A 115,343-nucleotide genomic window follows, 5' to 3' on the forward strand; every position below is an offset into this window, starting at 1 on the left:
CCGATGCTCAGGTGTGTCATGCCCCCAGGCTAGCTATCTCGCCACGGGGCGGGCGGGATCCGTGATCCAGTCGCTCCAGCTGCCGGCGTAGACCGCGAGGTCCTCGTCGACGCCGGCGACGCTGGCCGCCAGCGCCACCAGCGAGGCCTGCAGGCCGGATCCGCAGTAGGCGCCCGCCTGGCCGGGGGCGGTAACGCCGTGGTCGACGAAGACCGCGGCCAGCTCGTCGGCGGGCCGCAGCCGGCCCCCGGAGACCAGGTCCAGGGCGGGCAGACTCACCGCCCCCGGGATGTGGCCGGCGACGGGGTCGATGGTCTCGTCCTCGCCGCGGTAGCGGTTGGCGGGGCGGGCGTCGAGAAGCAGGCCGTCGAAGGCGGCGGCGGAGGTGGCGTCGAGAAGCGAGCGGGAGCCGTAGGCGACGGTGACGGTGCCCGGTTCCGGGGTGACCTCGCCGGACTCGGTCGGGCCGGTCCAGGCCCGCCAGCCGCCGTCGAGGACGCGGACGTCGCGCAGGCCGGCGTGGCGCAGCAGCCACCAGGCGCGGGCGGCGGCAATGGAGTTCCAGTCGTCGTAGACCACGATCGCGGAATCTTCGTCGACACCCGCGGCCCGCAGCCCCGCCTGCAGCGTCTCCGGCGAGGGCAGCGGATGGCGGCCGGTCTCACCGGGCAGGTGCGGGGCGGCGAGGACGGTGTCCATGTCCAGGTAGACCGCGCCGGGGATATGGGCCGCGCGGTAGGCGGCCCGCCCGTCGACCGGGGAGCCGGGGCCGGGGTAGCGCACGTCGAGGAGCAGCTGGTCGCCGAGCTCGTCGACGGTGATCAGTGGGTTCATGGGGACCAGGATAGTGGGGGTCGTGCGCCGGCCCGGGCCGCCGCCGCGCCTAGAGCCAGCCCAGCGCCCCGACCACGCCGATCCAGGCCGCCAGCGTGGCGAAGGAGACCAGCGTCTGCGCCATCACCGCACCCGCGCAGAACTCCTCCTCGCCGTAGTCCAGCGCCAGCGAGGGAAGAATCGAGAACGCCGGCAATGCGCAGAGAATGACCACGGCCGCCATCGACGTCGCGTCCATCCCCGGCATCAGCAGGGCCAGCCCCAGCGCGAGCGCCGGCGCCACCACCAGCTTGCCGACCACCGCGACCGCGGTGTCGCGCCCCGTCGAGCGCCAGTCCAGCCCCAGCAGCATCCCGCCGATGGTGAACAGCGCCACGCCCGAGGCGGTCTCACCCAGCATCCGCGTCACCGAGGCCAGCACCCCCGGCAGCTCCCACCCGGAGACCGACACGAGAATCGCCCCCAGGACCGCGATGACCAGCGGGTGGGTGATGAGGTTGCGCAGGGCCCGGCGGATCTGCTCCCCAGCGCTCGTGCCGCCGCCGGCGGCCCGCTCGGCCAGGAAGAGCGAAACCGGGATGATGATGACGTTGTCGATGATCATCGCCATCCCGATGGCCACCCCCGCCCAGTCCGGCAGGAGAATCAGAAAAATCGGGTAGCCCATGAACCCGTTGTTCGTCGCCGACATCCCCAGGCCGAGGAAGATGCCCCGGTGCCGGCTCCGGGACGCCAGCCGGGAGTAGCCGACGCCCAGCAGCATCATCAGGGCGTAGACGATCGCGTAGACCGCCAGGTAACCCGGGTTGACGACCTCCGTGACGTCCACCGCCGCGATATTGGCGAAGATGAGGAAGGGCAACGCCACCTTGACCACGAAGCGCGCCAGCGCCGGGATTCCCTCCCGGGGGAAGATGCCGGTGCGGGTGAGCACGTAGCCCAGCGCGACGACGAGCGCGACCGGGACAATCGCGTCAGCGATCAGCATGGACCCCCGGGCCTAGCTGCACCGCACGATCGGCTGCGGGTCGTAGACCGTGGTCTGGGTCTCGCGGAAGACCTCGTTGCCGGCCAGATCGCGGACGATGCGGGTGTCGGAGGTGGTGAAGCCGTCGATGCCGCCGGAGGGGATGCAGTCCTCGCCGCTGAGCTCCAGCTCCTTGGGCTTGGTCGGCGCCCAGCGCCCGCCGGAGACGGACTCGACGTTGTAGAGCTTGGTGCCCATGATGCGCACGGTGACGTTGCCGCCGCCGACGGAGGCCTCGATGCGGATCGGGACGTTGGTCTGGTTGCGGAACGCCAGGTCGATGGCGCCGTCGTAGATCGTCGCCTCGCGGCCCGCCGGGTAGCGGGAGATGTAGTAGGAGTGCGGCGTGTGCGTGACGTCCTCGAGACCGGCGAAGTAGGTCGCGTTGTAGAGGGTGGTCGCGAACTGGCTGATGCCGCCGCCGACGGCGCGGCCCGCGCGGCCGTTCTCGATGGTGCCGCCCTCGACGTAGCCCTGCGCCGTGCCGCGGGGGCCGGTGAACGCGTTGACGGAGAAGGTGGCGCCCGGGGAGACGATGACGCCGTTGAGGTCGGCCGCGATGACGGCGATGTTCTCGCCGGAGGTCGGCGAGTAACCGGAGGTGGTGAACTCGCCCATGACCTCGTTGAAGGTGGCGTTCTCGGCGTCGGTGGTGGTGAAGGTCGCCGGTTCCTCGGTGTAGGTGGCGTCCCACTCGCGGGGCTGCTCGCCGAGGACGCGGGCCGGGAAGTCGGCCATGGTGGCCTCCCAGTCGACGACGTGGCCGTCGACGTGGGGGGTGATCGCGCCGCTGGTCGAGATCTGCGCGTTCTCCGCCTCGGTCTCGGTGCCGGCCAGCTGCTCCTCGAGCAGCGCCTGGGCGGGCTCCGGGCGGACCTCGACGTGGATGGTGGGGACGGCCGGGTCGTTGCGGAAGGCGAGGACCTCACCGAGCTGAGCCGGCTCGATGGTGGCGTCGGCGCCGTCGCCGTGGACGGTCAACGGGCCGGAGATCGCCTGCTTGGCCGGGCCGTCGGCGATGGACTCGGCGATCTCCTGGGTGATGGCCGGCTCGACCGGCTGCGGCTCCACCGCCACCCCCTCGGGGTTGAGCCAGCCCTCGCGTACGGCGGCGGACAGGGCCCCGCGCTCCACCGTCTGGCCGAGCACGGCGTCGGTGACCTCGACCTCGCCCTCGACCAGCGTCAGTGACGCGTCCGTCGGGGCGGTGCTGAGCTCGCCGGTGACGCGGTCGAGCTGCGGAGCCAGGGCAGCCTCGTCGACCGCGGAGACGACCGGGACCTCGTTGTCGCTGAGCAGGCCGCGCAGGCGGGTCACCGGGTTCGCCGACTCCTCCCCGACCTGGGCGACGGTGGCCTCCCAGTCGATGCCGAGGCCGGAGTCCGCCGGGATGAGGACGGCGTCCTGCTCGCCGGCGGTGACGGTGACCGGGCGGGTCCCGACGTCGCCGAGCTCGGCGCGCAGCTTCGCCTCGGCCTCCGCCGGGGTCAGCCCGCCGATCTCGACGCCACCGACCGAGGTTCCCCGGGCGACCTTGTCCCTGTTGCCGAAGTAGTCGATTCCGTAACCGACGACCGCGATCAGGATCAGTCCGATGATCACGCCCAGGAGGATCTTCCACCCCCGGCCCGACTTGCGTTGTTGCGTTGGCTCACTCACGCCTAACAGGTTATCCCTCACGTGCGCAAGTTCCTAGTTCTAGAGCCCCGAATGGACCAGCTGAAGCTGCACGCGAAACGCGGCGTCGTCGAGCGCGGCGCGGTCGATGGCCCCGGAGGCGAGGGCGTGCTGGACGGCGTCGATGGCCGGGATGATGTCGGTGCCCGAGGACCACAGGGCCTGGTCCGCGCCGGCGCCGATCGCCGCGGTCACCGCCTGCGGCACGCTCATCGTGTCGGTGATGGCCTTCATTCCGGAGAGGTCGTCGGTGTAGGTGAGGCCCCCGAAGGGGTGCCCGTCCGGATAGTCGCCGCTGCGCAGGAGCCGGTAGGCGGCGGGGTTGAGTGAGGAGGGGGTCAGGCCGTCGCCGAGGCCGGGGACGACCATGTGCCCCACCATGACAGGGGCTTGGTGACGCTCGAGCGCCCCGGCGAAGGCGGCCAGGTCGTGACCGGCCAGCGCCTGCAGCGGCGGGGTGACGACCTCGCCGAGGTGGCTGTCTCCGCTGGCCTGGCCGTGGCCGGGGAAGTGCTTGTACACCGGCCGCACCCCGGCGCGCTCCAGGCCGCGGGCGAAGGCGGCGCCGTACTCGGCGACGACGACGGGGTCGGCGCTGAAGGCGCGGTCGCCGACCACGTCGAGCCCGGCGCCGCCGACGTCGAGCACCGGGGCGAAGTCGACGGTGACGCCGTGATGACGCAGGCTCTGCCCGATCGTGTGGGCGAGTTCCTCGACCTGGGCGGGGTCCATCGTCGCGGCCATCTCCCCGGCCGAGGGGTAGGACCCCAGCACCTGGGAGTGGCGCTGGACGCGGCCGCCCTCGAAGTCGATGGCGACGGCGAAGGGCCGGCCGACGGCGGCGCGCAGGGCGGCGACGTCGCGGCCCGGCTCGGTGAGCAGCCCGGGGTCGGCCCAGCTCGGGATGAAGATCCCGCCGACACCCTGGTGCAGCTTCCACAGCGCGTCGTCATAGTCGGTGACCCCGACCATCATCAGCGAGGCGACCCGGGCTCGCTCGTCGGCGGGCACTCGCGAGGCGGCCACCTGCTCCGGGGAGGGGGCCGGCGGCGGCGTCGGCCGGGGCTCGTGCGTCACGGTCTGCGTCGTGGTTGTCGTGGTGGTCGTGGTTGTCACGGGGGCTGCGGAGGTCGCCGGCGGCGCGTCGGCAGGCCCCGCCGGCGCGCACGCGGACAGCGCCCCGCCTAGGGCGAGGACGCTGAAGAGACGACGAAGATGCATGTGGTTCCTGAGGACGGGTAGGGGCCGGTCCGCACTAGGGTAATGGAGGAACCGTCCCGTGGAAGGAGCACACCGCGCCGTGACCCGAATGCTGATCGCCTACGACGGCAGCCCCGAAGCCCGCCATGCGCTGACGGAAGCAGCCCGTCTGCTGCGCCCCGTCGACATCGAGATCCTCACCGCCTGGGAGCCGGTGACCTCCCAGGCCACCCGGGCGCTCGGGCGCACCGGGCTGCCGCAGACCACCATCGGCGCCGAAAACGTCGGCGCCGATCCCGCCTACGAGGACGCGCTGGCGTTGTCCGAGGAGGGCATCGCGCTGGCCCGTTCCCTCGGCCTGACCGCCCGTGCCCATCTGGTGGAGTCGACCGGTCACACCGCCACCGCGATCAGCGAGGCGGCGGTCCAGCTCGGGGCGGACGTCATCGTCGCCGGCACCCGCGCCCGCTCAGGCCCGCATACGTGGTTCACGACCTCGACGTCCGAGGGGATTCTCCGGAAGGCGGGGATCCCCGTTTTCATCGTCCCGCCACGCGCTTCCGGGGGTGACGGGGAGGACTAGGCGCCTGGTAGGTTACTGGTCATGGCCTTCGAATCGGATTCCCTCAACCGCCGCACGCTCGGTCCCGTTGTCGCGAGCTCCGTCGTCGGCGTCGCTCTCGGAGTCGTCGCCGTCGTCGGCGTCGCCGGTTTCTCCGGGCAGAACAGCGTCCCGACCTCCAACGCCGTCCCCGCCGACCAGGCGCTGCTGGGCGACCCGGAGTACGGCACCCGTCAGTAACCCCGCGTGCGCGCCCGACTGACACATACGGCGGCGTGGCTGCTCATCGCCCTGCTCATGGTTGCGCAGGAGCCCGGCCGCACCGCCGCCGACACCAAGCTCGACCTGCTCGTCGACCCGGCGGGGTTCCTGGCCGGCGCGACGCACGCGTGGACGGACACTTTCACCCTCGGCCAGCTGCAGAACCAGGCCTACGGCTACCTCTTCCCGCAGGGGCCGTTCTTCCTGGCGACGGACTTCCTGCCGGACTGGGTGGCGCAGCGGGCGTGGTGGACGGTCGTCGTCGGCGTCGGTTTCTCGGGGATGCTGGTGCTGCTGGAACGCCTGCGGGTGGGCACGCCCGCGTTCCGGATCCTGGCCGCGGGCCTCTTCGCCTTCTCCCCGCGCAGCCTGACGACGCTGACCGCCATCTCCTCGGAGACCTGGCCGGTCATGCTCGCCCCCTGGGTGCTGGCGGCGCTGCTGGATGAACGCCTGACCTGGCGATCCGCCGCCCGCGCGGTCGTCCCGGTGGCGCTGATGGGGGCGGTCAACGCCACCGCCACGCTGGCGGCCTGCCTGCCTGCGGGCGTGCTGCTGCTGTGGCGCGTCAGCCACGACCGCCGGGCGCTCGGCCCGGCGCTGGCTTGGCTGGCCGGGTGCGCGCTGGTCAGCGCCTGGTGGATCGGTCCGCTGCTGGTGCTGGGCGCCTACGCCCCGCCGTTCACGGACTTCATCGAGTCCGCCTACGTGACCACCCGCTGGCTCAATCTCGCCGAGATCCTGCGCGGCACCACCTCCTGGGCGCCTTTCGTCGACGCGGAACGCCGGGCCGGCTGGTTGCTGGTGGCCGAGCCCGCGCTGGTGCTGGCCACGATGGCGGTCGCCGCCCTGGGCCTGGCGGGGCTGGCGCGCCGGGAGCGGGTGGCGCTGCACGGGCTGTGGGTGAGCATGCTCTTTCTCGGCGTCGCGATCCTCGGCGCCGCCCACGGGCCGCTGGGCGAGCAGTGGCTGGCGTTTCTGGACGGGCCCGGCGCGGCCTTCCGCAACCTCCACAAGTTCGACCCGCTGGTGCGCATCCCGCTGTTGGTCGGGTTCGCTCACCTGGGCGGTATCGCCGCGCGCCGCTTCTGGGGCGCCGCGCTGGTCGCGTTGGTGGCGCTCGCGGCCGTCTCCCCCGCCTGGTCCGGGCGGCTCACCCCGCGTGGCACGTGGGAGGAGATCCCGGACTACTGGGTCGCCGCCACCGACTACCTCAACGAGCACGCCGCCGGCACCCGCACGCTCATCGTCCCCGAGGCCTCCTTTGCCCGGCAGGACTGGGGCTGGACCCGCGACGAGCCGGCGCAGCCGCTGCTGGACGTGCCCTGGGCGGTGCGCGACGCCATCCCGCTGGTCCCGCCGGAGGCCATCCGCGGCCTCGACGGGGTGATGACGATGCTCGACCACGATCCGGAGAACGCGACGCAGGCGCTGCGCCGCCTGGGCATCGGGGCGCTGCTGGTGCGCGGCGACCTCGACGAGGACGCCGGGGTGACCAGCGGGCGCGACGTCCGGGGGCTGGAGGGAGAGAGCTTCGGCCCGCTCGAGGTCGTTCTCCTCGACCCGGGCGCCGACATGATGATCACCGACCAGGCGCCGGTCACCGTCGCCGGCGGCGGCGAGGTCCTGGCGCTGCTCGACACACTCCACGGACCGGGCCCGCGCGAGCTCGTCGACGCCGGCGGCCAGATCGTCACCGACACCCCCATGGCCGTCGCCCGCAACTACGGCACCCTGCGCGGTCCGGTCTCGGGCCCGCTTCTCGACGCCGCCGACGCCCCCGACGTCCGCAACCGGGAGATCGACTACCCCTCGGTGGGCGAGCGCACCCGCGTCGTGGAACGCGGGGGGCGGGTGCGGGCGTCGACGAGCGCCGCCGATGCCACCTCCTTCGGCGGCGCGGACCCCGCCAAGTCGGTGACCGCCGCCGTCGACGGGCGCGGCGACACCGCCTGGTGGCCCACGCCGGGCCCCGCCGAGGGCCAGTGGCTGGAGCTGGCCGGCGAGATCGCCGCCCAGGCGCGCCTGTCGATCACCCCGACGCGCGACACGACGGTGCTGGTCAGCAACGGCCAGGCGCACACCGAGGTCGAGCTGCGTCGTGGCCGCGCCACCGAGGTCGTCGTCCCCGGCCCGGCCACCGGTGCCGTGCGCATCACCCTGCTCGATCCCCTACCGGTCGGGCTGGCGGAGGTCTCGCTCAGCTCCACCCCGATCGAGCGCGTCGTGACCGTGCCGCCCGCCTCCGCCGAGACCCGGATGATCGTGCTCCAGCGCCTCATGGTCGACACCGGGGTCCTGCTGCGCGAGTTCACCACCGCCCGCGACATGCGCCTGGAGGTCGCCGCCGACGCCGGGGTGCGCATCGACGGCGAACCCGCCGCCGGGATCATCGACCTTCCCGCGGGCGTTCACCGTCTGGAATCCGACGCGCACTGGGTGACCCTCACCGAGCCCGGTTTCGACCCCTCCCCCGTCGTCGAGCCCACGGGGCGGGTGATTGAGGCGTCCGACGGCGAGCGGCTGCTGATGACCGGGCGCGCGGCCAACGCCGGACTGCGCGCGCAGGTGGCCGGGGTCGGGCTCACCCCCCGCGTCGTCGACGCCGCGACGCAGGCTTTCGTCGTGCCGGCCGGCCTCGCCGGCGAGGTGGAGTTCTCCTTCGCCGCCGAGCGCGCCTACCGCGCGTTCCTCCTGGTAGGCGGGGCCGTGGGGCTGCTCGCCCTGCTCGCCGCGGTCGTCGTGGGACGCGGCGGTCGCCCGCTCCGCGACACCGACACCGACCCCGGGTCCGGGTCCGACCCCGGGTCCGGGGTGATCCTGCCCGCGCTGGCCCTCACCCTCGCCGCCGGCTGGGTCGGCCTCGCCGCCCTGGGGGCGGTCTGGGCGGCGCGCCGGGTGACCGTTTTCCCGCCCGCGCTGCTGGCGGGGACGCTCACCGGAATCGCCGGCGCGTGGCTGGCCCGGGCACCGTGGACGGCGGCGGGCTACGCGGGCGACGAGATCGCGCTGACCGCGGTCTGCGCCGGCGCGCTGGCCTGTCTGATGCCGCGGATCAGGCGCCGCGCGGGCTCCTCGACGAACTCATAGGAGCAGGCCGCGACGACCGTCGTGGCCACCGCCGTGAGCACGTAGACGGGCAGGAAACCGCCCTGAAAATAGCCGATGCCCGCCAGCGGGAACACCAGCGCCATGATCGGCAGATGCCAGAGAAACACCGAGTAGGAGATCCGGCCGAGGAACTGCGCCGGTCGGCCGGTCATGAGCCGGTCCCCCGGCGCGAGCGCGTAGGGCACGACCACCACGGCCGCGAAAACGGTGCCCGCCAGGACCCGGCGGGTGAACTCGGCCGGGTCCGGGTGCGTCAGGCCGAGCGGGCCGAACCACTCCTGGCCCGCGACCCAGGCGATGAGCAGAGCGGCCAGCCACCACGCCCAGCGCACCTCGAAGGCCCGGCGCAGTCGAGGACCGACCCGGTCCTCGAGCTCCGCCGCGATCAGCCCGACCGCGAACCAGCACGCGTACGCCGGCGGCCAGATCTGGCGGTTGGCCACGCCCTCGGCCGGCGTCGACTCGACGACAGGCAGCCAGGCCCAACCCAGGCTGAGCCCCGCCAGGCCGAGGATGGCCGCCACCCGCCAGCGCCGGGGCAGGGGCAGCAGCACGGCCGCGAACAGCGGCATCACCAGGTAGAAAGCCACCTCCACCGACAGCGACCACAGGTGCGTCAACCCCGGCGCCAGCCCGTCGGGGACGTAGATCTGGGTCAGGGTGAGGTTGACCAGGATCTGGGTGGCGTCCATGCCGGAGGCGTCGGGAAGCAGCAGGATGACCGCGGCGACGCAGACCAGATACGCAGGCAGGATGCGCGCCGCCCGGTTGCGGTAGTAGACGCCCCAGCGGCCCACGTAACGCTCCGCGCCGCGCCACAGCAGGAACGCGGAGAGCGCGAAGAAGACCGGGACGAAGAAGTCGAAGCGCGCCAGCACCGAGCCGACCGGGCCCGCCGGATCCACCCCCGTCTGGAACGCCACATGGGTGGCCATGATCCCAAAGGAGGCGACGGCGCGAACACCGTCGAGCGACGGGTTATACTCTCGGGTTGGCATAAGGATTGTTCTATCTACGTCCGCGGGGCAGGGTCCACCCACGATACCCCGCGCAGGTCACGCCGAAGGAGGCCCGCGAGTGTCCGTCCCCTCCTTGTCCCGGCCCGCCCCGCGACGATCCACCGCCGTCCGGCTCCTCGTCGCGGCGGCCCTGGCCATGATTCTGGGCACGGTCGTGCCCCCGCTGATCGCCGACGTCCGCACCATGGTCCCCACCGGCCAGCTCGGCACTTTCCGCACCGAACCCGCCGAGGCGACGGCCCTGCACCTGTCGGGGCTGGCCAACCAGGAAGTGCCCCCGCAGAACGCGGCCGAACCGGCGTGCGCCGACCCGGCGCAGGCGCGCCTCGGCTGCTACCGGGTCAGCGGCCAGATGGTCTTCGACCGGGCAACGACCACCGCCACGGCGGACGCCTTCTCCGAGGTCAAGGTCGACAGCCACCTGACGGTGCGTCTCGAGGGCCTCCGGGTCGCCGAGGTCACCGACCACAGCATCCTCGCCCGGGCCAGCGCCCTGCCGGTGACCGAACCCGTCTCCAGCACGTCCGTGACCGTCCCCGCGCTGGCCACGGACATCACCTCGGTCCCCAGCTACCGCACGGGCCTGACACACTTCTTCCCCCCGACCTCCGAGCGCCGCTCGTACCCCTACTTCGATCTGGTGGCCAACGACTCCACGCCGATCGACTTCATCGACGAGGCGAAGGTCGGCGACGTCGACGTGTTCACCTACTCCCAGAGCCTGGGCGCGGTCGACCTCCTGCGCGCGGCGGCGGGGTCCCAGAACGCCGAGGGCGAGGCCCCGACGGACTCCGGGGACCTGCAGTCCGCGCTGGAGCAGGCCGTCACCGACTACAGCTCCGGCATGACCTCCCTCCAGCGCGTCTTCACCGGCCCCGCGGAACGCTTCTACTCGGCGGAGGAGCGGGCGGCCCTGGGGTTGGCGGCAGAGGAGGTCGTGCAGCCCTCCCCGTACTACACGGTCGACCGTGTGCTGACCGTGGAGCCGGACACCGGCGTCATCCTCGACGCCGAGGAGACCTACTACATCTTCCTCGCCGGTTCCCCGGAGGAGGCCGAGGCGATGGCGCAGCGCCCGCCGCACCCGGAGCGCACGGTCTTCCACGCCGAGACCCGCTGGGACGAGGAGACCCGTCAGGCCCAGCTCGACCTGGTCACCCCGACGCTGCGGCTGTTCCGCGCCCTGCAGATCATCGCGTGGATCTTCACCACCGCCGCGTTCCTGCTGCTGGTGGCCGGGGTGGTGACCGTCGCCCGGATCCGCGCCGCCCGCCGTGAGCGGCTGCTGGCGGTCGCCCCCTGAAAGCGGGATTCGCCCTGACCGCCCTGGTGGCCTGGGCGGTCCTGCTGGTGGGGGCGCTGACCTGGCCGCTGCTGGCGCCGGGCGAGCTCGCGGCCCGCGACATGCTCGTGCTCGATCAACCGGCGTTGAGTGCGGCGGCGCTGGGCTTCGGCGACACCGCCGCCCGCAACGTCCCGCAGGACGGGGTGCTCGCGCTGGCGGGGCAGGTGGTGCCGGCGTCGTGGCTGGTCCGGGTGCTCATCATCGGTGCGGCGGGGCTGGCGGCCGGGGCCGCGGCGTGGCTGACGCGGTTGCTGAGGGCGCGGGCGGGGCTGGCGCCCTCCGCGCCGGCCGCCGCGGCGGCGATGACGGTCGCGGTGCTCAACCCCTTCATCGTGGAGCGGCTGCTCCAGGGCCACTGGTCGTTGGTGATCGCGGCCTGGCTACTGCCGGGTGTCGCGGCGGCGTCGCTGGCCGGCCGGCCGCTGCTCGCCGGGCTGGGAGTGATCGGCGCCTCGCTGACGCCGAGCGGCGCGCTCCTGGCGACGCTCACCGCCGTCGCCGCGGCCCGGGGACGTCGACACCGCGTGGGCGCGCTGCTCGTGGGCCTGGCGGCGTCCCTGCCGTGGCTGGTCCCGGGGGTGCTGGCCGCCTCGACGGCGCCTTCGGCGTCGGCGGCGGCCTTCGCCCCCCGCGCCGAGGCCTGGGTCGGCACCGCCGGCGCGCTGCTGGGCCTGGGCGGGATCTGGAACGCCGAGGCCGTGCCCGCCTCCCGCGCCGCCGGTTTCGCGGTGTTCGGCGTCCTGCTCTTCCTGGTGCTGGCCACCGCGTGGCGACGCTGCCCGCGCCCCCTGCTCCTCCTCGCCGTCCTGGGCCTGGGCGGTGCGACGCTGACGTGGCTGGCGCCCGGGCTGACCGGGTGGGCGGTGGAGCACGTTCCCGGGGCGGGGCTGGTCCGCGACGGGCAGAAACTGGTGATGCTGGCCATCCCCGCCTACGTCGCCCTCGCCGGGCTGATGCGGCGGGAGTGGCTGGCGGCCACGGTGCTGGCGCTGGCGGTGCTCCAGGTGCCCGACGCGCCCCGGGAGCTGACCGTGCTGCGGCCGGCGACGGTGGCCGTCGACGAGGAGCTGGTGGCCTTCGCCGGGGGCCGGGACGTGTTTTTCCCCGGCCGATCCGGGTTGGCCACCCGCGCCGACGGCCTCGTCATCGTCGATCCCGCCACCAAGGCGATGTCGGTGGTGGAGTCGGGGGCGCTGGTCGTCGACGGGCGCGTGGTGGACCCGCCCTCGCCCCGCTGGGTGGCGGCCGGTGAGGCGTGGGCGCGGCGCGACCTGGCCAGGCTGGCCGAGCTGGGCGTCGGGGTCGTCGTCGACGGGGGGACGGTCGTGGAGACGGGCGCTGCGGCCCGGCCGCTGCCGGTGCCGGGCCTGCTCCTGCTGGCCTGGTGGCTGGCGTTGCCGTGGGGCCTGCTGGCTATCGCCGCCGCGCGACGACGCGACTGAGCACCTGCTCGAAACGGGCGCCGGTGTCCGCCCAGGAGAAGCCGGCCGCGTGGACGCGGGCGGCCGCGCCGAGGCGACGGCGGGTGGGGGCGTCGGCGAGCAGGCGGCGGGTGGCGTCGACAAGCTCACTCTCGTCGTCGACGAGCAGCCCGGTCTCCCCGTCCACGATGGAGTCGCGCAGGCCGCCGGCGCCGCGGTAGCCGACGGTGGGCACGCCGTGCTGCGCGGCCTCGGTGACCGCCAGGCCCCAGCCCTCCTTGCGGCTGGGCATGAGGTGGAGGGCGGCGCGGGCGAGCAGCGCATGCTTGTAGTCCTCGGTGACCTGGCCGTAGAAGACGACCCGATCCTCGATGCCGCGGCGGCGCGCATAATCACGCAGCCTGTCCTCCCACCAGCCGGAACCGACGACGTCGAGGACCAGATCCCGGTCCCGGAGCGCGGCGATCACGTCCATGGCGTGCTCGATCCGCTTGTTCGGCACCAGCCGCGAGAGGGTGAGCAGGTGGGTGCGGTGGTCCGCGGGCAGCACCGGCAGGGTCGCCGGGACGGGGTCGACGCCGTTGGCGACGATCTCGATGTCCGCCGGGTCGACGCCGAGGGCGATGAGGTCCTCGCGCGAGGACTCCGAGACCGTCACGTACTGCGCGCCGCGGTACACGCGCGGGGCGAGGCGGGACTCGAGGAACCAGCCGACGCGGCCGATCAGCGGGCCCGCGACCGGCCACTGCTCCTGGTGGCAGTGATGGGTGAGCAGCACCGTCGGGGCGCCGGCGACGAGCCGGGCGAAGAAGGGGATGCCGTTCTGGGTGTCGACGACGACGTCGACGCCCCGGGCCGGGCCGATTCCGAGGCGGCCGAGCAGCAGGAGGCGCCAGGCGGCCGGGTAGACGGAGTACTTGCCGCCGGCGCGGGTGTAGCGAACGCCGTTGCGGGTCGAACGGCGCGGGGACTCGGTGTGCGCGGCGGAGCGGTAGATCACCTCGTGCCCGGCGGTAGCGAGGTGCTCGCCGACGTGCTCCAGATAGCGCTCGGACCCCCCACCGAGGGGGTGGGTGCTGTCACGCCAGCAGAGCAGGAGGATTTTCATCGTGCCCAGCCTATTACACTGACCGCGTGCGCTTCCCTCAGACCCGTGACCTGGCAACACTGCGCCGATCCTGGCGCCTGCTGCGTTCCTTCCGCTTCGAGCAGAGCCAGCCGGGCGTCTTCTACGGCGGCCTCGCCGAGGACACCGCCCGGTTGGTGGAGGCGCTGCTTGTCGACGCCACCGGGGCCGGCCTCGCCGGCCGCGAGGTGCTTGACGTCGGCGGCGGGCCGGGGTACTTCGCGGAGGCTTTCGCGCGTCGGCGGGCGGGCTACGTCGGCCTGGAACCGGACGTGGGCGAGATGTCGGCGGCCGGCATCGAGGTCGCGGCCGCCGTGCGCGGCGACGGGGCGGCGCTGCCCTTCCGCGGCGGCGCCTTCGACGTGGTGTACTCCTCCAACGTCGCCGAGCACGTTCCGGATTTCCCGGCCATGGGCGACGAGATGCTGCGGGTGGCCCGGCCGGGCGGCCTGGTCGTGCTGTCCTACACGGTCTGGCTCGGGCCCTTCGGCGGGCATGAGACCGGCCTGTGGCAGCACTATCTCGGTGGGGACTTCGCCCGCGATCGCTACACCCGGAAAAAGGGGCACGCCCCGAAGAACGTCTTCGGGACGAGCCTCTTCGACGTCTCCTGCGCCGACGGCCTGCGCTGGGCCCGTTCCGTGGAGGAGCGCGACCTGGGCACCGTCGAGCTGGCCTTTCCCCGCTACCACCCGGCGTGGGCCTGGTGGCTGGTCCACGTGCCGGTGGTCCGGGAGTTCCTCGTCTCCAACCTGGTGCTCGTCGTGCGGGCCGGTTAGCCCTCGATGGCCTCGGACTCCGGGGCCTCGGAATCCTCGGACTCCACCGCCCTGGTCTCATCTTTCTCGGTCTCGCCGGCGGTGACCTCGATAGTGCGCTTCTTCTCCACGGCCTGGGGAACCGGGACGGTGACCGTCAGGACGCCCTCGTCGAGCCGCGCGGTGATGGCATTGACGTCGGCGCCCTCCGGCAGGCGGACCGTGCGGGTGAAGCTCGAGGTGGTCTCCCGGACGAGGTAGTCGCGACCCTCGTGCTCCTCCTCACGCTCATGACGCTGCGTGCTCACGGTGAGGCGGCCGTCATCGACGTCGACGGAGACCTCCTCCTTCTTGACCCCCGGCAGGTGAGCCTCAATGACGTACTCGCCGTCGCGGGTGTAGACGTCGGTGGCCGGTGCCCGGTTGGCGGAGCGGGTGAGGGAATCGCTGACGCTGTTGTCGCCGAAAAAGGTGCGTTCCAGCGCGCGGATTTCCTCGAAGGGGTTGAAACGGTTGATGGACGAACTCATGGCATGTCTCCTCATCGTCGGAAATGTTCTCGGGAATATTCTCGGAGGCCCTGATTTCCCTCATATTTTACAACGACGAGCAGCGCGTTTCATCGCCCGCGACGCAACCGTGACCTCGGAAAAGGAAAAACCCCGGCTCCGCGTGGGCGGGGCCGGGTTCTCACCTGCCGGAGGCTACTTGACGGCAGCCTCGATACGCTCCTTGAGCGTGTTGAACTGCTCGAAAATCTCCTGCGGGACACGCGGGCCGAGGAACTCGAGGTACTCCTCGTTGTCCTCGACGGAGGCGGCCCACTCCTCCGGCTTGACGGCCAGCGCCTCGCGGACGTCCTCGATCGGGGTGTCCAGGCCGCTCAGATCCAGATCCTCCGGGCGGGCGGTGTTGCCGACCAGGGTCTCCTCGGCGCCGACGGCGCCGTCGACGCGCTGGGTGATCCACTTGAGGACGCGGGAGTTCTCGCCGAAGCCCGGCCACAGGAAGCGTCCGTCCTCGCCGCGGCGGAACCAGTTGACCAGGAAGATCTTCGGCAGCTTGTCGCCGCCCTTGTTGCCCATGTCGATCCAGTTCTGGATGTAGTCACCGACGTTGTAGCCGATGAACGGCAGCATGGCGTACGGGTCGTGGCGCAGGGAGCCGACCTTGGCCTCGGCGGAGGCGGCGGTCTGGCCGGAGGAGAGGGTCGCGCCGATCATGGCGCCGTGCTCCCAGGAGGTGGCCTCGGTGACCAGGGGGACGGTGTCGGCACGACGGCCGCCGAAGAGGATGGCGTCGAGCTTCACGCCGCGCCAGTCGTCGAACTCCGGCGCCGCGGTCGGGCACTGGCCGATCGGGACGGCGTAGCGGGAGTTCGGGTGCGCGGCCTTCTCGCTGGATTCCGGGGTCCAGTCACGGCCCCGCCAGTCGATCAGGTGCTTCGGGGTCTCCCCGTCCATGCCCTCCCACCAGACGTCGCCGTCGTCGGTCAGCGCGACGTTGGTGAAGATGGTGTTGCCCTGCTCCATGGTGCGCATGGCGATCGGGTTGGAGGAGTAGGCGGTTCCCGGCGCGACGCCGAAGAAGCCGTTCTCCGGGTTGACGGCGTAGAGGCCGTCCTCGCGCAGGTGCAGCCAGGCGATGTCGTCGCCGACGACCTCGGCGGTCCAGCCCTCGATGGTCGGGGTGATCATCGCGAGGTTGGTCTTGCCGCAGGCGGACGGGAAGGCGCCGGCGATGTTGTAGGACTTGCCCTCCGGGCTGGTCAGCTTGAGCAGGAGCATGTGCTCGGCCATCCAGCCCTCCTCCTGGGCCATCTTGGAGGCGATGCGCAGCGCGTAGCACTTCTTGGCCAGGATGGCGTTGCCGCCGTAGCCCGAACCGTAGGACCAGATCTCCTTGGTCTCCGGGAAGTGGGTGATGTACTTGGTGTCGTTGCACGGCCAGGCGACGTCCTCCTGGCCCTCCTCCAGCGGCGCGCCGACGGAGTGCAGGCAGGGCACGAAGTCGCCGTCGGTGCCGATCTTGTCCAGGGCGTCCTGGCCCATGCGGGTCATGACCTTCATGCTCATGACGACGTAGGGGGAGTCGGTCAGCTGGACGCCGAGCTTCGGGCTCGGGTCGTTGATCGGGCCCATGCAGAAGGGCACGACGTACATGGTGCGGCCCTTCATGGCGCCCGTGAACGCCTCGGTCATCTCCTCCTTCATCGCCGCCGGCGGGGCCCAGTTGTTGGTGGGACCGGCGTCCTGCTCGTCCTCGGTGCAGATGAAGGTGCGCGACTCCACGCGGGCGACGTCGGCGGGGTTGGACCGCGCCAGGAAGGAGTTCGGACGCTTCTCCTCGTTCAGTCGGATGAGCGTGCCCTTCTCGACCGCTTCGTCAGCCAGACGGTTCCACTCTTCCTCGGAGCCGTCGCAGAAGACGACGTCCTCCGGCTGGAACATCTCCACAGCCTCGTTGATCCAAGCGATGAGTCGCTCATTGGAGGTCGGCGCGTCGCCGACCAGTCCCCTCACGGTGTTTGCTGCGCTAGTCATATGTTCTCCTGACGAAAAGGCTGATGGCAGGTATCGGCTCCCAGAGTATCCGCCAGAACGTCTCAACCCCCACCAATTAATTAGTACCACCTAAATAAGGCCGGCCACCACCATTGGTTTTCCTGCAGAAATAGCGGGAGACGGAGAAGTCACTGTGACCTGCGACAAGTTAAATTCACCCCCTTTTGGGGCATCTACCACAAGGTTCGGGCCGAGGAAACCCTGAAACTGCCCTAGCGCGGAGGCCCGGGTGCGGGTCACCCCATCCTATCGAAAATGGCCGGTCACGGGCCGATATCGGGGACGAGTCAACGTTCGGAGAGCGAACCGGAAAGTCACCCCCGGGTACTTCCCGTTCCCAGCGGACCCCCAGGAACCGTGCTGTGGGGTGCTGGAGCGACGACGATTCCGGCGTCGAGAAGCGCCCCTGTCATGACCGGCCCCGCGAAAGTTTGAATCATCGCACGTCACGTGGACAATGAAGGAGATGAACAGCACCGACAACCCCTCCTCCGACATCGGCGAACTGCCGCAGGGTCGGCCCCTCCAGACCGAGTTCACCGACGGACTCGACTACCCCCGCCTCGGCACCGTCAGCTTCCGCCGCGGCACGCTCACCGACAACCAGCAGGCCATGTGGGACGAGAAATTCCCCCACATGGGCAAGGTGCTCGCCGACGAGGTCATTGACGTCGACGAGTGGTTCGGCCGCAGCGGACACCCCACCATCGTCGAGATCGGCTCCGGCACCGGCACCTCCACCGCCGCGATGGCCCCGCTCGAGGCTGACACCAACGTCATCGCCGTCGAGCTGTACAAGCCCGGCCTGGCCAAGCTCATGGGCGCGGTCGTGCGCGGCGGCATCGACAACGTCCGCATGGTCCGTGGCGACGGCATCGAGGTCCTCGCCCGCATGATCGCGCCGAACTCCCTCGACGGCGTGCGCGTCTTCTTCCCGGACCCCTGGCCGAAGGCACGCCACAACAAGCGCCGCATCATCCAGTCGGGCCCGCTGCGGCTGATCGCCACCCGCCTCAAGCCGGGCGGCGTCCTGCACGTGGCCACCGACCACGCTGACTACGCCGAGTGGATCGACGAACTCGTCGAGGTCGAGCCGCTGCTCGAGTACAAGGGCTGGCCGTGGGCGGAGGCCCCGCTGCTGACCGACCGCCAGGTCATCACCAAATTCGAGGGCAAGGGCCTGGACAAGGACCACGTCATCCGCGAGTACCTGTGGCGCCGCACGGAGGCCCCGAACCCTTAAGCACCCGCGACGATTTACCATGAAGGGGCGGTGGGACGAATGTCCCGTCGCCCCCTCTCCTTATATTCCGTAGTTCCCATTGAAAGCGGTGACCACCGTGTCCGACATCCACGAGTCCACACACCACTACTCCGCCGGAGCCGCCCCGGGCCCCAACAGCCTGCTGCTGGTCTGGGACGCCCCGAACCTGGACATGGGCCTCGGCGCGATCCTGGGCGGCCGCCCCTCGGCCGGCAACCGTCCCCGCTTCGACGCCATCGGCCGGTGGCTGATCCAGCGCGCGCAGGAGCTCTCACACGTGACCGGTGAGCGGGTCGAGCCGGAGGCCACCGTCTTCACCAACGTCGCCCCGGGCGGTGCGGACGTGGTGCGCCCGTGGGTGGAGGCGCTGCGCAACGTCGGTTTCGCCGTCTTCGCCAAGCCCAAGACCGACGAGGACTCCGACGTCGATCCGGACATGATCGCCCACATCCGCCGACGCGCCGAGGAGGGCGTGCTCAAGGGCGTGGTGGTCGCCTCCGCCGACGGCCAGAACTTCCAGGACACGCTCGACGAGCTCGCCGGCGCCGGCCTGCCCGTCACCGTCATCGGCTTCCACGAGCACGCCGCCTGGGCCGTGGCCTCCGAGAGGTTCGACTTCATCGACCTCGAGGACATCCCGGGCGTGTTCCGCGAGCCGCTGCCGCGCGTCAACCTTGACCAGCTGCCCGAGACCGGCGCCTGGTTGCAGCCGTTCCGCCCCCTGTCCGCCCTGCTCAATTCGAAGCACTAGGCACGCACCCACACCACGACATTGGAAGGCCAGCCACGATGTTCTTGAAGTGGGGATACTTCTCCTACCGGTACCGAAAAATCATCCCCTGGGTGATGCTCCTGCTCATCCTCGGCCTCTTCCTCGGCTGGGGGACCCGGCTCGATTCCCGCCTCAGCCAGGAGGGCTGGGAGGACCCCGGCGCCTCCTCGACCACGGCGGCGGCCATCGAGCAGGAGGTCTTCGGCCGCGACGACTCCGGTGACGTCATCCTCCTCTACAGCTCCCCCGCCGGCGTCGCCGATCCGGCGGTCACCGAGGCCGCCACCGCCCACCTGGACGGCCTCCGGGCCCATCACCCAGAGCAGATCGCCGGGGTCGTCAGCTGGTTCGACAACCGCAACCAGCAGCTGATCAGCGAGGACGGCACCACCGCCTTCGCCGCGGTCTCGCTGGCCGGCGACGGCGAGCAGACGCTCAAGGATTACCGCGCCATCGAGGACGCGCTGCGGGTGCCCGCCACGGAACTTCCCCAGGGCATGACCGTCCAGGTGGCCGGCGCCACCGCCGTGGCCGACGCCCTGGACGAGGGCATGGCCACCGACATCCAGCGCGCCGAGCGCATCGGCCTGCCCTTCGTGGCGATCGTCTTGCTCTTCGTCTTCGGCTCGGTCGTCGCCGCGGCCATGCCGCTGATCGTGGGCGTCTTCTCCATCATGGGCGCCCTCGGCATCCTCTCCATGCTCGCCGGCGTGCTGCAGGTCAACGTCTTCTCCCAGGCCGTCGTCACCATCCTCGGCCTGGGCCTGGCCATCGACTACGGACTGTTCATGGTCTCGCGCTTTCGCGAGGAGCTGGACAGGGGCCGCTCCGTCGAGGACGCCGTGGCCCTGACCACCCAGCACGCGGGGCGCACCGTCGTGTTCTCCGCGCTCATGGTCGTCGTCGCGCTTTCCGGCCTGCTGATGATGCCGCAGGCCTTCCTCAAGTCCGTCTCCTACGGCGCGATGGCGGCGATCGGCCTGGCCGCGCTGCTGTCGGTGACGGTGCTGCCGGCGCTGTTCGGCATGCTCGGGCCCAACATCGACCGATGGTCCCTGCGCCGCACCGCCCGCCGGGCGCGGCGCATCGAGGACACCGTCTGGTTCCGGATTCCCCGCTGGGCGATCACCCACGCCAAGTCCGTCACCGTGGCGTCGGCGGGCCTGCTCATCCTCATGACGCTGCCCGTCGCCGGCATCAAGTTCGGCGGCATCAACGAGACCTACCTCCCGCCGACCCAGGAGACCCGTCTCGCCCAGGACGAGTTCAACGAGCAGTTCCCCGAGTTCCGCACCGAGCCGATCAAGCTCGTGGTCACCAACGCGGACAACCGGCAGCTCGTCGACGTCATCATGCAGACCCGCGCCATCGAGGGCCTCACCGCCCCGATGGCCCCCTCCACCCAGACGGTCGAGGGCACGACAGTGCTCTCGGCGGGCATCGCCGACCGCGAGGACAACGCCTGGGTCATGGAGCAGCTGCGCGCCATCGAGGCGCCGCCCGGCGTCGGGCTCTACATCGGCGGCACCCCGGCGATGGAGATCGAGTCCATCGAGGCGCTGCTGGAACGGCTGCCCTGGCTGATGCTCTACATGGTCGTGGCGACCTTCCTGCTCATGGCGCTGCTCTTCGGTTCGCTGGTCCTGCCGGCCAAGGCCGTCATCATGAATTTCCTCGGCATCGGCGCCACGGTCGGCCTGCTGACCCTGATGTTCGTCGACGGCCTCGGCTCCGGCCCGCTCAACTTCACGCCGGGCCCGCTGATGAGCCCCGTCCTGGTGCTCATCGTCGTCATCCTTTACGGACTCTCGACGGACTACGAGGTCTTCCTCGTCTCCCGGATGGTCGAGGCCCGCGACAAGGGCGCGTCGACGGACGAGGCCGTCACCTACGGCACCGCCCGCACCGGCTCCATCATCACCGCCGCCGCGCTCATCATGATCGTCGTCGCCGCCGCCTTCGCCTTCTCCGACATCGTCATGATGAAATACATCGCCTTCGGCATGATCTTCTCGCTGGCCATCGACGCGACCATCATCCGCCTGCTGCTCGTGCCCGCGGTCATGCACCTGCTGCGCGAGGACAACTGGTGGGCGCCCCGCGCCGTCAAGGCCGCCTACCACCGCATCGGCGGCCACTCCCCCGGCGAGGAGGACGAGGACGTCCGCGTTCCGGCGCACAGTGATCGGGCGCCCTCGCGTGCCCACGCCGCCCCGGCCGCAGCACCGGCCTCCGAGTCGTCGGCCGGCACCGGCCCCCCCACCCGCACCGGCACGGGCACCGTCGCGGTGCTGGAGCGGGCGGGCGAGCGCGAAGACCCCGCCACCACCAGTGAGCAGGTTTACGGGCTGGCCACGGCGGACGATCCGGCGGCCCGCGAGGAGATCCCGGTGGAGGAAGCCACGGTGGTGGAGGAGGACACCGCCGCCCGCGGCGGCATCTCCGCCGGGGAGGACACCGAGCTGGTGCCCTTCGCCGAGCTCATGGCCCGCCTGCGCCAGCAGGGCTACGGCTCGGACACCGAGCGGGAGAACGGCGAGCTCGAGACCGACGGCGGCCGCCGCCACCTGCGCGGCCCGGGGCAGGAGTAACTCCGCCGATGGCGCAGGTCCGCTCGCTGTTCGCCAACCGCTGGTTCACGTGGTTGGCGGGTCTCGGCGTTCTCGTCGTGCTGCTCGTCCTGTTCCGGGAGCAGCTGGACTTCCTCGGGCAGGCCCTCACCGAGCTGCGGGACGCCCAACCACCCGCCCTCGCCCTGGCCGTCCTCTCCTCCCTGCTCTCCCTGCTGGCCATGGCCGAGGTCATGCGCCGGCTGCTGGCCGCCGGCCACACCGACGTCTCCCTCGGGGAGGCCAACGCCCTGACTCTGGCGTCCAACGCGTGGTCGACCTCCCTGCCGGGCGGGGCGGCGTTCTCCGCCGTGCTGACCTTCCAGGTGCAGCGCCGGTGGGGCGCGTCGGTACTCCTGTGCGGTTGGTTCTTCGTCATCTCCTCCGCGATCTCGACGATGTGGCTGATCGTCATCGCCGTCGCCGCGGTCCTCTTCCTCGGCGCGGAGGCGTCGGTGTGGTCACTGGCCGTGAGCTTCGCCGTCATGGCGGTCGCGGGCTGGCTCGTCTACTGGATCCTGCGCAACCCGCAGCGCCTCGAGGCGTGGACGCGCACCTTGCTGCCGCGCCTCAACCGGCTGCTGCGCCGCGCCCCCGACGCGGGCGTGGCCACCACCGTCGAGCAGATCCGCCAGCTCGACACGGTGGATTTCCCGGCGTCGGCCTTCGCGGTGACCTCGCTGAATTCGCTGCTCAACCGGCTTTTCGACGCCACCACCCTGTGGCTGGCCGTGTGGGCCGTGACCGGCGCGCTGCCAGGTCTCGAGGCGGGCCTCAACCAGACCACCGTGATGGGCGTGGCGCTGGCCTACATCACCGCCAAGCTGGCCGGCTCGGCGCAGGTCACCCCGGGCGGGCTCGGCACGGTCGAGGCGGCCATCATCGCGGTGCTCGTGGCGACGGGCATGACCGTCGTCAACGCCACCTCCGCCGCGATCGTCTACCGCGCCATCAGCTTCCTGCTCGTCACCGTCCTGGGCTGGGTCGTGTACTTCCTGCGCTACGCCCGGGACGGCTTCTCCGGCCCGCGCCAGCTCACCGCCCGGCGGGAGGGCCGGAACACGACCGAGGTGGCCTAGACTTGAGCCCGTCCACCGCCTGAGTTTGAGGAGTTCCCCCGCATGAACCGCGTCACCGTCCTCGTCGCCGACCTGGTCGCCGTCTTCGCCTTCGCCACCTTCGCCCGCATGGCGCACCGCGGTGACGGCATGGCGCTGAGCCTGGCGGGCGTCCTCTCGACGTACTGGCCCTTCGCCCTCGGCGTGGCCGTCGCGTTCATCGTCATCGTCGCCGCCAAGTGGGACGGTGGCCGGGTCCGCCCGGCCGGGGTGACCGCGTGGGTGGTCACGGTCGTCATCGGCCTGAGCATCTGGGGACTGCGCAACGCGGCCGTCCCGCATTGGTCCTTCATCCTGGTCGCCTCGATCATGTCCGCGCTGCTGATGCTGGGGTGGCGGGCGGTCGCCGGCGCCGTCGCCAAGCGCAAGTGACCCGGTGACATGACCCAGCCCGCCGCCGGGCACGGGCGCCGGATGCGCGGCGCCTTCTGGACCCCGCTGCCCTGGGCCCACCGGGCGCATGAGCTTCTCGACGCCCATCTCGGCCCCGCCTGGCATGAGGATTTCGTCGTCTGGGATCCGGCCTGCGGCGGCCTCAACCTCACCCGGCCGCGCGCCTTCGGCGAGCTCTACGCCTCCACCCTGCACCTCGACGAGGTCGACGCCGCCGCCAACCCGGAGGCGGCGGCGGTCTTCGCCTTCGATTTCCTCAACGACCCCCTCAGCGCGCTGCCGGCGGGCCTGCTCGACGCACTGCGGCGGCGACGCCCGATCGTGCTGCTGGCGAACCCGCCCTACGCCCAGGCCACCGACTACGAGGGCGCGCGCAAGGCCTCGGTCGCCAGCACCGCCGTCGCCGGGGAGATGGACGGTCTGGGCCACGCGCGCAGCGAGCTCTACACCCAGTTCTACTTCCGGGCGATGGGCATCGCGGCGGAGTTCGGCTACGAGCGCGATTTCCATATCGTCTTCTTCACCAAGGCCGGCTACCTGACCAGCCCCTCCTTCGCCGCCTTCACCCGCGCCCTGACCTCACGCTTCGGCTTCCGCGGCGGATTCCTCTTCAACGCCGGCGAATTCGACGGCGCCTCCCGGCACTGGGGCGTGGTGCTGGCCCACTGGGAGCTCGGCGCGGACGGGGCCGCGCCGGAGTTCCCGGTGCTCGGCCCCGGGGCGGCCGGTGTGTGGCGCCCGCGCGTCGTCGACAAGCACTCGACCATCTCCGCCTGGCTGGCCGAGATTCCGGTGGCCGAGCACCGTGACCCGGACGCCCCCCTGACCACCAACGGGCTCGATCCGGCCGGGCCGCGGGCGCCACTGGTGATGCGCCGCGGCTGGCTCGGCTACCTCCACAACAACGGCGACAACGTGCAGTACTCGGCGAAGTACACCGGGCTCTACTCGATGGGCTTCGGCTCGGCGCACGGCCGGGAGGTCACCCGCGAGAACATCTGGCGCGCGGCGGTCGTCTTCGCCGTGCGCCGCGCGGTGCACACCGACATCGAGGCGCACGGGCTGACCTGGGTCCGCGACAAGGACATCTTCCGCGGCCCCTCCCCCGCCCTGCTTGACGACGCCTTCCTCACCGACTGTCTGGTCTATTCCCTAGTGGACAACCAGTCGCGGCAGACCTCGCTGCGCAACTGGCACGGGCACGGGCGCATCCCCAACGAGTTCTTCCCCTTCGCACGGGCGTCGACGGGCGAACTCGGCGGCGCGGGCCCCGAACGATTCGTCCACACGCTGCTTAAGGGCCGGACGCTGACCCCGGGGGCGGCCCGCGTGCTCGCCCTGGGGGAGGAGATTCTGGCGGAGACGATGCCGCGTAGGCGGCTGTTCCACGTGGAACAGCCGCGCTTCCAGGTACTCAACTGGGACGCGGGCTGGCGGCAGATCTCGCCGATGGTGGCGGGGCCGGCGCGGGCGCGCTTCCGCACGGCTGTGCGGGATCTGGGGGTGACGATCGCCGCCCGCGCCTACGCCGACGGGATCATCGATCCGCCCGTCTAGAACGTCCGGAGAATGGCGAGGGCCCTGGTAACGGCCGCGGCGACGCCCTCCCGGGGGTGTTGTTTCACCCTGGACAACACCCGGCCGTCGGCGGGGCCCTTCCCCGGGCCGCGACGGGGCGGAAAACCACGACCGGGCCGCCTCCCCTGAGGGAGGCGGCCCGGTCGTGCCGCGGACTGCAGTCGACGAGCTAGCCGGCCATGTGGAACAGGCCGTTGAAGACCATGATCAGGTAGTTGAGGATCTCGAAGCTGATGTCGATGACGGAGCTGAGCATGTTCCCTCCTTCAAGGGGGTTCGCGTGCATTTACTACCAGTCTGTATCGGCTAGCAATCCACAAGTGTTACCGCATGGATGCCCTCGTCGGGCAGTGCTCCCGGCCCCACCTCCGACGAGGTCCGTTCCCGAGCTAGGCGACCGGGCAGTCCCCGGACTGCGCGCGCGGTCCGGTGACCTCACCGGCGCTCATGCCCTGGCCCCTGCCTTCGCCACGGGCGCCCTGGCCCATCCCGGCGCCGCGACCCTGGCCACCACCGTGTCCGGCCCCCTTGCTCCCGCCTGTTCCGGCGCCGACGTTGCCGTCGACGGCGTTCCGGTACGCCGCGAGATGCTTCTCGGAGCCTGCCTTGAGGTGCCCGTAGGCGGTGTCGAGCGACTCCTCGCCGGTGGCGTCGATGGCGGCCTGGAGGTCGGCGATGTCCCGGGTCTCCAGGTCGACGCCGACCTGGTAGGCGGCCTCGACCGAGACGGATCCCTGCTCCAGCCAACCGTCGTAGAGTTCCTGGACCTCCGGGAAGGCGTAGGTGCCCGGAGCCAGCCCCGCGGACGGATCCTCGACCTCGTAGCGCTCCAGCAGCTGGCCCACGGTGTCGAAGTGGCGCTGCTCAGACGTCGTGATGTTGCTGAAGGGACGGGCGCCGTCGTACATCTCGGCGAACTCCTGGTAGAGCTCGCCGGCCATGCGTTCCTCCTCGCGCATGAACTGCAGCGTGGTGGCGTCCTCCTCGGTCAACGCGGTGGTCTGGGCGAGTGCCGGCGTGCCGCCGACGCCGATGGCGAGCGCGGCGATTCCCGCCACGGCGGCCCTGGTGATCTTCTTCATGGTCCTGTCCTTTCCGGGGACTCCTTGTGTTCCTGACACTTGTCATTCCACCAGTCGGATGTGTGGCTTCTGAGGGGACAGGCGTGAAGATTGCGTGAAGCGCTTCTGAGGGCCGGATCCATGAGCCACAATGGACACTGTGAGCAGAACGATCCTTGTCGTCGACGATGAAGCCGCCATTCGGCGCGTGCTGCGCCAGTACCTGGAGGCGGACCACCACCGCGTCCTCGAGGCCGACACCGGCCGGGCCGCCCTGCGCCTGCTCGAGCAGGAACACGTCGACCTGGTCCTGCTCGACATCGGACTGCCGGACATCGACGGTTTCCAGGTCCTGTCCACCCTGCGCCGTACCCTGTCCACCTACGTCATGGTGGTCTCCGCCCGGACGGAGGAAACCGACAAACTCGTCGGACTCAACGTCGGCGCCGACGATTACGTGACCAAGCCCTTCAGCGTCCGCGAGGTCGCCGCCCGCATCAACGCCGTGTTCCGGCGCATGGACAACGCCCGGGAGGGCACCGACGACGTGCTGCGCTTCGGCGCACTGACGATCACCCCCGAGGCCAGGGAGGTCCGCCTCGATGACTCACCCGTCGAGCTCTCCGCGCTGGACTTCGACCTGCTGCTGGCGCTGGCATCGCGTCCGGGCCGGGTGTGGTCGCGCCAGCAGCTGCTCGAACACGTGTGGGGCTACGACTTCTACGGCGACGACCGGGTCGTGGACGTGCACATCCGCACTATCCGCCGCGCGCTCGGCGAGGACGCCGACGCGCCCCGCTTCATCGCCACCGTCCGGGGTGCGGGCTACAAGTTCGTGGGCCGGCCATGACCACCCGCCTACGGACCCGGCTGGTCGTCTCCCACGTCGCGGTCGCCCTGGTGTCGCTGGCCGCTACAGGCCTGCTGGTGGCGATGCTGGCGCGAGAATTCATCGGCCGACGTCTGGGCGTGGCGGACTCCCCCGGCCCTGGTGGCCGCGGCCCCGGCGGCGGCGTCGGCCCGCAGATCATGACGGCCGTGACCGAGGCGCTCCTCATCGGCCTGCTCGTCGGCGTCGTCGCGGCGGTGCTGCTCGGCGTCGTCGCGTCCCGGCGCATAGCCCGATCCCTGGAGGACATCAGGGACGGCACGAGCAGGCTGGCCCAGGGCGACTACTCGGCGGCGCTGCCCTCCTCGACGATCACCGAACTCGATGAGCTCGCCACGGACATCCGCGCCATGGCCGACCACCTGGCGGAGACCGAGAAACGCCGGACCCGGCTGATCGGGGAGGTCGGCCACGAGATGCGCACGCCGCTGACGGTCATCGACGCCCAGATCGAGGCCATGCTGGACGGGGTGATGCCCCTCGACGGGGACAGCCTGGCGCCCCTGGCCGGGGAGTCGCGCCGCCTGCGCCGGCTTGCCGACGACCTGTCCTCCCTCTCCCGGGCGGAGGAGGGCCGCCTGTCGCTGCGAACGGAGAAGACGGACCTGTCGGGACTGGTCGCCCAGGTCACCGATCGTCTGGCCCCACAGCTGGACGACGCCGGCATCGCCCTCGAACGGGCGGTGTCCCCGGCGCCGGTCGAGGCGGATCCCGACCGCATCTCCCAGGTCATCACCAACCTCATCGGCAACGCCATCCGCGCCACCCCGCCCGGCGGAACCGTCACGGTCACCTGCTCCGCGCGGGACGGCCGGGCGGTCGCGGAGGTCAGCGACACCGGGGAAGGCATCGCCGCCAGGGACCTGGACACGATCTTCGAACGTTTCTACCGGGTCCCCTCCCGGCGCACCGTCGGCGGGGACCCGGGCTCCGGCATCGGGTTGACGATCTCGCGCAGCCTCGCCCAGCAGCACGGCGGCACCCTCACCGCCGCCTCGGCCGGGCCCGGCCGGGGCGCGACCTTCACCCTCTCGCTGCCGTTGACGGACTGACCTGAACGGCAGAACCCGGCCCCGCTTCCCCGTACACGGGGGCGGGGCCGGGTTCACGCGGGGAGCCGGGCCTACATCGGCATGATGTTGTGCTTCTTCGGCAGATCCTCGACGTTCTTGGTGCGCAGCTGGCGCAGTGCCTGGCGCAGCATGAGACGGGACTCGTGCGGCTGGATCATGGCGTCGATGTAGCCGCGCTCGGCCGCGACGTAGGGCGAGGTCATGGTCTCGTCGTAGAAGTCCATGAACACCTTCTTCATGTGGTTGCGCTGCTCCTCGTCCTCGATCTGGGCGAGCTGCTTGCCCTGGATCATGACGACGGCGGCGGCCGAGCCCATGACGGCGATCTGGCCGGTCGGCCAGGCGAAGTTGAGGTCGCCCGCCAGGTTCTTGGAACCCATGACGGCGTACGCGCCGCCGTAGGCCTTGCGCACGATGAGCGTCACCTTCGGCACGGTCGCCTCCACGGCGGCGTAGGCCAGTTTGGCGCCGCGGTGGATGAGGCCCTGCCGCTCCTGCTCCACGCCCGGCAGGTAGCCCGGGGTGTCGACGATGAAGACGATCGGGATGTTGTAGGCGTCGCAGATGCGGATGAAACGGGCGGCCTTGTCCGCGGCGTCGGCGTCGATGCACCCGGCCAGGTGCATCGGGTTGCTGGCCACGAAGCCGACGGAGCGACCGTCGATGCGCCCGAGCGCGGTGATGATGTTCGGGGCGAAGTTCTCCTGCAGCTCCAGCAGGTCCCCGTCGTCACCGAGCTGCTCGAGCAGGTCATGCATGTCGTAACCGGCGTTGGTGTCGTCGGGCAGGAAGGTGTCCAGCTCGTCGCCCGGCTCGCCCATGACCTCCTCGTCGGCGGGGGCGGGCACGACGGGGGCGTCGTCGAAGCAGGTCAGCGGCATGTGGCCGAGGTAGTCGCGGACGTAGTCGAAGGCGTCCTCCTCGTTGGCCACCACGGCCTGCACGTTGCCGTTGAGCTCCTGCTGGCGGGCACCGCCGAGCTCGGCCGAGGAGATCTCCTCGCCGGTGACCTCCTTGATGACGGCCGGGCCGGTGACGTACATCTCGGCCTCGCCGTCGACGGCGACGACCAGGTCGGTGGTGACCGGGGCGTAGACGGCGCCGCCGGCGGACTTGCCCATCATGATGGAGATCTGCGGGCTGCGGCCGGACAGCGGAAGCTGACGGCGGGAGATCTCCGAGTACATGGCCAGGGAGGTCACGGCGTCCTGGATGCGGGCGCCGCCGGAGTCCTGGATGCCGATGACGGGCATGCCCATGCGGATGGCGAACTCCATGATCTCGACGACCTTCTTGCCGAAAGTGACGCCGACGGAGCCGCCGTAGACGGTCTTGTCGTGGGCGTAGACCGCCACCGGACGGCCGTCGATGCGCCCGTACCCGGTGACGACGCCGTCGGAGTAGACCGCGTCCTTGTCGCCCGGCGTCTTGCCCAGGGCGCCGATCTCGGCGAAGGTGCCGTCGTCAAGCAGGCGGTGGATGCGCTCGCGCGGGGTCGAGCGTCCGGCCTCGTCGCGGCGGGCGCGGGCGCTCTCGGAACCGGGGTCCTGCGCCTTCTCCAGGCGCTCGCGCAGGTCAGCTAGCTTCTCTGCAGTGGTGCTCACTACTTGATCCTCTTCATCATGTGTGCGCCGACGATACCGATGACCGGCTCGTCGGGAACCGCCAGGTGGTCGCCCGGCAGCTGCACGATTTCCAGGTCCTTGACGATCTTGCCCCAGCCGCCGTCCTCGTCGATGTGGGCGTAGGCCGGCTCCAGTTCGATGGCGCCGTCATGCATGCGCTCGGAGCGGAACAGCAGCACCGGCACGTCGACCTCGGCCCAGCGGCGGAAGTCGATGCGGGCCAGAATCTGGTTGTCCACGAAGGACGCCCGCTGGTGCTCCAGCACGCCGGCGGACAGGCCGTGCGCGGAGGCGTCGGTGCTGGCCAGGTAGTGCTCGAGCATGCCGAGCATGGCCTCCTCGCCGGCGGTCTCCAGCAGCTCGACGGGGACCTCGAACTCAAGTCCGTAGGTCCGGGCCGCGAAGTCCGCGTAGCGCTGCCAGCGGGCCTTGGTCTCCTCCATGGTGTCCGGGGCGGGCTCGGACGGCTGGGTGGTGTCCAGCAGCGCGATGAAGTCCACCGCCACGTCGGTGTCGCGGAGCTGGTGGGCGACCTCGTAGGCCAGCGCGCCGCCGAAGGACCAGCCGCCGAGAACGACGGGCCTGCCCTCGGAGTAGCGGACGATGTCCGCCACGTAGGCGGCGGCGCGGTCCTCCAGGCTGCCCTCCAGACGCTCGACGCCGTAGACGGGGACGTCGGAGTCCAGGCGGCGGCTCAGCGGCTCGTAGACCACCGAGGAGCCGCCGGCCGGGTGGAACATGAACACGGCCGGCTTGTCGCTGCCTTCCGTGCGCGGGCGGAGCACGCGCACGTTGCCCTCCACGGCGGTCTCCAGGCCCTCGCGAACCAGGTCCGCCAGCGGCTCGAGGGTCTGCGCCTGCCGGACGGCGTCCGCGGTCACCTCGATGCCGGAGCGCTCGCTCAGTCGCTCGGCGATCTCCGCGGCCTGCTCGTCGGTCAGCGGCGGCAGCTCGCTCTTGACGCCGGCGGCGGCTTTGCCGGTCGCCTTGGCCCAGGTGCCGAAGACCATGCGCTCGGAGGCGTCGCGCGGGGCGACGCCCACGCCCGCCGGCGCCGGGCCGGAGGGCACGTCGGCGGCGGTGAGGCCGGCCTCCGGATGGCCGGCGACCTCCTGCGGCTCCGGCGTCACGGCCGGGGCGGGGGCCGGCTCGTGGCCGCGGCTGGCCACCGCCTCCTCGACCATCGCGACGACGTCGGCGACGGAGGCGTCGCGAAGCGCCTGCACCTGCAGCGGCGGGATCTGGAAATCGTTCTCGACGCGGTTCTTGATGCGCATGCCCATCAGCGAATCCAGGCCCAGGTCGATGAGCGGGAGTTCGGCCGGCAGGTCGTCGACGTCGTAGCCCATCGACTCCGAGACGATGGCGCGCAGGCGGGCCTCGACGGTCTCGCCGGAGGCGGGATCCCAGCGGACGGCCTCGACCGAGACCTCGTCAGTGGAGATGCGCAGGGCGTCGTACTGCTCGGTGACCGCGGCGGTGGCCGCCTCGACGGTGGCGGCGTCGGCGACACCCGGCAGCGCGGCGCCGGCCGTGCCCGTCGCCCCCAGGGTGGAGGCGAAACCTTCGGCGACCAGCGTGCCGGTCCCGTTCTCCGCGACGGCGTGGACCGTGATCCGCAGACCGCCCAGGCCGGGGTCGACGATGGTGGTGACCTCACCGGAGGCCGGCAGGGTGGCGCGATCCTCGGTGGCGACCAGCTCGGCGGCCGGGTTCACGGCCGCGGCGGCGGTCTCCATGAGCGCGATGGCGCTCGGCGCCTGGTCGGCGTCGGTGGCGAAGGCGACCCGACCGTCCGGCAGGGTGACGCGGGTGCCCGGCAGGCCGCTGGCGGCCCGGGTCGAGGACGGCCGGGCGTTGGTCCAGTAGCGGTGGCGCTTGAACTCGGTCAGCGGCGCGCTCAGGCGCGGGCCGTCACCGTAGGCGACGCCGAAGTCGATCGGCGCGCCCTGGACGTAGAGCTTGGCCAGCAGGTCGCGCAGGCTCTCGGTCTCCTCGACCTTGCGCTTGAGCGCGAAGAGCAGCTGGACGTCGGACTTGCCGACGCTGAAGGCGGTGTTCATCATGCCCATGATCGCCACCGGGTTCGGCGCGATCTCCACGAGCGTCTCGTGGCCGGCGGCCAGGGCCTGCTCGGTGGCGTCCTGCAGCCACACCGGCTGGCGGGTCATGCGCAGGAAGTAGCGGTCGTCATGGACGACGGCGCCCGGCTGGTAGACCTCGCCGCGGTCGACGGAGGAGTACAGCGGAACGGTGATCGGACGCGCCTCCACCCCGGCGATCTCGCCCTCGAGCTCGCCCATGATTGGATCCAGCGCGGAGGTGTGACCGGAGCCCTTGACCTGCAGCTTGCGGGCGAACTTGCCCTCCTCCTCCAGCTGGGCGACGAGCGCGTCGACGGCCCTGTAGTTGCCGCCGACGGTGGTCATCCCCGGGCCGGCGTAGACGGCCGGCTCGACGTCGGGAAGCTCGGTGTGCTCGGAGTTGAACTCGGCCAGCTGTTCGCGGGTGAGCTCGACGACCGCCATGGCGCCCTCGTTCTCGGTGCCGGCGAGCATCTCCTCGCCCTCACCCATGAGGCGGGCGCGGTGGCAGGCGATGAGCATGGCGTCCTGGGCGGAGATGCCGCCGGCGGCGTAGGCCGCGGCGATCTCGCCCATGGACATGCCGATCACGCCGGCCGGCGTCGCGCCGAAGGCGGCGAGCAGGTCGGTGACGGCGATCTGGATGGCGGTGATGGTGACCTGGGCGGTCTCGGTGTTGTAGGTCTGCTCGTCGTCGCGGATGAGCTCCAGCATGGACCAGCCGGACTCGAAGTCGACGAAGGCGTCGAGCTCCTCGAGGCGGGCGGCGAACAGCGGGCTGATCTCCAGCAGCTTCTTGGCCATCTTGCGGTGCTGGGAGCCGAAGCCGGAGTAGACGAAGACCGGGCCCAGGGTCGCCGGGGAGTCGGCGGCGACGGAACCGAGGGAGGTCTTGCCCTCGGCGATCTTGCGCAGGCGGGTGACGGCGTCGGCGACGGTGTTGGCGGTCACCGCGGCGCGGGCGCGGCCGTGGTTGCGGCCGGCCAGGGAGCGCGCCACCGGGACGAGGTCCTCGTCGGCACGGCCCTCGAGGAAGTCCGCGAGCACGGCGGCCGCCTGGCGACGGCGTGAGGCCAGCAGGCCCGAGACCGGCAGGACGACGCCGTTCGGATCCTCGGGATCGATGAGCTGGGACGGGGCCGGCTCCGAAGCCGACTGCGCGACCTCTGCGTCGAGGTCGAGGTAGTCGGCCGGATCGAAGTCGCTGACGACGACGTGGGCGTTGGTGCCGCCGAAACCGAAGCCGGAGACGCCGGCGATCTTGCGGCCGGAGTACTCGGGCCACTCGCGCGGGTCCTCGACGACCTCGAGATGCTCGGCGTCGAAGTCGATGTAGCGGTTGGGCTCGCTGAAGTTGATCGAGGCCGGGATGGTGTCGTTCCGGATTGCGCCGACGACCTTGATCAGGGCGGCCGCGCCGGCGGCCGACTCGGAGTGGCCGATGTTGGACTTCACGGAGCCGAGCAGCGTCGGGTTGGCGGCGGTGCGGCCCTCACCCAGGACTGCGCCCAGGGCGGTCGCCTCAATCGGGTCGCCGAGGATGGTGCCCGTGCCGTGGGCCTCGACGTAGTCGACCTCGCGCGGGTCGACGCCGGCGTCGGCGTAGGCGCGCTCGAGCACGTCGACCTGGGCCTCCGGGTTCGGGGCGGTCAGGCCGTTGGAGTGGCCGTCGGAGTTGACGGCGGAGCCCTTGATGACCGCGAGGATCTCGTCACCGTCGGCCATGGCGTCCTCGACGCGCTTGAGCACCAGCACACCGGCGCCCTCGGCGCGGACGAAGCCGTCGGCGTCGTCGGAGAAGGCGTGGATGGCGCCGGTCGGGCTGATGACGCCGAGCTCGCCGAAGGCGGTGGAGACGAACGGACTGGCCAGAATGTTGACGCCACCGGCGATGGCGACGTCGGCCTCACCGTCGCGCAGGGCGCGCACGGCGTAGTGCGTCGCCACCAGCGAGGAGGAACAGGCCGTGTCGACGTTGACGGACGGGCCCCGGAAGTCGAAGGCGTAGGAGATGCGGTTGGGGACGATGGAGCTGGCGGTGCCGGTCAGGGCGTAGGGGTGCGCCTCCGCCGGATCCGCGGTGATCATCATCCCGTAGTCGTTGTTGGAGGAGCCCACGAAGACCCCGACGGACTCGCCGCGCAGCTCATTGGCCGGGATGTGGGCGTTCTCCAGGGCGTGCCAGGTCAACTCGAGCAGGATGCGCTGCTGCGGGTCCATGTTGGTGGCCTCGACCGGGGACAGGCCGAAGAACTCGTTGTCGAAGGCCGCGATGTCCTCGAGGTAGCCGCCGGCGGTGGAAACGGACGCCATCTTCTCCACGACGACCTCGTCGCCGGAGTATTCGGACCAGCGGCCCAGGGGGCGCTCCGAGGTGGCCGAACGCCCCTCGGCCAGCAGGTCCCAGTAGGCGTCCTTGTCCTCGGCGCCCGGGAAGCGGGCGGAGACGCCGACGATGGCGATGTCGTGCACGCCAGGCTTGTCGGCGCGGAGCGGCGCCCGTCGGGCCGTCCGGGCGGCCTGCTCGCGACGCGGTTCGCCCTCGATCAGCCGCTTGGCCAGCTGCGCGATCGTCGGGTACTCGTAGGCGATGGTCGCGTCGAGCTGGGTGCCCAGGAGATTCTCCAGCTCCCCGGACATGACGACGGCGTCCCGGGAGGACAGGCCGTAGCGTTCGAGCGGCGTGGTCTCCGTGACCTCCGAGGGGTCGACGCCGGTGATGTCTGCGACCCAGTTCTTCAACCAGGCCACAAGCTCCTGTTCGGTCATCGAGCTCATGAAGCAGCCACTTCCTTACGTCATTCGGGGGTATCTGGACCTTTATCGGACTATTGTTCCACGGCGTTTCTTTCCGCAGGCAAATCGCGGTCGTGGTGTGTCCCGTTCTTATAAAGTTGTCCACTCTACAGCCGCATCCGTCGCACTGGCTAACCGTCAGGGAGGGAATGCGCTATGGGCTCCGCCGCCACCCTGCGAATGAAGGGGGCGACGACGCTGCGCGAGACCCGGCAGTCGATCAGATAGGTGCCCGCCGCTCCGGCCGCCAGCCACTCCCGCGCTCCGGCCAGGTCCGCGTGCGTGCGCACGGTGTCCGCCCGGGCGCCCAGACTGCGGGCGACACCGGCGAAATCCACCTCGTCGATGAGCATCGCGCGCTCGCGCAGCCCGGCCGGAGCGTACTGGTGGATTTCCGCGCCGTAGGCGGCGTCGTTGACCACCACCACGAGGCAGCGCTCCGCCACCCGGATGAGCGTGTCCAGGTCGGCCAGCCCCATGAGCCCGCCGCCGTCTCCGGTCACCGCCACGACCAGCCGCTCCCCTGCCGCCGCGGCGACGCCGACGGCCGCCCCGAAACCCATCCCGATCGACTGCACCGCGGTGCCCTGCATGATCATGTGGTCGGGCCCGGCCAGGTCCAGGTACAGGTTCGGCCAGGCGATGAAGTGTCCGCCGTCGACGGTGACGAGCTTGTCCACGGGCAGCATGTCGTTGAGGGCGGTGAACAGGCCACGGGGATCCAGTCGGCCGTCCGGGGCGAGCTCCCCGCCCGGCTCCGGCGGCGGGGGCGGGTTCCGCGATGCGGGGCGCCGCCGCAGATCAGCGACGACGTCGGCCACGTCCCCGCGGAGGAAGACGCCGACCCGGGGATGCGTCGCCGCCGGCGCCCGGTCCACCTGGATCACCCGCGCCCCCGGACCGAAGGCCGCCCCGGAGTCCACGGTGAAATCGTTGAGCCCGGCGCCGAGGACGAGGACGACGTCGGCGGCGCGAATCTCCTCCGGACTCGTGTTGAAGCCCCCGCAGACGCCCAGGTCACGCACGCCAGCCAGCCCGTGGAAGATCCCCCGCGCCGGGGCCGTCGTCGCGACGTCCGCACCCAGGCGCACCGCCAGCTCACGGACGTGGGCGACGGCGTCCCGGGCGCCCCGGCCGGCGAGGATGAGGGGTCGCTCGGCGTCGGCGAGCAGCGCGGTGACGTCGACGGGAGCACGCTCGCGGACGGGCAGGCTCAGCCCGGGGGGCTCCGGGTCGGTGCTCGGCACGGTCGCCACGTCCCGCGGGACGGCGACCACCACCGGAGTGCGCCCCGTGAGCGCGGCGCGGGCCGCCTCGATGACGGCGGTGGCGGCGTAACCGGGGTGGACGGTGAGGGTGGCCACGCCCAGCGCCCCCGCCAGGGACTCCTGGTCGACGTCGGCGGACCGGCGCCCCGAGCCAGGGGCGCAGCCGGTGACCAGCAGCAGCGGGGTGCCCGCGACGCGGGCGTCGGCCAGCGCGGTCAGGGTGTTGAGGAAGCCGGGGCCGTGGGTCGTGGTGGCTACGGCCAACCGACGGCTCACGCGGTGGTGGGCGTCGGCGGCGGCGACGGCGGCGACCTCATGGCGCACCGAGAGGATGGGCCGGCCACCCCGCTCCAGGGCGTCGATGAGGTGGGCGTTGCCGTTACCCATCAGCCCGAACGTGACGTCGGTGCAGCTGAGCAGGGCGGCCGCGAGGGACTGCGACACCGTGATCATGGGGCGCACCTCCGCCGGAGACAGTGACCTGGACCACCCCGAGAGTAACAGCAAAGGCCCGGGGACCAGGACTGGTCCTCGGGCCGATGGGCCGACTGCGGCTATGGCTAGCGCTCGGCCAGGTACGCCTTCTGGTTCACGCGACGGGCGATCTTGCCCGAGGAGGAGCGGGCGATCTCGTTCGGGGCGTGGAAGCGGATCTCGGCCGGGGTCACGCCGTGGGTGGAGGCGACCGCCGCGCGGATGTCCTCGACGGCGGCTTCGTCGCCGGAGGAGTCGGCGTCGTCGGCGCGCTCGACCAGGATGACCAGCTGCTCGGAGGCCTCGCCCGGGATGGCGAAGGCGGCGATGGAGTCGGCTCGCACGTGGGCGCTGGCCTCCTGGACCGTGGCCTCGATGTCCTGCGGGTAGTGGTTGCGACCGGCGATGACGACCAGATCCTTCAGGCGGCCGGTGATGTAGGTTTCCCCGTCGATGATGGTGCCCAGGTCACCGGTCGCGAGCCAGCCCTCGTCGGGGAAGCCCTCGGCGCGGGACCCCTCGCCGAGGCGCTCGCCGAGCTTCTGACCGAAGGTCTCGGCGGTGTCCTCCGGGCGGTCCAGGTAACCGGCGGCGGTGTTCTGGCCGTTGGTCCAGATCTCGCCGACCAGGCCGTCGGCGAGCTCCGCCTTGGTCTCCGGGTCGACGATGGTCAGGGCCTGCGGGCGCACGACCTGACCGTTGGAGGCGAAGGCGACGGCGTTATCGCTGCCGCGCTCGACGAGGACGGCCTTGCCGCCGGCCAGCTCATCACGGTCGAAGTGGGAGATGACCGGACGGTTCTCGGTCTGGGGCGTGGTCACCAGCAGGGACGCCTCGGCCAGGCCGTAGGACGGGCGCAGCGCCTCGCGCTTAAGGCCGGCCGGGACGAAGACCTCGGCGAAGTTCTCGACGGCGGACTCGGAGACCGGCTCCGACCCGATGATGATGCCGTCCACGTTGGAGAAGTCCTGGCCCTCCTCCGGCTTGCCGTAGCGCACGGCCAGCTCGAGGGCGAAGTTCGGGACGACGGCGTAGGTGTTGACGTCGTTCTCACCGCGGGAGGCGAGCTGGCGGGTCCAGCGGGACGGCTGCTGGATGAAGTCGCGCGGGCTCATGATCTCCATCGGCAGGCCCAGCATGATGACGAACACGGCGAGGATGATGCCCATGTCGTGGTGCAGCGGCAGCCAGGTGACCAGGCGCAGCGGCATCTGCAGCTTCGCGCCCGCGAAGATCTGGAGGACGTTGGTGAGGATGGAGCGGTTGGTCAGGACCACACCGGCCGGGGTGCGGGTGGAACCGGAGGTGTACTGCAGGAACGCGGTGGTGTCGATCGGCAGCTGGGTGGCCATCATCGCCATCTGCTGGCCCTGCAGGGTCGACGCCGGGTTCTGGTAGGACTCGGCCAGGGTGTCCGGCAGGGAGTCGACGGAGAGGATGCGCGGACGCTCGCGGGAGGGGATGTCCGCGAAGTGTTCGCGGACCGCGCCGGCGGAGGCCTTGTTCGTCAGCACGACGGTCGGCTCGGAGTCGCCGATGACGGCGCGGAGGTGGTCGCCGTGACCCGGCTCGTTCGGGTCGTAGAGCGGGACCGGGACCATGCCGGCGTAGAGGGCGCCGATGAAGCCGAAGAGGTACTCCGGCGAGTTTCCGGCGAGAATGGCGATGCGGTCACCCATCTTGGCAACCTGCTGCAGACGCGCGGCGACGGCCTTGATGCGGGTGTTGATCTCGGTGCGGTTGTAGTCCACCGCCACGCCTTCGCGCGACTCGGAGAAGTCCCAGAAACGGATGCAGTGACGCTCACCGCCGCCCATCTGCAGGTCACCCTGGTACATCAGCTCCGACAGACCCGCCAGGGTCAGCTGCGGGGCGAGCCGGATGTTGCCGCTCTCGTCGAAGAACTGCGCGATCGCCTTCTCAAGATCCATGGGGTGTTGCCTCCGTGGTAAGTGGATTTCGGATGAGGGTTGTCGTGTCCGGCCAGCACGAGGGGGCGACCGTCCGATTCTGTACGTTCCCGGGTAAACCTATCAGGTTCCCAGGCCATTCAGTTAGTCTGACAAAAGTTCCCGCGTGTTACACGTGGGACGGAAAATGCTACTGGTTGATCAGCCCGTGCGCCCAGTCAATCGCCCACTGCGTGGTGGTGGTTCCGGGAATGACGTCGGGGTTGCTGGCGTACTGCGCATGGATCCCGGTGGCCTCCACCAGGCCCATGGCCCGGTCGATGCCGTTGCCGATGTCGTAGGGGGCGTCGCAGACGGAATCCTCCGGCGCGCAGATCTGGTAGGTGCGGTCCGCCAGCGCACCGAAGCCGTTGGGCCGCTCCCCCGTCATCGTCGCGCCGGGCACGACGAACTGGATGAGTCCGCTGACCGGCTGGAGGGAAATCTCGGCGCCGATGCCGTCGACCTCCACGCCCGGGTTGACGCCCACGCCGGGCTCCCGGCGGCCGTCGGCGATCAGGGCGACGCCCCTGACCTTCTCCGCCGGAATCACGCCCTGCCCGCCACCGATCTGGTCGGCGACGTCGCCGGTGATGACGGCGCCCTGCGAGAAGCCCATGAGGATGAAGTCCGTGGACGGGCAGGTCTGGTGGATGTGCCGGAGCTCGCCGGTGACGCGGGCGGTGCCCTCCGCCCGGGACTCGTCGTAGCTCATCTCGCCCTGGGAGTTGATGTTCTTGAACTGGGCGGTGTACGGGGTGGTCCAGACGCGCACGTCGTTGATGTCGTAGGCGGCCTGCAGCGGCCCGGTGATCGACAGCATGAAGGAGTTGGGGTTGAACGTGGGGTTGAAGGGGTCGTCGGTCGGCCAGGACTCCCACGTGCCTCCGGTCGAGACGATCTCGACGTCGGGGCACCAGTCGGGTTCTGTGATCTCCTCCAACCCCGGCAGGTCGTCGCGCTGGGACTCGGGAATCGGCGAGCGATCCGACGAGGACAGCCAGGAGTACGCGCCCGCGCCGATCAGGACGAGAACGAGCACGACGGCGATGACGGTGATGGCTTTGCGCATGGGGGTCTTCCTCAGGAGTGGTGAACAGAACCCGCCCGGGGACGGACGGGTTCTGGTGGTGTCGGGCCGTGCCCGCCGACGGGGCCTAAATTGGCCCCGGGCACGCCGGTGACAAGCCCGGGCTAGGGGCAGTAGGACTCGCGGGCGGCGTTCTCGAGGATTTCGCTGACGTCCTCGGCCGGAAGATCGGTCCGGTCCTGCGCGGTCAACTGGCCGGCGACGGCCAGGGCGGTGGCGTCCGACACCGGCCCCGACTCCTCCGCGCACACGGTGCGGGCGGCGCCGATCAGCTGGGACTCGACGCCCTCGACGTTGATCCCCTCCTCGGCCACGGCCGTCAGGAAGGACTCGTCCTCCCTGCTGTGCGCCGGCTGCTGTTCCGGAATCTCGGAGATCTCCCGGGCGCCCCGGTCTTGCGGAGCGGGCGGGGCAGGCGCGGCGACACCCGCGCTTTCCGACGGCTCCGAGGACCTGCCGGTCCCGGTGTCCTTGTCTTTGTCCTTGTCCTCTGACGCTTCCGAACTCGCCGGGGACGTCGAGGACGTCGAGGACGTCGCGGAACGATCCAGCGGTGCCACGCTGGTCTCCCCGGTAGCCTCCACGTCGTCACTGGTGACGGTGGTGCCACCGCAACCGGCCAGGAGCGTCGCCGAAGTGGCGAGGGCCCCGATCATGGTGATCAGGCGGGTACGGGTCAGCATCATGTCTCCAATCCTGCCGGACGTTAATGCCGGTTAGTTGCGGGAATCCGTAACGACGCCGGAGAGCTCCCTGATGGTGCCGCCCTGGAAGTCCTGGGTCAGGCCACCGGCCGGGATGCGGGTGGTGTCGGTGGTCGGGTAGCCGAACTCGCCGCGCTCCCAGTTGGCCGCGCCCCAGTGGTCGAAGATGGCGCCGTAGAGGACGACGTGGGCTCCCGTCGCGGGGGACCAGTAGATGTTGCCGTTCTCGAACCGCTGGAAGGCACCGCCCTGGAGCGGGATTTCGTCGGAGGTCGGGTAGCCCAGGTCGGAGTCGGCGGTGCCGATCTCGCCGTACTTGGCGCCGATGGCCCCGTGGACGACGGCGTTCTTGCCGTCGGCGGAGCGGGTCAGCCAGCCGTTCTCGAACTTCTGCACCAGGCCCCCGTCGATCTCGACGCCCTCGGCCACCGGGAAGCCGATCTTGGAGTTCTCCCAGCCCTGGGTGCCCCAGTAGGTGAACATGTCCTTCGGGATGGCGTACGCGCCGTTGGCGGCGGTCCAGTAGATGGAGCCGTTCTCGAAGTGGACGTAGCGGCCGCGGCCGTCCGGGGTGACCCGCTCTCCGGTGACCGGGAAGCCCAGCCAGCTGGTCGCGCCGCCGAGCTGGCTGTACTTCGCCAGGATGCGGCCGTAAAGGGCGTGCGCCCCGGTGTCCGGGGACCAGAAGGCGGTGCCGTTGCGGAAGTCCTGGGCACGGCCCTCGCCTTCCTCACCGACCGGGTACTCGTTGTTGACGCAGGAGCCGATGATGCCGCTCATGGTGGCCTGGGCGATGGCGCCCCCCACCACGCAGTCGGCGCCGCGGTCCTCGGCCGAGATCTGGAGGGCGTTGGCCATCTGCGGCCACGCTTCGTTGAGCTCGAACTGCCAGTAGGCCCAGTTATGGGTGCCGGAGGGACGGAACCTGGCGGTGACGGGGACGTCGGCGCGCTTCGCGTAGTCGACGAAGGTCTGGGTGGACATGCGGGCGATGATCTCGAGGCCGACGCCGGCGAGGTTGGACGGGTGCTCGGCGACGGAGTCCTCGAGGCCGTAATCGTCCTGGCCGGAGCCGGAGGAGACGTAGACGCTCGTGTCCTTGAGCGCCTCGATGCCGAGCTTCGGATCGTGGTCGATCCAGTCCTGGGAGTAGGCCGGGCCCCACATCTTCGTGGAGGTGAAGCCGCCGGCGTCCATCTGGGCGGCGGCGATGGCCTCCGGCATGCCGGTGGTCGTGGTGTCGAGGTAACCGGAGAAGGAGCCGACGAAGTCGAAGAGGTAGGGGTGACGCTGTGCCAGGTTCATGGCGGCGGTGCCGCCCATGGACAGGCCAACCACGGCGCGACGGCCGTTGGAGCGGAACTCGTTGTCCAGGATCGGGACGAGCTCCTGGGTCAGGAAGGTCTCCCACATGTAGTGGGTGCCCTGGTCCGGCTGCTGCCAGTCGGAGTAGAAGGAGGACTGGCCGCCGATCGGCAGAATGACGTTGACGTTGCGGTCGGCGTACTGCTGCTTGATGTTCGTCTCGATGGTCCAGCCGGACTCGTCGTCGCGGGCGCGCAGGCCGTCCAGCGCCCAGACCTCCGGGTAGGTCTTCTCCGGGTTGGCGTGCCAGTCGCGGGCCAGAAGGATGTCGACCTTCTGCAGCTTGTCCGGCATGGCCGCCGACTCAATGTAGACGCGGACGTGGCGGGATTCGAGCCAGTCGACGCGTTCGACGGAGACTCCCGCCGGCAGCCCCTGGACGTCCGGGTAGGTGGTGTTGACCGGGGTACGCACGGGCGGCTCGCCCGGCGCGAAGCCGTCGGAGAAGGAGGAGCCCAGGGAGGACTGTGCGCTCACGGCGGGCACGGTGGTCACACCCATGAGGAGGGCGGCCGGCAGGGCGATGAGCGCTGCGCCACGACGGCGCAGATTCGGGACGTTCTTCGGGGAACGGGAGGACGATGCGGTGTCGCGCATGGGGACGATCCTTTTGGTCAGCGAGGGTGGTCGAGGGTTTCCAGGGGCAACTACTGGATCGACCGCACCGGTCGCGCGGTTACAGGTGGCCGGGTGGCGTCGGCGCGGCGCTCCCCCCGTCCGGTGTCGCGGACGCGGTCTGCCGTGAGGACGCCGCCCGGCCTGGCCCACCCGCCGCCGCCGGCCCGGCCCGGGAGTTCCCCGCTCCCGGGATGGGTCCTGACGGCGACGGGCGCACAGCCGGTGCGGTCTTGCGTGTCAGGGGCTGAAGATGAAGTTGTGGACGCCGTGGGGGCCGGAAATGACCGAGGCCCCGGAGGTCACCCAAAGCTTAAGTGTAACTTGAGACTTTGGTGGGTGACACTCCGGGACCGGCGCCCACTTCTGTCACGGACGTGGCGGGCGGGGCTGGGGATTACCAGGCGTTCATGGTGTCCAGGACCAGCGGCCTGGTCTTGTTGAGCTGCCAGCCGAACTGGTTCCAGTTGTGGATTCCGGTCGACGGGTAGTCCTGCTGGACGTTGATGCCGGAGGCGACCGCCTTGGCGGACCAGGCCTTCGTGGACAGGTTGGCGACGGCCTCCAGGAACATCGCCGAGGCCACGTGCTGCGGGAGGATGCCGGCGTCCTCGCGGGCCGGGATTCCGGAGCCGGCGGAGACGTAGACGTTGTCGGCGCCGCGCAGGCCGTCCATGTTGTAGAACGGGTCGTTCTCGAAACGGCGCGGGCTGACCATCGAGCCGTACATGGCGTTGAGGTTGAATCCGCCGGCGTCCCACAGAGCCATGCGCAGCAGGGTCTGGGCGCCCGGCGCGGTGGTGGTCAGGTAACCGGAGAAGCTGAGGGCCTGGCGGAACTGGTCCGGGTAGCGGGCGGCCAGGTTCAGCGCGGCGGTGCCGCCCATGGACAGGCCGGCGATGGCGTTGTTGTTCCAGGCGACGCCGAAGTGCTGCTGCAGGTAGGCCGGCAGCTCGTTGGTGAGGAAGGACTCCCACTGGTAGTTGACCGGGTTGTCCAGGTCGTAGGTGGCCGGGCCGTTCCAGTCCGCGTAGAAGGAGCCGGCGCCGCCGATCGGCATCACCAGGGTGATGTTGGAGTTGTTGAAGGTCGCCGCGGCGTTGACGTCGTTGATCCAGGCGTTGGTGTGGTTCGTGGCGCGCAGGCCGTCGAGCAGGTAGTAGCCGGCGTTGCCGCCGCGGGCGGCCGGCTGGATCTGGACGGCGATGTTGCGGCCCATGGACGGGGACCAGACGTCGCAGCGCTGGACCCACCAGCCGTGGGCGTCCCACTCGCAGGCGCCGGTGGCGTCCGGGCGGAGCCAGCCGCGCGGCTCGGCGTCGGCGGTGACCGCGCCCGGTCCCGCGACCATGAGTCCCACGGCGGTGGCGACGGCGACGATCAGGGCAAGAATGGTTGTGTGGATGCGACGCAGACCTGCGGTGGCAGACATCATCTCTCCGGTCTCCTAAAGCTTTTCGACTCTCCCCCGCCCGCGGGATCCGTCCCCGGGCGGGAGCTCACTGGCGTTTCACCCCTGCCTCCCGGCGGAGTGTTACGAGTTTCGACCCGGGGGCGTCACCCCCGTTCCGTTACCCGGTCGTTATCTTTGGGGAACTGTAGCACAGCGAAGAGAATGCTGAAACCGACCTGACACCCGTGGGGCGCAAGGGACTACCACGCGATGCGCGGGCCGGCGGTGCCCGGCGGCGTCGGCAGGCCGTCGACGTCCCCCGCCCGGACCCGCTCCTCCGTCCTGGCGACGTACTCCTCGATTTCCCTGACCACGGAGTCGTCGAGGTGGTCGCGGGGATCGAGCGAGATCTCCAGCCGGCGGCCGTCGCCCAGCGAGTAGGCGACGTTGGCCCAGAACCGATCCCAGCTCATCGGTTCCCGCGAGCTGGCAAGCAGCTCGGAAATCTCCGGGGAACGCAGCGCGGCGCGCGCCAGGATGGCCCCCTCGCGGTCGTACCACGCCGGCACACGGTTGAGGTCGGCGTCGGTGTCGGCGATCTGCCATTCCCAGGGCAGCCACTTGTCGTGGCCCACGCGGCCGTCCTCGTCGCGCGGCTGGCGGGCGCCGACCGGGGTGGCCAGACCGACCGTGTCGAGCACGCGCAGCTCCAGCGGCGAGTTCATGCTCGTCATGCCCAGGTTGATGAGATACATCGTCGGATCCAGCGCCCGCAGATCTGTCTCCGCGGCCTGGCGCGGTTCGGTGAACCAGGCGTAGCGCTCCGGTTCCGAGCTCACGGCGACGGAGATCATCACCGCCCCGTCCGTGGTCAGGGTGTGATCGACGGCCTCGCTCCAGTTGCCCAGCGCCTTGGCGGGCAGGAAGTCCTCGGCGGTGCGTGGCGGATCGCCGGGGTCCCGGCGCGTGGCGTTGCTCCAGAACTCACGCTCGTCGACGATGCCGAGCTCGCCGTCCTCGTAGGCCTGCCAGTCGACGGGGTGGCCGCGCAGCCCGACGAGCACCGCCCACCCGACGACCGCGGTGGCGCCGAGGCCGAGCACCAGCGCCGGAAGGAGGGCGGGGGCCGCCACGTCCACGAGGGGAATGACCATCAGCGGCAGCATCAGCGCGAAGAGCGGCAGCAGCAGCATCCGGCCATGCATGAAGTCGCCGCCGACGCGGATGATGTAGAGCACGTGCAGCGACGCGGCGAGCACGACGAGCACGACGACGCCGGTGCGGGAGCGCAGTCGCAGGCGGCCCGGTCGGCGCTCCGGGCGGGCGCGGGTGACCACCTGGCAGGTCGAGGCCCACCACATGAGGACGCCGGCCATGCCCAGCGCCACGGCCAGCGCCAGGAAGAGGCCGTAGGGGTCCGCCAGGTCGCGCACGTAGCCCCAGCCGGAGGCCCACTGCGCGTCGGAGGCGGACTTGGCGACGGCCGTGTGCGGCGTGATCAGCCCGTAGTAGCCCATCCGGAAGAGCTGGTAGCCGGCCGGGACCGGCAGGGCCACGGCGAGAATCCCCAGCGCCACCCGCCAGTTGCGGGCGCTCAGCAACAGGAGGATGCCCGCCAACCCGCCGTAGAGCGCCAGCTCAGGGCGCACCAGCCAGGACAACCCGCACCAGAAGGCCAGCCAGTAGGTGACGGCGTCGCCGCGCGCGTGGCGACGGCCGGTGGCGCGCACCCAGTTGACCAGCAGCAGCCACAGCACCGCCAGCCAGAAGATGGACAGGCCCCACTCCAGGCCGCTGGTGGCGAAGTCGCGGGCCGGCGGCAGCGCCAGGTAGATCAGGCCGCCGAACGGGACGAAGAGCAGCGTCGGGGTGCGGTACATCCGCGCGGTCGCCGCCCCGGCGACACCGACGGCGGCGACGGTGAAACCGAGCGCCAGCACCATGGCCACGTACTCGAGCTTCGCTCCCGTGACCGCCGCGCCGAGCCAGATGACGTACTGCCACAGGGTCGAGGTGTTGGCCTCGACGCGTTCGCCGACGTTGAACACCGGCCCGTTGCCGGCCAGCAGGTTGCGGACGGTGCGCAGGACGATCAGTCCGTCATCGCTGATCCAGCGGCGCAGCCAGCCACCGACGGCGGCAACGAGCACGAGGACGAGCACGGACAGGGCCGCCGTCACCGCGGAGAGCTGAGCTCTCCGGTTCGGTGAGGCGGCCCGGTCGGAAGCAGTAGTCGTAGAAACGGCTGTGGCTGTGGCCATGGTGGCAGATGTTACCCCGCCACGAGCGGCGCCACGTAGACGGCCATCACGATGCAGAGCACCCAGAGGATGGCCAGGCTGAGCAGAACACGGTCGGAGAGCGCGATCTCGTCGGGCGCGCCACCGTCGCCCTTGTCGATGGTGGCGGCGAAGCGCAGAATCGCGATGAGGAAGGGGACGATCGAGACCTGGTACCACAGCGACGCGAAACTGCCGACGTCCTGGGAGAGCTCGAAGGCCCACAGCGCGTAGGCCATGACGACGCTGGTCGCCGACAGGGTCCACACGAAACGCAGGTAGGTCTGCGTGTAGCCGGCCAGGGACTTGCGGATCTTGGCGCCGGTGCGCTCCGAGAGCAGCAGCTCCGCGTAGCGCTTGCCGGAGGCCATGAACAGCGAGCCGAAGGCCGCCACCATGAGGAACCACTGGGACAGATCGATGCCCGCCGCCACGCCGCCGGCCATCGCGCGGAGCATGAAGCCCGAGGAGATGAGCGCGATGTCGATGACCGGCTGGTGCTTCCAACCGAAGCAGTAGCCCAGCTGCAGCGCGATGTAGACGGCGATGACGACGGCCAGGCCCATGCCGCTGGTGGCCAGCAGCGACAGCCCGATGGCGGCGATGATGAGCACGACGGCCATCGCGTAGGCGAGGTTCTTCGACAGCATCCCCGAGGCGATCGGGCGGAAGCGCTTGGTCGGGTGCTGCCGGTCGGCCTCCACGTCCATCGCGTCGTTGATCAGGTAGATCGAGGAGGCGCCCAGGCAGAACACGATGAACGCCAGCAGAACGTCGCCGGCGACCTGCCAGGTGAAGGCCTCGATGCCCGCCGCCAGCGGGGCGGCGACGACGAGGACGTTCTTGACCCACTGCTTGGGACGCAGCGCCTTGATCATCGCGTCGGGCAGGTTCTTGGGGGGCTGACGCTTGCGGGTGTTCTCGATGCCCTCGTTGTGCGGCTCCGAGTGGAAGATGCCCGGCACGTGCTGATCGGGGTGCTGCTCGGAAACCTGCCCGGTCACCGGTTCCGACTGCTGGTGCGGATGGCTCACCTGGTACGCCTTTCAATCTCGGTGACGGCGCCTGCGGTGGCTGCGCCGATGGCTGCCCCGGCCAGCGTGTCGGTCGGGTAATGCACTCCCAACACCATACGGGACGCCATCATGACGGGCGCGCCGAGAAGCGGGAGCGGGGTGCCGGTGATTCTTGCGACCGCGACGAGGAAAGCCGTGGTCGAGGTGGAGTGCGAGGAGGGGAAGGACAGTCGCGAGGGGGTTCCCACGCCGACGGTGATGCGCGGGTCGGTAGGCCGGTGGCGCCGGAAGATGCGCTTGACGACGACGCTGGTGGCGTGCGCGGTGAAGGCCGACACCCCGACGGCGGCCCACCGCCGGCGACCGATGCGCGCCCGTTCGGTGTCCCCGCCGCGCAGGTTCGCGGCCACGCCGAGTCCGGCCAGCACGTACCAGCCGAGACCGTGCTCCCCGAAGTGGGAGAGCTGGCGGGCGGCCGGGGCAGCCCAGCCGGGGGCGAGGTCCTGGACCGCGACCAGCAGGTCGGCCTCGACGTCGTTGAACTTGGCGGTCCCGCTACTGGGCATCGAAAACCTTCTTCCACTCGTCACGGGAGGTCAGCTCAGCCTCCGCCGCGCGGTAGGCGGCCTTCAGCTCGTCGAAACGCTCGACGATCTCGCCGTGCAGCGCCGTCGTCTCCTCCCACAGCTTCCTGGCCAGGTCGCGGTCCCGCTTGCGGAACGCCACACCGGTGCCGCCCGCGGTGGACACGGTCGCGGAATCGACCTGCGCGAGGGTGAACCAGCGCGCCTCCCCCGCGGTGAGGTTGAGCTGCGGCGCCTCGTGGTGCGCCGGGTTCTCCTTGCTCATCAGGTGCTTCGCGGACTTCAGCAGCCACGGAATCTTCCTGATCTTGCCCAGCCGGCCGCCCACGTCGCGCGTCGGCACGCCCGGTGCGCCCGTGGCCGGCGGGAGCTCGCTTGCCGACGCAATGACCTGCGCGTCGGAGTAGCGCGAGCGAATCTGCTGGACCTTGGGCAGGTCCGACTCCAGCGAGCCGAAGAGACGGTCCGGGCCGGCGAGGAAGTCCTTCATCGCCTCGATCTGGATGGCCAGCGTCGAGTACTCCATGCACATGATGTGCTTGAGCGTGGACTTGCGCATCGACGCGGTGATGCCCCGGGCGTCGCCATGGTGGTGCAGGGCCGCGACGATGAGGCGGTTGCGGGTGTGGAAGTAGGCCTGCCAGTCGATGGCGTCGTCCTTGTCGGCCCAGGCCATGTGCCAGATGGCCGCGCCCGGCCAGGTGACCGTCGGGAAGCCCTCCCGGGTGGCGCGCAGGGAGTATTCGGTGTCATCCCACTTGATGAACAGCGGCAGCGGCTGGCCGACCTGCTCGGCGACGACCGTCGGGAACAGGCACATCCACCAGCCGTTGTAGTCGACGTCGATGCGGCGGTGCAGCGGCGAGGAGTCGTAGGCGTCCGGGTTCTTCGCCTGGTCGGCCGGCTTCCGGTAACCCAGCGGGTACTCGGCGAAGTCGTGGTCGTAGACCGAGTGCGGCGCCGCGCCCCACATGAAGTCGGCCGCGTCGACGACCTCGCCCATGGTGCGCAGCTGGGAGCGGTCCTGCAGGTTGAGCATCTGGCCGCCGACGAGGATCGGGCTGGCGGCGTAGCGCGCGGCCTGGACGGCACGGAGGATGGAATCCGGCTCGATGGCGATGTCGTCGTCCATGTAGAGGATGTACGGGGTGTCGGAGTGCTCGCGGACGGCCTCGAACATGATTCGGGAGTAGCCGCCGGATCCGCCGAGGTTGCCCTGACGGAACTCGTGGAAGCGCTCCCCCAGCTTCGCCTTGGCGTCGGCGAAACCCGGCTCGTCGGCCGGGTGCTGGTTGCCCTGGTCCGGCATGAGCACCGCGTCGATGATGGAGTCGACGACCGGGTCGCTGGTCAGCGCCTCGAGGGCGGCGACGGCGTCGGCCGGGCGGTTGAACGTCGGGATGCCGACGGTGACGCGTTCCTCGAAAGGGCCGACCTGGGTGCCGTCGGGCATGGTCTGCGCGCCGGCGTCGACCGGGGCGACCCAGGCGGCGTCGGCGAGCGTGGCGTCGGTCTCGGCGGTGAGGTCGAACCAGAGCCAGCCACCGTCCTCGAAGTTGCGCAGGTTGAGGTCGAAGGTGACGGTCTCGTCGGTGACGAGGCGGTTCTCCACGGAGACGCGGGTGCCGTCAACCTTGGAGCGGTAGACGCTGACCATGGCGGTGCCGGTGACGGTCATGGCCAGCTGGACGGAATCCAGCTGGGACCAGCGGCGCCAGTAGGAGGCGGGGAAGGCGTTGAAGTAGGTCTCGAAGGACGCCTCGGCGCCGGCCGGGATACTCAGTTCGAAACGGCTGTCCCAGTGCAGACGCTCCTTGTTCTGCTCAGCCTCGACGAGGTAGAGCATGCGGACGTCGTGCGGCTCGCCGCGGCGGGGCAGAAGAATGCGCGCCAGCACCCGCTCGCTGACGAGGGGGGACGAGGCCTGCGGGGCGTCGTGGGCGTGGGTCGGTGTGTTCACGGTGCGAGAAACTACTTTCTTGTCGACACTCTTGGGTCAACACAGTAGTAGGCCGGAGCGTCCGGTTGGCGCACTCACACGCGTGAAGCCGGAAAAGAACCCGCCCCTGCGCATTCGGAGCGAATGCCGCGGGGCGGGTTCGGGGGTCGTTGCCGGTATTAGGCGGCCAGGGCCGGGCCGACGGTGCGCGGGGCGAGGGTGTTGAGCATCCTCATGACGCGAATCTCGAGGTCGTCGGCGAGCTCGCGGGCCTGCTCGATCGTCGTGGCCTCGATGTCGCCGAAATCCCAGACGACCTGGCGGATGCCCGGCACGTCCTGGTTCTCCTTGTCGGTCATGTAGACGACGACGTCGGCGGCGTCCAGCGCACGCCCAGTGTGCTGACCGAAGGCGCGGTCACCGGCCCGGCGGGTCAGGCCGCGCTCGGCGAGGACAGACTCCAGGACGTCGTTGCCGAAGTTCTCCGGGTGGGTCGCGGCGGAGGTGGCCACGACGTCGTCGCTCAGGCGGTTGACGAGGGCGACGGCGGCGTCGGCGAGCGAGCGGTCGTCGCGGGAGACGAAGATGACTCGCTGACGCTTGTTCAGCCCGATCCCGTTGAGCTGCTCGGCGACCTCACGTTCGACGAGAACCGGGACGAACTCCTTGATGACGGCGGTGGCCAGGTGGCGCTGGTAGGTCTCGTCGAGCAGGGCGTCGATGGTCGCGGTGTCCACGGCGTGGCCGAAACGGTTGTGCAGGTCGGTGCGGATGGTGTTGAAGATGGCGCTCATGGTGAGCCTCCTTGAACAGGTGATGTGTTGGATGTGATTTTCGATCGGTGCGCGCGTCCCCTGGACTGCGCGGTGAGAACCGGACGTTCCGGCGGGAACCTCTGAGCAGAAGTTCCGGCTAGAAGTTCTGGTAAGCCCCGAAAACGGGGCCACTGGCGTTCGAGCGGTGACTTGTCACGGAAGGGCCCTCCTTATCTGCCACATCGTCGAGCCTTCGGTCCCCGGTCCAGTTGATGGGCAACCGGATCGTTAACAGGACCGACGTTCTTTGTTTACCATGTGTTAACCTACGCGCCCCCCGGCTTCCTGTCAAGGAAATTCCCAGGTCGGAAAAGCTTCACCTAGGAAAACGCCCCACATGCAGCGTCGTTGAGGTGGATAAAAATGAGGATTTTCGGACGAAAGAAGTTAACCTACGGTTCATCCAGGGCGTGATCCGGGTCTCCCGGCCTAGGAAAAGTGAGCTGACCACAGGCCCGGTCGGCGAGCATGCCCAGGGCAGCGGACCCCGTCCGGCGCACCACCCGGCCCGACCCGGAAAACGCCACGACCGCCGGGCAGGGCCAGGCGGTTCGGGAGTCGGGAAAACGTCGGAAGGGTCGGAGGGATCGCAGGGGCAGCCCGCCCCCACGGCTAGGAGGCGGCGCGCAGGACGCCGAGCTCCACGAGCAGGTCACGGACCCGGTCCTCCACGTCGTCGGCGATCGCCCGGATCTTGTCGGCGGAGGCGCCGACCGGATCGTCGATGGGCCAGTGCACGTAACGCTTGCCCGGGACGTTCGGGGTCTCGGTGACGCCCATGAGGACGATGACGTCGGAGAGGTGCACCGTCCGGGGGTTGACGCCCTCCAGATACAGACCGTCGAGGGGCACCCCCCGCTCCTCGAGGACGGTGATGACCTCCGGGGCCGGCGTCTTTCCGCCGTTGAGTCCCACGGAACGGATGACGAGGTTGTTGCCGGCGAGCTGCTTGGCCACGGCGGCGGCCAGCTGGGCTCGACCGGCGTTGTGGGCGGAGACGAACAGCACCTCGGGCCGCTCCTTGAGCACGCCGCCGTACCCGTCGGCGGCCAGGTCGGCCAGGTCCTCCACCGTCGCGCGCCCCACCGTGACCGGGAGGAAGTCCTTGACCGTGGCGCGCTCCTCCGCACGCGCGATGTTGGCGTCCAGGACCTCATCGATGACCTGTGGGGAGAGCTTGTCGTCGTAGGCACGGTGCAGATCGCGGCGGACGGCGGCGTAGCGGTCAGCGATGTTCATGGTCGGACACCCTTTCATGGCGTCAGGCGGGGCACCCTGAGTTACCCATTTGTTTACCTGGCGTTAACCTTAGTGCGCTCGCGCCCACCCCACAAGAACTGCGCTGAGGAACCTCGCGAGGAAGCACCCCCGGCAGGCCCCACCCCCTGCACCCGGACGGCCCCATCGCGAAAGAGCATCCACCGTGATGCCGCCGGACAACAGGTTCAGCCGGCCACCGGCAGCTTCTGCCTGTCCAGCAACGCCCGGACATGCCCCTCGATCTCCTCGATGACCCCAGCGACGCCGGCAGCGTCCATTCCCTCCGGGTCCGCGACATCCCAGGTCTCGGTGGCCCTGCCCTGATAGTCCCGCAGTTCCTCGGGGCCGATCAGCACGACGACGTCAGACTCGTAGATCGTGCGCGAGGTCAGCTGCTTGGGGTAGATCAGGGACGTGTCGTAGCCCCGCTCCTGCAGCTGACGAATGATCTCCGGATTTCCCATCGCCCGCGGCTCGGGCCCCACGGAGCGGAAGAGCGCCTGCTCCCCCGCCAGATGGCGGGCGATCACGGAGGCGATCTGGGAACGCCCGGTGTTGTGCCGGCAGACGAAGAGGATCTCGCGGCGACGCGTGTGCGCCCCGCCCAGCCAGGCGAGGTTCTCGATCTCCTCGGTCGCCTCACGTTCGACGATGATCGGAATGAAGGTCCGGATCTTCGCCGTCTCGGTGTGCTCCGAGATCAGCTCGTCGAGAATCCGGTCGATGTCCCTGGCCGCCAGCGCGTGATCGTAGCGGCGGTGAAGGTCCTCGCGCAGCGCCCTGAACTTCAGCGCGTTCGGGTCAGGGGCGTCGTCGGCGGTATCGGGCGCAGTCATGGGAAGTCTCCTTGGTCACCGTCCCGGGCCAATCGCCCGGTTTCCTGTCATGGGGAAAGGATGCCCCAGTCACGCAGTACGGGGGCCGCGATTGGGTTAAGCCAAGGAGACGATTGTGCGAACACTCGGCAAACCCTAGTGGCCGCGCGGCTGCTCCAGCGCCTGGCCGTCCTCGAAGTACGGGGTCAGCAGGTTGTCCACCATCGACAGCGCGGAACCGATCGCCATGTGCATGTCCAGGTACTGGTAGGTGCCCAGACGGCCGCCAAAGAGCACCTTGCGCTCCTTCGCCTCGGCGGCGGCGCGGCGTCGATAAGCCTCCAGCATCTCCCGGTCCTCCGGGGTGTTGATCGGGTAGTAGGGCTCGTCGCTGTCCTCGGCGAAGCGGGAGTACTCCTTCATGATGACGGTCTTGTCCTGCGGGTACCGATCCTCGCGCTCCGGGTGGAAGTGGCGGAACTCGTGGATGCGGGTGTAGTCGACGTCCGCGTCGTTGTAGTTCATGACCGGGGTGCCCTGGAAGTCGCCGGTCTCCAGCACCTCCGTCTCGAAGTCGAGGGTGCGCCAGCCGAGGGTGCCCTCGGCGTAGTCGAAGTAGCGGTCCAGCGGGCCGGTGTAGACGACCGGGGCGTCGGGCGACTGCGCACGCAGCTCGTCGCGGACGTCGAACCAGTCGGTGTTGAGCCGGACCTCGATGTTCTCGGACTCCGCCATCTTCTCCAGCCACGCGGCGTAGCCGTCGACCGGCAGACCCTCGTAGGTGTCGTTGAAGTAGCGGTTGTTGAAGTTGTAGCGCACCGGCAGCCGGGTGATGTTGGAGGCCGGCAGGTTCTTCGGATCGGTCTGCCACTGTTTAGCGGTGTAGTGCTTGATGAAGGCCTCATAGAGCGGCTGACCGATCAGCGCGATGGCCTTCTCCTCCAGGTTCTGCGCGTCCTTCGGGTCCCGGCCGCCCTTCTGGGACTCGATGAGGTCGCGGGCCTCGTCCGGCGAGTAGTAGCGGCCGAAGAACTGGTTGATCAGACCCAGCCCCATCGGGAACTGGTACGCGTTGCCGTCGTGCATCGCGAAAACACGGTGCTGGTAGTCGGTGAAGTCGGTGAACTGGTTGACGTACTCCCACACGCGCTTGTTCGAGGTGTGGAACAGGTGTGCCCCGTACTTGTGAATCTCGATGCCGGTTTCCGGCTCCGCCTCGGAATAGGCGTTGCCGCCGAGGTGGCCGCGACGCTCGATGATGAGCACCTTCTTGTTGTGCAGGGTGGACATGCGCTCGGCAACGGTGAGGCCGAACAGGCCGGAGCCGACGACGAAAAGATCGTAAGTCATACCGACCACGCTAACCGACGCCCACGTTTTTCGAGGCAGTCAACACCCGCCGAAAATGACAACATGCAACCCCTGCGCCACACACGACACGCCCAGTAACATTTGTCCCACACTCCCCATTTGTCACTCCATTAAGTTACACTTCCCAACGTTTGGACCTTTCCTAGTCCGCCAGTGACTTAACGCAGATTTACTTAGGAGCACCACGTGCAGCAACGACGCCGAATCTCCGCAGCCGGGGCGGCCACCCGGGCGCGGATGAACCCCGTGCTGGCGACCCTGCTCGTCGTCACCCTCATCGCCACCGCCACCTTCGGCGGCAACCAGATCCTCCAGACCCAGGACCTCGGGTCCGGCCCCATCGACGTCTCCACCACCTCCACCTCCCTCGATTCCGGCGAGAGCGTGCTCGTCGACGACGCCGCCATCGCCACCCAGGGCGAGGGCGACGCGCTGCGCACCGTCAAGGAGTTCACCCTCGACGAACCGATCTCCCTGTTCGCCCTCACCTGGCACGGAGACACCCAGATCCCGACCTACGTCCGTGCCGAACGGGCCGACGGGTCCTGGTCAGAGTGGTACGGCGCCGAACCGCTGAACATGACCGGCGCCGACGGCAAGACCGGCACCGAGATGATGTACATCGAGCCGACCACCCGTCTCCAGGTCAACGTCGGCAACGTCGACGTCGTGTCCGGGGCCGGAGCCGAGGACTCCCAGTACGACGGCGTCGGCGGACCGGAGATCCCGCTGCCGGACACCGACCCGGAACAGGCGTCCGAGGAGGCACCGGCCGAGGCCGCACCCGTGGAGGAGTCCGCACCCGCCGAGGAGGCGCAGATGGCCGAGGCCCCGGAAGAGTCCGCACCCGCCGAGGAGGCGCAGGCCGAGGGCGGCCTGGCCCCGCTGCCGAGCAACTACGGCGACATCACTCCGGTCGCGGAGACCGGCGGCGCCATCAGCGCCTCCGACATCGAGGTCGTCCTCATGGACGGCTCCGAGGGCTTCGCCACCGGCGGCGTGAACAACGTCGTCGACGTCGCCAACACCGACGGCATGCCCCAGGTCATCACCCGCGCGCAGTGGGGCGCGGATGAAAGCTACCGCGGCGGCAGGACCCCGACCTACGACTCCGAGACCAGGGCCGTGACGGTCCACCACACCGCAGGCTCCAACAACTACTCCGAGTCCGCGGCCCCGGGCATCGTTCGCGGCATCTACAAATACCACGCCGTCACGCTCGGCTGGCGGGACGTCGGCTACGGCGCGATGGTCGACAAGTACGGCAACATCTACGAGGGTCGCTACGGCGGACTCGACAAGTCCGTCCAGGGCGCCCACGTCGGCGGCTTCAACAAGCACACCTGGGGCATCTCCATGCTCGGCAACTACGAGACCGCCGCCCCGACCCAGGCGGGTCTGCAGGCGATGGGTGAGATGGCCGGCTGGAAGGCCGCCGTCCACGGCTTCGACCCGACCGACACGACCTGGCTGCAGGCCGACTTCTACTTCAACGGCTCCAAGTACGGCACCGGCCAGGGCAACATGTTCAACACCATCAACGCCCACCGGGACTTCCACTACAACGCCTGCCCGGGCGACAACCTCTACGGTCAGATGGGCACCATCCGCAGCGTCGCCGAGGATCGCTACAACGCGATCAAGGGCGGGCTGCACACTTCGCCGACCACCCCCCGGACAACGACCACCAACCCGGCCACGCCGGACACCCCGTCCGCCCCGGGCGACTCCGGCTCCGATCCCGCTCCCCAGGCCGGCGTCCCGGCCGAGCTCGTGGACACCCTGGTGCGCGCCTCCTCCGGCGACAGCAGCGCAGCCCTGGGCCTCGGTCTGTCCATCGGCATCGTCGTCCTCACCTACGCGCTGGCCAACGGGCTGATCGCCCTCCCGGGCGGCGCGGAGAACGCCGGCGAGGTGGCCATCTTCGAGAACTTCACCGTCGCCGACCTGGCCCGGCTCGCGGACGCGGCCGCCGCGCTCGCCCCGGATTCGGAAATCTCGCAGAAGTACACCGCGGTCTCCGAGGTCGCCGGCCCGGTTCTCGGCGCCAGCGTCAGCGGTGAGATTCACACCGGCATCGGCGGACCGACCGGCGATCTCGTCGCCCAGGAAACGGGCGACGCACAGCTCGGCGCACTCGCCGACGTGCTGGCCTCGCAGGCCACCGAGGACCTCAGCTTCGCGATCTTCGAGAACGGCCTGATCGTCGACTCCGAGCAGGTCGGCACCCGCGCCGTCTGGGGCGAGATCGCCGACGCCTGGCTGCAGCAGGGTCTCGACCTGGGCACCCTGGGTCTGCCCCTGAGCGACCAGTACGCCACCGGCGAGGGCAGCAAGGTCCGGGTCGACTTCCAGGGCGGCTACATTTCCTTCGACCCGGCCACCAGCAAGGTCGACGTCCGGACGTCCTCCTAAGCGGGACAACACAGCGGCGTGGGGAGCTCCTCCCCACGCCGCGTCCGGTGTTTTCCGGGCTCTCCGGGTCAGGCCTGGCCGAACGAGGCCGCCACGGCGATGTTCCAGCCGTCGATGAGCGCGCGTCGCCGCTCCTCCCCCATCGCCGATTCCCAGGTCCGGTCGACGGTCACGCGGGCGGCGATGTCGTCCAGCGTCGCCCAGCCCGCGCCGACGGCCGCCGCATAGCCGGCCCCCAGGACGGTCGTCTCGACGTTGGCGGGCCTTTCGACCGGGGTGCCCAGGACGTCCGCCTGGATCTGCATGAGCAGTTCATTGGCGACCATGCCGCCGTCCACGCGCAGCCGCTCGAGCGCCACGCCGGAGTCCTCCTCCATCGCGCGGACGACCTCCCGGGTCTGCAGCGCCGTCGCCTCAAGCGCTGCGCGGGCCAGGTGGCGCCGGTCGGCGAAGCGCGTTAGCCCCGTGATGGTGCCGCGGGCGTCGGGGCGCCAGCGCGGGGCGAACAGCCCGGAGAACGCGGGCACGATATAGACCCCGCCGCTGTCCTCGACCTGCCCCGCCAGGGTCTCCGAATCCGCCGCCGTGCGCAGGACGCCGAGCTGGTCGCGCAGCCACTGGATGAGCGAACCTCCCACCGCGACGGATCCCTCCAGAGCGTAGACCGGCGCCTGCCCCGCCACCTGCCAGGCGACCGTGGTGAGCAGCCCGGACTCGGACAGGTGCGGCGTCTCACCGGTGTTGAGGAGCAGGAAAAGGCCGGTGCCGTAGGTGTTTTTGGCGTCGCCCACGGCGAAGCAGGCCTGCCCGAACAACGCGGCCTGCTGGTCGCCGAGCACGCCGGTGATGGGCACCCCGGCCAGCAGGCCGCGGTGCCGGACCGAGCCGAATTCGCCTATCGACGCCCGAATCTCCGGCAGCATCGAGATCGGCACCCCCACCGCCTCGCAGAGTTCCGGATCCCAGGTCTGCGTGCGCAGATCCATGAGCAGGGTGCGCGAGGCGTTGGTCACGTCGGTGGCGTAGACCGGGTTGCCGCGGGCCCCGCCGGTGAGGTTCCAGAGCAGCCAGGTGTCCATGGTCCCGCACAGCAGCTCTCCGTCGGCGGCGCGCTCCCGGGCGCCGTCGACGTGATCGAGGATCCAGGCGATCTTCGGGCCGGCCGGGTAGGAGTTGGCCATCAGTCCGGTGCGCGCCAGCCAGCGCCGGGCGTCCCCGTCGTCGGCGGTGCGGGTGTCCTGCCACACGATCGCGTTGTGGATGGGCTCGCCGGTCGCCCGGTCCCAGACGACGGCGGTCTCCCGCTGGTTGGTCAGCCCGAGCGCGCCGACGTCCTCGACGGTGATGTCCTGTTCCACCATCGCGACCGTGACGGTCCGGCGGACGTTGGCCCAGATTTCGCGGGCGTCGTGTTCGACCCAGCCCTGCCGGGGCAGAATCTGCTGGTGCTCGTACTGCGCCGAGGAGACCACCGCGCCGGCGCCGTCGGTGATCACGCACCGGGTGGAGGTCGTACCCTGGTCGATCGCGATAATCAGGGGCTCAGGAAATCTGGAGGTCACGGGTGCCATTATGGCCGACGACCGCGCCGCTCCGCGCCAGATCTGGGCCCCGGCGGTGCTCGGGTTGATGGGCAGGGGATCGCGACCTGGGAAAACGCGGGCAGCGAGGTAATCTGCAGCACGGTCGGTGCCCGATTCTGCGGTCACCCCACCGAAAGCCCAGGTCACGTTCCGCACGGTGCGGAATCGGACACCGGTCTAGAACCAGCGCTCCAGGACCTGCGCCACGCCGGCGTCGTTGTTGGTGCCGGTGATCTCGTCGGCGACCCGCTTGACGGGGTCGGCGGCGTTGGCCATCGCGACGCCGTGGCTGACCCAGGTGAGCATCTCGATGTCGTTGGGCATGTCGCCGAAGGCGATGGTGCGATTCCGGTCGACGCCGTGCATCTCGGCCAGGGTGGCGACGCCGAGGGCCTTGGTCACGCCGGGGGCGGCGACCTCCAGCAGACCCTCGTTCATCGAATAGGTGATGTGGGCGTGGGACTCGTCGACATGCGGGCGGATCAACGCGTACATCTGCGCGGCGGTCAGCGAGTCGTTGCGCAGGATCATCTTCACCGCCGGCATGTGGAGCACCTCATCCGTGGACAGGACGCCGAAGCCCTGCTCCTCCCAGGTGTGGTTGTAGTCCGGCTCGACGACGAACACGTCCTCCGGCGGGTCGAAGGAGGAGACGCCGACCCGTTCGGCGGCGATGGTGACGCCGCCGTGTTCGGCCAGCGCGGTCGTCGCCACGTCGTGGACTTCGGCCATGACCTCCGGCTCAACGACATGCGAGGCCAGGACGCGGTCGCTGCTGGAATCGTAGAGCACGGCGCCGTTGCTGGTCACGCATACGGGGCGGATGGTGAGCTGGTCCAGGACCTCGTGGATCCAGCGGTGCGGACGGCCGGTGGCCAGAGCGACTTCAGTGCCCGCGGCGGTGGCGCGGCTGATGGCGTCGCGGAGCCGGGCGGGCACCCGGTCGGTGGTGGTGACGAGTGTGCCGTCGATGTCGCTGGCCACCAGCAGAGGGGTATCCACTACTTCCGCCACCAGTGGATGATGCGGTCGCGCAGGCCGCGGGCGTTACCCAGTGCGGCGTCGGCGCGGCGGTCCAGCTTCTCGACGGCCTTCGCCGCCCGCCTGCGGGCGGATTCCCGGCGCGCCTCGCGGGCCTGCCGCTCCCGGACCTTCGCCTGGCGCCGGGCCCGCTTGTCGGCCCGGTACTCGACGTCCAGGGCGTCGGCCTCGGCCAACGTCGGGGCAGAGCCGCCCATGGACGCCGGACGTCAGTAGAGTCCGTCCTCGAAGGGGCCGTACTCGGCGTCGTAGGCGGCGCGGGCGTCGGCGAGCAGCTCGGACATGACGGATTTCAGGCGCGCCGTGGCCTCCTCCGGCGTGCCGGAGGTGTCGACCGGCGCGCCGACGTGGATGAACACCGGGACGTTGGAGCGGCCGAGGTGCTTCTTCCGACCCTTGGTCCAGATGCGCTGGGACCCCCAGGTGACCATCGGGATGAGTGGCACGCCGGCGCCGGCGGCGATCCGGGCGGCCCCCGTCTTGAATTCCTTGAGCTCGAAGGAGCGCGAGATCGTGGCCTCCGGGAAGATTCCGACGATCTGGCCGTCGCGCAAGCGCCGGATCGCCTCCTCCACGGAGCTTGCGCCCTTGTCGCGGTCGACGGAGGCGTGGTCCATGGACTTCATGATCGCGCCGACGACGGGGGTGTCGAAGACCTCCTTCTTCGCCATGAAGCGGACCAGCCGGCGACCGCGGACGTGGCCGGGGATCTCCCCGAAGATGAAGTCGTAGTAACCGGTGTGATTCATCGCCAGCAGCGCGCCGCCGGTGGCCGGGAGGTGCTCCGCGCCCACGACGGTGACGGCGATGCCCTGCGCCCGCAGAACCGCCTTGAGCACGCGGATGACGAACCCGTTGTAGAAGCGCTCCCCGCTCTCCACCGGATGATTGTCCACCTCGGGCAGGTCGGCGGGGACGCGGAACTGGCCGCCGGCGATGCGGTACCGCATTAGTTCTTCGGCTCCAGCATGTCCTTGCCCACGAACGGGCGCAGGGCCTCGGGCACGACGACGGAGCCGTCGGCCTGCTGGTGGTTCTCCAGCAGCGCCACCAGCCAACGGGTCGTGGCGAGCGTGCCGTTGAGGGTCGCGGCAGTCTGGGTCTTGCCCTCGGCGTCGCGGTAGCGGGTGTTGAGGCGACGGGCCTGGAAGGTGGTGCAGTTGGAGGTGGAGGTCAGCTCGCGGTAGGTGTTCTGGGTCGGGACCCAAGCCTCGGTGTCGAACTTGCGGGCGGCGGAATCGCCGAGGTCGCCGCCGGCGACGTCGATGACGCGGTACGGCACGTCGATGGCCGCGAGCATCTCGCGCTCCATGCCCAGCAGCTTCTGGTGCATTTCCTCGGCCTCGGCCGGGTCGCAGTAGACGAACATCTCCAGCTTGTCGAACTGGTGGACGCGGATGATGCCGCGGGTGTCCTTGCCGTAGGAGCCGGCTTCCCGACGGAAGCAGGAGGACCAGCCGGCGTACTTGACGGGGCCGTCCCTGAGGTCGATGATCTCGTCCTTGTGGTAGCCGGCCAGGGCGACCTCGGAGGTGCCGACCAGATAGAGGTCGTCCTCCTCCAGGCGGTAGACCTCGTCGGCGTGGTTGCCGAGGAAGCCGGTGCCCTGCATAATCTCCGGGCGCACGAGGACCGGCGGAATCATGAGGGTGAAGCCGGCCTCGCGGGCCTTCTGCGCGGCGAGCAGCATGATGCTCAGCTGCAGCCAGGCGCCGTCGCCGGTGAGGTAGTAGAAGCGGGCGCCGCCGACCTTGGCGCCGCGCTCCATGTCGATGAGCTTGAGGGACTCGCCCAGCTCCAGGTGGTCCTTCGGCTCGAAGTCGAAGGCGGGCAGCTCGCCGACCTCCTCGAGGACGATGAAGTCCTCCTCCCCGCCGGCCGGGGCGCCCTCGACGATGTTGGCGATGGAGTACTGCAGCTCCTGGACGCGGGCCTCGGCGTCCTTCTGCTTCTCCTCGGCCTCCTTCACTCGGGCCTTGAGTTCGTTGGAGCCCTCCAGCAGGGCCGGGCGCTCCTCCGGGGAGGCCTGGCCGATCTTCTTGCCGAAGGCCTTCTGCTCGCCGCGCAGGGCGTCGGCGGAGGCGATGGCCTCACGACGTGCCTCGTCGGCGGACAGCAGCTCGTCGACGAGCGCGGGGTCATCGCCACGGGTGACCTGGCTGGCGCGGACTACGTCTGGGTTCTCGCGGAGGAATTTAAGGTCAATCACACAGCCAACATTACCTTCCTGCCCCGAACCGTGGTGGTGCGACGCCGACGAGCACCCAATACCACCGGTGATTATCACAGCCCTTGGCCTGGTAATAACCACTGGACTAGGCTGGAGGGCATGTCCACCGATTCCCCCGGGCCCTCCCCGACCGCCCCCGGCCCCGCCACCAGGGCTGACCAGACCGGGAGCAACGCAACCGGCAGCGACACCTCCATGCTGCCGGTGCGCACGATCGAGGACGGACCCGTACCCAAGCACGCCCAGCTCCGGGCGATCCTGGAGGAAATGAGCACCACGGCGCTGTCACCCGGCGACATGCTCCCGGGTGAACGCACCCTGGAGGAGTTCTACGGGGTCTCCCGCATCACCGTGCGGCGCGCCATCGGCGATCTCGTCGCGTCCGGGCGCCTCCGGCGCGTCCGCGGAAAAGGCACGTTCGTGGCGCCCAACCCCCTGGTCAGCCGCATGGCCCTCGCCTCGTTCTCGCAGGAGATGGCCGCCCAGGGCGTCAGCGCGGCCTCCCGCATCCTCCTGTCCGAGCGGGCCATCGCGCCGCCCGAGGTGGTCAACTTCTTCGGCTGCGAACCCCATGAACCGCAGATTCACCTGCGCCGCCTGCGCCTCGGCGACGGGCAGGCCTACGCGCTGGACGACGCCTGGTACAACGTGGCCATCGCCCCGGACCTGCTGGAGAACGACGTCTACAACTCCGTCTACGCCATCCTCGAGGAGAACTACGACGCGCCCGTGACCACCGCCGATCAGACCGTCACCGCCGTGGACTCGGACATTTCGACCGCGAGCCACCTGGACGTCGAGCCCGGCGTGGCCCTGCTGCACGTCATCCGCCGAAGCGTGACGGGGACCAGACCCGTGGAATGGTGCTCCTCCGTGTACCGCTCCGACCGCTATCGCCTGCACTCGACCATCAGCCGTGAGTACCCTGACAACCAGTAAGTCTGATTTCCCCGTGACCGACGTGTGACATCTCGCCCCCCGGGGCACAATTAGGAACCACTATGACGACCAACAGCTCGGACATCCCGGCAACCACCGAACGCCCCCGGCACCACACGCCCGGGTGGCGCAGCTCGGCCGCGGCCATGGCCGTCCTGATCGGCGCCCTCGCCTCCGCGGTCGGCGTGGGCTCCTACTCCTGGGTGGCCGAGTCCGAGGGGGCCGGCGGCGGGTCCACGACAGTCGCCTCCGAGTCGCAGAGCACGACCTCCGGCGGATCGAGCAGCCAGTCCAGCGTTTCCGGGGCCGGGGACGTCGTCGCCGGCAACGCCGCCCCCTTCACCACCGCAGAGTCGGGCACCTGCCTGACCTGGCAGCTCAAGGAGGAGGATCGCTCGGTCGTCGACTTCGAACGCACCAGCTGCGACGAGCCCCACCGCTTCGAGGTGTCCACCCGGCAGGATCTCGGGGCCTACCCCTCCAGCGAGTTCGGCCCCGAGGCCCCGCAGCCCGACCTGACCCGGCAGGCCCAGCTGCGCGAGGAGCTGTGCGAGACGTCGACGATGCGCTACCTCGACGGCCGCTTCGATCCGACCGGCCGCTACTCCATCGCCTCGATCCTCCCGCCCCCGGAGGCCTGGGCCGCCGGCGACCGTACCCTGCTGTGCGGCGTGCAGTCCACGGACGCCCAGGGCAACGTGCAGGAAACGGTGGGGCCGATCTCCGCCAACGACCAGGCCCGCGTCGCGGAGCCCGGCCAGTGCATGCGCATCGACGGCGCCAACTCCATCACCGTCGTCGATTGCGCGGAGGATCACCAGATCGAGGCCACCTCGATCGTCGATCTGACACCCGTGTTCCCCGACGGGGTCCCCGCCGAGGAGGACCAGGATCGCCATCTCCAGGAGACCTGCACCCAGGCCGCGATCGACTACCTGGGCGAGGAGGAGAACCTCTACCAGTCGACGCTGCAGCCGTTCTGGCTGGACATCCCCGCCAGCTCGTGGAACGGCGGTTCGCACTCCACGAACTGTGGCCTGGTCTTCGCCACCCCGGAAGGTTTCGCGACGCTGAAGGGCTCCGCCACCGCCGGCCGCGAGGATTTCACCATCAACGGCCAGCCGCCGGCGGAACAGCCGCCGCGCGATCCGCTGGCCGGGGCGCAGTAGAACCGCCATGGTGTACCGGGTCAGCGAGGAGCGTTTCGACGAAATGGTCGACGACGCCATCGACCGAATCCCCGCGCAGTTCGCGCGCCGGATGCGCAACGTCGTCTTCCTGGTGGAGGAGCACAACCCCGACAACCCCTCGATTCTCGGCCTTTACGAGGGGGTGGCGCTGACCGAGCGCACCTTCGACTACAGCGGCCACCTTCCGGACGCGATCTCGATCTACAAGCGGGCCCTGGAGAACGTCGTCCATACTGAGGAGGAGCTGGCCCGCGAGGTCGAGGTGACGGTGTTTCACGAGGTGGGGCATTACTTCGGCATCGACGAAGAGCAGCTCCACGCCCTCGGCTGGGGCTGAGCCGCCAGTATCATACTTTCGGACGTAGACACAGGAAATGTGACGTATATCGTCAGAATTATCTCGGCATCAGCAATCCTTGTCTCACGTGGGCTGGTCGCAGCGTCAACTGGCCGCACAGTCTGGAGCAGTCATGACCGCTATCGCCCCCCGAATAGAGTCCTACCAAATCCCGGAACGCCCCGGCCCCACCGGTGACGCCCGCACAGGTTCCCTGGCCTGGCGGATGCTGACCACCACCGACCACAAGACCATCGGCATCATGTACATCGTGCTGTCGTTCGCCCTGTTCGCGGTCGGCGGCCTGTTGGCCCTGCTCATCCGCGCCGAGCTGTTCACCCCGGGCCTGCAGTACCTCTCGAACGAGCAGTACAACCAGTTGTTCACCATCCACGGCACGATGATGCTGCTCGGTTTCGCCACCCCGATCGTCTGGGGTTTCTCCAACTACGTCATCCCCCTGCAGATCGGCGCCCCGGACGTGGCCTTCCCGCGCCTCAACGCCTTCGGTTTCTGGATCACGCTGTTCGGCGGGCTGGTCATCCTCGGAGGGTTCCTGACCCCGGGCGGCGCCGCCGACTTCGGCTGGACCATGTACCAGCCGCTGGCGGACAACACCCACACGCCCGGCATCGGCGCGAACCTGTGGATTGTCGGCGTGGGCATGCTCGGCGTCGGCACCATCGCCTCCGCCATCAACATGCTCACCACCATGCTCACGATGCGTGCCCCCGGCATGACCATGTTCCGCATGCCGGTCTTCGCGTGGACCATCTTCGTCACCGCGATCATGGCCCTGATGATCTTTCCTCTGCTGACCTCCGCCGCCATGGGAGTGCTCTATGACCGCCTCCTCGGCGGCCACATCTACGACACGGGCAACGGCGGCGCCATCCTGTGGCAGCACCTGTTCTGGTTCTTCGGCCACCCCGAGGTCTACGTCATCGCGCTTCCCTTCTTCGGCATCATCTCCGAGGTCATCCCGGTCTTCTCCCGCAAGCCCATCTTCGGCTACATCGGGCTGATCTTCGCCACCCTGGCCATTGCGACGCTGTCGATGGCGGTGTGGGCGCACCACATGTTCGCCACCGGCGCCATCCTGCTGCCGTTCTTCTCGTTCATGACCTTCCTCATCGCGGTGCCGACCGGCGTGAAGTTCTTCAACTGGACCGGCACCATGTGGAACGGCCACATCACCTGGGACACCCCGATGATCTTCGCCGTCGGCTTCATGGCCACCTTCCTCTTCGGCGGCATGACCGGCATCATGCTGGCCGCCCCGCCACTGGACTTCCACCTGCACGACTCCTACTTCGTCGTCGCCCACTTCCACTACACCCTGTTCGGCACCGTCGTATTCTCCGTGTTCGCGGGCGTCTACTTCTGGTTCCCGAAGATGACGGGGCGCATGCTCGACGAGCGCCTGGGCAAGATCCACTTCTGGCTGACCTTCGTCGGCTTCCACGGCACCTTCCTCATCCAGCACTGGCTGGGCAACATGGGCATGCCGCGCCGCTACGCCGACTATCTGGACTCCGACGGCTTCACCCTGTTCAACCAGATCTCCACCACGTTCGCCTTCATCCTCGGCGCGTCGCTCCTGCCCTTCGTCTGGAACGTCTTCAGGTCCTGGCGCTACGGCGAGGTTGTCACCGTCGACGACCCGTGGGGCTACGGCAACTCCCTGGAGTGGGCCACCTCCTGCCCGCCGCCGCGCCACAACTTCACCGCGCTGCCGCGCATCCGCTCCGAGCGTCCGGCCTTCGAGCTGCACTACCCGCACATAGTGGAGCGCATGCGTCGGGAGAACCACCACGGCGGCGACGTCCGCGCGGAAACGACGCAGTCCCCGTCCAAGGAGGAGATGCCGGCGCGCTAGGTGTGCAGCGAGGGCCTGGCCAGCACCTATTCGGGCAGGTCATAGTCCGCCCAGCGCTCCAGCTCCCACTGCCCGAAGGGCCTGCCGTTGGGCACCAGGGTGATGAAGCGGCAGTTCGGGAGGTAGCTGTCCATCGCGTACTGCGCGTCGGTGCCGGTGGCGTGGGTGGCGGCGACGCGGATGATGCCGCCGTGGCTGACGACGATGGCGTCACCGTCGGTGTGCGTCTCCGCCAGCTCCTCAAGGACCGGTTGATAGCGGGCCAGGATTCCGTCGAGGTTCTCCCCGTCCGGAATGGTGGCCTGGCGGTCACCGTGGAACCAGCCGAAGGTGACCTCGGCGTAGGCCCGGTGGGCGTCGTGGTCGTTCATCATCTCGTAGATGCCGGCCTGGAGTTCGTGAATGCCCCAGCGCACGTCGACGCCCGCCGATCGGTGCCCCAGGTCGGTGACCTCCTCGATCGCGGAGGCGGCGATCATGGCCGTCTGCTGGGCGCGCAACGCCACCGAGGACACGATCGCCTGGATGCGGCCCATCGAGCCGCGGCGGGCGCCGCAGTACTCGGCCAGCTCGAGGCCCACCTGGTACGCCTGCTCCCTCCCGTTCTCGGTGAGTTCCGCACCCGGGACCCTGGTGTCCAGCTTGTGGGTGACGTTGGAGGTGGTTTGGCCGTGGCGCAGGAGAATGATGCGTCCGGTCATGGTTAATCCGTGTCCTTTCCGGTGCGGGCCGCCTGGACCCAGGCGGTGGCCTCGTGCAGGCGCTGGATGTCGGCGGCCAGCTCAGCCTCTCGCTCGGAGGGGTGGGTGGCCGGCCAGGAGCCGAGGAAGGTGATGTCGTCGACGCGCAGCCACACGGCACGCAGGGCCTCCGCCAGCGGGATGTCGTCGATGTGGCCGTCGAGGTCGACGTAGAAGCGGTAGGTGCCGTAGTGGCCCGGGTTCGGACGCGAGGCGATCCACGACATGGACACGCCGCGCTGGGCGAAGTCCTGCAGCGCGTGGACCAGGCTGCCCGGGGTGTTGGGCAGGGTGAAGACGATCAGCGTGGTGTCATTTCCCGTGCGGGCGGGGGGCACGTCGGGCTTGCCCACGACCACGAACCGGGTCCGCGCGCCGACCGTGTCGGCGATGCCGGTGGCCACGGTCTCCAGGCCGAAGATCTCGGCGGCGCGGCCCGGCGCGGCGGCGACGTCGGCCTTGCCCTCGGCGACGAGCTGGGCGGCCGCGGCGTTGGAGGAGGCCGGGACGTACTCCGCCGCCGGCAGGTGCTCCTTCAACCAGTGGCGCACCTGCTGGTGGGCGACGGGGTGGGTGGCGAAGGTGGTGGCGTCGGCGAGCGAGGTGCCGGGCCGGACCATGATGTCGAAGGCGATCTCGAGCTCGAGTTCGGAGAAGATCTGGACGCGCTCACCATCGGCGAGGGCGTCGAAGGTTCCGGTCACGGCGCCGTCCACGGAGTTCTCGATCGCGACGACCGCGTAGTCGGCCTCGCCGGCGCGGACCCGGTCGAGGGCCGCGGCCGGGGAGGCGACGGGGATCGGGGTGATCTCCTCCCCGGCGTCGCCGAAGGCGCCGCGGGCGTGGAAGCTGGTGAGTGCGGCTTCAGTGAACGTGCCCGCGGGGCCGAGATACGCGACGGAGGTGCTCATGACATCCGAGCATATCCAGCCCTAAGGTGGTGCGCATGATCGACTCTCTGGCCGCGCGCGTCGCCGAGCTCAGTCCCGCCGAGCACGGTTTCTCGCATTTTCACCCCGGGGCGCGCGCGACCGCGTCGGGCCGGCTGGACGGCTGGCTCATCCCGGCCAAGGATCTCTACGACGTCGCCGGCATGCCCACCACCCACGGTTCCGCCCACCGCACCCGGATGGCGCACGCCACCGACCCTTTCCTGCGGCGCCTGCTCGCCCAGGGCGCCGTCATCCCCGGCAAGTCCGCCGTCCCGGAACTCGGTCTGACCATCCACACCGAACCGGTCGGGCTGCCGGCGGTGGACAATCCCCTCTATCCGGGCCACACCCCGGGCGGCTCCTCCGGTGGCGCCGCGGTCATGGTCGCGCGGGGGCTGGTGCGCGCGGCCCACGCCTCCGACGGCGGCGGGTCCATCCGCGTGCCCGCCGCCGCGACCGGCACGGTCGGCTTCATGCCCACCCACGAGGGCCTGTCCGCCCAGGGCTTCATCACCGCCACCGTCGCCGACCAGGCTTTCCTGCACGGCGTCAGGCCCGCTTCACGACGCCTGCGCGTCGGCGTCCTCACCGATCCGCTCTTTGCCGACGTGGCGGTCGACGCCGCCTGGCTGGACGGCCTCGACCTGGCGGCGGGGGCGCTCTCCGACGCCGGCCACGAGGTCCTCGGCGTCGGGGCGTGGCCGCGGGCGGAGGAAACCTTCGCCCACTTCACCGACCTGTTCACCTCGAGAATGGCCGGCCTCGATCAGGCCGAGGACCTCGCCGCCTGGCTGCGGGAGAAGGGTCGCGCGCTCCCGCCGGGCAGGCTTGCCGACGCCCGGAGCCACGCCGACTCCCTGGCGGGCATGCTCTCCGCCCACTGGGACGTCGACGTCCTGGCCACCCCGGTGCTGGCCGGCGACCCCCCGCCCACCGGCGCCTTCTCCTCCCTCGCGCCGGCGGAGAATTTTCGCGCCCAGACCGAATGGTCGCCCTGGGCGAGTCTGGCCAACGTCGCCGGCACCGCCGCCATCTCGATTCCCTGGCCGCGCCCGGGCCGGCCGCCGGTGGCCGTCCACCTGGCCGTGGTGCGGGCCGGGGTCAGCGACGCCGAGTTGCTCGGGCTGGCACGGGAGCTGCACGGGTGAGGGCGGGCGTCGACACGCGGCGGCTTCGCGCGGAGATCCTCATCGTCCTGACCGTCACCTTCGGCATGAGCGGGGCACGCAGCCTGCTGCGCCTCATCGACGATCTCCTCGCCGCCGAGCCGCTCAACGAGCAGGAGGTGACGCTCAACGTCACGCAGTCGGACCTGGCGTGGCTGGACCTGGCGCTGCAGCTGTGCTCGGCCGGCGTGCTCTTCGCCTGGGGCGCGCTGGCGCTGTTCCTGCTGGCCGGGGACGGAATCCGGGCCGTCCGGCCGCGGTGGTCGGACCTGGGCTGGGGAGCCGGGCTCGCGGCCGTCATCGGGACTCCGGGCCTGGGCCTCTACGTGGTGGCCGTGCAGACGGGGCTGTCCAAGGTCGTCGTCCCCACCGGCCTGAGCCACCCCGGGATCGAGGTGCCGGTGCTGCTGCTGTGGTCCCTGGCCAACGCCTTCGGCGAGGAGGTCGTGGTGGTGATGTGGCTGATGACTCGGCTGCGGGGGCTGGGCTGGAGCCTGCCCGCGGTGCTGGTGGGCTCCTCCCTGGTGCGCGGGTCCTACCACCTGTACCAGGGAGTGTCGGCGGGTGTCGGCAATATCGTGATGGGCCTGGTCTACGGCGCCTTTTACGCGCGGACCGGGCGCATCTGGCCGCTGGTCATCGCCCATTTCCTCATCGACGCCGTCGCCTTCGTGGGCTATAGCGCCCTCGGCGGGGACCTGGGCTGGCTGGGCCTGTAGACATTTCTCACGTCATTCACACAGGCAACACCAAACACACAACCACCACTCCCGTCTACCCTGCGCGATAGGCTGATGCGCATGACTGACTACGGACGGGGTGACTCCCACGGCAGCACCGGGTCCGATCGGAGCTTCGATCCGGACAAGTTCGTCCTGGGCAAGGACGGAAAGCCGCTGATCGACCGCTACGGCCGTCCGGTCCGCCGCCGCTCGGCCAACCCAGGCTCCCGCGCACCTGAACCCCCGCCCCGCCCCCGGCAGGAGCGGCCCGATCCCGGCTACTCCCCCCGTCTCCGGCCACGTCCGGAGGATCGCCACGAACGCCCCCGCCCGGCCCCGGGCCCGGACCCGGCCTATGGCGGCGGGCGTCGCCCCTACAACCCCAACGAGACCCGCGCCGACCTCTCCGGCCCGCCCCGGCAGGAGCGGCCGCGCCAGGAGTTTCCGCGCGAGCGCCCCCGGCCGACCTACGCCCAGGATCTCTACGCGGAACCCGCTGCGCAGCCTTCCCGCGATCCCCGCCGGGACCGGGCGGTCGTCGCCCCCCGCCGGGACCGGGCACGGCGATCACGACCGCGTCGGGCCCCGGGCTGTCTCGGTCTCCTCGGCTGGTTCCTCGCCGTCCTCGTGGTGCTGACGATCGTCGTCACGCTCTGGGCCGACGCCCGCCTGACCCGCGTCGAAGCCACCCCCGAGCAGCAGGTCGCCGACACCGCCGGCACCAACTGGCTGCTCGTCGGCTCGGACTCCCGCCAGGGACTCAGCGAGGAGGACATGGCGGAACTGGGCACCGGCGGCGACATCGGCCTCGGCCGCACCGACACGATCATGCTGCTGCACCTGCCCACCTCCGGCCAGGCCCGTCTGGTCTCCATCCCCCGCGACAGCCTGGTGACCATCCCCGGCTACGGCGAGGACAAGGTCAACGCGGCCTTCGTCTACGGCGGGCCGCAGCTGCTGACCGACACCGTCGAGGAGGCCACCGGGCTGCACATCGACCATTACGCGGAGATCGGCATGGGTGGGCTGGCGAAGCTGGTCAACACCGTCGGCGGCGTCGAGATCTGCGTCGACTACCCGATTCAGGATCCGCTCGCCAACCTCGACGTGCAGGCCGGCTGCCAGGAGATGGACGGCGCCACCGCCCTCGGCTACGTCCGTACCCGCGCCACCCCGCAGGGCGACCTCGACCGCGTCGAGCGCCAGCGCGACTTCTTCGCCGCGCTGATGGACAAATTGACCGCCCCCTCCACGATGGCCAACCCGTTCCGGACCCTCGGCCTGATCAACAACGCCGCGGGCACCTTCACCGTCGACGACGGCGACCACGTCTGGCACCTGATCCGCGTCGCCCTGGCGATGCGTGGCGGGGTGTCCACCGAGACGGTCCCCGTCGGCGGCTTCCTCGACACCTCAGTCGGCAACGTCGTTCTGTGGGACGAGACCGGCGCCGACGCCCTGTGGGGTTCGATGCGTTAGCCGTTCGCGCAAAAAGTCCCGCCCCGGATGTGACCCTGGTGTGCACCTGCACACCGGGTAACGTCCGGGGCGGGACTTTTTCACTACGCGGCGACCGTGCCCCGCGACGCCGGAGGGGAACTACCCGCGCAGGTCCGCCTGGGCGTCCACGAGATCGCGGGCGAAGGGCGGGCGTTCCATCTCGCCGACCAGCGCCTCCGCCGGATCCGAACCCAGCTCGACGATGCGGTTGTCGGCGTCGACGTGGACGACGCTGGGCACGAAGCTGCGGGCCTGGGCGTCCTCCATCTGCGCGTAGGCGATGAGGATGACCAGGTCACCGGGGTGGACCAGGTGGGCGGCGGCGCCGTTGATGCCGATGACGCCCGAGCCCCGCTCGCCGGCGATGGTGTAGGTCTCCAGGCGTGCGCCGTTGGTGATGTCGACGATGGACACCAGCTCGCCGGGCAGAATGTCGGCGGCGTCGAGCAGATCCTGATCCACCGTCACGGAGCCCACGTAGTGCAGGTTGGCTTCGGTGACGGTGGCACGGTGAATCTTGGCGTGGAACATGGTGCGCAACATGCGGACATCCTACGACGAGACCAGCTACTTTCGGAATCCCCTACAGGAGATACGCACACGTGTGCGCGAGCCCTGACCCGCGCCCGCTTCGCCACCGCCGCGGACGGCGGGAGGCGTCGAGGGCGTCTCCGCGCACGCCGGCGGGCAGCCTCTGGGGCTAGGGGTTCAGGCGCTGGCCTTCCCGCCCGTCGAAGACGTGCAGATTCTCCGGGGCCGCGGCGACGTGGACGACGTCGCCGATGGACAGGCCGTGGTGCCGCTCGACGCGCACGCCGAGCTCGGCCTGGTCGTGCTCACCGGCGTCGGTCACCTGAATGCGCATGTCCGCCGGGACGCCGGAGCCGAGGATGTCACTGTCGGGGTTCTTCACGCCGGCCGCCTTGACGTAGACCATGGAATCCGCGCCGAGTTCATCGATGTGGGAGATCACGGCCCTGATGGCGCCGCGATCCCCCTCGGCGGTGAGATACATGTGCTCCGGGCGCGCGCCGACGACGACGGCGCGGTTGGCGTTGGCGTGGCCGCTCAGCTCCGGGGCGCGCCTGGCGACCTCATCCAGGTGAATGTCGACGCCTGTGCCGAGGCTGACGACGCCGTCACCGAGACGGCCCTTGATGAGGTTCATCGACGGGGAGCCGATGAACGAGGCCACGAACACGTTCGTGGGGCGGTCATACAGGTTCTGCGGGGTGTCGACCTGTTGCAGAACCCCCGCCAGGAGCACCGCGACCCGGTCGCCCATGGTCATGGCCTCGACCTGGTCGTGGGTCACATACACGGTGGTCACTCCCATGCGTCGTTGCAGGGCCGAAATTTCCGCCCGGGTGGACACGCGCAGCTTCGCGTCCAGGTTGGACAGCGGCTCGTCCATGCAGAACACCGAGGGTTCCCGGACGATCGCCCGCCCCATGGCCACCCGCTGGCGCTGGCCGCCGGACAGCGCCCCCGGTTTACGGTCGAGGTACTCGTCCAGCTGCAGGATGCGGGAAGCCTCCTGCACCCGGGCCGCAATCTCCGCTTTCGGGTACTTCTGGTTCTTCAGGGCGAAACCCATGTTGTCGCGCACCGTCATGTTCGGGTACAGCGCATAGGACTGGAACACCATGGCAATGTCACGATCCTGCGGGCGCAGGGCGGTCGCGTCCTGGCCGTCGAGAAGCAGACGGCCCTCGTCGATGGGCTCGAGCCCGGCGAGCATGCGCAGGGTCGTGGACTTGCCGCACCCGGACGGACCGACCAGCACGAGGAACTCGCCGTCAGCGACGTCGAGGTCGATCTTGTTGACTGCGGGACGGGCACCCGGGGTGTAGATGCGCGACACGGAATCAAAAGTGATGGAAGCCATGGTGGCCTTTTCTCCTTGAACAATACGGCAGCTGACCTCCTGGGACAGGTGGCCAGCTGCGGGTCAACCGGGTGGACGGGGGTCCTAGATGTACTGATCGGGGAGGTTGGTTAACCGTGTGATCGGTGGCTTGCCTCCCACCGCGGAATGGGCTCGGTGATGATTGTAGTGGTGGATCCAGCCCGGTAGGGCAGCTCGACGGGCAGCCTCCGAGTCATAACAAGTCGCGTAGGCCCACCCGTCCGCCAACGTCCGATGGAAGCGCTCGATCTTGCCGTTGGTCTGCGGCCGGTACGGCCGGGTCCGTTTCGGTGCCACTCCAAGATCAGCGCAGGTCCGTGCCCACAGATGTGATCGATAGGCCGACCCGTTGTCGCTGAGCACCCGGCTGACCGTCACCCCACGCCATCCAAACCAGGCCACCGCACGTTCCAGCACCCCCACCGCGGTCAGGGCCGTCTCATCGCCATGGATCTCCGCGTAGGCCACCCGGGAGTGATCATCGATGACGGTGTGGACGAAGCAGTGCCCCAGCTTCGGGTTGTGGTGCTGATTTCGGGGTTTACCCGGTGTGGCGGCCCGGTTCTTCTTGCCTTGGGCGCGCCCGACGAAGCGCCAGCCCCCGCCGTCGGGGATCTGGCCGAACTTGGTGACGTCGACGTGGATGAGATCGCCGGGGTGGGGGTACTCGTAGCGGCGGACGGGTTCACCGCTGTCGCGGTCCAGGCAGGACAGCCGGTTGAGGCGCCCGGCTGCCAGGATGCGGTGCACCGTTGAGGAGGAGACACCGCACATCAGCGACAGTTGGACCGGTCCGATCCGTTTGCGCAGGCGCAGCGACACGATGCGTTTGGCCACGGCCTTCGGGGTTGTGGTGGGGCTGGTGGCCGGGCGGGAGGAGCGGTCCTGCATGGACTGGCCGCCCCGGTAGCGCTCGGCCCAGCGTTTGACGGTCGGCCAGGAGCACTGGAACCTCGCGGCGACTTCGGCGATGGGCCAGCCGTCGTCGACGACGAGTTGGGCGACCTTGAGACGGTGTTTCGGGGTCAGTGCTGCGTTAGGGTGGACCACAGGAGACCTTTCGTGTGGGTGGTTTGGATTAAGGCACTTTCCATTCCACACGAGAGGTCTTCGCTACGTCAGTAGTTCACACTGATTCGACCAACCTGTCCGATCAGTACACCTAGAGCAGCGGCTCGATGTCGCGCTCGTAGATGGTGACGAGCTTCTGCTCCGCGTCCGCCAGGGTGGCCTCGACGTCGGCCCCGGTCAGGGCGATGGACTCGAGGGCGTCGCCGATGGTGCGGTCGCCGCCCGGCAGGAGGACGCGGAAGTTGTCCTGCGGGAGGGTCTTCGGCAGCTGGTCGATGGCCACGCGGTACTCCGGGTTCTCCTCCAGGAACGTGGCGTGCTCCGCGTCCTCGGCAGCGCCCTCGCGAACCGGGACATACCCGGTCTCGCGGGACCAGAAGGTGGTGTTCTCGACGTTGGTGATGAAGTCGATGAACTTCAGGGCGTTGTCCTGGCGCTCCTCCGAGATGCCGGCCGGGATGCCCAGACCTGCGCCGCCGGTGACGGCGCCGCCCTGGCCCTTCGGGTTCGGCAGTTCGGCGACGCCGACGTTGAAGCCGGCGGTCTCCATGACGGAGGACAGGTCACCGGTGGACTGGATGCAGGAGGCGATCAGGCCGGTGGAGAACTCGTTGGTGACGTCGGCGGACACGGTGGCGTAGCCGTCGTCGATGGTGGATTTGAACCAGTTGACCGCCGCGACCGTTTCCGGGGAGGTCAGCCGGGAGTCCCACTCGTCGGAGTAGGCGCCGTCCATCGTGCGCATCGGGCCGTGGAAGGTCCAGGAGAGGTAGTTAACGGCGTCGCCCCAGCCGTGGGCCTTCTTGCCGTCACCGACGACCTCCTGCAGCTGTGGGCCCCACTCCGAGAACTCCTCCCAGGTCTCGGGGCCGCGGTCCGGCAGACCCGCCTCCGCCCAGACGTCCTTGTTGTAGTAGAAGAGGACGGTCGAGCGGGCGTACGGCAGGCCGTTGTGGCCGCCGCCGAAGGCGTAGTCGTTGTACAGGGACTCGACGTACCCGGAGACGTCGACGCCCGTGCGCTCGGCGATCTCGTCGATGTTGGCGGTGGCCTCGTTGAGCGCGAAGTTGAACCACTCGGTGTCCGAGAGGACCACGACGTCCGGCAGGTCGGTGCCGGTCAGTGCCGCGTTGAACTTCTGGGACACCTCGCCGTAGTTGGCGCCGGCGTCGACGAGCTCGACGGTCAGATCCGGGTTCTCCGCTTCGAAGCGGGCGATGAGCTCGAGCTCCACGTCCTTGGAGGACGCCGGGTGGTTGGACCAGAAGACGATCTTGTTGGCGTCGCCGGCGGCGGCGCCCCCGCCGGTTGCGCCACCGGTACCTGCGCAGGCAGCCAGGGTGAGGCCGGCGCCGGTGATGCCGAACGCGGCGAGGAGCTGACGACGGGAGAGGGTCGGGTTGAAGGCCATGAGGGGGTTCCTTTTCGGTGGATGTGCCGGTGAATGTGTCGGCGGGAAGGTGGTGGTGGGAGGGACGGGGATTCGGTCAGCCCTTGACGGCGCCGGACGTCAGCCCCTTGATCATGTACTGCTGCAACGCCAGGAAGATGACCAGAATCGGCAGCATCGTCATGATCGTCGCGGCCATGACCGGGCCCCAGTTGGAGACGCCTTCGTTGTTCTGCAGCATCGTCAGTCCGATGGGCAGCGTCGCGGAGGCGGCGGTTTCCGAGATCAGGAACGGCCACAGGTACTGGTTCCATTCGTTGACCACGGTGATCATCGAGAACGCCACGAGGGTCGGCAGGGAGATCGGCATGAGCACCTTCCATAGCAGACCCCAGTGGCTGGCGTGATCCATGCGCGCGGCCTCGATCAGTTCGGTGGGGATGGACATGAAGTGGTTGCGCATGAGGAAGGTGCCGAAGGCGATGCCGGCGAGCGGGACGATGATGCCGAGGTAGGTGTCACGCCAGCCCAGGCCGGAGACCAGGGCGTAGTTGGAGATGACGGTGACCTCGGAGGGGACCATCAGCGCGGAGATGACCAGCAGGAAGACGAGGTTGCGTCCCGGGAAGCGCAGGATGGCCAGGGCGTAGGCGGAGAGGATGCCGAGGAAGATCTTGATCACGCAGAGAATCAGGGTGATCAGCACGGAGTTGCGGAAGTACGCGCCGAAGGGGACGCGCTGGAACACGTCGGCGTAGTTGTCGGCGTTCCACTGCCCCGGCAGCCATTGCACGGGCTGAGTGTAGATCTCCGACTGGGCCTTGAAGGAGGTCAGGGCGATCCACAGGAGAGGTACTCCGATGAACAGCACCGCGAGAATCATGCCCAGGTAGCCCAGGGCCCGGATCGTGGCATGGTGTTTGACGTCCATGGTCACTTGTCCTTCCTGTCCATGTAGCGCACCTGAATCACCGTGATCAGCAGGAGAATCAGGAAGAGGATGGTCGCGACCGTCGCGCCATAGCCGGCGCGGTAGTTGACGAAGGTCTCCTGGTACACCTGGTACACCAGCGTGGTGGTGGAATTTCCCAGCGGGCCGCCACGGGTCATGGTGTGGATGATGTCGAAGACCTGCACCGAGTTGAGCATGACGGTGATCGACAGGAAGAAGGTCGTCGGCCGCAGCTGGGGCATCGTCACCCGCCAGAAGCGGGTCCACGGCGACGCACCGTCGATCGAGGCAGCCTCGGCGAGATCCTTGTTCAGCCCCTGCAGCGCCGCCAGGTAGATCACGAAGGCGTAGCCGAGGTTCTTCCACACGAAGGTGAAGGTCACCATGAACAGCGCCCACCAGCGGTCCTGGTAGAAGTTCGGGGTGGCGAGCCCGACGCGGCCCAGCAGGTCCTGGACGAGACCGAAATTCGGATCGAAGACGAACTGGAAGGCCACGCCGATGGCGGCGCCGGAAATGACGTACGGGGCGAAGACCATGGAGCGGACGGCGTTGCGTCCGAAGAGCTTCTGGTCCAGCAGCATCGCCAGGGCCAGACCGAGGATCATCGACCCCGCGACGGCGAAGAGGGTGAAGATCGCCGTGTTGAGCAGGATCGTCTTCGTGTCCGAGCGGGTGAAGAATTCGACGTAGTTGTCCAGCCCGATGAAGGTGGAACGAGGGGAGGAAATGTTCCAGTTGAAGAAGGACAGCCGGACGTTGTCCAGAAGCGGGCGGTAGGTGAACAGGGTGAGCAGGATCAGGTTCGGGGCAAGCAGAAGTAGTGCCAGCCCCCACTCTGTTCTGCGAGACCAGACAGCACGTTTGCGCAGGGCGCCGACATCCTGTCCCTCAAAGCGAACAGTCATGAATAAAACCGTACGTGCGGCATATTGCCAGCTTCCTACCACCGGATTAACAACCAGCGTCACTTTCCGCGCGGGGGTCATCCGACGTTAACCAAAGATGCTACCTAGAGTTTGCCTGGTTCACCTGCATTTTCCTTCGCCAGGACGGGAGCTTCCGGAAAGAAGAGCTCCAGTGCGACGTCAGGGCGGTCGGTCGCCAGCACGTCGACGCCGAGGCTCTCGGCGAACTTCATGCCCGCCCTGTCGTTGACGGTCCACAGATAAGTCGGCAGGCCGCGGGCATCGACCAGACGGGGACTGCGCCTGGCCGCCTCGATCGACAGGCCGAGACCCCTCGGCCGCGAGAACAGCAGGTCACCGGGGTTGTGATCCAGCTCCCGGTCCCGGCGCAGGTACCAGCGGTCCAGCCGGGGGGCGAGTCTGGCGATCCGGCGCATCGCGGAATGCGAGAAAGAGATCACGTGTATGCGCGGATCCTCCTGCAGCGCGTGCCGCGTCAGGCACCGCACCACCTCCTCCTCCAGGCGCTGATTCCGCAGGGCCGGGGACTTGATCTCGAGGTAGAGGTGCCTGTCACCCGCGGCGAGGACCATCTCGAGAAGTTCCTCGAGGGTCATCATGCGCTGCGGGAGCGACGTGGTGCCGACGTTGAGGCTGCGCAACTGAGCTGCGGTCAGGTCGGCCAGTCGGCCGGTGCCGTCCGAGGTGCGGTCGACCGTCGCGTCGTGCTGCACCATGACGACCCCGTCCCGCGAGAAACGGACGTCGCATTCCACACCGTGGATGGGCATGGCCAGCGCGTTCTCGAAGGCCGCCGCGGTATTCTCGGCGAAACCGGGGGCGTTTCCGCGGTGCGCGACGATCTTCGGGGCGATCTCCGGGCTGAAGGTGTCCACTGTTCTCCCATGCTTCCCACGCTGTGTCCCGAACACGCCGTGTCCGGAACACACCGCGTCCGGCGGTACTCACCGTCGAACCCTAGGAGGGCAAAGGGAGGGCCTGTTGTCCGTGGGCTTAAGAACGGCCGACAATCCGGTGAATTCCCGGTTCCGGCCCGGCCGGCGCCCGCCACCCGGGACGATCACGCACATGTGTGCGCGATCCGGCCCCGGAAACGGGCGCGGCGCCCGCACAGCTGTGCGGGCGCCGCTCACCGACGCTAGCGGATCGTCACCTGGCGGGACTTGATGTTCTCGAGCTGCTTGCGCTCCTCTGCGCTGAGCGGCGCATCGTTGGCCAGCTCCGCAGCGATGAGCTTGTCGACGCGCTCGAGTTCACGGATGTAGTCCTCCGCCTCGGAGTCGGCGGGCAGATCCCACACCGGGACGACGAGGCCGTGGGTGCGGAAGACGCCGGCGAACTTGGTGTCGTCGGCCAGCTGCAGCTCACCGCGGGCCGCGATGCGGGCCAGCGCGTTGAGCAGCGCGTTCTCGTCCTCGTCGACGCGGACCCAGCGCAGGTAGGCCTTGCCGCCGCCCGGGTTCGCCCACCAGGCGGACCCGGCGACGTCGGCCTCGACCCGGCGGGTGGGGGCGACGGTCTGGTTGGCCTGGTTGATGGCGTGCTGGACCTCGAAGGGGACGTCCGAACCCTCCGGGGTCCACCAGGAGAAGTCGTCGTGGACCTGGATGTCGATGGTGGTCTCGGCGTCGATGAGGTCGGTCAGCGTCGGCTGGTCGCCGTCGGCGACGGTGGACTCGAGGGAGTCGCCGCCGGTGGCGTCCTTGACCCAGTTCAGGGCGTAGGCCAGGTCGCGGCCCGGGTTGTGGGAGTGTTTGCGCACCTGGAGGGCGACGAAGCGTGTGCCGCCGAATTCGGCGTCGCGGACCAGGGCCGCACCGGCGCCCGGGAGCACCGTGGCGATCTCCACCTCGCGGTCGGAATCCTTGAGCTTCACGGTCGCGGTCGCGGACGGGATGAACTCCTGGAGGGCGACGAGATCGGCCTCGGCGGCGAGCCCCGCGTAGGGGCGGGGATCCTTCTCCAGGGCGGCTCGCTCGGCGGCGCGGGCGGCGAGCTTGGCCTGACGGCGGCTCATGCCCTCGGGGAGCTGTTCCTTCTCTTTACGGTTCTTCTTGGCCATGCGCCCCAATCTACAGGGCGCTCACCGGCGTGGTCTGTGGACCCGCCCGCCGGGCGCCGCGCTTTCCGAACCCGGATCCGGCGACCCCGGTTCGTCCTCGTGGCCGTCGAGAATCCAGGCCGCGTGCTCCGGGACGTCGGTGGCCAGGATGTCGACCCCCTGGCCGAGGGCGAAGAGGATGTCGCGGGTGGTGTTCGGCGTCCACATGTAGGTCGGCAAATCGTGCGCGCCGACGAGATCCGGTCGCCAGCGCGCCGAGGGAAGGGACAGCCCGAGGCCGGTGGGTTCGGACATCAGGATGTCGGCCGGGTTGAAGCGGCGCTCCCACACGCGGCGCAGGTAGATGCGGTCGATCTGGGGCGCCATCTCGTACATGCGGCGCATCGAGCGGTGGGAAAAGGAAATGACGTGGATGCGCGGGTCGTCGACGAGCCCCGCGTAGCGCAGGTGACGCACCACCTGTTCCTCGGTGATGCGCGCGAAGCGGGTGGGGTGCTTGATCTCGATGTAGAGGTGCTTGTCGGGGTGATCCTGATGCATCTCGACGATCTCCTCGAGCATCAGCATCTGCTGGGGCAGCTCCGCCGTGCCGATGTTGAGCCTGCGCAGATCAGCGGAGTCCATCGCCGAGACCCGCCCGGCGCGCCCGGTGGTGCGGGTGACCGTGGCGTCGTGCTGGATCATCAGCCGCTGGTCCGCGGACAGGCGCACATCGAATTCGATGCCGTGGATCGGGAGGTTCAGGGCGTTGAGGAACCCGGCCCGCGTGTGTTCGCGGAACCCGGGCGCGTTGCCACGGTGGGCAACGATCTTCACAACGCGTTCTCCCAGCTTTCGATGCGGCGCAGCTGGATGCGGTTCTTGCGCTGGGAGGCGCCGAGCTTCGCGGACATGTCGTTGAGGATGCGGATGGTGTCGGTGATGTGCGGACCCTTGTTGAGCATGACGCACTCCGCGCGCAGGGCGTAGGCGGCGTCGGTGATCTCCGCGCGGGTGGGCAGACCGGACTTCGCCAGGGACTCGAGGATCTGGGTGGCCATGATCGTCGGGACGTGGCCGGCCTCGGCCATGTTCATGATGAAGCGCGGCACCTCGGCCATGCGCTGGAAGCCGAGTTCGACGGCCAGGTCCCCGCGGGCGACCATGACCCCGAGGTTGGCGTGGCGCATGCCGGCCAGCAGCACCGTGGCCAGGTTCTCGTAGCCGGGGACTGTCTCGATCTTGAGCACGACGCCCAGGTTGCGGGCGCGCTCGCCGGCTTCCGGGCCCGACTCCTCCCCGATCTCCCGGGCGATCGTCTCCAGCGTTTCCAGGAGGAACTCGACGTCGCCGGCGTCGCGGATGAAGGAGACGTTGGCGATATCCGCGTGGCGGGCGACGAAGCCGAGGGCCTCGACGTCCTCCTCGGTCAGCGACGGCAGCGGCAGCTCCGTGTCCGGCAGGTTGATGCCCTTGTAGGCGGCCAGGTTCGTGCCGCCGGGGGCGGCGCGGGTGATGTGCAGGGTGACCTGGGTGTGGCCGTCGACCTCCTGCGTGTCGATCGCCCTGGCCGCGATGGAGCCGTCGTCGAAAAGTACGCTGTGGCCCTCCTCGATGGCGAGGACGGCCTCCGGCAGGGTGCAGCCGATGGTGGGGGTGCCCGGCCGGGAGGGATCCGCCGGGGAGGGGTCGGTGGTGAGGACGAGGGTGTCACCGGTGTGCAGGCGCAGGCGCTGCTCGGAGGGTTCGATGCCGGAGACGCGGGTGCGGGTCCACTCGTGCTCGATGAGCGTGGTGTTGGAGACGTAGGCGTTCTGCTCGCCGAGGGCGCGCACCGCGCGAACGCCGGAGCCGTCGCCGAACACGTCCTCGTTGATCGTCTCCACGGTGAACTCGCGGCGCGGACCGCGGGTGTCATGGAAGCTCAGGACGCCGCCCGGGGCCAGCCCCCCGAGCCAGTCCGGGTCGACCTTGACGGTCAGGGTCGGCCGTCCCTCGGCGGGGGGTGGCGCCGGGAGCTCACCCTCGAGGGTGTTCGGCAGCAACCAGATCTTGGCCGGGTGAATCACCTCGCCGATCTCGGTGCGTTTGACGCGGGCGCGGGCGATCTCCGGGCCCGGCGCGATCGCACCGGTGCGCAGCTTCGGGCCGGCCAGGTCCATGGCGATTCTGATGGTGACGTCGGACTCGGCGGCGGCGCGGTGCACGTTATCTATCATGCAGCCCCAGGCCTCCGGGCCGTCGTGGGCGCAGTTGATGCGGGCCAGATCCATGCCGGCGTCGACGAAGCCGCGGACCAGATCGAGGTCGTGGGCGGCCTCGGTGGGCAGCGTGACCATGATGCGCGAGTGGGTGTCCTCGGTGGTCTCGCCGAGGAGGCGGTCGGCGTGCGTCTCCAGGATGTCGTCCGCGCGGGTGAAGGCGCCGGAGACCTCGTCGTTCCCGTACTTCAGCTCCTGGCCGAGGTACGTCGACAGCACGTTACGGGCCCCCTGGAGGCGGGCCAGGACGTTGGGCTCGGTGGTGGTCAAGCGGGTGGCGCCGACGTCGGAAAGCCGCATCTGGAGGCGGCGGATGTCGCGGTTGCGCAGCGCCGTGTAGTGAACCAGGTTCCGGGCGCCCGCGCGGTGCGTCTCCTCCACCCTGTCGATCGCCTCCCGGTGCTCGTTTTCCGCCTCACGGATCTCCTCGATCAGGCGGTCGAGCTCGCCGAGCGTCTCCTGAAGTTTCTGGGTGTCCATGTCTGCCCTCCGGCCTTGTCGTGCGATCGCCCGCCATGACGGAAATGGTGGTGCGGGTGAGCTGAGGCGTCACCAACTCTCCTCCCGCCATTGTGCCCCTGCGTCGCCGGTTCGGCATCCCGGAACCTGACACCCGCTGGTGTGCGCCCGCGCAGCGCTTCGGCCATAATCGGGCCCATGCCAGTTACCCCCAGAGCCCGGCTCCGACGGATCAGTCGGCGCGCGGCCGTCAGTTCGCTGAAGCTGGCTCTCGGGGCGGTGGAGGTCTACTCCGAGCTGTTGCCGGGCGTCCGGATGGGCGCCCGTCGTCGGCGGCGGCTGCCGGACAACATGGGCGCCGGCATCCTCGGCGCGGAGGCGGCCACCTGGTGGGCCATCTCCCCCTCGCTGCTGCCGCGGCCCTGGTGGGTCACCGCGCTCAACGTCGCGATCTGCCAGGGCGTCGGGCACGGCGCGGCCACGGCCACCCGGTTCACCCTCAGCCGCACCTTCGACCTCATCGGGTGGCGTCCCCGCCGCCGCATCACGGAGCGCACCCACGACGTTCTCCACTGGGTCATGGCCGGCATCACCGGCGTCGTCACCCTGACCAGCCTCTGGCGCCAGGACACGCAGGCCGCGCTTGTCGACGCCCCGATCACCCGGGGTCGCCAGCACGCCATCACCGGAGTACTGGCCGGCTCCCTCGGTTACGGAAGCATTCTGCTCGTCGGGGAGGTCGCGGAACTCTCCGTCAACCGGACGGCGCGCGCGCTCAACCGCTGGTTCCCGCCGGTGATCAGCTGGCCGGTCGGCGCCGCCCTCGTCGCCGGGGTAACCGTAGTCGCCTCCGACAGGCTGCTGGTCCGGCGGACGCTCAACTCCGTGGGCCGGTCCGCCCAGGAACGCAACCTCTCGATTTTCCCGGGTTCGCGGATGCCCTGGGAGCCGGAGCGTTCCGGCTCCCCCGCCTCCTTCGAGCGCTGGCGCTCGCTGGGCTCCCAGGGGCGGGCGCTGGTCTCCTCGGGACCCCGCAGGCGCGACATCGTGGCGGTCACCGGGCTTCACGACGCCGACGCCACCGAACCCATCCGCATCTTTGTCGGCATGATCCGTTACCGCAGCTACGAGCAGCAGGCGCAGCAGGTGCTCCGCGAGATGGACCGCACCGGCGCTTTCCACCGGCCGGTCATCACGATGATGGCGGCCGCGGGCACCGGTTGGCTGACGGACTGGTCCGTCGGCGCGGTGGAGTTCCTCACCGGCGGCAACTGCGCCACCGTCGCGATGCAGTACTCCTACCTGCCCTCGGCGGTCGCCTTCATCACCGACCACGAAACCCCGGTGGAGTCCTCCACGATCCTCATCCGGGCCATCCTCGACCGTCTCGACCAGATGGATCCCGCCACCCGGCCGAAGTTCTACGTCTCCGGTGAATCCCTCGGCGCCTACGGCATCGCCGATTCCTTCGAGGACGCCGAGGATCTGTTGCGTCGCGTCGACGGCGCGCTGTTCACCGGCACGCCCCGCTTCACGCGGCTGCACCGCGCCATCACCGACTCCCGGGACGCCGGCTCCCCGGAGCGGGTGCCGGTCATCGACGGTGGCCGCCACATCCGTTTCGCCGCGGTGCCGGAGCACATCAACACCACCTTCGCCGGCGAGAGGTTCGCCAACGAGTGGCAGTTCCCGCGCGTCGTCTTCGCCCAGCACGCCTCGGACCCCATCACCTTCTGGGACTGGAACCTCTTCCTCCGGCAGCCGGACTGGCTGCGCGAACCCGGTTCCCGCGGCGTGCCCGCACCGGAGGCGCAACGGCTTGACGTGTTCGCCGGGATGCGCTGGGTCCCCTTCATCACGGGCTGGCAGGTCGGCCTGGACCAGGTCAGTTCGCTCAATTTCCCGGGCGGCCACGCCCATCAGTACCACGGTGAGGTTTCCTGGTACTGGGAGAAGATTCTCGGCGACAACACCGTCGTCACCGTCGACGAAGCCATGGCCGCACGCATCGAGGCCTGGATCCGGGCCAACCTCATCAAGCGTTAGACGAGGGTGATCGCCCGGCCGTCGTAGGTGGCGGCGGGCCCTGCGTGCAGGCCGGAGCCGCGGGTGTAGATGTCGTCCACGCGCAGCCATCGCATGGTGACGCCTGCGTGCGTCACGCTCAGGATGGCGAAGCCGTGCGCGTCCAGGTCGACGTGGGCGACGTGCGGGTTGTGCGTCCGGATGTGGCTCTCGGCGGTGGCGGCGACGAGGCTGTCCTCGGGCAGCGCGAGGATGTCGTCGATGTTGCGCGCCGTGATGGAGGTGGTGACCAGCTCCGCGGCCACCACCTCCCGGTCGTGGACGATGTGGTTGGCCCACTCGGAGTGGATGTCGCCGGTGAGGAACACGGTGCGCCCCTCCGGGTGGTGCCGGGACAGGTCGGCGAGCAGGCGGGCGCGGTCCGCCGGGTAGCCGTCCCACTGGTCCGGGTTCGCCGCCGCGGCCTTCTCCCCCTCCGCGGTGGAGGCCTCGGCGGCCCCGGTCATCGTCGCCAGCGGTCCGCGGACGGAGGCCTCGAGAGAGACCATGTTCAGCGGCGCCATCATCACCGAGGTGCCGATGAGGTTCCAGCGGGTGTCGGCCGTCGACAGGCGGGCGCTGAGCCAGTCGAACTGCTCGGAGCCCATCATCGTCGGAGGCAGCCCGCCGACCCGCGGGAGCGTCGGCCGGGAACGGTAGCTGCGCAGGTCCAGCATGTGCAGCTCGGCGAGGGTGCCGAAACGTAGGCTGCGGTAGATCCGGCCGCCCCGGGAGGGGGCCGCGCCCCGGACCGGCAGCCACTCGAGGTAGGCCTGCATCGCGGCGTCGCGACGCGTCGGCCACTCGCCGGCGAGCGGGGTGTGCCCGGCCGCCCCGTGCTCCCAGGCGTCGTTGGCGATCTCGTGGTCGTCCCAGGTCACCACCCAGGGGGCGGCGGCATGGGCGGCCTGCAGCTCGGTGTCGCGGCGGTAGTTGCCGTAGCGGGCGCGATAGTCCGCCAGGGAGGTGATCTCCCAGGTCGGCACGTGGGGGCGCGAGATTCCGTGGCGGCCGGGGTAGGCGCCGGAGGCGTACTCGTAGAGGTAATCGCCCAGGTGGACCACGGCATCCACCTCACCGCGGGCGGCGGCCGCGGCGATGCCGGTGTAGGCCCCGAAGTAACCGGCCTCGAAGTTCGCGCAGGAGGCCACCGCCAACCGAATCTCCCCCGGATCAGCGTCCTCCGCCGGGGCGGTCCGGGTGCGGCCCACCGGTGAGCTCGCCCCCGCCAGCTCCCCCTCCAGGACCCCGAAACGGAAGTAGTAGACGGTGCCCGGCGCAAGACCGTGGGGGTCGACGTGGACGGTGTGGTCGGTGGCGGCTGTGACCAGTACGTTCCCGGATCGGACGATGTCGCGCATCGCCGGATCCGTGGCGACCTCCCAGCGCAGCGTGACGTCCGCGCCGAGCCCGGAACCCGGCACCGCCTCCGGCGAGGGCGTCACCCGCGACCACAGGATGACGCTGGTCGGCAGCGGATCCCCGGAGGCCACCCCGTGCATGAAGGCGGAGTGCTCCACGTCCGCGTAGGGTTCCAGCCGCCCGCCGACCCCGGCGGTGCGGGCGTCGCCGACCGACTGGACGCTGCTCGCATGGACCCGATCCAGCGAGGACGGGGCCAGTGACAGCGTGCCCACCGCGAAGGCGGATCGCAGCAGTCCACGTCGGCCGACAAGCCACGGTCTGCGCTGCTGCTCCACGCTCGGTATTGTCCCCTCGCCCACCGGTCCCGGCCAGCCGGACGGGGGAGATTTCACGTCCCCTTAACCGTGCTTAACCTGCCGGTCATGTGGCACTAGACTTCCCGCCATGAACGTGAGCGATGACGTCAGCACCGTCCTCTTCGACCTGGACGGCACCCTCGTCGACCACGAGGCCGCCGCCCGGGCCGGCGCCGTCACGCTCGCCCGGCACCGCGGGCTGGCCGAGCCCGAGGAGCAGTGGCGGCGTTGGCACACCATTGAACGGCAGTGGTTCACCCGCTTCGAGCTCGGCGCGATCACCCACACCCAGCAGCGGGTGGCCCGCTGCCGGGAGTTCCTCGGCGAACCCGGGCTGTCCGACGCCGAGGCCCTGGGCGTCTACGAGACCTATCTCGCCGCCTACCGCGCCGCCTGGCGGGCCTACGACGACGCCCACGACGCTCTGACCAGGGCCAGCGACAGCGGTCGCGCGGTCGGTGTCTTCACCAACGGCGTCCGCGAGATGCAGCAGGCCAAACTCGAGTGCACCGGACTCGACGACGAGCGCATCACTCTCCTGCCCACGGTGGAGCTCGGCGCCGCGAAACCCGCACCCGAGTCCTACCGCCTCGCGGCGGAGGCGATGGGCGTCGGCAAGCCTCCGCAGGTGCTGATGATCGGCGACTCCTGGGCCAACGACGTCGCCGGCCCGCTGGCGGTCGGCTGGCGGGCGACCTATCTCACCCGCGCCGGGCTGCCACGGGAGGGGGCGCCCAACGTCACCACGCTGGCCGACGTCCGGTTCTAGGGTCGTGACCCGAATTCCTCGGAAACTTCCCCCTGTGGACGTATGATCATCTCTATGACTTCCGTCACCGCCCCCATGCGCGTCGGCATCGCCGGTTACTCCACGGCCAGCTGGCTGCACGCCGAACCTATCCGCAAGGCCGGAGGCGTCGTCGCGGCCGTCGTCACCCGCAACCCCGAACGCCGCGCCCAGGCCCGGGCCGAGAACCCGGGCGTCCACGTGCTCGACAGCCTGGACGAGCTGCTGGCGCACCCCGGACTCGACGCCGTCGTTTTGGGCACCCCCTCCGGGCTCCACCACGAGCATGCACTCCAGGTGATTTCCGCGGGACTGCCGGTCGTCGTCGAAAAGCCCCTCGGCGTCAACCTCGCCGAGACGCAGGAGGTGGTCGAGGCCGCCCGCGCCGCCGGGGTCCCACTGACGGTCTACCTGCAGCGACGCTGGGACCGATCCCATCAGGTCGCCCGCGCGCTGGTCTCCTCGGGTCGGCTGGGCGAGGTCTACCGATTCGAGTTCCGCTGGGAACGCTGGATCCCCGAACCCCGACACCGCTGGCGTGAGGAGACCCCGAGCTCGCAGGGCGGCGGAAAGCTCCTCGACCTCGGCCCGCACATGGTGGACCTGGCCGTGCAGCTCTTCGGGCCCGTCAAAGCGGTCTACGCCGAGGTGCAGGCCCGCAAACAGGTCGGCGACGACGAGGCGCACGTGGCCCTGCACCACGCCGACAGCAGGGTCACCCACCTGGACGTCGGCACCCTGGTCGCCGCCCCCGGCCCGCGCATGCGGCTGATCGGAAGCGCGGGCACCTGGGTGTACGACGACTTCGTGGACATGAACCGGGAGGGTCCGCTGCACCCCGACCTGGCCGACGCGCCGGACTCCTGCGGCTGGCTCTACGGCGGACCCGAGCGGGTGGCCGTCCCCGCCATCGAGGAGGACTGGAGCGAGTTCTACCGCCGGTTCTTCCTCGCCCTGCGCGGGCCGGCGCCGAGCGCCCACATGCCGGTGCCCCCGCAGGACGTCGTCCACATCGCCGAGGTGCTCGACGCCGCACTGCTCAGCGGGAGCACCGGTCAGGTCGTGCGGCTCTAGGCCCTGTGCCTACGCCTTCGCGGGGATGGTGCAGGCCACTCCCGTGGAGTGGTGCGGACAATAACCGTCGGGGACCTTCTGAAGGTACTGCTGGTGGTAGTCCTCGGCCAGGTAGTAGCGGCCGGAGGGAGTCTCCGCGAGGGTCTTGACCTCGGTGGTCACCTCACCGAAGCCCCGGCCGGCCAGCTCCTTCGCGTAGGCGTCGACGATCTCCCGGACCCGCCGCTTGTCCGCCTCGGCGTCCGGCCCGGTCGTGAAAATGGCGGAGCGGTACTGGGTTCCCACGTCGTTGCCCTGGCGGTTGACCTGGGTGGGGTCGTGGTTCTCGAGGGCGACCTTCACCAGCTCATCCAGCGAGACCTTCGCCGGGTCGTAGACGACCTCCACCACCTCGGTGTGGTTGGTGCGCCCGGTGCAGACCTCCCGGTAGGTCGGGTTCGGGGTCACGCCGCCGGCGTAGCCGACAGAGGTGGACTCCACGCCCGCCATCTGCCAGTAGATCTTTTCCACGCCCCAGAAACAGCCGATGCCCACGATGAGGGACTTCTGCCCTTCCTTCCAGGGGCCGGTGATCGGCGTGCCGAGGACGGTATGCGGCCGCGGGTTCTCCAGGACGGGGTGCTTCCCGCCCGGCAGGGTCTGATCCTCGGGAAGTAGTTCGGGGGTCTGCTGGAACATCCAGTACATGGGGTGGGCTCCTTCCGACGGCAGTGTCTTTCCCTGTCAACGCCTCGGCCCCCGGAACAATTCCCCGCGTCCGAGCTGGAAGTTATCAATAGGGAACCTCTCATAACACCAGCGGAACAATAACGTTGCCAGCCCGATGATTTTGCCTATAGTGGGGATCAGCGCACGGGCCGGAAGGCCGGTGCCCGAGGTTTTAACAATCGAAAGGACTTACCCCGATGACTTACACCCTGCCTGAGCTGGATTACGCCTACGACGCCCTCGAGCCGCACATCTCCGCCGAGATCATGGAGCTGCACCACTCCAAGCACCACGCCGGCTACGTCGCTGGCGCCAACGCCGCACTGGAGGGCCTCGAGGCCCAGCGCAACGGCGAGGCCAACCCGGACGCCATCCGCGCGCTGTCCCAGAACCTGGCCTTCAACCTGGGTGGCCACACCAACCACTCCATCTTCTGGAAGAACCTGTCCCCGAACGGCGGCGGCGAGCCGACCGGCGAGCTGGCCGAGGCCATCACCCAGGACTTCGGCTCCTTCGAGAAGTTCAAGGCGCACTTCTCCGCCACCGCCAACGGCATCCAGGGCTCCGGCTGGGCTGTCCTGGGCTACGACCACATCGCCGGCAAGCTGATCATCCAGCAGCTGCGCGACCAGCAGGGCAACATCTCCGTTGACTTCACTCCGCTGCTGATGCTGGACATGTGGGAGCATGCCTTCTACCTGCAGTACAAGAACGTCAAGGGCGACTACGTCAACGCCGTCTGGAACGTCTTCAACTGGGACGACGTCGCAGAGCGCTACGCCGCAGCCAAGAAGTAGGGCACTTTCCGCCCCACGACGCCCGATCGCACCCCAGGGTGCCCGGGCGTCGTTTCGCTTTCCGCAGCCCGCCACGGGCCACCCCCGGCGGGATTGCCGTGACACCCGTCACCGGCCATGATGGTGCGCATGGCGGAAAACGGACTGCGGCGCGGGAACCGGGACTACCGGCGCGCCACCCTGGCCATGCTCGCCGTGGGCCTGGCGGTGTTCAACACCCTCTACGCCACCCAGTCGATGTTGCCCATCCTCGTGACGGACCTGGACATCTCGCCCACCACCGCAGCGCTGACGGTCTCGGCGGCCACCGGCGCGCTGGCCGTCTGTGTCGTCCCCGCCTCGATACTCTCCGAACGTTTCGGCCGCGGCCCCATCCTGCTGACCAGCGCGCTGGCCGCGGCCGCGGTCGGCCTCCTGCTTCCGCTGGCGGCGGACGCGACCACGCTGATTCTCCTGCGTGCCCTGCAGGGAGCGCTGGTGGCGGGCACTCCGGCGGTGGCCATGACCTGGCTCAGCGAGGAGATCGACCCCCTCGACCTCGGCCGCGCCATGGGCCTCTACATCGCCGGTAACACCGTCGGCGGGCTGACCGGCCGGCTCATCCCCGCCGGCCTGCTGGAGTTCACGCACTGGCGCTGGGCCCTCCTCGTCTCTTCCCTGGTGGCCCTGAGCTTCGCGATCATCACCGCGGTCCTCCTGCCCCGGCAGAAGCGGTTCACCCCGCAGCCCATCCATCCGAGCTACGTCCTGCGGTCGATGGTGTCCCACTGGCGGGACTGGCGCCTGGCCGGAATCTTCCTCATCGCATTCATCGGCATGGGCGTGTTCGTCTCCGTCTACAACTTCATCGGCTTCCGGATGATCGACCATTTCGGCCTCTCCCCGGGTCTGGTCGGCGCCGTGTTCATCATGTACCTCTCCGGCACCTGGTCCTCGGCCCGCGCCGGCGCCCTCTCGGACCGGATCGGCCGGGGTACGGTGCTCATCGGCGGCGCCGCCCTCATGTGGGCGGGACTCACCCTGATGATCTCCGCCTGGCTCTGGCTGACCCTGTTCGGCCTCTTCGTCTTCACCGCCGCCTTCTTCGCCATGCACTCCACGGCCTCCAGCTGGATCGGCGCCATCGCCACACACGGCCGGGCCGAGGCCTCCAGCATGTACCTGTTCTGCTACTACGCCGGCTCCTCCCTTCTCGGGGGTGCCGCGGGCTGGGCCTTCAGCGCACTGCCGTGGTTCGGCTTCATCGGCGTGGTCGCCCTCGTGCTCGTGCTCGTCATCATCGTGGCCGCCGCCCTGGCACGGCGTGACGCACGACCCACCACGGCCTAATTGCCCCGGATTAATCCTTTTTAAATGTAGTACCCTCGGGAATCATGAACGATGCCACGACCGGGACCGGCGCCAGGGGCGGTGCCGGGAAACTGCCCACCCGGGAGTGGGGTGCCGCCTCCTGGCACCGCAAGGCCGCCCGCCCGGTGACGGTGTGGATGATGGTCTTCGTCCTCGCGGGCCTCACCCACGTCGCCATCCCCGAGTACCGGTGGGTGCTCATCCACATCTTCACCCTGGGCATCCTCACCAACTCGATCGTCCTGTGGTCGCAGTCGCTGACCGAGAAGTTCCTCCAGCAGAAGCAGCCCCCGGAGACCCGGCCAGCGCAGCTGAGGCGCACCCGCCTCCTCAACGCCGGCGTCGTCGTCACCATCGTCGGCGAGATTCTCGTCCGGTGGTGGGACCGGCACTGGATCCTCACCCAGGTCGGCGCCGCCCTCGTGGCACTCGCGCTGACCTGGCATGGGGTGGTGCTCGCCCGGCAGTGGCTGCGCAGTGACAAGGGCAAGCGCTTCCGTCCCGCAGTCCTCGGCTACGTCGGGGCCTCCTTCGCCCTGCCCCTCGGCGCGATCTTCGGCGGACTGCTGGCGATGGGGCTGCCGGGCACCTGGCACAACCGGGTGCTCATGGCGCACACGATCATCAACCTCGGCGGCTTCCTCGGCCTGGCGGCCGCCGCGTCCCTGACCGTGCTCTTTCCCTCGATCTGGCGGGTCAACGGGCTTCGGGACCGCTCTCTCCCGACCCTCATCCTGCTGACGGTCGGCCTGGTGGCGGCGAGTGCCGGCGCGTTGCTGGACTCCGGCTGGCTCACCGGCGTCGGCCTGCTGACCTACGCCGCGGGCTGGGTGATTTCCCTGCAGGCCTGGCTGGGCAACGTGCTCTCGGCGCTCCGGGATCCCCGCGACCGCCTCAACTACCCTTCCCTGTCCGTCCTGGCCGCGGTGCTGTGGCTGGTAGGCACGGTCATCCACTACGCGGTCCAGGTCATGCTCGCGGGCGAGCAGATCCACCTTCTCCGCCTGCCGACGATGCCGCTGCTCCTGGGTTTCGCCGCCCAGCTGCTCATCGGCGTGATGAGCCACCTGCTGCCCACGACGATGGGTGGCGGACCCGCCGCAAAACGCGCCGGGCTCAGGGAACTGAAGCGGGGCGGAATCTTTCGCGTCGTCCTCTACAACCTGGGCTTCATCCTCTGGCAGACCTCGACGCATTCCTGGCTCAAGGTCCTGCTCAGCTTCCTCGTCTTCGGCGTGCTGGTGGCCTTCATTCCGCTCATGCTGCGCTCGGTCAAGGCGCAGAAGGCGGTGCTGTTGGGCGAGAGGGACTCCCCGCGCGAGGACGACCCCGCACCGCGCTGGGGCCAGGCCACCGCCGCCCTGGCCGTCCTCGCCTTCGTCGTCGCCCTGTTCGGCGGTCTCCAGGGACCGGCCACCGGCCCCGACGCGGCCGGGCCGACCTCAGCGACCGGCGCAGAAAACGTCACCGTCCTGGAGCTGACTTCCCCGGGCGTGTTCTTCGAGCCGGATCTCATCGAGGTCAACTCCGGAGATCACGTCGTTCTCACCTACACCAACACCGACGACATGGCCCACGACCTCCGTTTCGCCAACGGCGTCGACTCCGGTCGCCTCGAACCGGGCCAGAGCGCCGAGCTGGATCTGGGCGTGCTCACCGCTGACCTGGAAGGCTGGTGCACCATCGCCGGCCACCGCGTTCAGGGCATGGTCCTCAGCGTCGTCGTGCGCTGAGTCCCCTGCGGCCGGTCGGGGTGTCGGGAAGCGCCCGGTCACACCGGTCTCAGGCCCGGGGCACCCGCCCGCAGCCAGGCGCGCACGTGCGCGGTGGCCCGGGTGTCGTCCTCGTTGTAGCGCAGCAGCTGCTCCCGCAGGGCCTGGGCACGGGCCGCATCCTCACCCAGCGCAAGACGGCGGGCATGGACGGAGTCCTCGCCGGTGAAACCGTGGTCGACCCAGGTGTAGCCGGCCTCGCCGGCGACGGTCTTGAGGCCGATGCCACCGGGGCCCATGAGCTGGCGACGCACCCACGTGAACACGTCGACCCAGTCCTCGGAACCGATGAACTGCTCGACCTCGTCGAGTGTCGGGACCGTGACGTCGTCGATGCGCATCCCGCCGAAGCGGCGCGCCGAGGCACGCAGCCAGTGGTTTTCGCCGTTGGCGGAGTAGCAGTAGGCGGCGAATGACTGCCCGGCCTGCGTGGCCGCTTCCCGACGCGCCATCAGCCACCGCCAGAAGCGGGCGAAGTTGCCCGCCTCCTCGCGGCCGCCGAGGTGCTCCCAGGTGACGAAGGGCGTGTACTCCGTGCCGTCGAATGCGCCCCAGAGGTAGGCGCCCTGGTCGAGGTAGGCCTCCATGTCGACGTCGATCTCGACGTCGGCGCGCGGGCCGGTGACCTCGTCGACCCGGGGGAGCAGCGGGATGCCGTCCCGCCACGCCCGGGCCAGGGCGGAGGGGTCACCCACGTCGGCTTCGATGAGTCCGGTGACGGTCGTGATCCCCCATTCCCGGGCCATCTTCGCCCTGTCGCCGGGCAGCACCAGGCTGATCTCGTCCATGGCGATGAGCTCCGGTTCGCAGATCGGCCAGAAGCGGCAGGTCGCGCACTCCTTGACCCGGCGCGGGGTGTCGGTCCAGCCGGCCTCCAGGGCGGTGGTCAGCGCCGGTTCGTAGGCGGAGGTGTCCTCGGCGAGAAAGGCCATGGTGCGGTCCTGCCCGATGATGCCGCCCCGGCCGGAGTTGAGCCCCAGCTCTTCGAGCGCCCGGGCCGCCAGGCCGAGACGGTAACCGTCGGCGACGTGGTGGCGATGGCGGTAATTGACCTCGAGGGCGGGCGAGAGCCCCAGGCGGTTGGTGGCGATGGCGGACATCGTGCGCCGGCGGTCCGGCTGGGCGACGCGGTGGTTGCTGACGATGACGGGCAGGTAGCTGCCCGAATCATCCGGCTCCCGCACCAGGACGTCGACGCTGACGCGCCAGGGATGGCCGGTGGCCTCATCGACGCCGCGGAAGAGGGCCCCGGTGATGAGCGTGGCCTCCGCGGCGAGCGCCTCGAGGGTGGCGAATTCGGCGTCGGCCAGCGCCTGCTCGTCGCCGGACCGGGCGGGGGCCAGATCGATGCGCAGGAAGGGTCTGGAGCGCCCGTCGCCGAAGCCGCGGCGGGTCGGGAGCTTGTCCATGACGATGGCGCGGGCGGCGAACAGCCGTTCGGTGCGGGCGACGGAGGCGTCGGTGGGGGGCACCTCAGGGTGTCGCTGGCGCTGCACGAAACGGTAGCGACAGCCGACGAGGTCGGCGGCGACCACCTCTGCTCCGGATGCGTGCTTGTCTTTCATTGTCTCTGCAGCCTAACCGACTCATGAGCTGATAGAACGGTAAGGTTGAATCCGAATACGCGCCCGCGGGCAGGTGACGGCCCGAAGGTGAACGACACGATACGAGTGAGGCAAGTCCATGGGCATTCTGAACAACATCATGAAGCGACGTACCGCGGCTCAGAAGGAAATTCGTTCCGCACAGTCTCGCGCGCGTCAGGAAGTCAAGGAAGACGCGCGCGCCAAGGCACGCCGTGAGAAGTTGCTGACCGACCTGGAGAAAACGCTCGTCAAGACGGAGCAGAAGGGCCTCAAGCGCAAGCGCAAGCACGAGCTCAAGCTGGCCAAGCAGGAGTACGAGAAGATTCAGGCCAGCAAGATGGGCCCGGCGCGCGTCGCCTCCTGGGTCGGCGCCGCCCGCGTGGCCACCCCAGTCCTGCTACCGCTCATCTATCGCGGTGTGACCATCGCCCGCGAGCAGCTGGTCAACGCGCGCGCGAACAGGGCCGGCCTGTCCGCAGACCAGCTGGCCCAGTACTCCGGCCACAGCGCCGCCCAGAAAGCCCGCCTGGACGGCATCCGGAGCGAGCTGGAGCGCTCCGGACTGCCGGCCGGTTACCGGCAGGACGCCGCGGCCCGCATCGAGGAGCTCGTCGTGGCCGCGAACAACGCCGAGTACATGTCCCCGGATCAGCGTCGTCGTGCGCTGTCCGCGCTCAACCGCGACATCGACAAGCTGGCGCAGGAGATTCAGACCCGGATTTCCCAGCGCTAGGGAACAAGCGCACGGCCGGGCAGTCACCTGCCCGGCCGTGCGCTTTTCCGGCTGTGTCTAGAGCACGCCCTGCTCGCGGGCGGCCGCGACCGCCGAGGTGCGCGAACGGACGCCGAGCTTGTCGTAGATGTGGACGAGGTGGGATTTCACCGTCGCCTCGGAGAGCATGAGCTCCTGGCCGATCTCGCGGTTCGACGAGCCGCCCGCCACCAGCTGCAGGACCTCCAGCTCACGCGGAGTCAGCGACATGCGGGGGCTGCGGACGCGGGTCATGAGACGGTCCGCCACCATCGGGGAGAGCGCCGAGTCGCCCTCGGCGGTGGAACGCACGGCCGCCAGCAGCTCCTGCGGCGGAGCGTCCTTGAGCAGGTAGCCGACCGCGCCGGCCTCGATCGCGCCGAGGATGTCGGCGTCGGTGTCGTAGTTGGTGACCACGAGGACCTTCGGCGGGTTCTCCATCGAATTCTTGATGGCGGCGGTGGCGGCGGCGCCGGTGGTCACCTTGGTGCCCTCGACGCCGGCGCCGAAGCGCAGGTCCATGAGAATGACGTCGATTCCACCGGCCTGGGCGGCCGAGATGGCCGCGTCAGCCGTTGCAACTTCACCGACGACCATGATGTCCTCGGCCTCCTCCAGCACGGCACGCAGGCCGAGGCGGACGATCTCGTGGTCGTCGGCGAGCAGCACTCGAATCATGTCTCTCCCCTGTCCTTCCATGAATTCTCAATCGGGATGTTGGCGGGCCTGTCGAGCCCGGGGCGGGGTCGGCAATTAACCCATCAATCTAATGGATGATGATAGTGGATGAGGTCCGCCACCCCGAGGCTCGCCATAAAGTTCTTCCTCAGAGATCGTCCCCGTAGACCGGCAGCGCCACGGTGACCGCGGTCGGCCCGCCCGGCTGGGATTCAATGATCAGTTCCCCGCCCTGCTCCGCGGCGCGGCTGCGCATCGCCTCCAGGCCGACGTGTCCCAGGCCGGCCGGCTGGGCTTCCACCTCCTCCGGGTCGAAGCCCCGGCCGTTGTCCACGACGTCGAGACGGACCTCGCCCGGCGCGTAAGTCACCGTCACGCGGCAGCGGGTGGCGCCGGAATGCTTCGCGACGTTGCCCACCGCCCCCTGCGCGATACGCAGCAGCGTCGCCTCCGTTTTCATCGGCAGCTGATGGCCCTCCCCGTCAACGTCCACCGAGATGTCGAGGTCACCGGCCTGCGCGAAGGGCTCGACCATCCGCTCCAGCGCCCCGGTCAGGGAGGTCTCCGCCAGCGCCGCCGGCTGGAGGGCGGCGATCATGGCGCGGGCCTCCGCCAGGCTTTCCGACGCGGTGGTGCGGGCGGTGTCCATCCGCTCGATCGCCTTGTCGGGGTTGCCGTCGCGCAGATCCGCCTCGGCGACGTGCAGGAGCATCTGGATGCTGGACAGGCCCTGCGCGACCGTGTCGTGGATTTCATGCGCCAGCCGCTGACGCTCCGCCGAGGCGCCCTGGGCGTGCTGCGAGGCGGCGAGCTCGTTGCGGGTGGCGATCAGTTCCCGCACCGCCTCCTCTCGCTCCCGATTGAGCCTGGTCAGCATCAGCACCGCGTAGTACATGGCCAGTGTCACCGCTGCCGATACCGCCGGCCCCATGGCGCCGCCGAGCGTCAGCCCGCTGGGCATCTGCATGACGATGGCGATCAGCGTCACGAACACCACCGAGACGACTCCCCGGATGTCGGGCATCGCCCGAAGCAGCACGAAATACACGGCGAAAATCAGGTAGATGCCGACCGGGGCGACGATGAGCTCCAGGATCCACACCCCCGTCAGGACAAAGACCCACACCTGACGACGGAAATCCGACCAGTGGCTGACCGACTCGAAGCCGACGAAGTAGAAGACCGCGAAAATGGTGCACAGCAGCAGATTGAGGGCGGCGGTGTTGAACTCCATGCTGAAGGAACCGCCCACCGCAACCGCCAGCAGCAGTCCCGTCATGACGTGGATGCCGTTGCGCATCGCCCCCTCGTCCAACACCCAGGGATCCGGCGCCAGATCCTCCTCACCGTTGTCCTCAGGAGTCCCCGGGTCGCTCTGTACAATCGAGTTCATGCTGCTCAGCCTACCCACCGGCACCGGGAATCCCCGACGCCCTGCGCTGTCGGGTCCGGTGCTGGCTCTGCTGCTGACGGGTGCGACGGCATGCTCCCCGGCCACCCCCACCGTCGCCACCGTCACCACCACTGCGGAAGCCCCCGCGTCCGTAGCGTCGGCAGCGTCGGGCGTCGACAAGCCCGCTCTTCCCCCGGAAACGCACCCGGAGGCTCCCGCGGGTAAGCGGAGCTGGCAGGAGTGCCCCTACCTGGACACCGCGTGGGTGGAGCAGACCAACGGGCAACGGGTCACCGCGGTCGGCCTCGACGATCGCTTCCCGACGCCCGCCTGCGTCTACTGGTCCTACCCGGAGGCGCCCCAGCTGCAGGTCCTGGTTCGCACGCTGCCCGATCAGGACACCGCCATCGCCGTGGTGGATCACTTCGCCCCGGTCGACTCCACCGAACTGGCTGAATTGCCGGGCGGCTGGACCGGCGGCCGCGGGCCCACCCCCGGCGGCGCGGTCTTCGCGGTGTTCCGGGACACCGTGGCCGTCGTCGTGCTGACGAACCAGGGGCAGTCCTTCAAGGCCGAGCAGGTGGCGAGAGAGACCATCGCCAACCTGGGCTTCTAGACGGTGACGTCGCTGTAGGGCATCTGCGCGGACACCCAGGGAAAGACGACCTCCATGAGCAGCAGGAACACGCCCGCCAGGAGGATGAGCGCGAGAATCGCCCGCACGGGCGTCGGGCCGGGGAGCAGTGACCAGAACCACTGATACATCTGGGGTTACCTCTCATCCAGGGCGGCCGGTCGTGCGCCTCCGGTCTTGGGCTGGGACTCCACGGCCATCGCGTGGACAATCAGGCGCTCCGCGTTGGAGAACTGGGGGTGGCAGGTGGTCAACGTGATCAGCTGTTCGAGGCCATCGGCCCCCGCCGCCACATCCGAGTTCGGAACCGGAGACAGGACACCGACGTCGGTGGGCAGGGTGACGTGGAGTCCCTCGACGTGGGCGTAGACCCCCTCGGTGATCTTCCGCGTCTGCTCCGGGGTGAAACAGGCGGTGGCCGCCGCGGCCCGGTCCCCGCCCGCCACGCCCGTCGGCAGGACCCGATAGGTGATCCAGGAGGTTTGCGTCTCCACGACGACCGCGTCGCAGGCCTCGAGTTCCCCCAGGTCGTTGAACGGTGCGCCCATGCCGACACGGTGTCCGGCCAGCGCGAAGTTCCCGGCCTGCCCGGGCAACTGGGTGTCGGTGTAGCGCCCCGGCCCCGCCAGCAGCGTCTGGTCGTCGGAGCCCTCCAGCAGCGCAAAACTCCAGTCGGAGCCGAAGGCGGGCACGTAGATGCGGGCGAAGGCGTCCCCGGGCTCGGGCGTGCCCGGGCCGCGCGGATTGACGTAACCGGGCCCCGCCCCGGACCAGCGCTCCTCGAGCGCCCGGTTGGTCTCGTCCTGCATCCGGCCGGAGGCGATGTTCGTCCAGAACGCCTCGTAGAACGCGAACAGCAGCAGCAGGACGCCGAGGGTGAGAAAGAGCTCACCGACAACCTGCCCCGGCCGCGGGCGCCGGCGGCGTCGGGGGTCCTGATCACTGCCGCTCATCGGGATGGAGTGTAGTCGCCCGGCTGGCCAGGTGCATTAGGCTGAAGGCTCGTCCTGCCCGTTCATCACCGATCGTGAGAGTGCCACCGCCATGTTGGAAATGTTCGTCTATCCCGTCTCCGTGGTGATGAAGCTGTGGCATCTTCTACTCCACAACCTCTTCGGGATGGAGGCCACCGGCGCCTGGATCGTCTCCATCTTCGGCCTCATCGTCACTGTCCGCGCACTCATCGCGCCGATGACGTGGATGCAGAAGCGCTCCGGCCGGCGCAGCGTGCTCATGCGGCCCGAACTGGCCGCGCTGCAGGAGAGGTACGGCAGCTCGACCGATCCGCAGGAGCTCCTGACCTACCGGAAGGAGCAGAAGGCGCTGTTCGCGAAGTACGACCACAACATCGCCGCCGGTTGCGTCCCACCCCTGATTCAGATCCCGGTTTTCCTGGGCCTCTATCGGCTGCTGCTCTGGCTGGGTCGGCCGGAGTCCCACGAGTCCGGTTCCGGCGCGGTCGGCGTCCTCAGCGCCGAGGATGTGGCCCAGTTTCAGGAGGCCCGGTTCCTCGACGTGCCCGTCGCCGCCTACGTCGCCATGCCGGCGGAGCGCCTCGCCTCCCTGGGCACCACCGCCGAGGCCGTCAGGGACCTGGTGCTGCCGCTGCTGATCGCCGCCGTAGTTTTCACGGCGCTGAACATGCTCATCGCCCTGGCCACCAACTGGCAGACCATGAACTGGGCCTCCACTGCGTCCCGGCGGCTGTTCTGGTTGCTCATCGTGCTCGCCGTGCTGACCCCCGCCCTGCTGCTGTGGATCGGTCTCTACGGCCCGATTCCGCTCGCCCTGGTCCTCTACTGGTTCGCCAACAACCTCTGGACTCTGGGCCAGAACGTCCTCATGACCTGGCAGCTCGAACGCCGGCATCCGGAATCCGACGAGCACCGGGCGAAACGACGCGCTGACCGCGAGGCACTCCTGTCCACCCGTCGCCAGGCCAGGGAGGAGAAGGCGGCGCTCAAGCGGCGCCGCCGCGAGATTCGTCGCGCGCCCCGCGGGGAGGCGAAGACTCTGCGTGCGCAGCTCGCCGAGGAGAAACGCGCTGCCGCGGAGGCCGCCGCCAAGGCCAAGGAGGAGGCGCAGGAGCGTCGCCGGGCGCAGCGCCAGGCCCGGCTGACGGTGCGACGACAGCTGCAGGCCGAGAAGAAGCAGCGGAAGCAGGCCCCGGCACCGGAATCCGGCTCGGACTCAGCCGGTCAGATCGAGTAGTCCGCCGGCGGCTCGGACAGCAGATGCTTCGCCAGGTCACGGGCAGTGTGCAGCGAACTGACGTCACGCATCAACCGCGCCCCGGCCTGGCCGCCGTCGAGGAAAATGAGCAGCTGATTGGCCTGCGTACCCGAGGGGTAGCCGTTCTTGGCGGTGAGCAGCGTCGTCATGGTCTCATGCATCCACTTGCGGTGCCGGAGACATGCCTCGACGATGTCCTCCTCGGATTCGGTGTCGGGCTTGGGGTACTCATTGGCCGCGTTGAGGAAGTGCGAACCGCGGAAATTCTGCTCCGGCTCCATCTCTATGGCCATGTCGAAAAACGCGAGAATCTTCTCGTCGGTGCTGTTGGCCAGCGCTGCCCGCTCGGTCCAGGCCTCACGGTACTTCTTGTCCAGATCCTCGATGTAGGCGACGACAAGGGCGTCCTTCGAGCCGAACAGGGAGTACAGGGACGCCTTGGCGACGTCCGCCTCACGCAGAATGCGATCGATGCCGATGACGCGGATACCTTCACCGGTGAACAGCTGCGTCGCGGAATCCAGCAGCCGCTGTCGGGGACTGGGCCGGTTGCGACGACGGCTGGTGGTGGTGCCGGTCTTCTTCTTGGCTGTGGGCTGCGCCACGATCGGTCATCCTTCCTGGATCAACGTTCAGGGGTCTGTGCGTAGGCACGTCTGTCCGGTATCGGCGATCAACACCCCAACTAGACAAACCGGTACGTTCAGATTAGCGGACTCCGACGTGAAGGCTCAACCAGCGTGGCCAATGCCGGAACAGGACCCCGACAGGGCGACCCGAAAGGCATCCTCACATGGTGAAGGAAAAGACGCCGGCCCGGCCAGCACCCCACACGGGGCACGGGCCGGGCCGGCGGCGGTCAGGCAATTAACGCCTGCGACCGGTGACCGCGTTGACGATGGAGAGCAGAATCACCGCACCGAGAATCGCGGTGAGGAGACTGAGGAACCAGCCCCATTCACTGACGTCAAAGAAGATGGAGAGAATCCAGCCACCGATCAGGCCGCCCACGATACCCACGATGATATTCGCGAGAATGCCCATCTGGGCGTCACGCCCCTTGATCTTGGAGGCGATCCAGCCGGCGATGCCGCCGATAACGATCCAGCCGATGAAGCCGAGGGAGAGAGTCATGATGTCGTCCTTAATGGTTAATGTGTGCCGCTTCTAAAGAAGGACCTGAGGTCCATGCCCCCATTGTGCTCTCTTCTTATGGAATTTTCATCTTGAGACACCGGGTTATGGCCGGAAAAGAGCGAATCCGCATCCCCCACTCAGGGACGCGGAAGCTTTGGCAGGACCCAACCCGCCACCGGACAACGACTACGCAGATTCCGGGCGGACCACCATCATCGGACACGGCGCGGACTGCAGCAGTGCACGGGAGGTCGAACCGATGAGCATCCCCTTGAATCCGCCGCGGCCGTGGGAACCGACGACCAGCAGCTGAGCGCCATCGGCCTGCTCGGAGAGCGCCCGCACCGGACGGTCCCGGGCGATGACCTTCTTGACCTGGACGTTGGGGTACTGGGCGACCAGGGGCTGCAGACGATCGGAGAGCATGGCCACCTGCTCCGCCTCAATCTCCTCCCACTGCTGCTGGGCGGCGGTCAGGCCGGACAGCGAGGACTGGACCTGCATGTCCATCCAGGTGTGGACCGCGACGAGCTCGGCTCCGCGGGCGTCCGCCTCGGCGAAAGCGTACTCAGTGGCCTTCTGGGAGATGTCAGAGCCGTCGACGCCGACGACGATCGGGCCGTACTTGGTGGTCTCGTTGACAGGGTTGTCCTCCCGAACCACCACGACCGGGCACTTGGCGTGGGAGACGACGGCGGCGGAAACCGAGCCCATCACCATGCCGGAGAGGCCGCCGAGACCGCGAGAACCCATGACTATCATGGTCACGTTCGGACTCATCTCGAGCAGCATGTCGATCGGGGAACCCTCCGCGACAGTGTGGCCGATGCGGATCTCGGGGGCCACCTCGTGCGCCAGGGCGCGGGCCGCCTCAATCTTCTCCATCGTCTCGGCCTGCAGATCATCGAAGAGTTCCTGCGGAGGAACCATGCCCTCGGCGTAGAGGAACTGCGGCATGGTGTAGCTCGCCGCCAGCTGAAGATCGATGCCTCGCTTATTGGCGGTGTTGGCGGCCCACCGCACCGCGTTATTCGATGCCGGCGATCCATCAACCGCTACGACGACGATATCTTCCTTGGCCATGTCGCACGCCCTTTCAAATCGGATTCCGTGGGGGAGAATCAACCGCTGGGGGCCGGGCGGCCTCGGGGGCATCGGTTGACTTTCCTTGGCAAATCCCAGTGTACCGACTATCACCGCCCCGACAAGTGGTTAGGACCAGTTAATCCTGTGGCACTCCCCATGCCGCCGGAACCCCCTCCACAAAGAAAAAACCCTGGCATTCATGCGCAATGCCAGGGACGGGACTCTTCTACTCCGGAATCACGACCGGGGTGGCCGCGTCAGCGTTGGCCGGGTACAGAAGCGAGTAGAAAGCTTCGGCGATCTGAAGAAGTACGGCGCCGATTCCATCCGAGGAGAAGTCAAGTGCGGATGCCAGGATATCGTTGATGTTCATGGGAGACAGATTAATACAAAGAAAAGTCCGGCGTGAGCCCCTCCCGATTCGCGAGGGACTCAATCCCACCCGCGCCAGGCTGCCCGAGGACCATGTTCCCATCAGTGCCTGGGAGTGGCTCACGCACTTGATCGACACACAGCGCCACCGCCATCCCGAGGATGATGAGGCAGCCCTGCAGGCCCGTTTCGACGCCGGGGAAGTCGTTCGCGCCACCGGGGTTCCGCTGTCGCCGACCTCGCTGCTCGCCCCCGGGCAGGACGTGTGGTTCTACCGCATCCCGGCTCCAGAGGAGCCGGTCCCCGGCCAGATCGAGATCCTCTACGAGGACGAGAATCTACTCGTCGTGGACAAACCCCATTTCCTGGCCACCATGCCCCGGGCCCGCCACATCACCGAGACCGCGACTGTCCGCATGCGCCGGGCAACCGGCAACAACGATCTCGCGCCAGCACATCGCCTGGATCGCCCGACCGCGGGCGTGCTCCTCTTCACCAAGCGCCGGGAGGTCCGTGGCGCTTATCAGGAACTCTTCGCCAGGCGGGAAGTCAGCAAGGTTTACGAAGCCATCGCAGACTTCGACGACACCCTCTCCTTCCCGGTGACCTGGAAGGACCGCATGGAGAAGAAACCCGGCGAACTGCAGGCCCGCTTCACTGACGGTGAGATCAACGCCATTACCACCGTGGCGAGGGTACAGATGCTTGACGACGCCGCCCAGTCCGCTCTCGAGGCGATCCACGGCCCGATCAGGCGCCAGGCGGTCTACGAACTCCGTCCGTGGTCTGGTCGTACCCATCAGCTGCGGATGCACATGTGGAAGGCCGGCCTGCCCCTGCTCGGTGACCTGGTCTACCCCGACGTCCTGCCCCTCGACGCCGAGGACCTCACCGCCCCGATGCGGCTGCTGGCCCGCTCCCTGGCCTTCACCGACCCGCTGGACGGCACGGACCGGGAATTCTCCACGACCCGGACCTGGTTCCACTGACCCCCACCGGCCCTGCCGGCCTGGGGTGGGGTGGTGGGAAACGGCGAGCGGCCCCGGTCACCACCATCAGGTGGTGACCGGGGCCGTCGCTGGTATTCAGTTGTGTTTATGTTGAATGTCGGCGGTGTCTTACTCTCCCACACCCTCCCAGGTGCAGTACCATCAGCGCGGGTAGGCTTAGCTTCCGGGTTCGGAATGGGACCGGGCGTTTCCCTACCGCTATCAACCACCGACACACCCACAGAGGCACCCCAGCCGGCTACGGCGGGGACCTGTGACACGGGTGTGCTGTGTCAAACACTGCATAGTGGACGCGAGCAAACTTCATCTGCTCTGTGTTTCGCTTGCGTTAACAACAATAGTGTTGTTTAGTCGGTGCATTAGTACCAGTCACCTCCGATGGTTACCCACCTTCCAGATCTGGCCTATCAACCCCATCGTCTCTGGGGGACCTCAACAGAAACCTCATCTCAAAACAGGCTTCCCGCTTAGATGCTTTCAGCGGTTATCCCTCCCGTACGTAGCCAACCAGCCCTGCTCCTGGCGGAACAACTGGCACACCAGAGGTACGTCCAACCCGGTCCTCTCGTACTAGGGTCAGCCTTCTTCAAGTTTCAACGCGCGCGGCGGATAGAGACCGAACTGTCTCACGACGTTCTGAACCCAGCTCGCGTGCCGCTTTAATGGGCGAACAGCCCAACCCTTGGGACCTACTCCAGCCCCAGGATGCGACGAGCCGACATCGAGGTGCCAAACCATCCCGTCGATATGGACTCTTGGGGAAGATCAGCCTGTTATCCCCGGGGTACCTTTTATCCGTTGAGCGACACCACATCCACAAGTAGGTGCCGGATCACTAGTCCCGACTTTCGTCCCTGCTCGAGCTGTCACTCTCACAGTCAAGCTCCCTTGTGCACTTACACTCACCACCTGATTACCAACCAGGCTGAGGGAACCTTTGGGCGCCTCCGTTACATTTTAGGAGGCAACCGCCCCAGTTAAACTACCCACCAGGCACTGTCCCCAACCCAGATCATGGGCCAAGGTTCAGGTATCCAATCCGGTCAGAGTGGTATTTCAACAACGACTCCACCGCCACTGGCGTGACGGCCTCACAGTCTCCCACCTATCCTACACAAACCGAACCGAACACCAATACCAAGCTATAGTGAAGGTCCCGGGGTCTTTTCGTCCTGCCGCGCGAAACGAGCATCTTTACTCGTACTGCAATTTCACCGGGTCTGTGGTTGAGACAGCAGGGAAGTCGTTACGCCATTCGTGCAGGTCGGAACTTACCCGACAAGGAATTTCGCTACCTTAGGATGGTTATAGTTACCACCGCCGTTTACTGGGGCTTAAATTCTCAGCTTCGCGACGTAAACGTCGCTAACCGGTCCTCTTAACCTTCCAGCACCGGGCAGGCGTCAGTCCGTATACATCAACTTCACGTTTTCGCACGGACCTGTGTTTTTGATAAACAGTCGCTTCCCTCTATTCTCTGCGACCCACACCAGCTCACGGAGAAAATCCGGTCACCAGCACGGGCCCCCCTTCTCCCGAAGTTACGGGGGCATTTTGCCGAGTTCCTTAACCACAGTTCACCCGACCGCCTTAGTATTCTCTACCTGACTACCTGTGTCGGTTTAGGGTACGGGCCATGTATGCACTCGCTAGAGGCTTTTCTCGACAGCACGGGATCACCGACATCGGACCACGTCCTACGCATCACGTCTCAGCCATCACGGGACACGGATTTACCTATGCCCCGGCCTACACGCTTACACCACAATCCAATAAGTGGCACGGCTACCCCACTGCGTCACCCCATCACTTAGCTACTACCAGTTCAGGCCCCACGCACGCACACCAACACCACCCGAAGGCGGACGTCGGCGATTGTGGGTGGTTAGTATCACTGATTCACCATGGGCGCACATACACGGGTACGGGAATATCAACCCGTTATCCATCGACTACGCCTGTCGGCCTCGCCTTAGGCCCCGACTCACCCTGGGAAGACGAACTTGACCCAGGAACCCTTAGTCATCCAGCGGTAAGGATTCTCACCTTACTCTCGTTACTCATGCCTGCATTCTCACTCGCACACAGTCCACAGCCCCTCACGGTACTGCTTCACCCCATGCACGACGCTCCCCTACCCATGAGACAAAATCTCATGCCGCGGCTTCGGCGGTGTACTTGAGCCCCACTACATTGTCGGCGCACAACCACTCGACCAGTGAGCTATTACGCACTCTTTCAAGGGTGGCTGCTTCTAAGCCAACCTCCTGGCTGTCTTCGCGATCGCACATCCTTTTCCACTTAGTACACACTTAGGGGCCTTAACCGGCGATCTGGGCTGTTTCCCTCTCGACTATGAAGCTTATCCCCCACAGTCTCACTACCACGCTAAACTTGACCGGCATTCGGAGTTTGGCTGACGTCACTAAGATTGTAGTCCCGCTCAACCAACCAGTAGCTCTACCTCCGGCAAGAAACACGCGGCGCTGCACCTAAATGCATTTCGGGGAGAACCAGCTATCACGGAGTTTGATTGGCCTTTCACCCCTACCCACAACTCATCCCCTCAGTTTTCAACCTAAGTGGGTTCGCGCCTCCACAACCTCTTACAGCTGCTTCACACTGGCCATGGGTAGATCACCCCGCTTCGGGTCCAGAACATGCCACTAAACACACTAGTTAGTATTCGCTTTCGCTACGGCTACCCCACACGGGTTAACCTCGCGACATGCCGCTGACTCGCAGGCTCATTCTTCAAAAGGCACGCCATCACACACAAGAGGTGCTCTGACGGATTGTAAGCGCATGGTTTCAGGAACTATTTCACTCCCCTCCCGGGGTACTTTTCACCATTCCCTCACGGTACTATCCGCTATCGGTCACACTGAGTATTTAGGCTTACCGGGTGGTCCCGGCAGATTCACAACAGATTCCACGAGCCCGTTGCTACTCGGGAATACGACAACGCCCGACGCCTGGTCTTCATGTACGGGACTCTCACCCACTACGGTCGGTCATCCCAAACCAGTTCCACTAACCACACGCCGCACGCGACCAGCCGGCAGCCTGGTCACATCGCATCCCACAACACCGCATGCACAACCCCTGCCAGGTATCACACACACACGGTTTAGCCTGATCCACGTTCGCTCGCCACTACTAGCGGAATCATTATTATTTTCTCTTCCTGCGGGTACTGAGATGTTTCACTTCCCCGCGTCACCCCCACCACACTATGAATTCACATGATGGTGACCGCCCATAACGACGGCCGGGTTTTCCCCATTCGGACATCCTCGGATCAACGCTCAGTTGTCAACTCCCCGAGGCTTAACGCAGACTCACACGTCCTTCATCGGCTCAGCATGCCAAGGCATCCACCATACGCCCTTAACAAAACAACACTAAGAACGATCACCAACCCACCACCACAGTGACGGGCCGGCGAACAAACAAAACACACACGGACACACACCACCCGAAGGTGACCTGCGCCCATTTCAAATAAAGATGCTCGCGTCCACTATACAGTTCTCACACAACACACCCACCCACCACAACCACCGGGACTTCAGCATCCAGACAGTCATGCACGGGAAGGTCACAGAACAACCAGTGTTGCCCCAGACACCCAACAGTGCGCCAACATACCAAACCGTTCATACACCATGCGACCATGCCGCGGCGCGCGCATCCACCGGACATCGACGTCCGGGGGCACTGGCGCATCCACCCCAACAGATACGTGGCAGCCACACAACCGGTGACTCAACCACAACACCCGCAACTGCGGGCACGCACACCGGGCATTCCTGCCTCCGGCGTGACTGACAAAAAAATCTCCTTAGAAAGGAGGTGATCCAGCCGCACCTTCCGGTACGGCTACCTTGTTACGACTTCGTCCCAATCGCCGATCCCACCTTCGACAGCTCCCTCCACAAGGGTTGGGCCGCTGGCTTCGGGTGTTACCAACTTTTCATGACGTGACGGGCGGTGTGTACAAGGCCCGGGAACGTATTCACCGCAGCGTTGCTGATCTACGATTACTAGCGACTCCGACTTCATGGGGTCGAGTTGCAGACCCCAATCCGAACTAAGGCCGGCTTTAGGGGATTAGCTCCACTTCACAGTATCGCGACCCGTTGTACCGACCATTGTAGCATGTGTGAAGCCCTGGACATAAGGGGCATGATGATTTGACGTCATCCCCACCTTCCTCCGAGTTAACCCCGGCAGTCTCTCATGAGTCCCCACCATCACGTGCTGGCAACATAAGACAAGGGTTGCGCTCGTTGCGGGACTTAACCCAACATCTCACGACACGAGCTGACGACAACCATGCACCACCTGTACACCAGCCACAAAGGGAAGGACCATCTCTGGCCCGGTCCGGTGTATGTCAAGCCCAGGTAAGGTTCTTCGCGTTGCATCGAATTAATCCACATGCTCCGCCGCTTGTGCGGGCCCCCGTCAATTCCTTTGAGTTTTAGCCTTGCGGCCGTACTCCCCAGGCGGGGCGCTTAATGCGTTAGCTACGGCACAGAAACCGTGGAAGGTCCCTACACCTAGCGCCCACCGTTTACAGCATGGACTACCAGGGTATCTAATCCTGTTCGATACCCATGCTTTCGCTCCTCAGCGTCAGTAACTGCCCAGAGACCTGCCTTCGCCATTGGTGTTCCTCCTGATATCTGCGCATTTCACCGCTACACCAGGAATTCCAGTCTCCCCTACAGCACTCAAGTAAGCCCGTATCACCTGCCCGACCGGAGTTAAGCCCCGGTTTTCCACAAGTGACGTGACAAACCACCTACGAGCTCTTTACGCCCAGTAATTCCGGACAACGCTCGCACCCTACGTATTACCGCGGCTGCTGGCACGTAGTTAGCCGGTGCTTCTTCTACAGGTACCGTCAATTCCTCTTCGTCCCTGTCGAAAGGAGTTTACAACCCGAAGGCCGTCATCCCCCACGCGGCGTCGCTGCATCAGGCTTGCGCCCATTGTGCAATATTCCCCACTGCTGCCTCCCGTAGGAGTCTGGGCCGTATCTCAGTCCCAATGTGTCCGTACACCCTCTCAGGCCGGATACCCGTCGACGCCTTGGTAGGCCATTACCCCACCAACAAGCTGATAGGCCGCAGGCTCATCCCACACCGATAAATCTTTCCACCACCCACCGAAGGATGGTCCTATCCGGTATTAGACCCAGTTTCCCAGGCTTATCCCGAAGTGCGGGGCAGATCACCCACGTGTTACTCACCCGTTCGCCACTCGAGCACCCCCAGCAAGCTGGGGGCCTTTCCGTTCGACTTGCATGTGTTAAGCACGCCGCCAGCGTTCATCCTGAGCCAGGATCAAACTCTCCACAAAAACTGCAAAAATGCAGGCGAAAAGCCTGACACCAGGCAAAAAAGAACAACTGACAAAAATCACTGATGTTTGCCATCGTCCAAAAACCACAACATAAAACTCATACCGCCGACCCCCACCGACGAGGTGGAACGGACACGGACCGAGCAACCACAACCGTGGCTGCCCACCGTCAAGCGCATCGACCCGCGAGCCGAGCACCATCGAGAAAAGCCGACTTCCTGAGTCGGGGCACACAGGACAATGAAGGACACTTTCGAGTCCATGGTTCCGTCCGTGGTCTGGTCGTACCCATCAGCTGCGGATGCACATGTGGAAGGCCGGCCTGCCCCTGCTCGGTGACCTGGTCTACCCCGACGTCCTGCCCCTCGACGCCGAGGACCTCACCGCCCCGATGCGGCTGCTGGCCCGCTCCCTGGCCTTCACCGACCCGCTGGACGGCACGGACCGGGAATTCTCCACGACCCGGACCTGGTTCCACTGACCCCCACCGGCCCTGCCGGCCTGGGGTGGGGTGGTGGGAAACGGCGAGCGGCCCCGGTCACCACCATCAGGTGGTGACCGGGGCCGTCGCTGGTATTCAGTTGTGTTTATGTTGAATGTCGGCGGTGTCTTACTCTCCCACACCCTCCCAGGTGCAGTACCATCAGCGCGGGTAGGCTTAGCTTCCGGGTTCGGAATGGGACCGGGCGTTTCCCTACCGCTATCAACCACCGACACACCCACAGAGGCACCCCAGCCGGCTACGGCGGGGACCTGTGACACGGGTGTGCTGTGTCAAACACTGCATAGTGGACGCGAGCAAACTTCATCTGCTCTGTGTTTCGCTTGCGTTAACAACAATAGTGTTGTTTAGTCGGTGCATTAGTACCAGTCACCTCCGATGGTTACCCACCTTCCAGATCTGGCCTATCAACCCCATCGTCTCTGGGGGACCTCAACAGAAACCTCATCTCAAAACAGGCTTCCCGCTTAGATGCTTTCAGCGGTTATCCCTCCCGTACGTAGCCAACCAGCCCTGCTCCTGGCGGAACAACTGGCACACCAGAGGTACGTCCAACCCGGTCCTCTCGTACTAGGGTCAGCCTTCTTCAAGTTTCAACGCGCGCGGCGGATAGAGACCGAACTGTCTCACGACGTTCTGAACCCAGCTCGCGTGCCGCTTTAATGGGCGAACAGCCCAACCCTTGGGACCTACTCCAGCCCCAGGATGCGACGAGCCGACATCGAGGTGCCAAACCATCCCGTCGATATGGACTCTTGGGGAAGATCAGCCTGTTATCCCCGGGGTACCTTTTATCCGTTGAGCGACACCACATCCACAAGTAGGTGCCGGATCACTAGTCCCGACTTTCGTCCCTGCTCGAGCTGTCACTCTCACAGTCAAGCTCCCTTGTGCACTTACACTCACCACCTGATTACCAACCAGGCTGAGGGAACCTTTGGGCGCCTCCGTTACATTTTAGGAGGCAACCGCCCCAGTTAAACTACCCACCAGGCACTGTCCCCAACCCAGATCATGGGCCAAGGTTCAGGTATCCAATCCGGTCAGAGTGGTATTTCAACAACGACTCCACCGCCACTGGCGTGACGGCCTCACAGTCTCCCACCTATCCTACACAAACCGAACCGAACACCAATACCAAGCTATAGTGAAGGTCCCGGGGTCTTTTCGTCCTGCCGCGCGAAACGAGCATCTTTACTCGTACTGCAATTTCACCGGGTCTGTGGTTGAGACAGCAGGGAAGTCGTTACGCCATTCGTGCAGGTCGGAACTTACCCGACAAGGAATTTCGCTACCTTAGGATGGTTATAGTTACCACCGCCGTTTACTGGGGCTTAAATTCTCAGCTTCGCGACGTAAACGTCGCTAACCGGTCCTCTTAACCTTCCAGCACCGGGCAGGCGTCAGTCCGTATACATCAACTTCACGTTTTCGCACGGACCTGTGTTTTTGATAAACAGTCGCTTCCCTCTATTCTCTGCGACCCACACCAGCTCACGGAGAAAATCCGGTCACCAGCACGGGCCCCCCTTCTCCCGAAGTTACGGGGGCATTTTGCCGAGTTCCTTAACCACAGTTCACCCGACCGCCTTAGTATTCTCTACCTGACTACCTGTGTCGGTTTAGGGTACGGGCCATGTATGCACTCGCTAGAGGCTTTTCTCGACAGCACGGGATCACCGACATCGGACCACGTCCTACGCATCACGTCTCAGCCATCACGGGACACGGATTTACCTATGCCCCGGCCTACACGCTTACACCACAATCCAATAAGTGGCACGGCTACCCCACTGCGTCACCCCATCACTTAGCTACTACCAGTTCAGGCCCCACGCACGCACACCAACACCACCCGAAGGCGGACGTCGGCGATTGTGGGTGGTTAGTATCACTGATTCACCATGGGCGCACATACACGGGTACGGGAATATCAACCCGTTATCCATCGACTACGCCTGTCGGCCTCGCCTTAGGCCCCGACTCACCCTGGGAAGACGAACTTGACCCAGGAACCCTTAGTCATCCAGCGGTAAGGATTCTCACCTTACTCTCGTTACTCATGCCTGCATTCTCACTCGCACACAGTCCACAGCCCCTCACGGTACTGCTTCACCCCATGCACGACGCTCCCCTACCCATGAGACAAAATCTCATGCCGCGGCTTCGGCGGTGTACTTGAGCCCCACTACATTGTCGGCGCACAACCACTCGACCAGTGAGCTATTACGCACTCTTTCAAGGGTGGCTGCTTCTAAGCCAACCTCCTGGCTGTCTTCGCGATCGCACATCCTTTTCCACTTAGTACACACTTAGGGGCCTTAACCGGCGATCTGGGCTGTTTCCCTCTCGACTATGAAGCTTATCCCCCACAGTCTCACTACCACGCTAAACTTGACCGGCATTCGGAGTTTGGCTGACGTCACTAAGATTGTAGTCCCGCTCAACCAACCAGTAGCTCTACCTCCGGCAAGAAACACGCGGCGCTGCACCTAAATGCATTTCGGGGAGAACCAGCTATCACGGAGTTTGATTGGCCTTTCACCCCTACCCACAACTCATCCCCTCAGTTTTCAACCTAAGTGGGTTCGCGCCTCCACAACCTCTTACAGCTGCTTCACACTGGCCATGGGTAGATCACCCCGCTTCGGGTCCAGAACATGCCACTAAACACACTAGTTAGTATTCGCTTTCGCTACGGCTACCCCACACGGGTTAACCTCGCGACATGCCGCTGACTCGCAGGCTCATTCTTCAAAAGGCACGCCATCACACACAAGAGGTGCTCTGACGGATTGTAAGCGCATGGTTTCAGGAACTATTTCACTCCCCTCCCGGGGTACTTTTCACCATTCCCTCACGGTACTATCCGCTATCGGTCACACTGAGTATTTAGGCTTACCGGGTGGTCCCGGCAGATTCACAACAGATTCCACGAGCCCGTTGCTACTCGGGAATACGACAACGCCCGACGCCTGGTCTTCATGTACGGGACTCTCACCCACTACGGTCGGTCATCCCAAACCAGTTCCACTAACCACACGCCGCACGCGACCAGCCGGCAGCCTGGTCACATCGCATCCCACAACACCGCATGCACAACCCCTGCCAGGTATCACACACACACGGTTTAGCCTGATCCACGTTCGCTCGCCACTACTAGCGGAATCATTATTATTTTCTCTTCCTGCGGGTACTGAGATGTTTCACTTCCCCGCGTCACCCCCACCACACTATGAATTCACATGATGGTGACCGCCCATAACGACGGCCGGGTTTCCCCATTCGGACATCCTCGGATCAACGCTCAGTTGTCAACTCCCCGAGGCTTAACGCAGACTCACACGTCCTTCATCGGCTCAGCATGCCAAGGCATCCACCATACGCCCTTAACAAAACAACACTAAGAACGATCACCAACCCACCACCACAGTGACGGGCCGGCGAACAAACAAAACACACACGGACACACACCACCCGAAGGTGACCTGCGCCCATTTCAAATAAAGATGCTCGCGTCCACTATACAGTTCTCACACAACACACCCACCCACCACAACCACCGGGACTTCAGCATCCAGACAGTCATGCACGGGAAGGTCACAGAACAACCAGTGTTGCCCCAGACACCCAACAGTGCGCCAACATACCAAACCGTTCATACACCATGCGACCATGCCGCGGCGCGCGCATCCACCGGACATCGACGTCCGGGGGCACTGGCGCATCCACCCCAACAGATACGTGGCAGCCACACAACCGGTGACTCAACCACAACACCCGCAACTGCGGGCACGCACACCGGGCATTCCTGCCTCCGGCGTGACTGACAAAAAATCTCCTTAGAAAGGAGGTGATCCAGCCGCACCTTCCGGTACGGCTACCTTGTTACGACTTCGTCCCAATCGCCGATCCCACCTTCGACAGCTCCCTCCACAAGGGTTGGGCCGCTGGCTTCGGGTGTTACCAACTTTCATGACGTGACGGGCGGTGTGTACAAGGCCCGGGAACGTATTCACCGCAGCGTTGCTGATCTACGATTACTAGCGACTCCGACTTCATGGGGTCGAGTTGCAGACCCCAATCCGAACTAAGGCCGGCTTTAGGGGATTAGCTCCACTTCACAGTATCGCGACCCGTTGTACCGACCATTGTAGCATGTGTGAAGCCCTGGACATAAGGGGCATGATGATTTGACGTCATCCCCACCTTCCTCCGAGTTAACCCCGGCAGTCTCTCATGAGTCCCCACCATCACGTGCTGGCAACATAAGACAAGGGTTGCGCTCGTTGCGGGACTTAACCCAACATCTCACGACACGAGCTGACGACAACCATGCACCACCTGTACACCAGCCACAAAGGGAAGGACCATCTCTGGCCCGGTCCGGTGTATGTCAAGCCCAGGTAAGGTTCTTCGCGTTGCATCGAATTAATCCACATGCTCCGCCGCTTGTGCGGGCCCCCGTCAATTCCTTTGAGTTTTAGCCTTGCGGCCGTACTCCCCAGGCGGGGCGCTTAATGCGTTAGCTACGGCACAGAAACCGTGGAAGGTCCCTACACCTAGCGCCCACCGTTTACAGCATGGACTACCAGGGTATCTAATCCTGTTCGATACCCATGCTTTCGCTCCTCAGCGTCAGTAACTGCCCAGAGACCTGCCTTCGCCATTGGTGTTCCTCCTGATATCTGCGCATTTCACCGCTACACCAGGAATTCCAGTCTCCCCTACAGCACTCAAGTAAGCCCGTATCACCTGCCCGACCGGAGTTAAGCCCCGGTTTTCCACAAGTGACGTGACAAACCACCTACGAGCTCTTTACGCCCAGTAATTCCGGACAACGCTCGCACCCTACGTATTACCGCGGCTGCTGGCACGTAGTTAGCCGGTGCTTCTTCTACAGGTACCGTCAATTCCTCTTCGTCCCTGTCGAAAGGAGTTTACAACCCGAAGGCCGTCATCCCCCACGCGGCGTCGCTGCATCAGGCTTGCGCCCATTGTGCAATATTCCCCACTGCTGCCTCCCGTAGGAGTCTGGGCCGTATCTCAGTCCCAATGTGTCCGTACACCCTCTCAGGCCGGATACCCGTCGACGCCTTGGTAGGCCATTACCCCACCAACAAGCTGATAGGCCGCAGGCTCATCCCACACCGATAAATCTTTCCACCACCCACCGAAGGATGGTCCTATCCGGTATTAGACCCAGTTTCCCAGGCTTATCCCGAAGTGCGGGGCAGATCACCCACGTGTTACTCACCCGTTCGCCACTCGAGCACCCCCAGCAAGCTGGGGGCCTTTCCGTTCGACTTGCATGTGTTAAGCACGCCGCCAGCGTTCATCCTGAGCCAGGATCAAACTCTCCACAAAAACTGCAAAAATGCAGGCGAAAAGCCTGACACCAGGCAAAAAAGAACAACTGACAAAAATCACTGATGTTTGCCATCGTCCAAAAACCACAACATAAAACTCATACCGCCGACCCCCACCGACGAGGTGGAACGGGGCCGACGCAACCACAACCGTGCCCCCCAACAGGGGACACGACCGCGCATACCATGAGCAATGCCGCACCACACTAGGAACCACAGGCCATCAAGACCCGGATCCCGTGCATCTCAGGCGGGCCCATATGGAAGGACACCACCCCAGGTACGCCACCCGACCGGACCGACCCACAAACCGGGACCAGACCAGCCAGAACACCCACGCCACACACGATCACACGATCATGTATAAACAAAAGTACATTGGCACACTATTGAGTTCTCACACAACAACCGCACACAGCTCACCACCCCGACCCACGGTCGGCGTCTTCCCTGCGGCGTGGAACCATCACCCTACCGGATGAGGCCCAGAAGTTTAAATCTCGCTCATCAGCGACTCGTTTTCCTTCCGCCGCACACTCACACACTCGGTGCTCCGCGGGGCGTTGTCGGTCGCGCTGACCTGATTAAAGTTACACACCACCCCACACAAACCACAAACCCCCAGCACAACACCCTTTTCCACCAGAACCACACGACGCCCGGACCAGCCTTTATCCTTCCCGCCCTGAAGTCACGTGCCACAGAAGGATGACCTTCCAGCCCAGCCATTCCGAAGCGGAGGATGACCGGGTCCACCCCGGGAACCCTGAGCTCAGCCGGTATCCACCAGCCCCGGGAGGCAGGGAAGCGGCGGTAGGGAGCACAAGAATAAGGGCGTTAACACCGGCAGCCCTTCGGGGCGCTCCCATCCTCGAGTGATCAGGCCAGTCTCCGACTGCACGTAAATACCAGGGCTCGGGAAACGAACCGTCCACCGTAGACGGCGGCGATCATTGGTACAGCCCGCGGCTTTCCGCGACGCGATCGAGCAAATCATGTAGCTGATCGCGCGTGAGTTGAAGCCGGACAGCTTCGTCGACGAGCGGGGCGAGATAGTCGCCCGCGAAGGCGCGCTGGCGGCGGAGGCGGATGAGATCGACCGCCGAGTCGGTGACGAACATGCCGAGTCCCCGCCGCTTCTCCAGGACCCCGATCTCGGTCAGCAAGTTGAGCCCCTTGCGGGCGGTGGCCGGGTTAATGCCGTGAAAATCCGCTAATTCATTGGTGGACGGCGCGCGACCGCCGGCAAGCAGGACGCCGTCAACGATCGAATCTTCGACGAGAGCGGCGATCTGGCGAAATAGCGGCTGGTTGGCGTTGTCCATCGCACCTCCGGGAAGGAATGGCGGCCGAGCGGCAAGTTAGTTAGTCATCTGACTAACGAACTTAAGCGGGCAGGAACGGGTTCGCAAGGAAACGCGTTGTAGAAATTAAGCGGCCTTCCAGCCAGTGCTTACGGGAAATACCTCGACGTAGAGGCTCCCGGTGGGGCATGCTGGAGAGTGAAAAGAAAACTAATTAGATCAACGTAGATACGGAATTTAGGAGCCATGCTTGAACGCACAGTTGTCTTTGTCGACACCTCTTACCTGCTCGCGAGCTTTTATAACTCGTGGGAAACCGGGGCTCGTGCCCAGCTAGAAATCGATCTGCCCGAGGTCGTCGCCGTCCTGGGCAATATGATCACCAACCAGCTCAATCAACCCATCCACCGTCAGTACTGGTACGACGGCATTCCGGATTCCGGGCCGCACCGCTACCAGCGTGCCCTACGCTCCTGCGACGGCGTCCACTTGCGGACCGGCCAGCTCATCGAGTGGGGCGAGCGTCGCACTCAGAAGGGCGTCGACACTCGCCTTGTCGCCGACATGGTCGTGTCGGCCTGCCGTGGCCAGGTTTCCGATTTCGTTCTCGTGTCCGGCGACGCCGACATGATCCCGGGGGTGCAGGAGGCCGCCAACAACGGCGTTCGCGTGCATCTCTACGGCTTCGGCTGGGATTCGATGTCCTCCGCCCTCCGACACGCCTGCGATACGACCACCATCCTCGATCCTCGCGAGGATTTTGCCGATTCCATGCAGCTCCAGGTCCTCGAGGGGCCGCTGCCGCCGATCATCCGCGACCGTCCCATCGACGACGCGGGCGCCCCGGAGGAAA

Annotated in this window: 87 protein-coding genes, 6 rRNA genes and 1 pseudogene (2 of these 94 only partly in view); 34 read left to right on the forward strand and 60 right to left on the reverse strand. The window is 68.0% G+C overall.

Going from position 1 to position 115,343, the window contains the following annotated elements:
• The 5 genes in view from CGUA_RS12290 to CGUA_RS12310 are tightly spaced (at most 49 nt apart) and all read right to left on the reverse strand, a layout consistent with a single transcriptional unit that may run on beyond the window.
• Nucleotides 1-20 carry the beginning of a zinc-binding alcohol dehydrogenase family protein gene (locus CGUA_RS12290; protein WP_290196109.1) on the reverse strand. 964 nt of this gene lie to the left of the window's left edge, so the window shows 20 of its 984 coding nt (coding positions 1-20); it begins with the start codon at nt 18-20; its stop codon lies off the left edge, out of view.
• A gap of 13 nt (nt 21-33) precedes the next feature.
• On the reverse strand, nt 34-834 hold the full coding sequence (locus CGUA_RS12295) for a sulfurtransferase (RefSeq protein WP_290196111.1): 801 nt from the start codon (nt 832-834) through the stop codon (nt 34-36).
• A gap of 49 nt (nt 835-883) precedes the next feature.
• Complete coding sequence (locus CGUA_RS12300; RefSeq protein WP_290196113.1) at nt 884-1,822, reverse strand: AEC family transporter; 939 nt, start codon at nt 1,820-1,822, stop codon at nt 884-886.
• A gap of 12 nt (nt 1,823-1,834) precedes the next feature.
• Entirely contained in the window at nt 1,835-3,520 is a 1,686-nt protein-coding gene (locus tag CGUA_RS12305; protein ID WP_290196115.1) for a VanW family protein, read from the reverse strand.
• Between the two features lie 39 nt (nt 3,521-3,559).
• Nucleotides 3,560-4,759 (reverse strand): glycoside hydrolase family 3 N-terminal domain-containing protein, encoded by a 1,200-nt coding sequence (locus tag CGUA_RS12310; protein WP_290196117.1) that lies wholly within the window; start codon nt 4,757-4,759, stop codon nt 3,560-3,562.
• Nucleotides 4,760-4,847: 88 nt separating this feature from the next.
• Here CGUA_RS12310 and CGUA_RS12315 point away from each other — a divergent pair, with 88 nt between their 5' ends.
• From CGUA_RS12315 to CGUA_RS12325, 3 genes are read left to right on the forward strand one after another with little or no spacing between them, the layout of a single operon-like run.
• Nucleotides 4,848-5,321, forward strand: coding sequence for a universal stress protein (locus tag CGUA_RS12315; protein WP_290198392.1), 474 nt, complete (start codon nt 4,848-4,850; stop codon nt 5,319-5,321).
• Between the two features lie 21 nt (nt 5,322-5,342).
• Nucleotides 5,343-5,540: a DUF2613 domain-containing protein gene (locus CGUA_RS12320; protein WP_290196120.1), complete on the forward strand. Its 198-nt coding sequence runs from the start codon at nt 5,343-5,345 to the stop codon at nt 5,538-5,540.
• Between the two features lie 6 nt (nt 5,541-5,546).
• Nucleotides 5,547-8,651 (forward strand): alpha-(1->3)-arabinofuranosyltransferase domain-containing protein, encoded by a 3,105-nt coding sequence (locus CGUA_RS12325; RefSeq protein WP_290196123.1) that lies wholly within the window; start codon nt 5,547-5,549, stop codon nt 8,649-8,651.
• On the opposite strand, the gene CGUA_RS12330 is transcribed toward CGUA_RS12325, so the two are convergent.
• Complete coding sequence (locus CGUA_RS12330) at nt 8,549-9,670, reverse strand: acyltransferase family protein (RefSeq protein ID WP_290196125.1); 1,122 nt, start codon at nt 9,668-9,670, stop codon at nt 8,549-8,551. The genes CGUA_RS12325 and CGUA_RS12330 overlap by 103 nt on opposite strands.
• A 79-nt stretch (nt 9,671-9,749) precedes the next feature.
• Between CGUA_RS12330 and CGUA_RS12335 the strand changes: the two genes are divergently transcribed.
• Nucleotides 9,750-10,994 carry a porin PorA family protein gene (locus tag CGUA_RS12335; RefSeq protein WP_290196126.1) on the forward strand — a complete coding sequence of 415 codons (1,245 nt, stop codon included), beginning with the start codon at nt 9,750-9,752 and terminating at the stop codon, nt 10,992-10,994.
• Nucleotides 10,995-11,020: 26 nt separating this feature from the next.
• Entirely contained in the window at nt 11,021-12,478 is a 1,458-nt protein-coding gene (locus CGUA_RS12340; protein WP_290196129.1) for an MmpA family trehalose lipid delivery protein, read from the forward strand.
• Here CGUA_RS12340 and CGUA_RS12345 read toward each other — a convergent pair.
• Nucleotides 12,450-13,565 (reverse strand): glycosyltransferase family 4 protein, encoded by a 1,116-nt coding sequence (locus CGUA_RS12345; protein ID WP_290196131.1) that lies wholly within the window; start codon nt 13,563-13,565, stop codon nt 12,450-12,452. The two genes, CGUA_RS12340 and CGUA_RS12345, sit on opposite strands and share 29 nt — an antisense overlap.
• Nucleotides 13,566-13,591: 26 nt before the next feature.
• On the opposite strand from CGUA_RS12345, the gene CGUA_RS12350 reads away from it, so the two are divergent.
• Nucleotides 13,592-14,362, forward strand: a complete 771-nt coding sequence (locus CGUA_RS12350; RefSeq protein ID WP_290196134.1) for a class I SAM-dependent methyltransferase — start codon at nt 13,592-13,594, stop codon at nt 14,360-14,362.
• On the opposite strand, the gene CGUA_RS12355 is transcribed toward CGUA_RS12350, so the two are convergent.
• Both CGUA_RS12355 and CGUA_RS12360 read right to left on the reverse strand, forming a co-directional pair.
• Nucleotides 14,359-14,871 (reverse strand): Hsp20/alpha crystallin family protein, encoded by a 513-nt coding sequence (locus CGUA_RS12355; RefSeq protein ID WP_290196137.1) that lies wholly within the window; start codon nt 14,869-14,871, stop codon nt 14,359-14,361. The genes CGUA_RS12350 and CGUA_RS12355 overlap by 4 nt on opposite strands.
• A 174-nt stretch (nt 14,872-15,045) precedes the next feature.
• Entirely contained in the window at nt 15,046-16,884 is a 1,839-nt protein-coding gene (locus tag CGUA_RS12360) for a phosphoenolpyruvate carboxykinase (GTP) (RefSeq protein ID WP_290196139.1), read from the reverse strand.
• A 487-nt stretch (nt 16,885-17,371) separates the two neighbouring features.
• Between CGUA_RS12360 and trmB the strand changes: the two genes are divergently transcribed.
• The 6 genes from trmB (at nt 17,372) to CGUA_RS12390 (ending at nt 24,618) form a co-directional block, all read left to right on the forward strand.
• Nucleotides 17,372-18,148 (forward strand): tRNA (guanosine(46)-N7)-methyltransferase TrmB, encoded by a 777-nt coding sequence (gene trmB, locus CGUA_RS12365; RefSeq protein ID WP_290196142.1) that lies wholly within the window; start codon nt 17,372-17,374, stop codon nt 18,146-18,148.
• 97 nt (nt 18,149-18,245) lie between these two features.
• Nucleotides 18,246-18,920, forward strand: coding sequence for an NYN domain-containing protein (locus CGUA_RS12370; RefSeq protein WP_290198393.1), 675 nt, complete (start codon nt 18,246-18,248; stop codon nt 18,918-18,920).
• Nucleotides 18,921-18,958: 38 nt separating this feature from the next.
• Nucleotides 18,959-21,532: an MMPL family transporter gene (locus tag CGUA_RS12375; RefSeq protein ID WP_290196144.1), complete on the forward strand. Its 2,574-nt coding sequence runs from the start codon at nt 18,959-18,961 to the stop codon at nt 21,530-21,532.
• A gap of 8 nt (nt 21,533-21,540) precedes the next feature.
• A complete protein-coding gene (locus CGUA_RS12380) occupies nt 21,541-22,629 on the forward strand; it encodes a lysylphosphatidylglycerol synthase transmembrane domain-containing protein (RefSeq protein ID WP_290196145.1) in 1,089 nt (362 codons plus the stop codon).
• Between the two features lie 42 nt (nt 22,630-22,671).
• Nucleotides 22,672-23,040: a DUF3054 domain-containing protein gene (locus CGUA_RS12385; protein ID WP_290196147.1), complete on the forward strand. Its 369-nt coding sequence runs from the start codon at nt 22,672-22,674 to the stop codon at nt 23,038-23,040.
• 9 nt (nt 23,041-23,049) lie between these two features.
• Nucleotides 23,050-24,618: a hypothetical protein gene (locus CGUA_RS12390; protein WP_290196149.1), complete on the forward strand. Its 1,569-nt coding sequence runs from the start codon at nt 23,050-23,052 to the stop codon at nt 24,616-24,618.
• A gap of 410 nt (nt 24,619-25,028) precedes the next feature.
• On the opposite strand, the gene CGUA_RS12395 is transcribed toward CGUA_RS12390, so the two are convergent.
• Nucleotides 25,029-25,721, reverse strand: a complete 693-nt coding sequence (locus CGUA_RS12395; RefSeq protein WP_290196151.1) for a ferritin-like domain-containing protein — start codon at nt 25,719-25,721, stop codon at nt 25,029-25,031.
• A 139-nt stretch (nt 25,722-25,860) separates the two neighbouring features.
• Between CGUA_RS12395 and CGUA_RS12400 the strand changes: the two genes are divergently transcribed.
• Together CGUA_RS12400 and CGUA_RS12405 are read left to right on the forward strand one after the other, a co-directional pair.
• Entirely contained in the window at nt 25,861-26,550 is a 690-nt protein-coding gene (locus CGUA_RS12400) for a response regulator transcription factor (RefSeq protein WP_290196153.1), read from the forward strand.
• Nucleotides 26,547-27,641: a sensor histidine kinase gene (locus CGUA_RS12405; protein ID WP_290196155.1), complete on the forward strand. Its 1,095-nt coding sequence runs from the start codon at nt 26,547-26,549 to the stop codon at nt 27,639-27,641. The genes CGUA_RS12400 and CGUA_RS12405 overlap by 4 nt, the downstream gene beginning before the upstream one ends.
• 71 nt (nt 27,642-27,712) lie before the next feature.
• On the opposite strand, the gene CGUA_RS12410 is transcribed toward CGUA_RS12405, so the two are convergent.
• The 16 genes from CGUA_RS12410 to glf form a co-directional block, all read right to left on the reverse strand.
• Nucleotides 27,713-29,266, reverse strand: a complete 1,554-nt coding sequence (locus CGUA_RS12410) for an acyl-CoA carboxylase subunit beta (RefSeq protein ID WP_290196157.1) — start codon at nt 29,264-29,266, stop codon at nt 27,713-27,715.
• Nucleotides 29,266-34,149, reverse strand: a complete 4,884-nt coding sequence (pks13, locus tag CGUA_RS12415; protein WP_290196159.1) for a polyketide synthase Pks13 — start codon at nt 34,147-34,149, stop codon at nt 29,266-29,268. The genes CGUA_RS12410 and pks13 overlap by 1 nt, the downstream gene beginning before the upstream one ends.
• 149 nt (nt 34,150-34,298) lie before the next feature.
• Nucleotides 34,299-35,888, reverse strand: a complete 1,590-nt coding sequence (locus tag CGUA_RS12420) for a thiamine pyrophosphate-binding protein (protein WP_290196161.1) — start codon at nt 35,886-35,888, stop codon at nt 34,299-34,301.
• Between the two features lie 107 nt (nt 35,889-35,995).
• On the reverse strand, nt 35,996-37,840 hold the full coding sequence (locus CGUA_RS12425; protein ID WP_290196162.1) for a FadD32-like long-chain-fatty-acid--AMP ligase: 1,845 nt from the start codon (nt 37,838-37,840) through the stop codon (nt 35,996-35,998).
• A 169-nt stretch (nt 37,841-38,009) separates the two neighbouring features.
• On the reverse strand, nt 38,010-38,930 hold the full coding sequence (locus CGUA_RS12430) for a cutinase family protein (protein ID WP_290196165.1): 921 nt from the start codon (nt 38,928-38,930) through the stop codon (nt 38,010-38,012).
• A gap of 122 nt (nt 38,931-39,052) precedes the next feature.
• The gene (locus CGUA_RS12435; protein WP_290196168.1) at nt 39,053-39,634 is read right to left on the reverse strand and encodes a DUF732 domain-containing protein; all 582 of its coding nucleotides are present in this window, start codon (nt 39,632-39,634) and stop codon (nt 39,053-39,055) included.
• Between the two features lie 30 nt (nt 39,635-39,664).
• Nucleotides 39,665-41,614: an alpha/beta hydrolase-fold protein gene (locus tag CGUA_RS12440; protein ID WP_290196170.1), complete on the reverse strand. Its 1,950-nt coding sequence runs from the start codon at nt 41,612-41,614 to the stop codon at nt 39,665-39,667.
• A gap of 415 nt (nt 41,615-42,029) precedes the next feature.
• The gene (locus CGUA_RS12445; RefSeq protein ID WP_290196172.1) at nt 42,030-43,064 is read right to left on the reverse strand and encodes an alpha/beta hydrolase; all 1,035 of its coding nucleotides are present in this window, start codon (nt 43,062-43,064) and stop codon (nt 42,030-42,032) included.
• 221 nt (nt 43,065-43,285) lie between these two features.
• On the reverse strand, nt 43,286-45,286 hold the full coding sequence (locus CGUA_RS12450; protein ID WP_290196174.1) for an arabinofuranosyltransferase AftB family protein: 2,001 nt from the start codon (nt 45,284-45,286) through the stop codon (nt 43,286-43,288).
• Between the two features lie 11 nt (nt 45,287-45,297).
• Nucleotides 45,298-46,269 (reverse strand): decaprenyl-phosphate phosphoribosyltransferase, encoded by a 972-nt coding sequence (locus CGUA_RS12455; RefSeq protein WP_290198394.1) that lies wholly within the window; start codon nt 46,267-46,269, stop codon nt 45,298-45,300.
• A 65-nt stretch (nt 46,270-46,334) separates the two neighbouring features.
• The gene (locus CGUA_RS12460; protein ID WP_290196176.1) at nt 46,335-46,886 is read right to left on the reverse strand and encodes a phosphatase PAP2 family protein; all 552 of its coding nucleotides are present in this window, start codon (nt 46,884-46,886) and stop codon (nt 46,335-46,337) included.
• Complete coding sequence (locus tag CGUA_RS12465; RefSeq protein ID WP_290198395.1) at nt 46,876-48,801, reverse strand: glycosyltransferase; 1,926 nt, start codon at nt 48,799-48,801, stop codon at nt 46,876-46,878. Before CGUA_RS12465 ends, CGUA_RS12460 begins: the two co-directional genes overlap by 11 nt.
• 221 nt (nt 48,802-49,022) lie before the next feature.
• Nucleotides 49,023-49,637 (reverse strand): three-helix bundle dimerization domain-containing protein, encoded by a 615-nt coding sequence (locus CGUA_RS12470; protein ID WP_290196178.1) that lies wholly within the window; start codon nt 49,635-49,637, stop codon nt 49,023-49,025.
• Nucleotides 49,638-50,270: 633 nt separating this feature from the next.
• Nucleotides 50,271-50,897, reverse strand: a complete 627-nt coding sequence (locus CGUA_RS12475; RefSeq protein ID WP_290196180.1) for an arsenate-mycothiol transferase ArsC — start codon at nt 50,895-50,897, stop codon at nt 50,271-50,273.
• Between the two features lie 206 nt (nt 50,898-51,103).
• The gene (locus CGUA_RS12480; protein ID WP_290196182.1) at nt 51,104-51,754 is read right to left on the reverse strand and encodes an arsenate-mycothiol transferase ArsC; all 651 of its coding nucleotides are present in this window, start codon (nt 51,752-51,754) and stop codon (nt 51,104-51,106) included.
• Between the two features lie 135 nt (nt 51,755-51,889).
• Nucleotides 51,890-53,083, reverse strand: coding sequence for a UDP-galactopyranose mutase (gene glf / locus CGUA_RS12485; RefSeq protein ID WP_290196184.1), 1,194 nt, complete (start codon nt 53,081-53,083; stop codon nt 51,890-51,892).
• Nucleotides 53,084-53,290: 207 nt separating this feature from the next.
• On the opposite strand from glf, the gene CGUA_RS12490 reads away from it, so the two are divergent.
• On the forward strand, nt 53,291-55,519 hold the full coding sequence (locus CGUA_RS12490) for an N-acetylmuramoyl-L-alanine amidase (protein WP_290196186.1): 2,229 nt from the start codon (nt 53,291-53,293) through the stop codon (nt 55,517-55,519).
• Nucleotides 55,520-55,587: 68 nt separating this feature from the next.
• Here CGUA_RS12490 and glpK read toward each other — a convergent pair whose 3' ends face one another.
• From glpK to serS, 4 genes and pseudogenes are all read right to left on the reverse strand, one after another.
• A complete protein-coding gene (gene glpK / locus CGUA_RS12495) occupies nt 55,588-57,081 on the reverse strand; it encodes a glycerol kinase GlpK (protein ID WP_290196188.1) in 1,494 nt (497 codons plus the stop codon).
• 198 nt (nt 57,082-57,279) lie between these two features.
• Nucleotides 57,280-58,116 (reverse strand): HAD family hydrolase, encoded by an 837-nt coding sequence (locus tag CGUA_RS12500; protein ID WP_374725050.1) that lies wholly within the window; start codon nt 58,114-58,116, stop codon nt 57,280-57,282.
• Nucleotides 58,104-59,093 (reverse strand): annotated as a pseudogene (locus CGUA_RS12505) (lysophospholipid acyltransferase family protein). The gene CGUA_RS12500 and the pseudogene CGUA_RS12505 overlap by 13 nt, the downstream one beginning before the upstream one ends.
• Nucleotides 59,093-60,352, reverse strand: a complete 1,260-nt coding sequence (gene serS, locus CGUA_RS12510) for a serine--tRNA ligase (protein WP_290196193.1) — start codon at nt 60,350-60,352, stop codon at nt 59,093-59,095. The pseudogene CGUA_RS12505 and the gene serS overlap by 1 nt, the downstream one beginning before the upstream one ends.
• 216 nt (nt 60,353-60,568) lie before the next feature.
• Between serS and CGUA_RS12515 the strand changes: the two genes are divergently transcribed.
• The 4 genes from CGUA_RS12515 (at nt 60,569) to ctaD (ending at nt 64,718) form a co-directional block, all read left to right on the forward strand.
• Nucleotides 60,569-61,312, forward strand: coding sequence for a GntR family transcriptional regulator (locus CGUA_RS12515; RefSeq protein WP_290198396.1), 744 nt, complete (start codon nt 60,569-60,571; stop codon nt 61,310-61,312).
• Between the two features lie 62 nt (nt 61,313-61,374).
• On the forward strand, nt 61,375-62,481 hold the full coding sequence (locus CGUA_RS12520; RefSeq protein ID WP_374725051.1) for a septum formation family protein: 1,107 nt from the start codon (nt 61,375-61,377) through the stop codon (nt 62,479-62,481).
• A 10-nt stretch (nt 62,482-62,491) separates the two neighbouring features.
• Nucleotides 62,492-62,839, forward strand: coding sequence for a metallopeptidase family protein (locus CGUA_RS12525; RefSeq protein ID WP_290198398.1), 348 nt, complete (start codon nt 62,492-62,494; stop codon nt 62,837-62,839).
• A gap of 133 nt (nt 62,840-62,972) precedes the next feature.
• On the forward strand, nt 62,973-64,718 hold the full coding sequence (gene ctaD / locus CGUA_RS12530) for an aa3-type cytochrome oxidase subunit I (RefSeq protein ID WP_290196195.1): 1,746 nt from the start codon (nt 62,973-62,975) through the stop codon (nt 64,716-64,718).
• A gap of 26 nt (nt 64,719-64,744) precedes the next feature.
• Here the strand turns inward: ctaD and CGUA_RS12535 are convergent, their stop codons facing one another.
• Together CGUA_RS12535 and pheA are read right to left on the reverse strand one after the other, a co-directional pair.
• Nucleotides 64,745-65,419: a histidine phosphatase family protein gene (locus CGUA_RS12535; RefSeq protein WP_290196197.1), complete on the reverse strand. Its 675-nt coding sequence runs from the start codon at nt 65,417-65,419 to the stop codon at nt 64,745-64,747.
• Between the two features lie 2 nt (nt 65,420-65,421).
• Nucleotides 65,422-66,369, reverse strand: a complete 948-nt coding sequence (gene pheA, locus CGUA_RS12540; RefSeq protein WP_290196199.1) for a prephenate dehydratase — start codon at nt 66,367-66,369, stop codon at nt 65,422-65,424.
• 35 nt (nt 66,370-66,404) lie between these two features.
• Between pheA and CGUA_RS12545 the strand changes: the two genes are divergently transcribed.
• The 3 genes from CGUA_RS12545 (at nt 66,405) to CGUA_RS12555 (ending at nt 69,757) form a co-directional block, all read left to right on the forward strand.
• Nucleotides 66,405-67,538: an amidase gene (locus tag CGUA_RS12545; protein ID WP_290196201.1), complete on the forward strand. Its 1,134-nt coding sequence runs from the start codon at nt 66,405-66,407 to the stop codon at nt 67,536-67,538.
• Nucleotides 67,539-67,603: 65 nt separating this feature from the next.
• Nucleotides 67,604-68,275: a CPBP family intramembrane glutamic endopeptidase gene (locus tag CGUA_RS12550; RefSeq protein ID WP_290198399.1), complete on the forward strand. Its 672-nt coding sequence runs from the start codon at nt 67,604-67,606 to the stop codon at nt 68,273-68,275.
• Nucleotides 68,276-68,356: 81 nt separating this feature from the next.
• Nucleotides 68,357-69,757, forward strand: a complete 1,401-nt coding sequence (locus CGUA_RS12555) for an LCP family protein (protein WP_290196203.1) — start codon at nt 68,357-68,359, stop codon at nt 69,755-69,757.
• 120 nt (nt 69,758-69,877) lie between these two features.
• On the opposite strand, the gene panD is transcribed toward CGUA_RS12555, so the two are convergent.
• From panD to CGUA_RS12605, 10 genes are all read right to left on the reverse strand, one after another.
• Nucleotides 69,878-70,321, reverse strand: a complete 444-nt coding sequence (gene panD, locus CGUA_RS12560) for an aspartate 1-decarboxylase (protein WP_290196205.1) — start codon at nt 70,319-70,321, stop codon at nt 69,878-69,880.
• A 157-nt stretch (nt 70,322-70,478) separates the two neighbouring features.
• Complete coding sequence (locus CGUA_RS12565; protein WP_290196208.1) at nt 70,479-71,666, reverse strand: ABC transporter ATP-binding protein; 1,188 nt, start codon at nt 71,664-71,666, stop codon at nt 70,479-70,481.
• An 84-nt stretch (nt 71,667-71,750) separates the two neighbouring features.
• Nucleotides 71,751-72,737, reverse strand: coding sequence for an IS481 family transposase (locus tag CGUA_RS12570; RefSeq protein WP_290196210.1), 987 nt, complete (start codon nt 72,735-72,737; stop codon nt 71,751-71,753).
• A 112-nt stretch (nt 72,738-72,849) separates the two neighbouring features.
• Complete coding sequence (locus tag CGUA_RS12575; RefSeq protein WP_290196212.1) at nt 72,850-74,169, reverse strand: ABC transporter substrate-binding protein; 1,320 nt, start codon at nt 74,167-74,169, stop codon at nt 72,850-72,852.
• 76 nt (nt 74,170-74,245) lie between these two features.
• Nucleotides 74,246-75,079: a carbohydrate ABC transporter permease gene (locus CGUA_RS12580; RefSeq protein WP_290196214.1), complete on the reverse strand. Its 834-nt coding sequence runs from the start codon at nt 75,077-75,079 to the stop codon at nt 74,246-74,248.
• Between the two features lie 2 nt (nt 75,080-75,081).
• The gene (locus CGUA_RS12585) at nt 75,082-76,008 is read right to left on the reverse strand and encodes a carbohydrate ABC transporter permease (RefSeq protein ID WP_290196216.1); all 927 of its coding nucleotides are present in this window, start codon (nt 76,006-76,008) and stop codon (nt 75,082-75,084) included.
• A 104-nt stretch (nt 76,009-76,112) separates the two neighbouring features.
• The gene (locus CGUA_RS12590; protein ID WP_290196218.1) at nt 76,113-76,904 is read right to left on the reverse strand and encodes a glycerophosphodiester phosphodiesterase; all 792 of its coding nucleotides are present in this window, start codon (nt 76,902-76,904) and stop codon (nt 76,113-76,115) included.
• A gap of 263 nt (nt 76,905-77,167) precedes the next feature.
• Nucleotides 77,168-78,091, reverse strand: coding sequence for a DUF5926 family protein (locus tag CGUA_RS12595; protein ID WP_290196220.1), 924 nt, complete (start codon nt 78,089-78,091; stop codon nt 77,168-77,170).
• A gap of 21 nt (nt 78,092-78,112) precedes the next feature.
• Nucleotides 78,113-78,907 (reverse strand): glycerophosphodiester phosphodiesterase family protein, encoded by a 795-nt coding sequence (locus CGUA_RS12600; protein ID WP_290196222.1) that lies wholly within the window; start codon nt 78,905-78,907, stop codon nt 78,113-78,115.
• Nucleotides 78,904-80,811, reverse strand: coding sequence for a pyruvate kinase (locus CGUA_RS12605; protein ID WP_290196224.1), 1,908 nt, complete (start codon nt 80,809-80,811; stop codon nt 78,904-78,906). Before CGUA_RS12605 ends, CGUA_RS12600 begins: the two co-directional genes overlap by 4 nt.
• Nucleotides 80,812-80,988: 177 nt before the next feature.
• Between CGUA_RS12605 and CGUA_RS12610 the strand changes: the two genes are divergently transcribed.
• Nucleotides 80,989-82,836: an alpha/beta-hydrolase family protein gene (locus CGUA_RS12610; protein WP_290196226.1), complete on the forward strand. Its 1,848-nt coding sequence runs from the start codon at nt 80,989-80,991 to the stop codon at nt 82,834-82,836.
• Here the strand turns inward: CGUA_RS12610 and CGUA_RS12615 are convergent.
• A complete protein-coding gene (locus CGUA_RS12615; protein WP_290196227.1) occupies nt 82,833-84,611 on the reverse strand; it encodes an alkaline phosphatase D family protein in 1,779 nt (592 codons plus the stop codon). The genes CGUA_RS12610 and CGUA_RS12615 overlap by 4 nt on opposite strands.
• A 52-nt stretch (nt 84,612-84,663) precedes the next feature.
• Here CGUA_RS12615 and CGUA_RS12620 point away from each other — a divergent pair, with 52 nt between their 5' ends.
• On the forward strand, nt 84,664-85,344 hold the full coding sequence (locus tag CGUA_RS12620; RefSeq protein WP_290196228.1) for an HAD family hydrolase: 681 nt from the start codon (nt 84,664-84,666) through the stop codon (nt 85,342-85,344).
• A gap of 54 nt (nt 85,345-85,398) precedes the next feature.
• Complete coding sequence (locus CGUA_RS12625; protein ID WP_290196229.1) at nt 85,399-86,436, forward strand: Gfo/Idh/MocA family protein; 1,038 nt, start codon at nt 85,399-85,401, stop codon at nt 86,434-86,436.
• A 9-nt stretch (nt 86,437-86,445) separates the two neighbouring features.
• Here the strand turns inward: CGUA_RS12625 and msrA are convergent, their stop codons facing one another.
• Nucleotides 86,446-87,123, reverse strand: a complete 678-nt coding sequence (msrA, locus tag CGUA_RS12630) for a peptide-methionine (S)-S-oxide reductase MsrA (RefSeq protein WP_290196231.1) — start codon at nt 87,121-87,123, stop codon at nt 86,446-86,448.
• Nucleotides 87,124-87,341: 218 nt separating this feature from the next.
• Between msrA and CGUA_RS12635 the strand changes: the two genes are divergently transcribed.
• From CGUA_RS12635 to CGUA_RS12645, 3 genes are all read left to right on the forward strand, one after another.
• Nucleotides 87,342-87,941, forward strand: coding sequence for a superoxide dismutase (locus CGUA_RS12635; RefSeq protein ID WP_290196233.1), 600 nt, complete (start codon nt 87,342-87,344; stop codon nt 87,939-87,941).
• 120 nt (nt 87,942-88,061) lie between these two features.
• On the forward strand, nt 88,062-89,270 hold the full coding sequence (locus CGUA_RS12640) for an MFS transporter (protein WP_374725079.1): 1,209 nt from the start codon (nt 88,062-88,064) through the stop codon (nt 89,268-89,270).
• A 44-nt stretch (nt 89,271-89,314) separates the two neighbouring features.
• Nucleotides 89,315-91,024: a cupredoxin domain-containing protein gene (locus tag CGUA_RS12645; RefSeq protein ID WP_290196238.1), complete on the forward strand. Its 1,710-nt coding sequence runs from the start codon at nt 89,315-89,317 to the stop codon at nt 91,022-91,024.
• A 38-nt stretch (nt 91,025-91,062) separates the two neighbouring features.
• On the opposite strand, the gene CGUA_RS12650 is transcribed toward CGUA_RS12645, so the two are convergent.
• On the reverse strand, nt 91,063-92,628 hold the full coding sequence (locus tag CGUA_RS12650) for a TM0106 family RecB-like putative nuclease (protein ID WP_290196240.1): 1,566 nt from the start codon (nt 92,626-92,628) through the stop codon (nt 91,063-91,065).
• Between the two features lie 118 nt (nt 92,629-92,746).
• Here CGUA_RS12650 and CGUA_RS12655 point away from each other — a divergent pair, with 118 nt between their 5' ends.
• Nucleotides 92,747-93,382: a DUF6474 family protein gene (locus tag CGUA_RS12655; RefSeq protein ID WP_290196242.1), complete on the forward strand. Its 636-nt coding sequence runs from the start codon at nt 92,747-92,749 to the stop codon at nt 93,380-93,382.
• 57 nt (nt 93,383-93,439) lie between these two features.
• On the opposite strand, the gene CGUA_RS12660 is transcribed toward CGUA_RS12655, so the two are convergent.
• Together CGUA_RS12660 and CGUA_RS12665 are read right to left on the reverse strand one after the other, a co-directional pair.
• A complete protein-coding gene (locus CGUA_RS12660; protein ID WP_290196244.1) occupies nt 93,440-94,078 on the reverse strand; it encodes a LuxR C-terminal-related transcriptional regulator in 639 nt (212 codons plus the stop codon).
• 148 nt (nt 94,079-94,226) lie between these two features.
• Nucleotides 94,227-95,471 carry a sensor histidine kinase gene (locus tag CGUA_RS12665; protein ID WP_290196246.1) on the reverse strand — a complete coding sequence of 415 codons (1,245 nt, stop codon included), beginning with the start codon at nt 95,469-95,471 and terminating at the stop codon, nt 94,227-94,229.
• Here CGUA_RS12665 and CGUA_RS12670 point away from each other — a divergent pair.
• On the forward strand, nt 95,470-96,087 hold the full coding sequence (locus tag CGUA_RS12670; RefSeq protein WP_290196248.1) for a DUF2020 domain-containing protein: 618 nt from the start codon (nt 95,470-95,472) through the stop codon (nt 96,085-96,087). The genes CGUA_RS12665 and CGUA_RS12670 overlap by 2 nt on opposite strands.
• Here CGUA_RS12670 and CGUA_RS12675 read toward each other — a convergent pair.
• Nucleotides 96,084-96,236, reverse strand: a complete 153-nt coding sequence (locus CGUA_RS12675) for a hypothetical protein (protein ID WP_290196250.1) — start codon at nt 96,234-96,236, stop codon at nt 96,084-96,086. The two genes, CGUA_RS12670 and CGUA_RS12675, sit on opposite strands and share 4 nt — an antisense overlap.
• A 6-nt stretch (nt 96,237-96,242) precedes the next feature.
• Nucleotides 96,243-97,058, reverse strand: coding sequence for a class E sortase (locus tag CGUA_RS12680; protein ID WP_290196252.1), 816 nt, complete (start codon nt 97,056-97,058; stop codon nt 96,243-96,245).
• 91 nt (nt 97,059-97,149) lie between these two features.
• On the opposite strand from CGUA_RS12680, the gene yidC reads away from it, so the two are divergent.
• Entirely contained in the window at nt 97,150-98,316 is a 1,167-nt protein-coding gene (gene yidC, locus CGUA_RS12685) for a membrane protein insertase YidC (protein WP_290196254.1), read from the forward strand.
• Here yidC and CGUA_RS12690 read toward each other — a convergent pair.
• From CGUA_RS12690 to CGUA_RS12705, 4 genes are all read right to left on the reverse strand, one after another.
• The gene (locus CGUA_RS12690) at nt 98,304-98,942 is read right to left on the reverse strand and encodes a TetR/AcrR family transcriptional regulator (RefSeq protein WP_290196256.1); all 639 of its coding nucleotides are present in this window, start codon (nt 98,940-98,942) and stop codon (nt 98,304-98,306) included. The genes yidC and CGUA_RS12690 overlap by 13 nt on opposite strands.
• A gap of 262 nt (nt 98,943-99,204) precedes the next feature.
• Nucleotides 99,205-99,471 (reverse strand): GlsB/YeaQ/YmgE family stress response membrane protein, encoded by a 267-nt coding sequence (locus CGUA_RS12695; RefSeq protein WP_290196258.1) that lies wholly within the window; start codon nt 99,469-99,471, stop codon nt 99,205-99,207.
• Nucleotides 99,472-99,660: 189 nt separating this feature from the next.
• Entirely contained in the window at nt 99,661-100,557 is an 897-nt protein-coding gene (locus CGUA_RS12700) for a universal stress protein (RefSeq protein ID WP_290196261.1), read from the reverse strand.
• Between the two features lie 229 nt (nt 100,558-100,786).
• Entirely contained in the window at nt 100,787-100,933 is a 147-nt protein-coding gene (locus CGUA_RS12705; RefSeq protein WP_290196263.1) for a hypothetical protein, read from the reverse strand.
• On the opposite strand from CGUA_RS12705, the gene CGUA_RS12710 reads away from it, so the two are divergent.
• Nucleotides 100,932-101,921, forward strand: a complete 990-nt coding sequence (locus CGUA_RS12710) for a pseudouridine synthase (RefSeq protein WP_290196265.1) — start codon at nt 100,932-100,934, stop codon at nt 101,919-101,921. The genes CGUA_RS12705 and CGUA_RS12710 overlap by 2 nt on opposite strands.
• 116 nt (nt 101,922-102,037) lie before the next feature.
• Here the strand turns inward: CGUA_RS12710 and rrf (CGUA_RS12715) are convergent.
• From rrf (CGUA_RS12715) to CGUA_RS12725, 3 genes are all read right to left on the reverse strand, one after another.
• Nucleotides 102,038-102,155 (reverse strand): 5S ribosomal RNA (rrf, locus tag CGUA_RS12715).
• Between the two features lie 126 nt (nt 102,156-102,281).
• Nucleotides 102,282-105,346: ribosomal RNA gene (locus tag CGUA_RS12720) — 23S ribosomal RNA — on the reverse strand.
• Nucleotides 105,347-105,790: 444 nt separating this feature from the next.
• A 16S ribosomal RNA gene (locus tag CGUA_RS12725) occupies nt 105,791-107,312 on the reverse strand.
• Between the two features lie 304 nt (nt 107,313-107,616).
• On the opposite strand from CGUA_RS12725, the gene CGUA_RS12730 reads away from it, so the two are divergent.
• On the forward strand, nt 107,617-107,796 hold the full coding sequence (locus CGUA_RS12730) for a pseudouridine synthase family protein (RefSeq protein WP_290196268.1): 180 nt from the start codon (nt 107,617-107,619) through the stop codon (nt 107,794-107,796).
• 116 nt (nt 107,797-107,912) lie between these two features.
• Here CGUA_RS12730 and rrf (CGUA_RS12735) read toward each other — a convergent pair.
• The 4 genes from rrf (CGUA_RS12735) to CGUA_RS12750 form a co-directional block, all read right to left on the reverse strand.
• Nucleotides 107,913-108,030 (reverse strand): 5S ribosomal RNA (rrf, locus tag CGUA_RS12735).
• Nucleotides 108,031-108,156: 126 nt separating this feature from the next.
• Nucleotides 108,157-111,220 (reverse strand): 23S ribosomal RNA (locus CGUA_RS12740).
• Between the two features lie 443 nt (nt 111,221-111,663).
• Nucleotides 111,664-113,184 (reverse strand): 16S ribosomal RNA (locus CGUA_RS12745).
• The 16S, 23S and 5S rRNA genes sit together here, the layout of an rRNA operon.
• Nucleotides 113,185-114,136: 952 nt before the next feature.
• Nucleotides 114,137-114,511, reverse strand: a complete 375-nt coding sequence (locus CGUA_RS12750; protein WP_290196270.1) for a GntR family transcriptional regulator — start codon at nt 114,509-114,511, stop codon at nt 114,137-114,139.
• Between the two features lie 225 nt (nt 114,512-114,736).
• Here CGUA_RS12750 and CGUA_RS12755 point away from each other — a divergent pair, with 225 nt between their 5' ends.
• Nucleotides 114,737-115,343, forward strand: partial view of an NYN domain-containing protein gene (locus tag CGUA_RS12755; RefSeq protein WP_290196271.1) — the beginning only. 731 nt of this gene lie beyond the right edge of the window; 607 of the gene's 1,338 nt are visible here — the first part of the coding sequence; it begins with the start codon at nt 114,737-114,739; its stop codon lies beyond the right edge, outside the window.

It is taken from the genome of Corynebacterium guangdongense (assembly GCF_030408915.1).
GTDB lineage: Bacteria > Actinomycetota > Actinomycetes > Mycobacteriales > Mycobacteriaceae > Corynebacterium > Corynebacterium guangdongense.

Excerpts from the sequence above, each read along its gene's own strand:
- CGUA_RS12295 (WP_290196111.1), bottom strand. The coding sequence starts at position 834 with ATGAACCCACTGATCACCGTCGACGAGCTCGGCGACCAGCTGCTCCTC.
- CGUA_RS12300 (WP_290196113.1), bottom strand. The coding sequence starts at position 1,822 with ATGCTGATCGCTGACGCGATTGTCCCGGTCGCGCTCGTCGTCGCGCTG.
- CGUA_RS12310 (WP_290196117.1), bottom strand. The coding sequence starts at position 4,759 with ATGCATCTTCGTCGTCTCTTCAGCGTCCTCGCCCTAGGCGGGGCGCTG.
- CGUA_RS12315 (WP_290198392.1), top strand. The coding sequence starts at position 4,848 with ATGCTGATCGCCTACGACGGCAGCCCCGAAGCCCGCCATGCGCTGACG.
- CGUA_RS12320 (WP_290196120.1), top strand. The coding sequence starts at position 5,343 with ATGGCCTTCGAATCGGATTCCCTCAACCGCCGCACGCTCGGTCCCGTT.
- CGUA_RS12330 (WP_290196125.1), bottom strand. The coding sequence starts at position 9,670 with ATGCCAACCCGAGAGTATAACCCGTCGCTCGACGGTGTTCGCGCCGTC.
- CGUA_RS12345 (WP_290196131.1), bottom strand. The coding sequence starts at position 13,565 with ATGAAAATCCTCCTGCTCTGCTGGCGTGACAGCACCCACCCCCTCGGT.
- CGUA_RS12355 (WP_290196137.1), bottom strand. The coding sequence starts at position 14,871 with ATGAGTTCGTCCATCAACCGTTTCAACCCCTTCGAGGAAATCCGCGCG.
- CGUA_RS12360 (WP_290196139.1), bottom strand. The coding sequence starts at position 16,884 with ATGACTAGCGCAGCAAACACCGTGAGGGGACTGGTCGGCGACGCGCCG.
- trmB (WP_290196142.1), top strand. The coding sequence starts at position 17,372 with ATGAACAGCACCGACAACCCCTCCTCCGACATCGGCGAACTGCCGCAG.
- CGUA_RS12375 (WP_290196144.1), top strand. The coding sequence starts at position 18,959 with ATGTTCTTGAAGTGGGGATACTTCTCCTACCGGTACCGAAAAATCATC.
- CGUA_RS12380 (WP_290196145.1), top strand. The coding sequence starts at position 21,541 with ATGGCGCAGGTCCGCTCGCTGTTCGCCAACCGCTGGTTCACGTGGTTG.
- CGUA_RS12385 (WP_290196147.1), top strand. The coding sequence starts at position 22,672 with ATGAACCGCGTCACCGTCCTCGTCGCCGACCTGGTCGCCGTCTTCGCC.
- CGUA_RS12390 (WP_290196149.1), top strand. The coding sequence starts at position 23,050 with ATGACCCAGCCCGCCGCCGGGCACGGGCGCCGGATGCGCGGCGCCTTC.
- CGUA_RS12395 (WP_290196151.1), bottom strand. The coding sequence starts at position 25,721 with ATGAAGAAGATCACCAGGGCCGCCGTGGCGGGAATCGCCGCGCTCGCC.
- CGUA_RS12405 (WP_290196155.1), top strand. The coding sequence starts at position 26,547 with ATGACCACCCGCCTACGGACCCGGCTGGTCGTCTCCCACGTCGCGGTC.
- pks13 (WP_290196159.1), bottom strand. The coding sequence starts at position 34,149 with ATGAGCTCGATGACCGAACAGGAGCTTGTGGCCTGGTTGAAGAACTGG.
- CGUA_RS12420 (WP_290196161.1), bottom strand. The coding sequence starts at position 35,888 with ATGATCACGGTGTCGCAGTCCCTCGCGGCCGCCCTGCTCAGCTGCACC.
- CGUA_RS12425 (WP_290196162.1), bottom strand. The coding sequence starts at position 37,840 with ATGGATCTTGAGAAGGCGATCGCGCAGTTCTTCGACGAGAGCGGCAAC.
- CGUA_RS12430 (WP_290196165.1), bottom strand. The coding sequence starts at position 38,930 with ATGCGCAAAGCCATCACCGTCATCGCCGTCGTGCTCGTTCTCGTCCTG.
- CGUA_RS12435 (WP_290196168.1), bottom strand. The coding sequence starts at position 39,634 with ATGATGCTGACCCGTACCCGCCTGATCACCATGATCGGGGCCCTCGCC.
- CGUA_RS12440 (WP_290196170.1), bottom strand. The coding sequence starts at position 41,614 with ATGCGCGACACCGCATCGTCCTCCCGTTCCCCGAAGAACGTCCCGAAT.
- CGUA_RS12445 (WP_290196172.1), bottom strand. The coding sequence starts at position 43,064 with ATGTCTGCCACCGCAGGTCTGCGTCGCATCCACACAACCATTCTTGCC.
- CGUA_RS12450 (WP_290196174.1), bottom strand. The coding sequence starts at position 45,286 with ATGGCCACAGCCACAGCCGTTTCTACGACTACTGCTTCCGACCGGGCC.
- CGUA_RS12460 (WP_290196176.1), bottom strand. The coding sequence starts at position 46,886 with ATGCCCAGTAGCGGGACCGCCAAGTTCAACGACGTCGAGGCCGACCTG.
- CGUA_RS12470 (WP_290196178.1), bottom strand. The coding sequence starts at position 49,637 with ATGAGCGCCATCTTCAACACCATCCGCACCGACCTGCACAACCGTTTC.
- CGUA_RS12475 (WP_290196180.1), bottom strand. The coding sequence starts at position 50,897 with ATGAACATCGCTGACCGCTACGCCGCCGTCCGCCGCGATCTGCACCGT.
- CGUA_RS12480 (WP_290196182.1), bottom strand. The coding sequence starts at position 51,754 with ATGACTGCGCCCGATACCGCCGACGACGCCCCTGACCCGAACGCGCTG.
- glf (WP_290196184.1), bottom strand. The coding sequence starts at position 53,083 with ATGACTTACGATCTTTTCGTCGTCGGCTCCGGCCTGTTCGGCCTCACC.
- CGUA_RS12515 (WP_290198396.1), top strand. The coding sequence starts at position 60,569 with ATGCTGCCGGTGCGCACGATCGAGGACGGACCCGTACCCAAGCACGCC.
- CGUA_RS12520 (WP_374725051.1), top strand. The coding sequence starts at position 61,375 with ATGACGACCAACAGCTCGGACATCCCGGCAACCACCGAACGCCCCCGG.
- ctaD (WP_290196195.1), top strand. The coding sequence starts at position 62,973 with ATGACCGCTATCGCCCCCCGAATAGAGTCCTACCAAATCCCGGAACGC.
- CGUA_RS12535 (WP_290196197.1), bottom strand. The coding sequence starts at position 65,419 with ATGACCGGACGCATCATTCTCCTGCGCCACGGCCAAACCACCTCCAAC.
- pheA (WP_290196199.1), bottom strand. The coding sequence starts at position 66,369 with ATGAGCACCTCCGTCGCGTATCTCGGCCCCGCGGGCACGTTCACTGAA.
- CGUA_RS12545 (WP_290196201.1), top strand. The coding sequence starts at position 66,405 with ATGATCGACTCTCTGGCCGCGCGCGTCGCCGAGCTCAGTCCCGCCGAG.
- CGUA_RS12550 (WP_290198399.1), top strand. The coding sequence starts at position 67,604 with ATGAGCGGGGCACGCAGCCTGCTGCGCCTCATCGACGATCTCCTCGCC.
- CGUA_RS12555 (WP_290196203.1), top strand. The coding sequence starts at position 68,357 with ATGACTGACTACGGACGGGGTGACTCCCACGGCAGCACCGGGTCCGAT.
- panD (WP_290196205.1), bottom strand. The coding sequence starts at position 70,321 with ATGTTGCGCACCATGTTCCACGCCAAGATTCACCGTGCCACCGTCACC.
- CGUA_RS12565 (WP_290196208.1), bottom strand. The coding sequence starts at position 71,666 with ATGGCTTCCATCACTTTTGATTCCGTGTCGCGCATCTACACCCCGGGT.
- CGUA_RS12575 (WP_290196212.1), bottom strand. The coding sequence starts at position 74,169 with ATGGCCTTCAACCCGACCCTCTCCCGTCGTCAGCTCCTCGCCGCGTTC.
- CGUA_RS12580 (WP_290196214.1), bottom strand. The coding sequence starts at position 75,079 with ATGGACGTCAAACACCATGCCACGATCCGGGCCCTGGGCTACCTGGGC.
- CGUA_RS12585 (WP_290196216.1), bottom strand. The coding sequence starts at position 76,008 with ATGACTGTTCGCTTTGAGGGACAGGATGTCGGCGCCCTGCGCAAACGT.
- CGUA_RS12595 (WP_290196220.1), bottom strand. The coding sequence starts at position 78,091 with ATGGCCAAGAAGAACCGTAAAGAGAAGGAACAGCTCCCCGAGGGCATG.
- CGUA_RS12605 (WP_290196224.1), bottom strand. The coding sequence starts at position 80,811 with ATGGACACCCAGAAACTTCAGGAGACGCTCGGCGAGCTCGACCGCCTG.
- CGUA_RS12610 (WP_290196226.1), top strand. The coding sequence starts at position 80,989 with ATGCCAGTTACCCCCAGAGCCCGGCTCCGACGGATCAGTCGGCGCGCG.
- CGUA_RS12620 (WP_290196228.1), top strand. The coding sequence starts at position 84,664 with ATGAACGTGAGCGATGACGTCAGCACCGTCCTCTTCGACCTGGACGGC.
- CGUA_RS12625 (WP_290196229.1), top strand. The coding sequence starts at position 85,399 with ATGACTTCCGTCACCGCCCCCATGCGCGTCGGCATCGCCGGTTACTCC.
- msrA (WP_290196231.1), bottom strand. The coding sequence starts at position 87,123 with ATGTACTGGATGTTCCAGCAGACCCCCGAACTACTTCCCGAGGATCAG.
- CGUA_RS12635 (WP_290196233.1), top strand. The coding sequence starts at position 87,342 with ATGACTTACACCCTGCCTGAGCTGGATTACGCCTACGACGCCCTCGAG.
- CGUA_RS12640 (WP_374725079.1), top strand. The coding sequence starts at position 88,062 with ATGGTGCGCATGGCGGAAAACGGACTGCGGCGCGGGAACCGGGACTAC.
- CGUA_RS12645 (WP_290196238.1), top strand. The coding sequence starts at position 89,315 with ATGAACGATGCCACGACCGGGACCGGCGCCAGGGGCGGTGCCGGGAAA.
- CGUA_RS12650 (WP_290196240.1), bottom strand. The coding sequence starts at position 92,628 with ATGAAAGACAAGCACGCATCCGGAGCAGAGGTGGTCGCCGCCGACCTC.
- CGUA_RS12655 (WP_290196242.1), top strand. The coding sequence starts at position 92,747 with ATGGGCATTCTGAACAACATCATGAAGCGACGTACCGCGGCTCAGAAG.
- CGUA_RS12660 (WP_290196244.1), bottom strand. The coding sequence starts at position 94,078 with ATGATTCGAGTGCTGCTCGCCGACGACCACGAGATCGTCCGCCTCGGC.
- CGUA_RS12670 (WP_290196248.1), top strand. The coding sequence starts at position 95,470 with ATGCTGCTCAGCCTACCCACCGGCACCGGGAATCCCCGACGCCCTGCG.
- CGUA_RS12665 (WP_290196246.1), bottom strand. The coding sequence starts at position 95,471 with ATGAACTCGATTGTACAGAGCGACCCGGGGACTCCTGAGGACAACGGT.
- CGUA_RS12675 (WP_290196250.1), bottom strand. The coding sequence starts at position 96,236 with ATGTATCAGTGGTTCTGGTCACTGCTCCCCGGCCCGACGCCCGTGCGG.
- CGUA_RS12680 (WP_290196252.1), bottom strand. The coding sequence starts at position 97,058 with ATGAGCGGCAGTGATCAGGACCCCCGACGCCGCCGGCGCCCGCGGCCG.
- yidC (WP_290196254.1), top strand. The coding sequence starts at position 97,150 with ATGTTGGAAATGTTCGTCTATCCCGTCTCCGTGGTGATGAAGCTGTGG.
- CGUA_RS12695 (WP_290196258.1), bottom strand. The coding sequence starts at position 99,471 with ATGACTCTCTCCCTCGGCTTCATCGGCTGGATCGTTATCGGCGGCATC.
- CGUA_RS12700 (WP_290196261.1), bottom strand. The coding sequence starts at position 100,557 with ATGGCCAAGGAAGATATCGTCGTCGTAGCGGTTGATGGATCGCCGGCA.
- CGUA_RS12710 (WP_290196265.1), top strand. The coding sequence starts at position 100,932 with ATGGGAGACAGATTAATACAAAGAAAAGTCCGGCGTGAGCCCCTCCCG.
- CGUA_RS12705 (WP_290196263.1), bottom strand. The coding sequence starts at position 100,933 with ATGAACATCAACGATATCCTGGCATCCGCACTTGACTTCTCCTCGGAT.
- CGUA_RS12730 (WP_290196268.1), top strand. The coding sequence starts at position 107,617 with ATGCACATGTGGAAGGCCGGCCTGCCCCTGCTCGGTGACCTGGTCTAC.
- CGUA_RS12750 (WP_290196270.1), bottom strand. The coding sequence starts at position 114,511 with ATGGACAACGCCAACCAGCCGCTATTTCGCCAGATCGCCGCTCTCGTC.